The organism is Pseudomonas vlassakiae (genome assembly GCF_014269035.2).
GTDB lineage: Bacteria > Pseudomonadota > Gammaproteobacteria > Pseudomonadales > Pseudomonadaceae > Aquipseudomonas > Aquipseudomonas vlassakiae.
On the sequence record NZ_JABWRP020000016.1, the window covers coordinates 1 to 112,196 of the forward strand.

General features: G+C 62.5%; 111 protein-coding genes. 51 read left to right on the forward strand and 60 right to left on the reverse strand.

Translation table 11 applies throughout. The features are described 5' to 3' along the window. Positions 1-11: 11 nt before the first annotated feature. From HU738_RS19400 to rplM, 5 genes are all read right to left on the reverse strand, one after another. Positions 12-791 carry a cytochrome c1 gene (locus HU738_RS19400; protein ID WP_054884638.1) on the reverse strand — a complete coding sequence of 260 codons (780 nt, stop codon included), beginning with the start codon at positions 789-791 and terminating at the stop codon, positions 12-14. Then, a complete protein-coding gene (locus tag HU738_RS19405) occupies positions 791-2,002 on the reverse strand; it encodes a cytochrome b (protein WP_176508367.1) in 1,212 nt (403 codons plus the stop codon). The genes HU738_RS19400 and HU738_RS19405 overlap by 1 nt, the downstream gene beginning before the upstream one ends. Continuing rightward, entirely contained in the window at positions 2,002-2,595 is a 594-nt protein-coding gene (gene petA, locus HU738_RS19410) for a ubiquinol-cytochrome c reductase iron-sulfur subunit (RefSeq protein WP_054884640.1), read from the reverse strand. The genes HU738_RS19405 and petA overlap by 1 nt, the downstream gene beginning before the upstream one ends. A 263-nt stretch (positions 2,596-2,858) precedes the next feature. After that, complete coding sequence (rpsI, locus tag HU738_RS19415) at positions 2,859-3,251, reverse strand: 30S ribosomal protein S9 (RefSeq protein WP_003260797.1); 393 nt, start codon at positions 3,249-3,251, stop codon at positions 2,859-2,861. A gap of 14 nt (positions 3,252-3,265) precedes the next feature. Beyond that, the gene (gene rplM / locus HU738_RS19420) at positions 3,266-3,694 is read right to left on the reverse strand and encodes a 50S ribosomal protein L13 (protein WP_003260798.1); all 429 of its coding nucleotides are present in this window, start codon (positions 3,692-3,694) and stop codon (positions 3,266-3,268) included. A gap of 258 nt (positions 3,695-3,952) precedes the next feature. On the opposite strand from rplM, the gene HU738_RS19425 reads away from it, so the two are divergent. Next, positions 3,953-4,993 (forward strand): NADP(H)-dependent aldo-keto reductase, encoded by a 1,041-nt coding sequence (locus HU738_RS19425; RefSeq protein WP_186601255.1) that lies wholly within the window; start codon positions 3,953-3,955, stop codon positions 4,991-4,993. Positions 4,994-5,217: 224 nt separating this feature from the next. Continuing rightward, positions 5,218-6,138, forward strand: coding sequence for a GlxA family transcriptional regulator (locus HU738_RS19430; protein WP_176508366.1), 921 nt, complete (start codon positions 5,218-5,220; stop codon positions 6,136-6,138). Positions 6,139-6,171: 33 nt separating this feature from the next. Here the strand turns inward: HU738_RS19430 and zapE are convergent, their stop codons facing one another. From zapE to HU738_RS19445, 3 genes are all read right to left on the reverse strand, one after another. Beyond that, on the reverse strand, positions 6,172-7,266 hold the full coding sequence (gene zapE / locus HU738_RS19435; RefSeq protein ID WP_176508307.1) for a cell division protein ZapE: 1,095 nt from the start codon (positions 7,264-7,266) through the stop codon (positions 6,172-6,174). A gap of 85 nt (positions 7,267-7,351) precedes the next feature. After that, complete coding sequence (locus HU738_RS19440) at positions 7,352-8,701, reverse strand: tryptophan--tRNA ligase (RefSeq protein WP_186601254.1); 1,350 nt, start codon at positions 8,699-8,701, stop codon at positions 7,352-7,354. 25 nt (positions 8,702-8,726) lie between these two features. Continuing rightward, positions 8,727-9,362 (reverse strand): alpha/beta hydrolase, encoded by a 636-nt coding sequence (locus HU738_RS19445; protein ID WP_186601253.1) that lies wholly within the window; start codon positions 9,360-9,362, stop codon positions 8,727-8,729. 135 nt (positions 9,363-9,497) lie between these two features. On the opposite strand from HU738_RS19445, the gene HU738_RS19450 reads away from it, so the two are divergent. Next, complete coding sequence (locus HU738_RS19450; RefSeq protein WP_186601252.1) at positions 9,498-9,935, forward strand: Z-ring associated ZapG family protein; 438 nt, start codon at positions 9,498-9,500, stop codon at positions 9,933-9,935. 74 nt (positions 9,936-10,009) lie between these two features. Here HU738_RS19450 and HU738_RS19455 read toward each other — a convergent pair whose 3' ends face one another. After that, complete coding sequence (locus HU738_RS19455; RefSeq protein ID WP_186601251.1) at positions 10,010-11,206, reverse strand: methionine gamma-lyase; 1,197 nt, start codon at positions 11,204-11,206, stop codon at positions 10,010-10,012. A gap of 127 nt (positions 11,207-11,333) precedes the next feature. Between HU738_RS19455 and HU738_RS19460 the strand changes: the two genes are divergently transcribed. The 3 genes from HU738_RS19460 to HU738_RS19470 all read left to right on the forward strand — a co-directional run bounded on the left by HU738_RS19460 (position 11,334) and on the right by HU738_RS19470 (position 13,563). After that, entirely contained in the window at positions 11,334-11,813 is a 480-nt protein-coding gene (locus HU738_RS19460) for an Lrp/AsnC family transcriptional regulator (RefSeq protein ID WP_186601250.1), read from the forward strand. A gap of 1,100 nt (positions 11,814-12,913) precedes the next feature. After that, a complete protein-coding gene (locus HU738_RS19465; protein WP_367616180.1) occupies positions 12,914-13,258 on the forward strand; it encodes a pyocin-S2/colicin E7-DNase domain-containing protein in 345 nt (114 codons plus the stop codon). After that, complete coding sequence (locus HU738_RS19470; RefSeq protein WP_367616179.1) at positions 13,255-13,563, forward strand: bacteriocin immunity protein; 309 nt, start codon at positions 13,255-13,257, stop codon at positions 13,561-13,563. Before HU738_RS19465 ends, HU738_RS19470 begins: the two co-directional genes overlap by 4 nt. 160 nt (positions 13,564-13,723) lie before the next feature. Here the strand turns inward: HU738_RS19470 and cysN are convergent, their stop codons facing one another. The 3 genes from cysN to HU738_RS19485 form a co-directional block, all read right to left on the reverse strand. After that, the gene (gene cysN, locus HU738_RS19475; protein ID WP_186601247.1) at positions 13,724-15,625 is read right to left on the reverse strand and encodes a sulfate adenylyltransferase subunit CysN; all 1,902 of its coding nucleotides are present in this window, start codon (positions 15,623-15,625) and stop codon (positions 13,724-13,726) included. 16 nt (positions 15,626-15,641) lie between these two features. Then, positions 15,642-16,559: a sulfate adenylyltransferase subunit CysD gene (cysD, locus tag HU738_RS19480; protein WP_054884652.1), complete on the reverse strand. Its 918-nt coding sequence runs from the start codon at positions 16,557-16,559 to the stop codon at positions 15,642-15,644. Between the two features lie 231 nt (positions 16,560-16,790). After that, positions 16,791-17,549, reverse strand: a complete 759-nt coding sequence (locus tag HU738_RS19485) for a Nif3-like dinuclear metal center hexameric protein (RefSeq protein WP_186601246.1) — start codon at positions 17,547-17,549, stop codon at positions 16,791-16,793. Positions 17,550-17,717: 168 nt separating this feature from the next. Between HU738_RS19485 and algW the strand changes: the two genes are divergently transcribed. Next, complete coding sequence (algW, locus tag HU738_RS19490; protein ID WP_099815830.1) at positions 17,718-18,878, forward strand: Do family serine endopeptidase AlgW; 1,161 nt, start codon at positions 17,718-17,720, stop codon at positions 18,876-18,878. Positions 18,879-18,921: 43 nt separating this feature from the next. Here algW and HU738_RS19495 read toward each other — a convergent pair whose 3' ends face one another. The 4 genes from HU738_RS19495 to HU738_RS19510 all read right to left on the reverse strand — a co-directional run bounded on the left by HU738_RS19495 (position 18,922) and on the right by HU738_RS19510 (position 23,079). Further along, the gene (locus tag HU738_RS19495) at positions 18,922-19,686 is read right to left on the reverse strand and encodes an amino acid ABC transporter ATP-binding protein (protein WP_027918029.1); all 765 of its coding nucleotides are present in this window, start codon (positions 19,684-19,686) and stop codon (positions 18,922-18,924) included. A gap of 10 nt (positions 19,687-19,696) precedes the next feature. Further along, positions 19,697-20,794, reverse strand: coding sequence for an amino acid ABC transporter permease (locus HU738_RS19500; protein ID WP_186601245.1), 1,098 nt, complete (start codon positions 20,792-20,794; stop codon positions 19,697-19,699). Positions 20,795-20,804: 10 nt separating this feature from the next. After that, entirely contained in the window at positions 20,805-21,983 is a 1,179-nt protein-coding gene (locus HU738_RS19505; RefSeq protein WP_186601244.1) for an amino acid ABC transporter permease, read from the reverse strand. A 67-nt stretch (positions 21,984-22,050) separates the two neighbouring features. Continuing rightward, positions 22,051-23,079, reverse strand: coding sequence for an amino acid ABC transporter substrate-binding protein (locus tag HU738_RS19510; RefSeq protein WP_176508291.1), 1,029 nt, complete (start codon positions 23,077-23,079; stop codon positions 22,051-22,053). Positions 23,080-23,410: 331 nt separating this feature from the next. Between HU738_RS19510 and HU738_RS19515 the strand changes: the two genes are divergently transcribed. The 3 genes from HU738_RS19515 (at position 23,411) to HU738_RS19525 (ending at position 26,893) form a co-directional block, all read left to right on the forward strand. After that, complete coding sequence (locus HU738_RS19515; RefSeq protein ID WP_186601243.1) at positions 23,411-24,067, forward strand: alpha/beta hydrolase; 657 nt, start codon at positions 23,411-23,413, stop codon at positions 24,065-24,067. Positions 24,068-24,167: 100 nt separating this feature from the next. Beyond that, a complete protein-coding gene (gene rhlB, locus HU738_RS19520) occupies positions 24,168-25,631 on the forward strand; it encodes an ATP-dependent RNA helicase RhlB (RefSeq protein ID WP_186601242.1) in 1,464 nt (487 codons plus the stop codon). A gap of 155 nt (positions 25,632-25,786) precedes the next feature. Further along, positions 25,787-26,893 (forward strand): extracellular solute-binding protein, encoded by a 1,107-nt coding sequence (locus tag HU738_RS19525; protein WP_186601241.1) that lies wholly within the window; start codon positions 25,787-25,789, stop codon positions 26,891-26,893. Between the two features lie 25 nt (positions 26,894-26,918). Here the strand turns inward: HU738_RS19525 and moaE are convergent, their stop codons facing one another. The 5 genes from moaE to HU738_RS19550 all read right to left on the reverse strand — a co-directional run bounded on the left by moaE (position 26,919) and on the right by HU738_RS19550 (position 30,984). After that, positions 26,919-27,365: a molybdopterin synthase catalytic subunit MoaE gene (gene moaE, locus HU738_RS19530; RefSeq protein ID WP_186601240.1), complete on the reverse strand. Its 447-nt coding sequence runs from the start codon at positions 27,363-27,365 to the stop codon at positions 26,919-26,921. A gap of 2 nt (positions 27,366-27,367) precedes the next feature. Beyond that, positions 27,368-27,613 (reverse strand): molybdopterin converting factor subunit 1, encoded by a 246-nt coding sequence (moaD, locus tag HU738_RS19535; RefSeq protein WP_176508284.1) that lies wholly within the window; start codon positions 27,611-27,613, stop codon positions 27,368-27,370. Further along, positions 27,613-28,083, reverse strand: a complete 471-nt coding sequence (gene moaC / locus HU738_RS19540; protein ID WP_186601239.1) for a cyclic pyranopterin monophosphate synthase MoaC — start codon at positions 28,081-28,083, stop codon at positions 27,613-27,615. Before moaC ends, moaD begins: the two co-directional genes overlap by 1 nt. 96 nt (positions 28,084-28,179) lie before the next feature. Next, positions 28,180-29,574 (reverse strand): PhoH family protein, encoded by a 1,395-nt coding sequence (locus HU738_RS19545; RefSeq protein WP_176508283.1) that lies wholly within the window; start codon positions 29,572-29,574, stop codon positions 28,180-28,182. Between the two features lie 282 nt (positions 29,575-29,856). Next, positions 29,857-30,984, reverse strand: coding sequence for a polysaccharide deacetylase family protein (locus HU738_RS19550; RefSeq protein WP_176508281.1), 1,128 nt, complete (start codon positions 30,982-30,984; stop codon positions 29,857-29,859). Positions 30,985-31,121: 137 nt separating this feature from the next. Between HU738_RS19550 and yaaA the strand changes: the two genes are divergently transcribed. Continuing rightward, on the forward strand, positions 31,122-31,901 hold the full coding sequence (gene yaaA / locus HU738_RS19555; protein WP_186601238.1) for a peroxide stress protein YaaA: 780 nt from the start codon (positions 31,122-31,124) through the stop codon (positions 31,899-31,901). A gap of 34 nt (positions 31,902-31,935) precedes the next feature. On the opposite strand, the gene HU738_RS19560 is transcribed toward yaaA, so the two are convergent. The 3 genes from HU738_RS19560 to HU738_RS19570 all read right to left on the reverse strand — a co-directional run bounded on the left by HU738_RS19560 (position 31,936) and on the right by HU738_RS19570 (position 33,851). Further along, positions 31,936-32,547, reverse strand: a complete 612-nt coding sequence (locus tag HU738_RS19560) for an ABC transporter ATP-binding protein (protein ID WP_186601237.1) — start codon at positions 32,545-32,547, stop codon at positions 31,936-31,938. Next, positions 32,544-33,329, reverse strand: a complete 786-nt coding sequence (locus HU738_RS19565; RefSeq protein WP_186601236.1) for a hypothetical protein — start codon at positions 33,327-33,329, stop codon at positions 32,544-32,546. The genes HU738_RS19560 and HU738_RS19565 overlap by 4 nt, the downstream gene beginning before the upstream one ends. 81 nt (positions 33,330-33,410) lie before the next feature. Next, a complete protein-coding gene (locus HU738_RS19570; RefSeq protein WP_186601235.1) occupies positions 33,411-33,851 on the reverse strand; it encodes a hypothetical protein in 441 nt (146 codons plus the stop codon). Positions 33,852-34,782: 931 nt separating this feature from the next. Between HU738_RS19570 and HU738_RS19575 the strand changes: the two genes are divergently transcribed. The 14 genes from HU738_RS19575 to HU738_RS19640 all read left to right on the forward strand — a co-directional run bounded on the left by HU738_RS19575 (position 34,783) and on the right by HU738_RS19640 (position 52,327). Continuing rightward, positions 34,783-36,099: a nucleotide sugar dehydrogenase gene (locus HU738_RS19575; RefSeq protein WP_176508267.1), complete on the forward strand. Its 1,317-nt coding sequence runs from the start codon at positions 34,783-34,785 to the stop codon at positions 36,097-36,099. A 73-nt stretch (positions 36,100-36,172) separates the two neighbouring features. Continuing rightward, entirely contained in the window at positions 36,173-37,654 is a 1,482-nt protein-coding gene (locus HU738_RS19580; RefSeq protein WP_186601234.1) for a glycosyltransferase family 2 protein, read from the forward strand. Between the two features lie 37 nt (positions 37,655-37,691). Further along, positions 37,692-38,858, forward strand: coding sequence for an alginate biosynthesis protein Alg44 (locus HU738_RS19585; protein ID WP_176508263.1), 1,167 nt, complete (start codon positions 37,692-37,694; stop codon positions 38,856-38,858). Positions 38,859-38,870: 12 nt separating this feature from the next. Then, a complete protein-coding gene (algK, locus tag HU738_RS19590) occupies positions 38,871-40,298 on the forward strand; it encodes an alginate biosynthesis TPR repeat lipoprotein AlgK (RefSeq protein ID WP_186601233.1) in 1,428 nt (475 codons plus the stop codon). After that, positions 40,295-41,773, forward strand: a complete 1,479-nt coding sequence (locus HU738_RS19595) for an alginate export family protein (RefSeq protein WP_186601232.1) — start codon at positions 40,295-40,297, stop codon at positions 41,771-41,773. Before algK ends, HU738_RS19595 begins: the two co-directional genes overlap by 4 nt. A 16-nt stretch (positions 41,774-41,789) precedes the next feature. After that, positions 41,790-43,349, forward strand: coding sequence for a mannuronan 5-epimerase AlgG (gene algG, locus HU738_RS19600; RefSeq protein ID WP_186601231.1), 1,560 nt, complete (start codon positions 41,790-41,792; stop codon positions 43,347-43,349). A 13-nt stretch (positions 43,350-43,362) separates the two neighbouring features. Then, on the forward strand, positions 43,363-44,805 hold the full coding sequence (locus HU738_RS19605) for an alginate O-acetyltransferase (protein WP_054884677.1): 1,443 nt from the start codon (positions 43,363-43,365) through the stop codon (positions 44,803-44,805). A gap of 7 nt (positions 44,806-44,812) precedes the next feature. Next, positions 44,813-45,916 carry a mannuronate-specific alginate lyase gene (locus tag HU738_RS19610; RefSeq protein WP_176508259.1) on the forward strand — a complete coding sequence of 368 codons (1,104 nt, stop codon included), beginning with the start codon at positions 44,813-44,815 and terminating at the stop codon, positions 45,914-45,916. Between the two features lie 94 nt (positions 45,917-46,010). Beyond that, entirely contained in the window at positions 46,011-47,471 is a 1,461-nt protein-coding gene (locus tag HU738_RS19615; protein WP_186601230.1) for an MBOAT family O-acyltransferase, read from the forward strand. 10 nt (positions 47,472-47,481) lie between these two features. Continuing rightward, positions 47,482-48,639, forward strand: coding sequence for an alginate O-acetyltransferase (locus tag HU738_RS19620; RefSeq protein ID WP_186601229.1), 1,158 nt, complete (start codon positions 47,482-47,484; stop codon positions 48,637-48,639). A 20-nt stretch (positions 48,640-48,659) separates the two neighbouring features. Then, positions 48,660-49,307 (forward strand): alginate O-acetyltransferase AlgF, encoded by a 648-nt coding sequence (locus HU738_RS19625; protein ID WP_176508256.1) that lies wholly within the window; start codon positions 48,660-48,662, stop codon positions 49,305-49,307. 35 nt (positions 49,308-49,342) lie between these two features. Further along, positions 49,343-50,797 carry a mannose-1-phosphate guanylyltransferase/mannose-6-phosphate isomerase gene (locus HU738_RS19630; protein WP_176508364.1) on the forward strand — a complete coding sequence of 485 codons (1,455 nt, stop codon included), beginning with the start codon at positions 49,343-49,345 and terminating at the stop codon, positions 50,795-50,797. A gap of 100 nt (positions 50,798-50,897) precedes the next feature. After that, positions 50,898-51,362 (forward strand): multidrug transporter, encoded by a 465-nt coding sequence (locus HU738_RS19635; protein WP_186601228.1) that lies wholly within the window; start codon positions 50,898-50,900, stop codon positions 51,360-51,362. 152 nt (positions 51,363-51,514) lie between these two features. Next, positions 51,515-52,327 carry an SDR family oxidoreductase gene (locus HU738_RS19640; protein WP_186601227.1) on the forward strand — a complete coding sequence of 271 codons (813 nt, stop codon included), beginning with the start codon at positions 51,515-51,517 and terminating at the stop codon, positions 52,325-52,327. A 126-nt stretch (positions 52,328-52,453) separates the two neighbouring features. Here HU738_RS19640 and HU738_RS19645 read toward each other — a convergent pair whose 3' ends face one another. The 5 genes from HU738_RS19645 to HU738_RS19665 all read right to left on the reverse strand — a co-directional run bounded on the left by HU738_RS19645 (position 52,454) and on the right by HU738_RS19665 (position 58,361). After that, positions 52,454-53,248 (reverse strand): SDR family NAD(P)-dependent oxidoreductase, encoded by a 795-nt coding sequence (locus HU738_RS19645; RefSeq protein ID WP_186601226.1) that lies wholly within the window; start codon positions 53,246-53,248, stop codon positions 52,454-52,456. A gap of 13 nt (positions 53,249-53,261) precedes the next feature. Beyond that, complete coding sequence (locus tag HU738_RS19650; RefSeq protein ID WP_186601225.1) at positions 53,262-54,716, reverse strand: efflux transporter outer membrane subunit; 1,455 nt, start codon at positions 54,714-54,716, stop codon at positions 53,262-53,264. Continuing rightward, the gene (locus HU738_RS19655) at positions 54,713-55,774 is read right to left on the reverse strand and encodes an HlyD family secretion protein (protein ID WP_186601224.1); all 1,062 of its coding nucleotides are present in this window, start codon (positions 55,772-55,774) and stop codon (positions 54,713-54,715) included. Before HU738_RS19655 ends, HU738_RS19650 begins: the two co-directional genes overlap by 4 nt. Positions 55,775-55,800: 26 nt before the next feature. Further along, the gene (locus tag HU738_RS19660; protein WP_176508250.1) at positions 55,801-57,342 is read right to left on the reverse strand and encodes an MFS transporter; all 1,542 of its coding nucleotides are present in this window, start codon (positions 57,340-57,342) and stop codon (positions 55,801-55,803) included. 110 nt (positions 57,343-57,452) lie between these two features. Beyond that, entirely contained in the window at positions 57,453-58,361 is a 909-nt protein-coding gene (locus HU738_RS19665; RefSeq protein ID WP_186601223.1) for a LysR family transcriptional regulator, read from the reverse strand. Positions 58,362-58,611: 250 nt separating this feature from the next. Between HU738_RS19665 and HU738_RS19670 the strand changes: the two genes are divergently transcribed. The 3 genes from HU738_RS19670 (at position 58,612) to HU738_RS19680 (ending at position 59,957) form a co-directional block, all read left to right on the forward strand. Continuing rightward, complete coding sequence (locus HU738_RS19670; RefSeq protein WP_186601222.1) at positions 58,612-59,058, forward strand: universal stress protein; 447 nt, start codon at positions 58,612-58,614, stop codon at positions 59,056-59,058. Between the two features lie 93 nt (positions 59,059-59,151). Next, positions 59,152-59,478 carry a type II toxin-antitoxin system PrlF family antitoxin gene (locus HU738_RS19675; RefSeq protein WP_186601221.1) on the forward strand — a complete coding sequence of 109 codons (327 nt, stop codon included), beginning with the start codon at positions 59,152-59,154 and terminating at the stop codon, positions 59,476-59,478. Further along, positions 59,475-59,957: a type II toxin-antitoxin system YhaV family toxin gene (locus HU738_RS19680; RefSeq protein ID WP_186601220.1), complete on the forward strand. Its 483-nt coding sequence runs from the start codon at positions 59,475-59,477 to the stop codon at positions 59,955-59,957. Before HU738_RS19675 ends, HU738_RS19680 begins: the two co-directional genes overlap by 4 nt. A 6-nt stretch (positions 59,958-59,963) precedes the next feature. On the opposite strand, the gene HU738_RS19685 is transcribed toward HU738_RS19680, so the two are convergent. The 4 genes from HU738_RS19685 to HU738_RS19700 are packed head-to-tail and all read right to left on the reverse strand — an operon-like array spanning position 59,964 to position 64,743. Further along, positions 59,964-60,824, reverse strand: coding sequence for an efflux RND transporter periplasmic adaptor subunit (locus HU738_RS19685; protein ID WP_176508243.1), 861 nt, complete (start codon positions 60,822-60,824; stop codon positions 59,964-59,966). Between the two features lie 10 nt (positions 60,825-60,834). Beyond that, complete coding sequence (locus tag HU738_RS19690) at positions 60,835-61,035, reverse strand: DUF1656 domain-containing protein (RefSeq protein WP_008097766.1); 201 nt, start codon at positions 61,033-61,035, stop codon at positions 60,835-60,837. A gap of 4 nt (positions 61,036-61,039) precedes the next feature. Continuing rightward, positions 61,040-63,217 (reverse strand): FUSC family protein, encoded by a 2,178-nt coding sequence (locus tag HU738_RS19695; RefSeq protein ID WP_186601219.1) that lies wholly within the window; start codon positions 63,215-63,217, stop codon positions 61,040-61,042. After that, a complete protein-coding gene (locus HU738_RS19700; protein ID WP_186601218.1) occupies positions 63,214-64,743 on the reverse strand; it encodes an efflux transporter outer membrane subunit in 1,530 nt (509 codons plus the stop codon). Before HU738_RS19700 ends, HU738_RS19695 begins: the two co-directional genes overlap by 4 nt. A gap of 180 nt (positions 64,744-64,923) precedes the next feature. On the opposite strand from HU738_RS19700, the gene HU738_RS19705 reads away from it, so the two are divergent. Both HU738_RS19705 and HU738_RS19710 read left to right on the forward strand, forming a co-directional pair. Further along, on the forward strand, positions 64,924-65,871 hold the full coding sequence (locus tag HU738_RS19705; protein ID WP_027918463.1) for a LysR family transcriptional regulator: 948 nt from the start codon (positions 64,924-64,926) through the stop codon (positions 65,869-65,871). A 79-nt stretch (positions 65,872-65,950) separates the two neighbouring features. Then, positions 65,951-66,925, forward strand: a complete 975-nt coding sequence (locus HU738_RS19710) for a 2-hydroxyacid dehydrogenase (RefSeq protein ID WP_186601217.1) — start codon at positions 65,951-65,953, stop codon at positions 66,923-66,925. A gap of 18 nt (positions 66,926-66,943) precedes the next feature. Here HU738_RS19710 and HU738_RS19715 read toward each other — a convergent pair whose 3' ends face one another. Next, on the reverse strand, positions 66,944-67,840 hold the full coding sequence (locus HU738_RS19715; protein WP_186601216.1) for a DMT family transporter: 897 nt from the start codon (positions 67,838-67,840) through the stop codon (positions 66,944-66,946). 146 nt (positions 67,841-67,986) lie between these two features. On the opposite strand from HU738_RS19715, the gene HU738_RS19720 reads away from it, so the two are divergent. Beyond that, a complete protein-coding gene (locus tag HU738_RS19720) occupies positions 67,987-68,862 on the forward strand; it encodes a helix-turn-helix domain-containing protein (protein WP_186601215.1) in 876 nt (291 codons plus the stop codon). Between the two features lie 96 nt (positions 68,863-68,958). Here the strand turns inward: HU738_RS19720 and HU738_RS19725 are convergent, their stop codons facing one another. The 6 genes from HU738_RS19725 to HU738_RS19750 form a co-directional block, all read right to left on the reverse strand. After that, the gene (locus HU738_RS19725; RefSeq protein ID WP_186601214.1) at positions 68,959-71,349 is read right to left on the reverse strand and encodes a TonB-dependent siderophore receptor; all 2,391 of its coding nucleotides are present in this window, start codon (positions 71,347-71,349) and stop codon (positions 68,959-68,961) included. A 102-nt stretch (positions 71,350-71,451) separates the two neighbouring features. Beyond that, entirely contained in the window at positions 71,452-72,432 is a 981-nt protein-coding gene (locus HU738_RS19730) for a FecR family protein (RefSeq protein ID WP_186601213.1), read from the reverse strand. After that, a complete protein-coding gene (locus HU738_RS19735) occupies positions 72,429-72,980 on the reverse strand; it encodes an RNA polymerase sigma factor (RefSeq protein ID WP_225923507.1) in 552 nt (183 codons plus the stop codon). Before HU738_RS19735 ends, HU738_RS19730 begins: the two co-directional genes overlap by 4 nt. 4 nt (positions 72,981-72,984) lie before the next feature. After that, positions 72,985-73,311, reverse strand: coding sequence for a DUF3325 domain-containing protein (locus HU738_RS19740; RefSeq protein WP_186601212.1), 327 nt, complete (start codon positions 73,309-73,311; stop codon positions 72,985-72,987). Further along, on the reverse strand, positions 73,311-74,882 hold the full coding sequence (locus tag HU738_RS19745) for a PepSY-associated TM helix domain-containing protein (protein WP_186601211.1): 1,572 nt from the start codon (positions 74,880-74,882) through the stop codon (positions 73,311-73,313). The genes HU738_RS19740 and HU738_RS19745 overlap by 1 nt, the downstream gene beginning before the upstream one ends. Then, on the reverse strand, positions 74,879-75,184 hold the full coding sequence (locus tag HU738_RS19750) for a DUF3649 domain-containing protein (protein WP_186601210.1): 306 nt from the start codon (positions 75,182-75,184) through the stop codon (positions 74,879-74,881). Before HU738_RS19750 ends, HU738_RS19745 begins: the two co-directional genes overlap by 4 nt. Before the next feature lie 337 nt (positions 75,185-75,521). On the opposite strand from HU738_RS19750, the gene HU738_RS19755 reads away from it, so the two are divergent. Both HU738_RS19755 and HU738_RS19760 read left to right on the forward strand, forming a co-directional pair. Beyond that, entirely contained in the window at positions 75,522-75,869 is a 348-nt protein-coding gene (locus HU738_RS19755; protein ID WP_054884703.1) for an HPF/RaiA family ribosome-associated protein, read from the forward strand. 124 nt (positions 75,870-75,993) lie between these two features. Beyond that, entirely contained in the window at positions 75,994-76,296 is a 303-nt protein-coding gene (locus HU738_RS19760; RefSeq protein WP_176507725.1) for a DUF3509 domain-containing protein, read from the forward strand. 3 nt (positions 76,297-76,299) lie between these two features. Here the strand turns inward: HU738_RS19760 and HU738_RS19765 are convergent, their stop codons facing one another. Together HU738_RS19765 and HU738_RS19770 are read right to left on the reverse strand one after the other, a co-directional pair. After that, a complete protein-coding gene (locus HU738_RS19765) occupies positions 76,300-76,602 on the reverse strand; it encodes a hypothetical protein (protein ID WP_186601209.1) in 303 nt (100 codons plus the stop codon). A gap of 114 nt (positions 76,603-76,716) precedes the next feature. After that, complete coding sequence (locus tag HU738_RS19770) at positions 76,717-77,187, reverse strand: phosphate-starvation-inducible protein PsiE (RefSeq protein WP_054884705.1); 471 nt, start codon at positions 77,185-77,187, stop codon at positions 76,717-76,719. A 295-nt stretch (positions 77,188-77,482) separates the two neighbouring features. On the opposite strand from HU738_RS19770, the gene HU738_RS19775 reads away from it, so the two are divergent. Beyond that, positions 77,483-77,749 carry a YebG family protein gene (locus HU738_RS19775; protein ID WP_176507723.1) on the forward strand — a complete coding sequence of 89 codons (267 nt, stop codon included), beginning with the start codon at positions 77,483-77,485 and terminating at the stop codon, positions 77,747-77,749. Between the two features lie 67 nt (positions 77,750-77,816). Then, positions 77,817-78,692 carry a BrxR family helix-turn-helix transcriptional regulator gene (locus tag HU738_RS19780; RefSeq protein WP_186601208.1) on the forward strand — a complete coding sequence of 292 codons (876 nt, stop codon included), beginning with the start codon at positions 77,817-77,819 and terminating at the stop codon, positions 78,690-78,692. Positions 78,693-78,710: 18 nt separating this feature from the next. Here the strand turns inward: HU738_RS19780 and HU738_RS19785 are convergent, their stop codons facing one another. After that, positions 78,711-79,730: a Leu/Phe/Val dehydrogenase gene (locus tag HU738_RS19785; RefSeq protein ID WP_186601207.1), complete on the reverse strand. Its 1,020-nt coding sequence runs from the start codon at positions 79,728-79,730 to the stop codon at positions 78,711-78,713. Positions 79,731-79,854: 124 nt separating this feature from the next. Here HU738_RS19785 and HU738_RS19790 point away from each other — a divergent pair, with 124 nt between their 5' ends. Next, positions 79,855-80,661, forward strand: a complete 807-nt coding sequence (locus tag HU738_RS19790) for a SirB1 family protein (protein ID WP_186601206.1) — start codon at positions 79,855-79,857, stop codon at positions 80,659-80,661. Here the strand turns inward: HU738_RS19790 and maiA are convergent. Genes maiA through hmgA form a run of 3 tightly spaced genes read right to left on the reverse strand, consistent with a single transcriptional unit; the run spans position 80,655 to position 83,896 of the window. Further along, positions 80,655-81,287: a maleylacetoacetate isomerase gene (maiA, locus tag HU738_RS19795; RefSeq protein ID WP_186601205.1), complete on the reverse strand. Its 633-nt coding sequence runs from the start codon at positions 81,285-81,287 to the stop codon at positions 80,655-80,657. The two genes, HU738_RS19790 and maiA, sit on opposite strands and share 7 nt — an antisense overlap. 11 nt (positions 81,288-81,298) lie before the next feature. Next, positions 81,299-82,591 (reverse strand): fumarylacetoacetase, encoded by a 1,293-nt coding sequence (gene fahA, locus HU738_RS19800; RefSeq protein ID WP_186601204.1) that lies wholly within the window; start codon positions 82,589-82,591, stop codon positions 81,299-81,301. A 3-nt stretch (positions 82,592-82,594) separates the two neighbouring features. Further along, positions 82,595-83,896 (reverse strand): homogentisate 1,2-dioxygenase, encoded by a 1,302-nt coding sequence (gene hmgA, locus HU738_RS19805; RefSeq protein ID WP_186601203.1) that lies wholly within the window; start codon positions 83,894-83,896, stop codon positions 82,595-82,597. Positions 83,897-84,010: 114 nt separating this feature from the next. On the opposite strand from hmgA, the gene HU738_RS19810 reads away from it, so the two are divergent. After that, on the forward strand, positions 84,011-84,793 hold the full coding sequence (locus HU738_RS19810; RefSeq protein ID WP_176507716.1) for an IclR family transcriptional regulator: 783 nt from the start codon (positions 84,011-84,013) through the stop codon (positions 84,791-84,793). A gap of 210 nt (positions 84,794-85,003) precedes the next feature. On the opposite strand, the gene HU738_RS19815 is transcribed toward HU738_RS19810, so the two are convergent. From HU738_RS19815 to HU738_RS19830, 4 genes are all read right to left on the reverse strand, one after another. Further along, complete coding sequence (locus HU738_RS19815; protein WP_099815667.1) at positions 85,004-85,906, reverse strand: SDR family oxidoreductase; 903 nt, start codon at positions 85,904-85,906, stop codon at positions 85,004-85,006. 115 nt (positions 85,907-86,021) lie between these two features. After that, positions 86,022-86,927 carry an alpha/beta fold hydrolase gene (locus HU738_RS19820; RefSeq protein ID WP_186601202.1) on the reverse strand — a complete coding sequence of 302 codons (906 nt, stop codon included), beginning with the start codon at positions 86,925-86,927 and terminating at the stop codon, positions 86,022-86,024. Positions 86,928-87,102: 175 nt separating this feature from the next. Beyond that, positions 87,103-87,789, reverse strand: coding sequence for an LrgB family protein (locus tag HU738_RS19825; protein WP_186601201.1), 687 nt, complete (start codon positions 87,787-87,789; stop codon positions 87,103-87,105). After that, positions 87,779-88,165, reverse strand: coding sequence for a CidA/LrgA family protein (locus HU738_RS19830; RefSeq protein ID WP_176507712.1), 387 nt, complete (start codon positions 88,163-88,165; stop codon positions 87,779-87,781). Before HU738_RS19830 ends, HU738_RS19825 begins: the two co-directional genes overlap by 11 nt. Positions 88,166-88,264: 99 nt before the next feature. On the opposite strand from HU738_RS19830, the gene HU738_RS19835 reads away from it, so the two are divergent. Continuing rightward, the gene (locus HU738_RS19835) at positions 88,265-89,161 is read left to right on the forward strand and encodes a LysR family transcriptional regulator (protein WP_176507711.1); all 897 of its coding nucleotides are present in this window, start codon (positions 88,265-88,267) and stop codon (positions 89,159-89,161) included. Here HU738_RS19835 and HU738_RS19840 read toward each other — a convergent pair. Next, positions 89,143-89,598: a flavodoxin gene (locus HU738_RS19840; protein ID WP_054884719.1), complete on the reverse strand. Its 456-nt coding sequence runs from the start codon at positions 89,596-89,598 to the stop codon at positions 89,143-89,145. The two genes, HU738_RS19835 and HU738_RS19840, sit on opposite strands and share 19 nt — an antisense overlap. Positions 89,599-89,704: 106 nt before the next feature. On the opposite strand from HU738_RS19840, the gene HU738_RS19845 reads away from it, so the two are divergent. Further along, positions 89,705-90,133 carry a PAS domain S-box protein gene (locus tag HU738_RS19845; RefSeq protein WP_186601200.1) on the forward strand — a complete coding sequence of 143 codons (429 nt, stop codon included), beginning with the start codon at positions 89,705-89,707 and terminating at the stop codon, positions 90,131-90,133. Positions 90,134-90,193: 60 nt separating this feature from the next. Next, entirely contained in the window at positions 90,194-90,814 is a 621-nt protein-coding gene (locus HU738_RS19850; RefSeq protein ID WP_186601199.1) for a hypothetical protein, read from the forward strand. Here HU738_RS19850 and HU738_RS19855 read toward each other — a convergent pair. Continuing rightward, complete coding sequence (locus HU738_RS19855; protein WP_176507728.1) at positions 90,799-91,731, reverse strand: MerR family transcriptional regulator; 933 nt, start codon at positions 91,729-91,731, stop codon at positions 90,799-90,801. The genes HU738_RS19850 and HU738_RS19855 overlap by 16 nt on opposite strands. Before the next feature lie 218 nt (positions 91,732-91,949). Here HU738_RS19855 and HU738_RS19860 point away from each other — a divergent pair, with 218 nt between their 5' ends. The 4 genes from HU738_RS19860 to HU738_RS19875 all read left to right on the forward strand — a co-directional run bounded on the left by HU738_RS19860 (position 91,950) and on the right by HU738_RS19875 (position 93,919). Then, positions 91,950-92,510 carry a putative antibiotic biosynthesis monooxygenase gene (locus HU738_RS19860; RefSeq protein WP_186601198.1) on the forward strand — a complete coding sequence of 187 codons (561 nt, stop codon included), beginning with the start codon at positions 91,950-91,952 and terminating at the stop codon, positions 92,508-92,510. Between the two features lie 76 nt (positions 92,511-92,586). Next, the gene (gene folM, locus HU738_RS19865; RefSeq protein WP_186601197.1) at positions 92,587-93,279 is read left to right on the forward strand and encodes a dihydromonapterin reductase; all 693 of its coding nucleotides are present in this window, start codon (positions 92,587-92,589) and stop codon (positions 93,277-93,279) included. Positions 93,280-93,288: 9 nt separating this feature from the next. Next, positions 93,289-93,585 (forward strand): DUF1244 domain-containing protein, encoded by a 297-nt coding sequence (locus tag HU738_RS19870; protein ID WP_176507707.1) that lies wholly within the window; start codon positions 93,289-93,291, stop codon positions 93,583-93,585. After that, positions 93,578-93,919, forward strand: coding sequence for a HopJ type III effector protein (locus HU738_RS19875; RefSeq protein WP_186601196.1), 342 nt, complete (start codon positions 93,578-93,580; stop codon positions 93,917-93,919). Before HU738_RS19870 ends, HU738_RS19875 begins: the two co-directional genes overlap by 8 nt. A gap of 31 nt (positions 93,920-93,950) precedes the next feature. Here the strand turns inward: HU738_RS19875 and HU738_RS19880 are convergent, their stop codons facing one another. Next, positions 93,951-94,859, reverse strand: coding sequence for an alpha/beta hydrolase family protein (locus HU738_RS19880; RefSeq protein WP_186601195.1), 909 nt, complete (start codon positions 94,857-94,859; stop codon positions 93,951-93,953). A 78-nt stretch (positions 94,860-94,937) separates the two neighbouring features. Beyond that, positions 94,938-96,149 (reverse strand): enoyl-ACP reductase FabV, encoded by a 1,212-nt coding sequence (fabV, locus tag HU738_RS19885; RefSeq protein WP_176507704.1) that lies wholly within the window; start codon positions 96,147-96,149, stop codon positions 94,938-94,940. Positions 96,150-96,538: 389 nt separating this feature from the next. On the opposite strand from fabV, the gene HU738_RS19890 reads away from it, so the two are divergent. Continuing rightward, positions 96,539-97,717, forward strand: a complete 1,179-nt coding sequence (locus HU738_RS19890) for an acetyl-CoA C-acetyltransferase (protein WP_186601194.1) — start codon at positions 96,539-96,541, stop codon at positions 97,715-97,717. Positions 97,718-97,787: 70 nt separating this feature from the next. On the opposite strand, the gene metE is transcribed toward HU738_RS19890, so the two are convergent. After that, complete coding sequence (gene metE / locus HU738_RS19895; RefSeq protein ID WP_186601193.1) at positions 97,788-100,073, reverse strand: 5-methyltetrahydropteroyltriglutamate--homocysteine S-methyltransferase; 2,286 nt, start codon at positions 100,071-100,073, stop codon at positions 97,788-97,790. A gap of 229 nt (positions 100,074-100,302) precedes the next feature. On the opposite strand from metE, the gene HU738_RS19900 reads away from it, so the two are divergent. Further along, a complete protein-coding gene (locus HU738_RS19900; protein WP_186601192.1) occupies positions 100,303-101,790 on the forward strand; it encodes a methylenetetrahydrofolate reductase C-terminal domain-containing protein in 1,488 nt (495 codons plus the stop codon). On the opposite strand, the gene yjiA is transcribed toward HU738_RS19900, so the two are convergent. The 3 genes from yjiA to HU738_RS19915 all read right to left on the reverse strand — a co-directional run bounded on the left by yjiA (position 101,750) and on the right by HU738_RS19915 (position 105,083). After that, positions 101,750-102,727 (reverse strand): GTPase, encoded by a 978-nt coding sequence (gene yjiA, locus HU738_RS19905; protein ID WP_186601191.1) that lies wholly within the window; start codon positions 102,725-102,727, stop codon positions 101,750-101,752. The genes HU738_RS19900 and yjiA overlap by 41 nt on opposite strands. A gap of 78 nt (positions 102,728-102,805) precedes the next feature. Then, positions 102,806-103,003, reverse strand: coding sequence for a YbdD/YjiX family protein (locus HU738_RS19910; protein WP_054887128.1), 198 nt, complete (start codon positions 103,001-103,003; stop codon positions 102,806-102,808). Between the two features lie 13 nt (positions 103,004-103,016). Then, positions 103,017-105,083 carry a carbon starvation CstA family protein gene (locus HU738_RS19915; protein ID WP_054887129.1) on the reverse strand — a complete coding sequence of 689 codons (2,067 nt, stop codon included), beginning with the start codon at positions 105,081-105,083 and terminating at the stop codon, positions 103,017-103,019. A 219-nt stretch (positions 105,084-105,302) separates the two neighbouring features. On the opposite strand from HU738_RS19915, the gene HU738_RS19920 reads away from it, so the two are divergent. The 3 genes from HU738_RS19920 to HU738_RS19930 all read left to right on the forward strand — a co-directional run bounded on the left by HU738_RS19920 (position 105,303) and on the right by HU738_RS19930 (position 108,285). After that, positions 105,303-106,064, forward strand: coding sequence for a lytic polysaccharide monooxygenase (locus tag HU738_RS19920; RefSeq protein ID WP_186601190.1), 762 nt, complete (start codon positions 105,303-105,305; stop codon positions 106,062-106,064). A 74-nt stretch (positions 106,065-106,138) separates the two neighbouring features. Beyond that, positions 106,139-106,507, forward strand: coding sequence for a PilZ domain-containing protein (locus tag HU738_RS19925; RefSeq protein ID WP_176507693.1), 369 nt, complete (start codon positions 106,139-106,141; stop codon positions 106,505-106,507). A gap of 260 nt (positions 106,508-106,767) precedes the next feature. Further along, positions 106,768-108,285: a nucleobase:cation symporter-2 family protein gene (locus HU738_RS19930; protein ID WP_186601189.1), complete on the forward strand. Its 1,518-nt coding sequence runs from the start codon at positions 106,768-106,770 to the stop codon at positions 108,283-108,285. 180 nt (positions 108,286-108,465) lie between these two features. Here HU738_RS19930 and radA read toward each other — a convergent pair whose 3' ends face one another. Further along, positions 108,466-109,833 carry a DNA repair protein RadA gene (gene radA / locus HU738_RS19935; RefSeq protein ID WP_060485566.1) on the reverse strand — a complete coding sequence of 456 codons (1,368 nt, stop codon included), beginning with the start codon at positions 109,831-109,833 and terminating at the stop codon, positions 108,466-108,468. Between the two features lie 176 nt (positions 109,834-110,009). On the opposite strand from radA, the gene mscL reads away from it, so the two are divergent. Beyond that, complete coding sequence (mscL, locus tag HU738_RS19940; RefSeq protein ID WP_186601188.1) at positions 110,010-110,429, forward strand: large-conductance mechanosensitive channel protein MscL; 420 nt, start codon at positions 110,010-110,012, stop codon at positions 110,427-110,429. Positions 110,430-110,461: 32 nt separating this feature from the next. Here mscL and HU738_RS19945 read toward each other — a convergent pair whose 3' ends face one another. Further along, positions 110,462-111,238: a ferredoxin--NADP reductase gene (locus tag HU738_RS19945; RefSeq protein WP_186601187.1), complete on the reverse strand. Its 777-nt coding sequence runs from the start codon at positions 111,236-111,238 to the stop codon at positions 110,462-110,464. A gap of 208 nt (positions 111,239-111,446) precedes the next feature. Between HU738_RS19945 and HU738_RS19950 the strand changes: the two genes are divergently transcribed. Beyond that, complete coding sequence (locus HU738_RS19950) at positions 111,447-112,157, forward strand: autoinducer binding domain-containing protein (protein ID WP_186601186.1); 711 nt, start codon at positions 111,447-111,449, stop codon at positions 112,155-112,157. Positions 112,158-112,196 lie beyond the last annotated feature (39 nt).

Consider the following 112,196-nt stretch of genomic DNA (forward strand, 5'->3'; position numbering starts at 1 on the left):
TTACTGCGTGATCAGTGCACGTCCTTCCAGTATTCGCGCTTGAGCAAGTAGGCGAATACGAAGAAGAAAGCCAGGTACAGCAACACGTAGGTACCGATGCGCTGGCTTTCCAGTTTGACCGGGTTGGCCGAATAGGCCAGGAAGGTCACCAGGTTCTTGACCTTCTCGTCGAACTGCTCGGTGTTCAGGGTACCGGAATTCGGCGTAATGGTCAGCTGGTCACAGGCTTCATGGGTGAGCGGGCTACCCGTCAATGGGTCGAATTGCTTCTTGCCATCGACCACCATCTGCACCTGCTTGCAGCCAATCACCTGGTTGCCTTGCAGGCCGACCAGCACGTTGGGCATGCCGACGTTCGGGAACACCTTGTTGTTGACCCCGTACGGGCGCGACTTGTCTTCATAGAAGCTGCGCAGGTAGGTGTACAGCCAGTCGGTACCTCGCACCCGCGCAACCAGGGTAAGGTCGGGCGGGGCAGCACCGAACCAGGTCTTGGCGTCGCTGGGCTGCATGCCGATCTGCATGTGATCGCCAATCTTGGCCCCGGTGAACACCAGCTTCTCGAGCATCAACTCATGAGGGATGCCGAGGTCATCGGCAACCCGCTCGTAACGCTGGAACTTGGCACTGTGGCAACCCATGCAATAGTTGGCAAAGGTGCGCGCACCGTCCTGCATGGCCGCTTTGTCGGTCAGGTCGATATCGACCTTGTCCAGCTCCAGGCCGTGTTCGGCAGCGAAGGAAAAGGCAGGCATCACTGCCAGCAAAAATACTGCAATCAACTTTTTCATCAGCCAGTCACCCTTTCCGGAACCGGTTTGGTCTTCTCGAGCCTTGTGTAGAACGGCATCAACACGAAGTAGGCGAAGTACAGCACCGTGCACACCTGCGACAGCAAGGTACGCCCAGGCGTAGGCGCCAGTACGCCGAGGATGCCGAGGATGACGAAGGCAATGCAGAACACCAGCAGGAAGAGCTTGCTGATCCAGCCCTTGTAGCGCATGGAGCGCACCGGGCTGCGGTCGAGCCAGGGCAGCACGAACAGCACGGCAATTGCGGCACCCATGGCGATTACACCCATGAGCTTGTCAGGCACCGCCCGCAGGATCGCGTAGAACGGCGTGAAGTACCACACAGGCGCGATATGCTCGGGCGTCTTGAACGCGTTCGCCTGCTCGAAGTTGGGTTTTTCCAGGAAATAACCGCCCATCTCCGGGAAGAAGAACACCACGGCACAGAACACGAACAGGAACACCACCACACCGACGATATCTTTCACCGTGTAGTACGGGTGGAACGGAATGCCGTCGAGCGGAATGCCGTTCTCGTCCTTTTTCTTCTTGATGTCGACACCATCGGGGTTATTCGAGCCTACTTCGTGGAGGGCCAGGATATGCAGCACCACCAGGCCGAGAATCACGATCGGCAAAGCCACCACGTGCAAGGCGAAGAAGCGGTTCAGGGTGATGCCCGAAATCAGGTAGTCACCACGGATCCACTGGGTCAGGTCGCCGCCGATCACCGGTATGGCGCCGAACAGCGAGATGATCACCTGGGCACCCCAGTAGGACATCTGCCCCCAGGGCAGCAGGTAGCCCATGAACGCTTCCGCCATCAGCGCCAGGTAGATCAGCATGCCGAACAGCCACACCAGCTCACGAGGCTTCTGGTACGAGCCATAGAGCAGGCCGCGGAACATGTGCAGGTAGACCACGATGAAGAATGCCGAAGCGCCGGTGGAGTGCAGATAGCGCAGGATCCAGCCGTACTCGACGTCACGCATGATGTACTCGACCGAGGCAAAGGCCTCTTCCGCCGAGGGCGTGAAACTCATGGTCAGCCACACGCCAGTGACGATCTGGTTGACCAGCACCAGCAGTGCCAGCGAGCCGAAGAAATACAGGAAGTTGAAGTTCTTGGGCGCGTAATACTTGCTCAGGTGGTCTTCCCACATCTTGGTGGCCGGGAAGCGCGCGTCAATCCAGTCCATGAACTTGCTCATCATGCTTTCTCCTGGTCGACGCCGATGACGACAATGTCGTCCGACTCATAAGAATGCGGCGGTACTGGCAGGTTGAGAGGCGCCGGTTGCGCCTTGTAGACACGGCCGGCCAGGTCGTAGTGGGAGCCGTGGCAAGGGCAGAAATAGCCACCGACCCACTTCGGCCCGAGGTCTGCGGGCGCAACTTCCGGGCGAAAGGTCGGTGAGCAACCCAAGTGCGTGCAGAGGCCGACGAGAATGAGGATTTCCGGCTTGATCGAGCGGACCTCAGGGTCGACATAGGTCGGCTGTACCGAGCTTTTCGATTGAGGATCGGAGAGGTCACCTTCGATCTTCTTGAGGTTGCCAAGGATCTCCTGGGTACGCCGCACGATGAATACCGGCTGGCCACGCCATTCGGCAACCATCTGCTGCCCCGGCTCGACCTTGGCAATATTGACCTTCACCGGTGCCCCGGCTGCCTTCGCCTTGGCACTGGGAAACCATGACCCCACGAACGGTACCGCAGCCCCCACTGCCCCCGCTGCCCCGACCACGGATGTCGCGGCTACGAGGAAGCGGCGCCGGCCTGCGTTGACGCCGTCATTGCTCATTCAGTCCTCTCCCATCAGCTTGCTTGGCCAGTTGGACCTGACCTGTACTTAGGTTGTGTCTGTGGCACTAAAAATTGGTCGCCATGGTAAGAAACAAATCCACACAGTGACAAGGTGATTACCCCCACAGGGAGCCATAACCCGCGCTTTGCTTGATCTGCGTCTATGCGACCAGTGGTCACCGACATGCTGACAGGTTAGTTCAAGCACAAAAAAAAGCCCGGTTCCAAGGAACCGGGCTTTCTTCGACTGCCGAAGCGGTATTAACGCTTGGAGTACTGAGGACGCTTACGCGCTTTACGCAGACCCACTTTCTTACGCTCGACTTCACGAGCGTCGCGGGTGACGTAGCCAGCACGACGCAGAGCGCCACGCAGGGTTTCGTCGTATTCCATCAGAGCGCGGGTGATACCGTGACGGATAGCACCGGCCTGACCGCTGACACCACCACCGGAAACGGTGACGTAGATGTCGAACTTCTCAACGGTTTCGGTCAGCTCGAGCGGCTGGCGAACAACCATGCGAGCGGTTTCGCGACCGAAGAACACGTCCAGAGAACGGTTGTTGATGGAAATGTTACCAGTACCCGGACGCAGGAATACGCGAGCGGTTGCGGTCTTGCGACGGCCAGTGCCGTAATTTTGAGTCGCCGACATAATGAACTTTCCCGTTAGATCTTCAGTTCTTGAGGCTGCTGAGCAGTGTGTGGGTGAGCAGCACCCGCGTACACTTTCAGCTTACGGTACATGTCGCGACCCAGCGGGTTCTTAGGCAGCATGCCTTTGACCGCGGTTTCGATAACACGCTCAGGGGCCTTGGCGATCAACTTCTCGAAGTTGATTTCCTTGATACCGCCTGGGAAACCGGAGTGGGAGTAGTACATTTTGTCGGAAGACTTGGCACCAGTCACACGAACCTGTTCAGCGTTGATGACGACGATGTAGTCGCCGGTGTCAACGTGAGGGGTGTATTCTGGTTTGTGCTTGCCACGCAGACGGCTAGCGATTTCGGTAGCCAGACGACCCAGGGTCTGGCCAGCGGCGTCGACTACGAACCACTCGCGCTTTACTGTTTCCGGTTTAGCAGTAAAAGTTTTCATTCTCTAAAGCCTCAGAGGCCGCCCAGCGAAAAATAGACGGCGAATCTTACTGGATAGTGCACAGCTTGCCAAGGGCAAGCGCGCAGCCGAACGCTGACGCTTTTGGGGGCTCGGGTCGGGCACGCCAATGTTCGACGGGGTTCTTCCTGCGTGGTGGTGCATCACTTCCGCCACACGGAGAGGGGCAGAATTATCCAGATTGCGCGAAAAATTTCAACCTGCTTTGATGGGCTTCTTTTGCCAAGGAGTGTTTTCCCGATGGAATACCGCAAGCTCGGCCGTACCGACCTCGACGTCAGCGCCCTGTGCCTGGGCACCATGACCTGGGGCGAGCAGAACACCCAGGACGAGGCGTTCGAGCAGATTGCCCTGGCCAAGGCCAGCGGCATCAACTTCATCGACACCGCCGAGATGTATCCGGTGCCGCCACGCCCGGAAACCTATGCCGCCACCGAGCGCATCATCGGCAACTGGTTCCGTGCCAACGCCGATCGCGATGACTGGGTACTGGCCAGCAAGGTCGCCGGGCCCGGCAATGGCATCAGCCACATCCGCGACGGCCAGCTCAAGCACAACCGCCAGCACATCGTCGCCGCGCTGGACCAGAGCCTCAAGCGCCTGCAGACCGACCACATCGACCTCTACCAGCTGCACTGGCCGGAGCGCAGCACCAACTTCTTCGGCAAGCTGGGCTACCAGCACTTGGCCAACGACCTGTTCACCCCACTGGAAGAAACCCTCGAAGTGCTCGACGAACAGGTACGTGCCGGCAAGATCCGGCATATCGGCCTGTCCAACGAAACGCCATGGGGCACCATGAAGTTCCTGCAGCTGGCCGATAGCCGCGGCTGGCCGCGGGCGGTGTCGATCCAGAACCCTTACAACCTGCTCAACCGCAGCTTCGAAGTGGGCCTGGCTGAGGTGGCTATCCGCGAGCAATGCGGCCTGCTGGCCTATTCGCCCTTGGCATTCGGCATGCTCTCGGGCAAGTACGAGAACGGTGCCCGGCCGGAAAAAGGCCGGCTGACCCTGTTCAGCCGTTTCGCCCGCTACTCCAACCCGCAGACCGTGGCAGCCTGCAGCCGTTATGTACAACTGGCCCGGGCGCATGGCCTGGACCCGGCACAAATGGCCCTGGCGTTCGTGACCCGGCAGCCATTCGTCACCAGCAACATCATCGGCGCAACCGACCTGGTGCAGCTGCAGAGCAACCTCGACAGCCTGCAGCTGAACCTCAGTGACGAACTGCTCGCGGCGATCGAGGCGATCCATCAGGAACAGCCGAACCCGGCGCCTTGAGCTGAACCCGGTATCGGCTTCATCGCGGGTAAACCCGCGCCCACAGGGTTTGGTGCAGACCTTGAGGGGGCGGGGTAGACACAATCGCCAAAAAATAAGACGATCCAGCCGGTGATTGACCACTCTACCCTATAAGAACAATGACAATGATGTTTACCCAACCCTCCGCGTCGTTGCGGCGCGTCAGCATCCTGGCCATTGACAAGGTGTTCGCTTCGACCCTGATGCAGGCCAAGGATTTCTTCCACCTCGCCAGCTTGCGCTACAGCAAGCAGCTGGGCCTGGGCCTGCAGCCCATGTTCGAGATTCGCCTGGTGAGCCCCGACGCCCAGCCGGTGGACAGCTTCAGCAATGTGCAATTGCCGGTCGATGGCGGCCTCGACGATGCCGACGTCATCATTCTCCCGGCCTTCTGGGACGATTTCGACAACCTGCTGCAACGTTATCCACAGGTACTGCCTTGGCTGCGCGAACAGCACGCCCGTGGCGCCGTGCTCTGCGCCGAAGCCAGCGGGGTGTTCTGGCTGGCCGAATCCGGCCTGCTCGATGGCAAGGAGGCGACCACCTACTGGCGCTTCTTCAACAGTTTCGCCGAGCGCTTCCCGAAGATTCGCCTGAACCAGGACAAGCACCTGACCGACGCCGACAACCTGTACTGCGCCGGCGGCACCACATCAGCCTGTGACCTGTACATCTACCTGATCGAGCGTTTCTGCGGCGCCAATGTAGCGCGTGCCGTGGCCCGCGACATCCTCTACGAAGTACAGCGCAACTACACCCCAGGGCGCATGGGCTTCGGCGGCCAGAAGCTGCACCAGGACCTGATCATCCTGCAGATCCAGCACTGGCTGGAGGAGCATTTCGCCGACAAGTTCCGCTTCGAGGATGTGGCTCGCAACCATGGCATGAGCATCCGCAACTTCATGCGCCGCTTTCAAGGGGCGACCGGTGACAAACCGCTGCACTACCTGCAACGGTTACGCATCGAGACAGCCAAGGGGTTGCTGTCGAGCACACGCAAGAGCATCAAGACCATCAGTTATGAGGTCGGTTATGACGATGCGAGTTTCTTTGCGCGGCTGTTCCGCCAGCACACGGAGTTGTCGCCGAACCAGTATCGGCAACAATTCATGCAAGAGGCTTGAGGCCAGGGGGCTGCTGTGCGGCCCCCTGTTTACTTATGGCTTGTGCGCACGCGCCAGGAATTCGTGCGACTGCATTTCCAGCAAACGGCTGAGGGTCCGCTGGAATTCGAAGCTCAGGCGCCCGCCGGTGTACAGGTCCTTCAGCTCGACCTCGGCCGAGATGATCAGCTTGACGTTACGGTCGTAGAACTCGTCCACCATGTTGATGAAGCGGCGGGCGATGTCGTCGGTGGTGACGCCCATCTGCTCCACGTTGCTCAGCAACACGGCATGGAAGATCTTGCCCAGTTCGATGTAGTCGTTCTGGCTGCGCGGCCCGTCGCACAGGGCGCGGAAGTCGAACCAGGCGACGTCGTCGCAGGTGCGCAGGGCATTGATCGGGCGATTTTCGATCATCAGCACGTCGTTCTCGACGGCCTGGGTGCATTCCGGCGTCAGGGCCTTGAAGCTTGCGCGCATGCTCTGGTGCGCCGCGTCATCGAGCGGGAAGTGGTAAAGCTCGGCCTGCTCCAGGTGACGCAGACGGTAGTCGACGCCGCTGTCGACGTTCACCACGTCGGTGTACTGCTTGATCATGGCGATGGCCGGCAGGAAGCGTGCGCGCTGCAGGCCGTCCTTGTACAGGCCGTCCGGGACGATGTTGGAGGTCGCCACCAACGAGACGCCGTTCTTGAACAGCTCTTCCATCAAGGTGCCGAGGATCATGGCGTCGGTGATGTCGGACACGAAGAATTCGTCGAAGCAGATCACTTTGGCTTCTTCGCTGAAGCGCTTGGCGATGATGGTCAGCGGGTTCTTCTCGCCCTTGAGGGTTTTCATTTCCTCATGGACGCGCTTCATGAAGCGGTGGAAGTGCGTGCGCATCTTCTGCTTGAACGGCAGCGCTTCATAGAAGGTGTCGACCAGATAGGTCTTGCCACGCCCTACCCCACCCCAGAAGTACAGGCCTTTGACTGGCGTCTGCTCCTTCTTGCCGAACAGCTTGCCGAACACGCCCGGCTTGTTGTTCTGCGCGCGCACCAAGTCGTCGTACAGACGCTGCAGGTGACGTACCGCAGTTTCCTGCGCCGCGTCATGGAAGAAGTCGGGACGTTTCAGATCTGCTTGATATCGTTCTAGGGGCGTCATGATTTCGTTAGCGAGGCAACAAAAAACGGGCCGTCACTGTAGCGACAGGCCCGCTTAATGGCAATCAGACTTGCGGCGAAATGCCTCAGTCCTGTTGCGGCTGAAGCGCTACACGCAGGCTTTCGATGGCCGAATCACGGGCTTCGGCAGTGTCGAACTGCGGCCCGTCGGCAACCTGCTCACCGTTCAGCCACAGGCTGAAGCCCAGGCCATCAACGCGCACGTCGGCGTCGCCACCCTGCTGCAGCTGCTTGCTCACGGCACCGGCGCTCTTGCCGTCGGCGAAGCTGCGCGACAGCAGCAGTTGCTCGCCATCGGCGGCCAGCAGGCGGAAGCGGAAGCTGCCGTCTTCATCACGGAAGCTGACGAAGCGCGCGCTCTTGACGGCTTTTTTCTTCACTTCGGTGCTGGCCTGCACGCTGCTGCGGAACGAGCGCAGGCCCACGGCCTCACGCAGCTGCTCGAGGAACGGGGTGGCGATCAGGCGCGCCTTGGCGGCGCCGGCAAGGAGGATGTCCTCCAGGTCTGCCGGACGCGAAATCAGCTGGTGGTAGTGCTCGCGCTTCTCGGCCAGCTGGCCGTCGAGCAGCTGGAACAGGCGTTGCTTCGCTTCGCCCCAGCCCAGGCCCTGAAGCAGCTCTTCACGGAACTCGGCGCACTGCGACGGCGTCGAGAAGGCCTGGAACAGGGTGAACAGGTGCGAATTGTCCGGGTCCTTGGCTTCACCAGGTGCCCGCGAGTCAGTGACGATGCGCGAGATGGCGTCTTTCATGTCCTTGGCGCTGGTGAACAGCGGGATGGTGTTGTCGTAGCTCTTGGACATCTTGCGCCCGTCCAGGCCCGGCAGGGTCGCCACGCTCTCCTCGATCACCGCTTCCGGCAGGGCGAAGAAGTCGTTGCCCTGGCCGAACAGGTGGTTGAAACGCTGGCCGATGTCACGGGCCATTTCCACGTGCTGGATCTGGTCACGGCCGACCGGCACCTTGTTGGCGTTGAACATCAGGATGTCCGCAGCCATCAGCACGGGGTAGCTGTACAGGCCCATGGTCACGCCGGCATCGGGGTCTTCGCCGGTTTCGAGGTTCTTGTCCACCGAGGCCTTGTAGGCGTGGGCGCGGTTGAGCAGGCCCTTGGCGGCGACGCAGGTCAGCAGCCAGGTCAGCTCGGGGATCTCGGGAATGTCGGACTGCCGGTAGAAGGTCACCTTGGCCGGATCCAGGCCGCCGGCCAGCCAGGTCGCGGCAATTTCCAGGCGCGAGCGCTGGATGCGCAGCGGGTCGTCACACTTGATCAGGGCGTGATAGTCGGCCAGGAAGTAGAACGAGTCGACACCCGGCTGCTGGCTGGCGACGATCGCCGGGCGGATGGCGCCGGCGTAGTTGCCCAGGTGCGGGGTGCCGGTGGTGGTGATACCGGTGAGGATGCGCGTGGTCATGGGTGTTCGCTTATTCAGGCTTGGCTCAGTTCGAAAGGCGCGGCAGCAGCAGATCCTTCAGATCGGTCAGCTTGCCATGGAAGAAGTGTCCGCATTCTGCCACTTTCAGCAGCTCATGGGGGCGCCCCAGTGCGTCGGACCATTCGTAAACCAGCTGCGGATCGACGACTTCGTCGGCCTCAGGCTGCACCACGGCGATCGGGCAGCGCTGCGGCAGCGGGAAGTCGGCGGTCAGGCGCATTACCGCCGGGGCGATCATGAACAGCTGCTGCAGCTCCACGCCTTGCGCTTCCAGGCGCCCGGCCAGGCTGGTGGCGACGAAGCCACCGAACGAGAAGCCCATGAGCACCAGGGGCAGCTCGGGGTGTTGCGCGCGCAGCCACGCTGCGGCGGCCTCGGCATCGGCCACCTCGCCGGCCCCCATGTCATGGCTGCCGGCGCTCTGGCCTACACCGCGGTAGTTGAAGCGCAGGGTCACGTAGCCGGCGTCGCGGGCGGTGCGCTGCAGGGTCGAGACCACCTTGTTGAGCATGGTGCCGCCCTGGACCGGGTTGGGGTGGCAGATCAACACCGCACCGCGGGCATCGGCCACGTCCAGGTACAAGGCTTCCAGCTGGCCGATCGGGCCATCGATGAACAAGGGGGTTTCGCGGACAAGCAAGGCACTACTCCGTGACCTCGAAGGGGGTCGATTCGTCTAGGTGAGGAATTCTGTTCTGATTTGCGATCGCTCGCGGTATACAGCGCAGGTCTGAGCCGTTAACGTAAAGCAAAGCCGTTTATAGAGGAAGGACTCGTGGAACTCTCGCTACTTGTTTGGTTGTTGCCAACCCTGGCCCTGGTCATCGGTGTGGCGGTCGGTTTCATCGTGGCCCGCCTGTTGCCCAATGCAGCGCCCAGCAGCACCCAGCGTCAGCTGGATGATATCCAGAAGCGCTTCGACACTTACCAGCATGAGGTGGTCACCCACTTCAACAGCACTGCCGTGCTGGTCAAGCGGCTGACCCAGAGCTACCAGGATGTACAGGATCACCTGGCAGAGGGTGCCAATGCCCTGGCCCTCGACGAAGTGACCCGCCAACGCCTGCTGGCTGCACTGCACTCGGAAGGCACTCAGGTTCCACGCGATCGCCTGACCCCTCCAAAAGACACCGCCGAAGTGCCACGTGATTACGCGCCCAAAACGCCGAACTCGCCGGGCATGCTCGACGAGAGCTACGGGCTCAAGCGCTGAACAGCTGAACATGAAAAAGGCCTCGCATGAGGCCTTTTTCTTGGGCTGGATTCACTGGCCTGTTCGCAGGCAATCTAGCTGCAAGCCTTCAAAGCCTGCTCCACATCCGCCAACAAGTCCTCGACATCCTCCAACCCCACCGATAGCCGCACCAGCCCCTCGGAAATGCCGTGGTGCGCCCGCTCATCGGGCGTATAGCTGGAATGGGTCATGCTCGCCGGATGCTGCGCCAGCGACTCGGCATCACCCAGGCTCACCGCCCGGGCAAACAGTTGGAGTGCATTCATGAAGCGCCGCCCGGCGTCGATCCCGCCCTTGAGTTCGAAAGCGATCATCCCGCCCGGCAAGCGCATCTGCCGCTGCGCGAGTTCGTACTGGGCGAACGATGGCAGCCCCGGATACTGGATCAGTTCCACCTGTGGCTGGCGCGTGAGGAACTCGGCAATCTGCTGGGCATTCGCGCAGTGACGGTCCATGCGCAATGCAAGCGTCTTGATGCCACGCATCAACAGTGAGGCATCGTGCGGTGACAGCACCGCGCCAGTCATGTCCTTGAGGCCTTCAAGGCGAATCCGGTCCACCAGCGCCTTGCGCCCGATCACCAGCCCGGCCGTGATATCGCCGTGGCCACTGAGGTACTTGGTCGCCGAATGCACCACCAGGTCGGCCCCCTGCTCCAGTGGCCGCTGCAGGTAAGGCGTGCAATAGGTGTTGTCGACCACGATATGCAGGTCATGCCCCCGCGCCGCTTCAGCCACTGCGGCGATATCGACCAGTTGCATGTTCGGGTTGGCCGGGGTTTCGAAGTAGATCATCCGGGTCTTGTGGGTAATCGCCGCTTTCAGCGCCTTGGCGTCATTGAGGTCGACATGCCGCACCTTCACGCCGAACTCGCCGATGCCATGGTGCATGTAGGCGAAGGTGCAGCCATACACCGTGCGCCCAACGATCAGCTCATCACCGGGGCGCAGCAGGGTCCACAGCGTCGAGGTGATGGCCCCCATGCCCGACGCCAGCGCCAGGCCCGCCTCGCCCCCTTCCAGTGACGCCATGCGCTGCTCCAGCAAGGCCAGGGTCGGGTTGGAGATACGGCTGTAGAAATGCCCACCCTCCTCCCCGGCAAAGCAGGCCGCGCCGTATTCCACGCTGGGGAAGGCATAGGTTGCAGTTTGATAAACCGGTGGCACCAGGGCACCGCCGTGGGAAAGCGGGTCGTAGCCATGGTGGATGGCACGGGTGGAAAAACCGGTGTTGTTATGGGAGTCGCGCATGGCAACAGCCTCTAGTGGTTTGTTATAAGCTTATGCCACCGAGCTGTCTGATCTTTTCCAAAATTGCCCACGCGTTTGCGCCTGTTTTGGAATGAAAACAACAAATACAGCACCAGGAGGGCAAATCATGCCTTCAAGCCTCGACCGCACCGACCGCGCCCTGCTTGCCGCCCTGCAGGCCAACGCCCGCCTGACCATTGCCGAACTTGCCGACCAGGTCGCATTGACCACCTCGCCGTGCTGGCGGCGGGTCAAATTGCTGGAAGACAACGGCTATATCACCGGCTACCAGGCCATCTTGTCGCCTAAGTCACTGGGGTTCGGGGTGACGGCGTTCGTCAGCATCATGATGGATTCGCATACCAAGGACATGGCTTTGGCGTTCGAGCAACGGCTGATGGAGATTCCCGAGATTGTGGCTTGCCACAACATTTCTGGACGGTATGACTTTCTGCTGGAGATTCTGGCGAGGGACCTGGAGTCGTTTGGGGAGTTTACCCGGGAAGTACTGCAGCGGTTGCCGGGGGTGAAGGAGATTTATTCGAGTTTTTCTTATAAGGCAGTTAAGGAAAAACGGGTGATTCCGGTGTCAGAAGTGCACATCTGAAAAGCCACACAATCAATAACGATCTCCAAACTACTAGAATCAAAGCAAAGCATGCAGCTTGGAGATCGGCAAGACCTAATTCACCGCTACAACTCATGGATAATCATGAGGAATTTCAATGAGCGGACCAGGAATGGGAGGGTAAACATGAGGATATATTTTAGGTTTACGAGGCAGTCGTCCTGGCGCATAACCATGACGCGCCCATCGAACCTCCCCATTGCGGCCATCAAATATTAGAATGTTCCCGGTATCGGTAATTTTCAGATAATTATTTGTCCAATACGACCTATCCAGCGTCTCCGTGCTCTGCGCAGACCATATCCTATCGCGTGACGGATCATATAAAAATCCAGAGTTACTCACGACAAACTGAAGCGGTTCGCGAGATTGATTACGGAACGTAGAACTGTATGGCTGCGTATGGTCGGCGATCCAAACAGCCGAACCAGCGTCTTCCAAAACTAGATTACCATCGCCCCTAAGACGAAGTACAAATCTTCCATTATCAGACCTTATGAAATGCCCAGCCCGCATGGCCTGATTAGGAGGAAGCAATACTCCCCCAGACCCTTGGAACGGCTGATATTGTATCTGTTGATACTTGCTTTTCCCCATGACAAAAGTCCTATTCAGATAAGTTTCGGATACCACTCAGTAGTGGCATGCGCTCATCATCCGCAAATGCAATTCACCGTCACACCCAGAACATATTCCCGCCCCAACCATGGGGAAAATCTCCTACAGCAAAGATAGAGTTCTCCCACATACAATTATTACATTTCACATTTATAAATTAGCCATAATATCCAATGCATGGAAAGGACTCCCCGCTGGCCAAAAATAAACCACACTAAACAACGACCCAATAGGACGTTGCCAACACATAGACTCGAGCACCATATGATACAGCTATTAGCAGTCGTTATTTTCATATTGTCCGGATGCACAGGCGAAATGCCCCTACTGCTTCCTAACAGGCAAGAAATGAAATTTCAGTGTGACATAGACCCTTACAAACAAGGCTGCGAACGGCAGATGGACTATCAAGAGCACCGCCGCTGGATCAAGAAACCAACTAGCTGAACGATGATCTCACCATCAAACAAGAGAGAAATACCGGCATGACATTCCCGCTACCCAACTACATCGCAAAGAAACTGGAAAAACAATCCTTCCACAACTTCGACGATTTCTCCCAAGCCTTCTGGCTGGCAATCGCCGAAGACCCGGTCTACTCCCAACAATTCGTGACCTCGCAACTTAATCGGATCAAGCAAGGCTGGCCACCCCGCGCGCCTTTCGGTGAAACCGCAAAAGGCGTGCGCAACTATCAGATCTGTCACCTCGACCCACCCGCCTTTGGCGGTGCGATGTACGACGCAGACAACATGCGGATCATGAGCGTCCTGCAGTATGCGCTGTCATCGGAGGTGAAGTGGTGATCAGTCAAAAACACTGCCTTGCCGACTATACCTACGCCGAATTCACGACGGTGGTTGAGGAATTGCTACAGGCATCTGGTACATCCGTCTGGCAGGATCGCTTGCTCGAACACTTTATCGAGATGGCAGGACATCCGGATGGATCTGACCTCCTCTACCACCCGGCAAACGAACTGGAGGGCTGCGCCGTTGGGGTGATCACACGGATCGTTGCCTGGCGAAAATCAAAGGGACTTCCCCTGTTCAAGGGCATGCTACTGCCTGATAAGCAGAACCAGGAATTTGCTACCAAGTGCCTGTCTTGAGTTGTTTGGTGGTGCGCAAATCGAGCGCCGCGCGGGCGGCGCTCGATCTCACAGGCGCAGAAAAAACCAAGGCAAGCACCTGGCAGCCCACAATACGTACTTGCGCCCCACAAAAAAAACCCCGCCGAAGCGGGGTTTCTTTTCTCACAAGCATCGATGCTTAGATCGCGCCACGCTGCCGCAGCACATCCAGCACCTGCTTCACACCTTCCTCAACACTGGTGCTCTGGGTGTCGATCACCAGGTCAGCATCCAGCGGCACGTCGTACGGGAAGCTTTCACCCGGGATGTTGTCGCCACCGGCTGCGTACAGGCCCTGTGGGTCACGCTCACGGCACGCCAGCGGCGAGGCCTGAACGTAGACGGTCACCAGGCGCTCCTTGCCGATCAGCGCCTTGGCCTGTTCACGGCCTTCGGCATCCGGGGCGACGAACGCCGCCAGGGTCAGCAAGCCAGCTTCGTTGAACTGGCGCGCCACATGGGCGGCGCGGCGCCAGTTCTCGGTGCGGCCGGCGCGGTCCTGTGGCAGGCCCTTGTTCAGGTCGTGGCGCAGGTTCTGGCCATCGAGCACGTATACCGCACGGCCCATGTCGAACAGCTTGCGCTCAACGGCATAGGCCAGGGTGCTCTTGCCAGCGCCGGACAGGCCGCTGAACAGCACGGTGGCCGGCTGCTGGCCGAAACGCAGGGCGCGCTCTTCGGTGGACACGTGAGCGAGCTTGCCATGCTGCCCGGCGCCGCCGTGCGGCAGGACTGGCGGCGCGATGATCATGCCGGCGCCGACGGTGCCGTTGGTCAGGCGGTCGATGACGATGAACGCACCAGTGGTGCGGTTGCTCTCGTAACCGTCCAGGGCAATCGCGGCGTCCAGGGCAACCTTGACGCGGCCGATCTCATTCAACTGCAGCGCGCTGGCAGCGCCCTGCTCCAGGGTGTTCACATCGACTCTGTGGGTGATACTGGCAATCGAGCCAGGCACATAGCTGGTGGCGCGCTTGATGTCGTACTTCTTGCCCGGGAGCATCGGCTCCTCGGCCATCCACACCAGCATGGCGTCGAACTGGTCGGTGACTGGCGGTACGTTGTCGGCGTGTACCAGCAGGTCGCCACGGGAGATGTCGATCTCGTCTTCCATGGTCAGGGTCACGGCCTGGCCCGGGCCGGCGTTTTCCAGTTCACCTTCGTAGGTGACGATGGACTTGACCCGGCTGCTCTTGCCCGACGGCAGCACGACCACTTCGTCACCCTTGTGCACCACGCCGCTGGCGATGGTGCCAGCGAAGCCGCGGAAGTTCAGGTTCGGGCGGTTGACGTACTGCACCGGGAAGCGCAGGTCGGTGACGTTGCGGTCGGCCGACACTTCGACGGTCTCGAGGATTTCCATCAAGGTCGGGCCGGCGTACCAAGGCGATTGCTCGCTGTGGTTGACCACGTTGTCGCCCTTGAGCGCCGACATCGGCACGAAGTGCAGGCTGCTTGGCTTCAGGTTGATGGCCTCGGCGAACTTCAGGTAGTCGGCCTTGATCGACTCGAACACGCCTTCGTCGAAGCCCTTGAGGTCCATCTTGTTGACTGCGACCACGATGTGCTTGATGCCCAGCAGCGAGGCGATGTAGCTGTGGCGACGGGTCTGGGTCTGCACGCCGTAGCGGGCATCGACCAGGATGATCGCCAGGTCGCAGGTGGACGCGCCGGTGGCCATGTTGCGGGTGTACTGCTCGTGGCCCGGGGTGTCGGCGATGATGAACTTGCGCTTGGCGGTCGAGAAGTAGCGATAGGCGACATCGATGGTGATGCCCTGCTCGCGCTCGGCCTGCAAGCCGTCTACCAGCAGCGCCAGGTCGACTTCTTCGCCGGTGGTGCCGACTTTCTTCGAATCACGGGTGATGGCCTCGAGGTGGTCCTCGTAGATCATCTTCGAGTCGTGCAGCAGGCGCCCGATCAGGGTGCTCTTGCCGTCATCCACGTTACCGCAGGTGAGGAAACGCAGCAGTTCTTTACGCTCGTGCTGAGCCAGATAAGCGAGGATATCTTCGCTGATCAAATCGGATTGGTGCGACATGGAGTGACCCTGAAAATTAGAAGTAGCCCTGACGTTTCTTGTCTTCCATGGAACCGGCGCCATCGTGGTCGATGACTCGGCCCTGGCGCTCGGAAGTGCGCGTCAGGAGCATTTCCTGAATGATGTCGGTGAGCGTCTCGGCTTCCGACTCGACAGCGCCCGTCAGCGGGTAGCAGCCGAGGGTACGGAAACGCACCTTCTTCTTGACGATGCGCGCCTTTTCTTCCTCGGAAAGATGCTCGAGGATGCGATCGTCGTCGATCATGATCAGGGTGCCGTTCTTTTCGATGACTTCACGCTCGGCGGCGAAGTACAGCGGCACGATCGGGATGCCTTCGAGGTAGATGTACTGCCAGATATCCAGCTCGGTCCAGTTCGACAGCGGGAAGACGCGGATCGACTCGCCCTTGTTGACCTTGCCGTTGTAGACGTTCCACAGTTCCGGGCGCTGGTTCTTCGGGTCCCAGCGGTGCTTGCTGTCACGGAACGAATACACGCGCTCCTTGGCCCGGGACTTCTCTTCGTCGCGGCGCGCGCCACCGAAGGCGGCGTCGAAACCATGCTTGTCCAGCGCCTGCTTGAGGCCCTGGGTCTTCATGATATCGGTGTGCTTGGAGCTGCCATGGGTGAATGGGTTGATGCCCTGCGCCACACCCTCAGGGTTGACGTGGGTGATCAGCTCCAGGCCCATTTCCTCGACCATCTTGTCGCGGAAGCGGTACATCTCCTGGAATTTCCACTGGGTGTCGACGTGCATCACCGGGAACGGCAGCTTGCCCGGGAAGAAGGCCTTGCGCGCCAGGTGCAGCATCACGGCGGAATCCTTGCCGATCGAGTACAGCATCACCGGGTTGTCGAACTCGGCGGCCACCTCGCGGATGATGTGGATGCTTTCCGCCTCCAGCTGTTTCAAGTGCGTCAGTTTGTCGACCATGGCTACTCACGAAAAACGATCTTATGGACGGCCTGCGGGCCGTGTTCGAGCGAGCCACTTTATCACAGCGGCTGCTTCTATTTAGGAGGCGGGCTAGATCGAAAAAGTCTAACGATATGACTGGGGGTTTGGGGCTGGCAGGCCCGGCCCTTCGCGGATAAACCCGCGCCTACAGGGACCGCGCCGCCTTGGAGGTTGACGCCGAACCTGTGGAAGCCGGCGACACCGATATCAGATCGGATTCGGGCAATCGATGAACAGGTGCTCGAGGGCAAAGCGCCGCGCCAGGTAGTCACCCAGGGCTTGCACTCCATAGCGCTCGGTAGCATGGTGCCCGGCAGCAATGAAGCTGACGCCATTCTCGCGGGCGCTGTGATAGGTCTGTTCGGACGCCTCGCCCGTGAGGTACAGGTCAACTCCCGCAGCGATCGCCGTGTCGATGTAGCCCTGCCCGCCCCCGGTGCACCAGCCCACCCTGCGGATCATCGCGTCACCTTCAACCAGCAATGGCTCACGCCCGAGCACTTCCTGCACCCGACGGGCAAAATCGCGCGCGGTCACCGGTTCCGCCAGCGAACCGACCAGCCCGACCACCTTGGGGTTCTCCGGGTCCAGCGGGCCTTCGACGGTGATGTCCAGTTGCCGCGCCAGCTGCACGTTGTTGCCGACTTCAGGGTGCACATCCAGCGGCAGGTGAAACGCCAGCAGGCTGATGTCGTGCTTGAGCAGGGTCTTCAGCCGGCGCTGTCGGATCCCGGTCACGCAGGGGTTCTCGCCCTTCCAGAAGTAGCCATGGTGCACCAGGATCAGGTCGGCCTCGGCTTCGACCGCGGCATCCAGCAAGGCCTGGCTGGCGGTGACGCCGCTGACGATGCGGCTGACCTGTGGCCGGCCCTCGACTTGCAGGCCATTGGGGCAATAGTCCTGGATCTTCGCGCTGCCCAGGTAGCGTTCGGCTTCCTCGACCAGGGTGTTGAGAGCGACGGCCATGAAAATCTCCTCGAAATCTGCGCTTTTCACGGGCGCAACGCCTGCAGAACGCCCGTATAATGCGGGCCATTATGGGCCGTCGCCGGCATCGGGGGAACCGGTGTATGATCGCGCGCGCTCATGCCCCATTGCGCGGCCACCGGCCCCCGCTCTTTCCAGGACTCGTTCATGTTCAAGGCGTTGCGTTACTTTGGCTGGCCCCTGCTTACCGGTATTCTGATCGCCGTACTGATCATCCAGCGCTACCCGGAGTGGGTCGGTCTGCCCAGCCAGGACGTCAACCTGCAGCAAGCTCCGCAAACCACGCGGATCATGCAGGGCCCGGTGTCCTACGCCGACGCCGTGACCCTCGCCGCCCCGGCCGTGGTCAACCTCTACACCACCAAGGTGGTGAACAAGACCGCCCACCCGCTGTTCGAAGACCCGCAGTTCCGCCGCTTCTTCGGCGACAACCTGCCCAAGCAGCGCCGCTGGGAGTCGAGCCTGGGCTCGGCGGTGATCATGAGCCCCGAGGGCTACCTGCTCACCAACAACCACGTCACCAGCGGCGCCGACCAGATCGTCGTGGCCCTGAAAGACGGCCGTGAAACCCTGGCACGGGTGATCGGCAGCGACCCGGAAACCGACCTGGCGGTGCTGAAGATCGACCTGAAGAACTTGCCAGCCATCACCATCGGCCGCTCCGACAACATCCACATCGGTGATGTGGTACTGGCCATCGGCAACCCGTTCGGCGTTGGCCAGACCGTGACCATGGGCATCATCAGTGCCACCGGCCGCAACCAGCTGGGCCTGAACAACTACGAAGACTTCATCCAGACCGACGCGGCCATCAACCCGGGTAACTCCGGGGGTGCACTGGTCGACGCCAATGGCAACCTGGTCGGCATCAACACCGCGATTTTCTCCAAGTCCGGCGGTTCCCAGGGCATCGGCTTCGCCATTCCGATCAAGCTGGCACTGGAGGTGATGAAGTCGATCGTCGAGCATGGCCAGGTGATCCGTGGCTGGCTGGGCATCGAAGTGCAGCCGTTGAGCCAGGAGCTGGCTGAATCGTTCGGCATGCAGGGCCGCCCGGGCATCGTGGTAGCCGGAATCTTCCGCGACGGCCCGGCGCAGAAGGCCGGGCTGCAGCTGGGCGATGTGATCCTGAGCATCAACGGTGAACCGGCCGGTGACGGGCGCAAGTCGATGAACCAGGTGGCGCGGATCAAGCCGACCGAGAAGATCACCATCGAGGTGATGCGCAATGGTCAGCAGCTCAAGCTGATTGCCGAGGTGGGGCTACGACCACCACCGGCGCCGAGCCCGGCGAAGGAAGAGAACTGAAAAAAAGGGGCCGCATGCGCGGCCCCTTTTTTCATTGCGTATATCAGTGCAGGATCTGGCTGAGGAACAGTTTGGTCCGGTCACTGCGCGGGCGGTCGAAGAAGTCATCCGGCGCCGCCTGCTCGACGATTTCCCCTTTGTCCATGAAGATCACCCGGTTCGCCACGGTGCGGGCAAAGCCCATTTCGTGGGTCACACAGAGCATGGTCATGCCGTCCTCGGCCAGGCCGACCATGGTGTCGAGCACTTCCTTGACCATTTCCGGGTCCAGCGCCGAGGTCGGCTCGTCGAACAGCATGATCTTCGGCTTCATGCACAGCGCCCGGGCAATCGCCACACGCTGCTGCTGGCCACCCGAGAGCTGCCCTGGGAACTTGTGCGCCTGCTCCGGAATGCGTACCCGCTCAAGGTAGTGCATGGCGATTTCCTCGGCCTTGCGCCGAGGCATCTTGCGCACCCACATCGGTGCCAAGGTGCAGTTTTCCAGAATGCTCAGGTGCGGAAACAGGTTGAAATGCTGGAACACCATGCCCACCTCTCGGCGGATCGCTTCGATCTGCTTGAGGTCGTTGGTCAGTTCCACGCCGTCGACCACGATGCGGCCCTGCTGGTGTTCTTCCAGGCGGTTGAGGCAGCGGATGGTGGTCGACTTGCCTGAGCCGGATGGCCCGCACAGGACGATGCGCTCGCCCTGGCGCACGTTCAGGTTGATGTCCTTGAGCACATGGAACTGGCCGTACCACTTGTTCACGCCCTGCATCTGGATGATGCCTTCGGGGCCGGCAGGCTGCTTGATCGCTTCACTCATTTCGAAACTCCTAACGCTTGTGGCCAGTGTCCAGCTTGCGCTCCAGGTGCATGGAGTAGCGGGACATACCGAAACAGAAAATCCAGAACACCAGGGCGGCAAACACGTAGCCCTCGGTGGCCATGCCCAGCCAGGCCGGGTCAGCGGCGGCTTGCTTGACGCTGTTGAGCAGGTCGAACAGGCCGATGATGATCACCAGGCTGGTGTCCTTGAACAGGGCGATGAAGGTGTTGACGATGCCGGGGATCACCAGCTTGAGCGCCTGCGGCAGAATCACCAGGCCCATCGAGCGCCAGTAGCCCAGGCCCATGGCAGCGGCGGCTTCGTACTGACCCTTGGGGATGGCCTGCAGGCCTCCGCGGACCACCTCGGCGACATAGGCCGACTGGAACAGGATCACCCCGATCATCGCCCGCAGCAGCTTGTCGAAGCTCATGCCTTCCGGCAGGAACAACGGCAGCATCACCGACGACATGAACAGCACGGTGATCAGCGGCACGCCACGCCAGAACTCGATGAAGGTCACGCAGACCACCTTCACCGCCGGCATCTTCGAGCGCCGGCCTAGGGCGAGCAGGATACCCAGTGGCAAGGCGCCGACGATCCCCACGGTGGCGATCACCAGGGTCAGCATCAGGCCGCCCCACTGGCTGGTGGCGACATTGCTCAGGCCCAGCACGCCGCCATGCAGCAGGGTGTAGGCGATGATCGGATACAGCACCAGAAAGCCCAGGCCGTAGAAGGCCTTGCGCGGGAAGCGCTTGATGAACAGCGGTGCCGCACCGAGCACGGCCAGCCACACGGTGAGGTCGACACGCCAGCGCAGCTCGGCCGGGTAGTAGCCGTACATGAACTGGCCGAAGCGCTGCTGCACGAACACCCAGCAGGCGCCCGACCGGGTGCAGTCGGCGCGGGTGGTGCCGACCCAGTTGGCGTCGATCAACGCCCAATGCACCAGCGGTGGCACGATCAGCCACACCAGGTACACGGCGAACACGGTCAGCAGGGTGTTGAGCCAGCTGGAGAACAGGTTTGCACGCATCCATGCGAGCACGCCGACGGTTTTCACCGGTGGCGGCATGTCGGGTTTGAAAACATGAGCATTCACGGGCGTATCCTCACCGCTCGATCAGCGCGATGCGCTTGTTGTACCAGTTCATCAGCAGCGAAATGCTGATGCTGATGGCGAGATAGACACTCATGGTGATCGCGATCACCTCGATGGCCTGGCCGGTCTGGTTGAGCACGGTACCGGCGAACAGCGAGACCATCTCCGGGTAACCGATACCGGCCGCCAGTGACGAGTTCTTCGCCAGGTTCAGGTACTGGCTGGTCAGTGGCGGAATAATCACCCGCAGTGCCTGGGGGATGATCACCTTGCGCAGGGTCGGGCCGTCGCGAAGGCCAAGCGAGTGGGCCGCTTCGGTCTGGCCGTGGCTCACCGAACGAATGCCGGAACGCACGATCTCGGCAATGAACGCCGCCGTGTAGATGGTCAACGCCAGGGTCAGCGCCAGCAGTTCGGGGATCAACACCCAGCCACCGACGAAGTTGAAGCCCTTGAGCTGCGGCACCTCCCAATGCACCGGGCTGCCGAACAGCAGCGCGCAGGCGCCTGGAATGGCGATGAACAGCGCAAGCCCTGCCCAGAACTTGTGGAACGGCTCGCCGGTCGCATCGAAGCGTTTGTTGGCATAACGCACCATCACCACGATCGCCACCAGCGCCAGCACCAGGGCGGCCACGAACGGCCAGAAGCCGTCGGCCATCGAGGCACCCGGCATGTTCAGGCCACGGTTACTGATGAAGAAGGTGTCGTCGATGTTGATGCTGCCCCTTGGCCCCGGCAGGGTCAGGAACACAGCGAAGTACCAGAACAGGATCTGCAGCAACGGCGGAATGTTGCGGAAGGTTTCCACATACACGGTCGCCAGCTTGCTGATCATCCAGTTCGGCGACAACCGCGCCACGCCGATGACGAAGCCGAGGACGGTCGCCAGGATCACCCCGATGAACGTCACCAGCAGGGTATTGAGCAGGCCGATGACGAACACCCGCGCATAGCTGTCGGACTCCACGTAGGGAATCAGGTGCTGGGCGATGCCGAAACCGGCGCTACGCTCGAGAAAGTCGAAACCCGAGGTAATGCCCCGATGTTGCAGGTTGGTCTGGGTATTGTGGAAGAGGTACCAGCCCAGCCCCACCACAAAGGCGATCGTGACAATCTGGAACAGCCAGGCACGCACGCGCGGGTCGTTCAGGGAAAGGCCCTTGGGTGCGCCAATTTGATTTTGCATGAAGTGCCCCGAAAAATAGGGATCCGAACAACCTGCAGCGGCGGGATGCCGCCGCAGGGTGCAGCCATCAGCGCACAGGTGGCGCGTACTGGATGCCGCCGTTGTTCCACAGGGCGTTCATGCCACGGTCGATCTTCAGGTCGGTGCCCTGGCCCAGGTTCTTCTCGAACACTTCGCCGTAGTTACCGACTTGCTTGACGATCTGTACCACCCAGTCTTTGGGCAGCTTGAGGTCCTTGCCGTATTCACCGTCCGCACCCAGCAGGCGGGCGACGTCCGGGTTCTTGGTGGCCTTGGCTTCGGCCTCGACGTTCTTCGAGGTGATGCCGGCCTCTTCGGCGTTGAGCATGGCGAACAGGGTCCACTTGACGATGCTGAACCATTCTTCGTCGCCTTTACGCACCACCGGGCCGAGCGGCTCCTTGGAGATGGTTTCCGGCAGTACCACGTAGTCGGTCGGCGCGGCCAGCTTGGAGCGCTGGGCGAACAGTTGCGACTTGTCCGAGGTCAGTACGTCGCAACGGCCGGATTCCAGCGACTTGGCACTTTCGTCGGAAGTGTCGAAGGTGATCGGGGTGTACTTCAGGCCGTTGGCCCGGAAGAAGTCCGACACGTTCAGCTCGGTGGTGGTACCGGCCTGGATGCAGATGGTCGCACCGTCGAGTTCCTTGGCGCTGGAAACGCCGAGCTTTTTATTGACCAGGAAGCCAACGCCGTCGTAGTAGGTCACGCCAGCGAACACCAGGCCCATGCCGGCATCGCGCGAGCTGGTCCAGGTGGTGTTGCGCGACAGCACGTCGACTTCGCCCGACTGCAGCGCGGTGAAGCGTTCCTTGGCGTTGAGCTGGCTGAACTTGACCTTGGTCGCGTCGCCGAATACGGCAGCGGCCACGGCGCGGCAGACATCGGCGTCGATACCGACGATCTTGCCCTGCGCATCAGGTACCGAGAAGCCTGGAAGACCGTCGCTCACGCCACACTGGACGAAGCCCTTCTTCTTTACCGCATCGAGGGTGGCGCCGGCCTGGGCGGTGCTCACGGCGCCCAGTGCAGCGGCAGCGGTCAGGACTGCCAGGGTGGTTTTCAACATCTTCATTCACAACCTCCAAATCGCTCTTGTTGTACGAGCCGGAATTGCACCGCACCCTTATGAGGCGCATCCGACCCTTGTTGGCTTGTTATTGGGTCAATTGGCGCAATGGGCTGTTCTGTGACAGCCTTCGCGTGCAGAGGGTGTTACCGTCACGGCCCGCCCTTTGCATCGAATGAAGAATTGCAAAGCGCGTACCAGATTTGCTGGCTGTAGCGTTTAAGCGCTCGTCAAGTAGGGAAAGTTGTATCGTTGCGACATTCTTTTTCCGACAATCAATTGCAGCGCCTTCTTTTCACGCACGGCCTAATAACATCCGCACTCTTTCGGAGCAGTCATGACCAACCCGTTGATTCTCGAACCTCAGAAAACCGCTGACGCCTGTGTGATCTGGTTGCACGGTTTGGGTGCCGACCGTTACGACTTCCTACCTGTTGCCGAATTCATGCAGGAACGGCTGACCAGCACCCGCTTCGTGATGCCGCAGGCACCGACCCGTCCAGTGACCATCAACGGCGGCTACGCCATGCCCAGCTGGTATGACATCAAGGCCATGACCCCGGCCCGCGCCATCGACGAAGCACAGCTGGAAGCATCAGCCGAGCAGATCATCGGTTTGATCAAGGCCGAGCAGGCCAAGGGCATCAACCTGTCGCGGATCTTCATCGCCGGTTTCTCCCAAGGTGGCGCGGTGGTGCTGCACACTGCCTATATAAAGTGGCAAGAAGCGCTGGGCGGAGTGATCGCCCTGTCCACCTACGCCCCGACCTTCACCGATGGCCACCAGCTGAGCGCCTGCCAGCAACGCACCCCGGCCCTCTGCCTGCATGGCGTGCACGACTCGGTGGTGATTCCGTCCATGGGCCGCACCGCGTTCGAATACCTCAATACCTGGGGTGTCGCCGCGCGCTGGCATGAATACCCGATGGAGCACGAGGTGGTGGTCGAAGAACTGAGCGATATCCACGACTGGCTGAGCAAGCAATTGCAATAAGCCCGAGCATTTGTAGTTGTGGGAGTTTTCCGCTACGCCGCGCCCAAATCTTGCTTTACACTGCCCGGCGTACATTCCTTAACCAGTTGATGAGACGATCGTGCTCAAGGCACTCAAGAAAATATTCGGCAAAGGAGACGCTGCGGCACAGCCCGCCGCTCCTGCTGCCAGCGTGACGCCGACGGCGCCCGCCCCCACTGCCGAGGCCCGGCCCGCGCCGAAACCGGCCGCGCCCCGCGCCAAGCCCACCGCCAAAGCAGAAGCACCCGCCCACGTGGCAGCGCCTGCCGACAAGCCGGCCAAGGACAAACCACGCCGCGAACGCAAGCCAAAGCCCCAGGCGAGCCTGTGGAAGCCGGAAGACTTCGTGGTCGAGCCGCAAGAGGGCAAGACCCGCTTCCACGACTTCAAGCTCTCCAACGAGCTGATGCACGCCATCCACGACCTCGGTTTCCCTTACTGCACGCCGATCCAGGCGCAGGTACTGGGTTATACCCTGGCCGGCCAGGACGCCATCGGCCGCGCCCAGACCGGTACCGGCAAGACCGCGGCATTCCTGATTTCGATCATTTCCCAGCTGCAGCAGACGCCGCCGCCCAAAGAGCGCTACATGGGCGAGCCTCGTGCGCTGATCATCGCGCCAACCCGCGAGCTGGTGGTGCAGATCGCCAAGGACGCCGTTGCCCTGACCAGGTACACCGGCCTGAACGTGATGAGCTTCGTTGGCGGCATGGACTTCGACAAGCAGCTCAAAGCGCTGGAAGCCCGTCATTGCGACATTCTGGTGGCCACCCCGGGCCGCCTGCTGGACTTCAACCAGCGCGGCGAGGTGCACCTGGACATGGTCGAGGTGATGGTGCTGGATGAAGCCGACCGCATGCTCGACATGGGTTTCATCCCCCAGGTGCGGCAGATCATCCGCCAGACCCCGCCGAAGAGCGAACGCCAGACCCTGCTGTTCTCCGCCACCTTCACCGACGACGTGATGAACCTGGCCAAGCAGTGGACCACCAACCCGGCGATCGTCGAGATCGAGCCGGAGAACGTCGCCAGCGAAACGGTCGAACAACACGTCTACGCGGTGGCCGGCAGCGACAAGTACAAACTGCTTTACAACCTGGTTACCCAGAACAACTGGGAACGGGTGATGGTGTTTGCCAACCGCAAGGACGAGGTACGGCGCATCGAGGAAAAACTCGTGCGCGACGGTATCAATGCCGCGCAGTTGTCCGGTGACGTACCGCAGCACAAGCGTATTCGCACCCTGGAAAACTTCCGCGAAGGGCGCATCACCGTGCTGGTGGCCACTGATGTGGCCGGGCGCGGGATCCACATCGACGGCATCAGCCACGTGATCAACTTTACCCTGCCGGAAGACCCGGACGACTATGTGCACCGCATTGGCCGTACCGGCCGCGCGGGCACCAGCGGCGTGTCGATCAGCTTTGCCGGTGAGGATGATTCCTACCAGCTACCGGCGATCGAAGAGCTGCTGGGGCGCAAGATCAAGTGCGAGATGCCGCCAGATGAGCTGCTCAAACCGGTGCCGCGCAAGCACCATTGAGTCAGCGCGGCAGTTACCGGCGCAGTCTTTCTGTGCCGGCTCCCCCTGCAGCTTTTCGCTGGCGCCGCCCCGCTCACAGGGAAAAGCTCACACCTTATAGAGTACCAGCGGTTTGGCGATAGTCGGCGGCTCCTCATCAGCCAGCTGAAACCGCCATGAAGCAACTTCGTCTCGCCCTGTGCTCACGCGTTCTGGCGGTGCTCGCTACCCTGACTTGCGCCCAGATAGATGCTGCATCAGACACCGTTCGCTTTTACAACTGGTACCAGTTGATCGATCCACAGACCCTGCAAACATTCGAACGGCAGACTGGAACACGGCTTATCCTCGATACATTCGCCAGCATCGAGATCATGCTTGCCAAAGTCATGACGGGCGGCAGCGGCTATGACCTCACGATGGCCACTGACCATGCATTGCCAGCTTTGATCAGCGCGGGTGCCTTGCAGAAGCTCGACACCAGCAAGCTAAAGAACTGGCAGCACCTGGACCCGGATGTGCTGGATAAATTGCAGGCCAATGACCCTGGCAACCAGTATGCCGTCCCCTATCTGATTGGTACCACCGGCATCGGATACAACGCAGAACTCGTGGCTCGGGTGCTCGGAGATGAAGCACCTGTCGACTCCTGGGACCTGATATTCAAAGAAGAAAACATAGCGAAACTGAGCGAGTGTGGCGTAGCCATGCTCGACTCCGCAGCGGAAATCATGCCGATAGCCATGCATTATCTGGGCTTGCCGGATAACAGCGAAAAACCGGAGCATTACGCACAAGCTCAGGCGCTGCTGATGAAGATCCGCCCGCATGTACGTTACTTCGATTCGAGCAAGTTCGTAACAGACCTGATCAATGGTGAGTTATGCGCCGTGATCACCTGGAGCGGGGGCATTCATGATGCCAGGCGGATCCTTGAGGAGAACGGTATCAAGCGCGATCTACGCTATCGCATTCCCAAGGAAGGCGCGCCAATCTGGACTGAAAACCTGGTAATGCTCAAGGATGCGGGCAACCCGCAGGCCAGCCTGGCATTGATCGATCATTTGATAGGTGCCGATGTCGCCACCGTCAACTCGACTTATCTCGGATACCCGAACGCCAATTCAACCTCCAGAGCATTACTGGAGCCGACCGTTCAAGCCAACCGCCTGGACCAGCCATCGCCCGGGGTCATGAACAGGCTATTTCCATTGAAAGCACTGCCACATGCTGCCGAACGTATCCGTACCCGAGCATGGAGCAGAATAAAAACAGGCAGTTGAACCACCCGGCTCAAGGCTGCGTCAACTACCAGCGCCCCGCCGCATCCTGGTCACTCTGCTTGCCTTCCACCCACCTCGGCCCTTCCTGGGTATTTTCCTTCTTCCAGAACGGCGCCCGGGTCTTCAGGTAGTCCATGATGAAATTGCAGGCGTCGAATGCCGCCTGCCGATGGGCACTGGCCACGCCGACAAAGACGATCGGCTCACCCGGCTCCAGCGCACCGATGCGGTGCAGCACTTCGACCTTGAGCAACGGCCAGCGCTGCTCGGCCTCGACCACGATCTTGGCCAGAGCCTTCTCGGTCATGCCTGGGTAATGTTCGAGGAACATCCCCGCCACTTCCCGACCGTCGTTGAAATCGCGGACATAGCCGACAAAACCGACCACGGCACCAACGCCGACATTGGCCGCATGCATGGCATTGACCTCGGCCCCCGGGTCGAACGCCCCGTGTTGCACTCGCACTGCCATGTTCAGCCTCCGGTCACCGGCGGGAAGAACGCCACTTCATCGCCCTCTTCCAGCGGCTCGTCGAGCTTGCACAGCTCTTCGTTGCGCGCACTCATGAGGTTCTGTTCGGCCAGCACCGCATACTGCCCACCTTTGGCCACCAAGGCCTGGCGCACATCGTCGACCACGTTGAACTCGCCTTCCAGGCGCTCGGCATCAACGCCCAGCAATTCACGGTAACGGGCGAAGTACATCACCTTGACCTTCATTACGCCTCCACCTTGTAGTGCCCACTTTTGCCGCCGATTTTTTCCAGCAGGCGCACCTGTTCGATGACCATGCCCTTGTCCACCGCCTTGCACATGTCATAGATCGTCAGCGCAGCGACGCTGGCGGCAGTCAGCGCTTCCATCTCGACGCCGGTCTGGCCGGCCAGCTTGCAGCGGGCGAGGATACGCACCGCGTCCTGGCCTTCGGCGCTCAGTTCGACCTTGACGCTGGTGAGCATCAGCGGGTGGCACAGCGGGATCAGGTCACTGGTCTTCTTCGCCGCCTGGATGCCGGCAATGCGCGCCACGGCGAACACATCGCCCTTGGGATGCTCGCCGTCGACGATCATCTGCAAGGTCTGCGGCAACATGCGCACCCGCGCCTCGGCCACGGCCTCGCGCTCGGTCACGGCCTTTTCAGTGACGTCGACCATGTTGGCGCGCCCCTGGGAATCAAGATGAGTCAGCACTGCTCTGCTCCTGTGAAGGGAACGGAGAGTGTAAACCCGTGGGTCAGGTTTGCGCAGCGGAAAAAAGCCGGGCGGCGGGCCGCCCGGCCGGGAGCGCTACAGGTGAGATTCGGCGTACTCGGCCAACACCGAGCGTGGCACACCCTGCAAGGTGATGTGCACGCCATGGGGGAAGTCCTTGAAACGCTCGGTCAGATAGGTCAGCCCCGAACTGGTCGCGGACAGGTAAGGCGTGTCGATCTGCGCCAGGTTGCCCAGGCACACCACCTTGGAACCGGAGCCGGCCCGGGTGATGATGGTCTTCATCTGGTGCGGCGTGAGGTTCTGGCACTCGTCGATCAGGATCAGGCTCTGCTGGAAGCTGCGCCCACGAATGTAGTTCAGCGACTTGAACTGCAGCGGAACGCGTTCGAGGATGTATTCGACGCTGCCATGGGTGCTTTCATCGTCCATGTGCAAGGCTTCCAGGTTGTCGGTGATGGCACCCAGCCAAGGCTCCATCTTTTCCGCCTCGGTGCCCGGCAGGAAGCCGATCTCCTGGTCCAGCCCCTGCACGCTGCGGGTGGCGATGATGCGCCGGTAGCGCTTGCTGACCATGGTCTGCTCGATGGCCGCGGCCAGGGCCAGGATGGTCTTGCCGGAGCCGGCAGCGCCGGTCAGGTTGACCAGGTGGATGTCCGGGTCGAGCAAGGCGAACAGCGCCAGGCTCTGATGAATGTCCCGCGGCTTCAGGCCCCAGGCTTCCTGGTGCAGCAAGGGTTCCTGGTGCAGGTCGAGCAATAGCAGTTCGTCGTTGCGAATGCCTTTTACCCAGCCGACAAAACCCTGCTCATCAATGATGAACTCGTTGATATGCACGGCCGGCAGGTTATCGATCATCTGCACCCGATGCCAGGTGCGGCCACGCTCCTGGCGGGTATCGACTTTGCTGACCCGGTCCCAGAACGAGCCGGTGACCGAGTGATAGCCCTTGGACAGCAGCGAGACGTCGTCAACCAACTGGTCGGTACTGTAGTCCTCGGCCGCGATCCCGCAGGCGCGCGCCTTCAGGCGCATGTTGATGTCTTTGGTAACCAGCACCACGTCCAGGTCGGTGCGCCGGCTGCGTACTTCGAACAGGGTGTTGATGATGATGTTGTCGTTGAGGTTTTCCGGCAGCAACTTGCTGGGTTCGTTGCGCGGGCTCATCAGGATCGACAGGTAGCCCTTGGCGCCGCTCTTGCCACGCTGGATCGGTACGCCCTGCTCGACATCGCTGGGCGAAGCGTCACCGAGGGTCTGGTCGATCAGGCGGATGGCCTGGCGACATTCGGCGGCGATGGTCTGTTTACCGGTCTTGAGCTTGTCGAGTTCCTCCAGCACCGTCATCGGAATGGCGACGTGATGCTCCTCGAAGTTGAGTAATGCGTTGGGGTCGTGAATCAGGACGTTGGTATCGAGCACATAGAGGATTGGCTTGCTGGAGGAAGGGTTGCGTCCTTGGTCATCCATACTCGGTCACCTTATGTCGAAGCCACACGGCACGCTCTGTGTGCGCCGCAGAGTGACCGCCGTTCTCCCCGTATCCGCGTTGCTACGGGCGGGAAGCGTACCTGGCAAGGTGGGCCTGGATGACGCCACCTGTGCTGCAGGAATCGGCTGTCTGGTTTCTTCATACCGCAAAAGCCATGACCGAAAAAAGCATTTTTACGAGATTTTGAAGTTTATTTTTCCGATTGACGAAGAGCGCTTGGCGGCAGCACCAGACGAGACTACAGTCAGAAGTCATACCCTCTATTCGCGATAGGCGTAATCGCGGCAACCCTCCCAGCCAATGCCGCTTTGCGCGGTATTGTGCAGCAACCACTCGACCGCCGTCCGAGCCTTGGGCAGGCTGTCATGGAACTGGATCACTCCCTTGCGCCATAACAGCATCAGGGTTATCACCCGCTGGGCCGACGCTTCGGCAGTCAGCGCGCCATCATCCTGAGCGTCGATGTCCCATAGCGAAACCCGCAGCTGCTGGCTAGCCATGAACGCTTCGGCGTCAGCCCGGCGCTGCCCATAAGGCGGGCGGAACAGTGGCACGTATTGCTCCGGCAGGTCGGCCTGAACCCGCGCCTGGGCGCGTTTGATCGAATCCTGCCAGCCCTGCCACTGGGCGTGGGAGCGATATTCCCAGCCCTGGATGCCCACGCATTGGCCGGCGTAAAGATCGGTCAGCGCGTTGGCCGTGCCGGCATCGCGCCGCTGCTGCAGGCGATTGCCCAGGACAAAGAAGGTGCCCTGCAGCTTCTGCTTGCGCAGGTACTCGGTGAGTTCATCGGTACTTGCGCCATCAGGCCCGGGGCCACCGACGAAGGTCAGCAGAAACAGGCGGTCGTTCAGCTCATCGCCATTGCGCTCGCGGCTGGACAGGCGTTCGACCTCGCTGCTGGTCTGCGGTAACAACGCTGCCTTGCGCAACTGCTCATCCAGGTAACGGACATGGAACTGATGGCTCGGCTCGATCCAACCGGTATAGAACGTGCCGACATCGGCAGCGAATGTCGCCGCCTTGGTGCGCAAATCGGCCATTGACTCCAGCAGATAGCAGAACGAGGCGTCTTGCTCGCAACTGCGCTGGGCCTGCTGGTAGCCCTGCCACAAACGCTGCCACATCTGCGCACGCACAGCGCGAATCTTCTGCAGGTTGATCTGCCGCAAACCCAGCCGCGCAGCCAGTGTGGCATCGTCGAGCAGCTCGCTTTCATGCAGGACTCGGGCAAACGACAGGATCTCGGCCCGCGAGGCGACGTCGAACAGCACCGGGCTATCCAGTTGCTCGGGCCACTGGCTGCGGTCCAGGCTGGCCGGGGGCACGGGGGCGGCCTGGGCGGCCAAGCTCAACAAGGTGGCCAGCAAGGCCCCGGCAATGCGCACGATCAATCTCTCCGTGACAGCCAAAACGCGCACTATAACGCCTGCTCTGACGATGGTCTGTGACTATTGTCGCCATAGTTTGGCGTTCCTGGCCGCGAACCGTAGAATTCCCCGCAACGATTTCAGGAGCCGACCCGATGCTGACGGTGATTTCCCCCGCCAAGACTCTCGACTATGACACCGCGCCGGTGACCGAGCGCTTCACCCTGCCGCAATACCTGGACGATTCCCAGGAACTGATCCTGCAGCTGCGCGAACTGTCGCCCGCGCAGATCAGCGAGCTGATGCACCTGTCCGACAAGCTCGCCGGCCTCAATGCCGCACGCTTCGGCAGCTGGACCCCTGATTTCACTCCGGCCAACGCCAAGCAGGCACTGCTGGCCTTCAAAGGTGACGTGTATACCGGCCTGGATGCCGAAACCCTGAGTGAAGACGACTTCAGCCATGCCCAGGAGCACCTGCGCATGCTCTCCGGCCTGTATGGCCTGCTGCGTCCCCTCGACCTGATGCAACCCTACCGCCTGGAGATGGGCACCAAGCTGGCCAACGCCCGCGGCAAGGACCTGTATGCCTTCTGGGGCACGCGCATCAGCGAATGGCTGAACCAGGCGCTGGCCGACCAAGGCGACGACCTGCTGCTGAACCTGGCCAGCAACGAGTACTTCAGCGCCGTGAAACGCAGCGCACTGAAGGCCCGGGTAATCAACGTCGACTTCAAGGACCTGAAGAACGGCCAGTACAAGATCATCAGCTTCTATGCCAAGAAGGCCCGCGGCATGATGAGCCGCTTCGTCATTCAGGAGCGGGTCAACGACCCGGAGCAACTCAAGCAGTTCGACGTGCAGGGTTACTACTACAGTGCCGAGCAGTCCAAGCCGGATCACCTGGTGTTCCTGCGCGATCACCCGGCCGAATGATCAAGATCGGAGCCATCTGGCGGCTCCGGCGCAATCAGCACGTAACCACTTTCCAGGCCCTGGACTTCGACCCCCTGCACCCCTGCCGGACCGGCCGTGACCGGTACTTTGCGCGGCGCCTGGGTTTCGTCGGCCCGTTGCCCGTGGGCTCATCGGCCAGCAGAATCGGTGGTTGTGTAATCAAAGCCCTGGCAACTGCCACTCGCTGACGCTGGCCACCGGACAGATCGGCAGGGCGATATTTCACCCGATGCTCCAGGCCGACCTTCTCCAGCTCAACCTTGGCGGCCTGCCGAGCCGAAGCCAGCCGGATGCCACGATAGCTCAACGGCAACGCAACATTGTCCAGCACGGACAGCCTTGGCAGCAGGTTGAAACTCTGGAACACGAAACCAAGCAGGCGATTACGGGTGATGGCACGCTGGTCGTCATCAGCGTGTGCCAGTTCACGCCCATCCAGGACCAGGCGCCCGTGACAGGGCTGGTCAAGGAGACCAATCAGGTTGAGCAACGTGCTTTTGCCAGATCCGGATGCACCGATGATGGCGCATGACGGGCCTGCGGGGAGAGATAACGATACGTCCTGCAGGACGGCTTCGCCTCCGAGACGGCGGGTGATGCCGTGCAGTGCAATAAACGGGGTCATCCTTTCTTGCCCGTCTCATCAATCGCATCGAGGGTGGGGTCAAACGGCTTCAAGGACGACTGCTCATCTGTTCTCCACTGTTTAACTACCATGTCGACCAATGAAGTATTGAACGATGGCCACTCCACTTCCTGCAAAGATAGCTGCATCATGATAGTGGCCTCGTAGTTCCCATACTCTGCAACTTCTATTGGCGGCAATGAATTATAGAAGTCAAGAATTTCGCGCAAACCCTGATCAGTACGTCCCGTCAGCTTATATTCAGCATTCATCTTGCCAATAATGGAATTTGCCCACTGATTATGCTGATCTGTTTTTTCCATCAATGCTGCACGGCGTTCACTCACGGTGAAGGCTCCGCTGTCATCATGCACAATCAGGCTGAGTTGTTCACGAGGCAGCCCTTTGAAGGGATTTTCTCCTTTTCCCTTGGCAAAATCATTCGCCTGCCGAGCGCGCTCAAGCCACTCCTCATCTTCCGTATCAGGCAACTGCGAATCAAAAAAATCCTTTGCCAATGAATAGGTTAGACCTCCAATGCGGTCCATGATCCGCACAGCCAGATCGGCCAATTCCTCGCGCGAAAGTCGACTGTCACGCTGTGCTGCCTCCGCGGCGGCAGCACTTAGTTTCCTGGCCAAACTAGACAGTTGCTCTTCTGGACCGTCCGACCGAGCGACAGGATGTTGAGTGTTCTGAATTACTACTTCATCCGCCTGCCTGATAATTGGCAGCGCACCTGACTCACTACGCGGGACAGAGCGACCCTTGATGATATCCATCAGTTAAACCTCGCTATACAAGACCGGATCGAACCCAAGCACTGCCTTGCTTATCAAGGCAGTGCACGGTTGGGCTGATTGTCACTTCATGGTGAATTCAACTTTCCATGAGTAATCTGCGGACGTACTTGTAATTGTCGCTGTACAGATCGCTCCGCCGCTAGGAGTTGCCGTTTTGGTCCATTCAGGCTGTTTGATTCCTCCAGGTAACGTTCGCATCTGGAATGTCGTGCCGAAGGCACAGGTCTTCCCGCCGATCGTGTACCGGATCATCGCGGCATTCACATCCGGGCTGACAACCCGCTGAACGCGCATTGAAGTCGACGATGCGGCCTGAATCGTCTTGGTGGGTTGTGGGTTTGCTATCTGGTAGGTACTGGTTTCATTGGAGGTCACCAATTTCATGGTCGCAGCTTGCGTCCCGAGATTCTTGATGATCACTTCAACGGGCGGCCCAGCCTGGACCATCCCAGCCAGCAGCAGCGATACCCCGCCGATCAGCACCTGTGTTGTTTTCTTCATAAGCTTTATCCCGTCTCTTCCGTGTTATCTGGTGGATGAGACGCCCTCGCGGGCCAGTGGCCTGAGGCTGCCCAAGACGCTCCGTCGTACATGGACAGCTCAACGGAGCGTCCAAAGGGAATAACGGCAGCCCCGGAAAAAGCCTTAGATTTCGTGAGGCCTTTGTGTGTTACTGGATATGTGACAACCAACGCCCCATTGCGGGGCGGTTGTCCAAATGCCGGAAAGTCAAGAAACAGGCGCCATAAAAACGACACAGACAGGCTTATCGCCAACCGTCATAAGACCGTTCGTGCTTTTTTGACGGATTTCGAAAAAATTTTTTCCATGATGGCACTCCAACATCCTGCTCCGACCATGTCCTTTATATACGGGGGCGAAACTGCAACGTGCTATCAGTTTGAAAGTATTAGCTACTGAAAAATTATTTAAAAATCTTTCATCGAAGCGGAACCCACCTCGGAACTTCTCCCACGCCCCATCGCTCATAGTGCCGTAACGAATTTCCTGCCCCTGCGGTGTGAGAAATGACTTACAGATGACAACCGGCAGGTATCACTACCCGCTTCGATAATCTGGCAGACGCAACGGGAACCCCCGCAGGCGCTGCCCAAAGAGGAGTAACGCGCCCTTTCAAACTCGTCCTAGTGGTTGATTTCAAAGGATTTTTCCACTTGAAAAAACAAGCACAGCATGGCGCCAAGTAGCGCTTTGCAATAAAGACGGCTGCATTACAGGGCACGCCTTTTAAGTACTGGCTTAATACTGCCAACTTTTAGTGCACAACTTTGTGCGCGACGGATTTATTCATGCCTGCGCTCGGCGAAGTGAGCTTTCGCCCATGGATCCGTGCGCCTGAAAACTGTTGTTAATCAACCCAGTCCGGCTCTTCCCGGAAGAGCTGGCGTGATAAACACATGAGGTGATAGCGATGCGTATCAGCATCTTTGGTTTGGGTTATGTGGGTGCGGTCTGTGCAGGCTGCCTGACGGCGCGAGGTCATGACGTGATTGGTGTGGACGTGTCCAAGACCAAGATCGACCTGATCAACCAGGGCAAGTCGCCCATCGTCGAACCTGGCCTGGAAGCACTGCTGCAACAAGGCATCGCCAACGGCCGCCTGCGTGGCACCACCGACTTCGCCGAGGCCATCCGCGCCAGCGACGTGTCGATGATCTGTGTCGGTACCCCGAGCAAGAAGAACGGCGACCTGGGCCTGGAGTACATCGAGTCGGTGTGCCGCGAAATCGGCTACGTGCTGCGCGACAGCGAGCGTCGCCACACCATCGTGGTCCGCAGCACCGTGCTGCCGGGCACCGTGAAGAACGTGGTGATCCCGATTCTCGAAGACTGCTCGGGCAAGAAGGCCGGTACCGACTTCGGTGTTGCCGTGAACCCGGAGTTCCTGCGTGAAAGTACCGCGATCAAGGACTACGACCACCCACCGATGACGGTCATCGGTGAACTGGACAAGGCCAGCGGCGACGTGCTGCAAGCCCTGTACGAAGAGCTCGACGCGCCGGTCATCCGCAAGCCGATCGAAGTGGCCGAGATGATCAAGTACACCTGCAACGTGTGGCACGCCACCAAGGTCACCTTTGCCAACGAGATCGGCAACATCGCCAAGGCGGTCGGCGTGGATGGCCGTGATGTGATGGAAGTCGTCTGCCAGGACAAGGTGCTGAACCTGTCGCAGTACTACATGCGCCCTGGCTTCGCCTTCGGCGGCTCGTGCCTGCCGAAAGACGTGCGCGCCCTCACCTACCGCGCCGCTTCCCTGGACGTGCGTGCACCGCTGCTCGACTCGCTGATGCGCAGCAACGAATCGCAGGTGCAGAACGCCTTCGAGCTGATCGAAGCCCACGACAAGCGCAAGGTCGCCCTGCTCGGCCTGAGCTTCAAGGCAGGCACCGACGACCTGCGCGAAAGCCCGCTGGTGGAACTGGCCGAACGCCTGATCGGCAAGGGCTACCAGTTGGATATCTACGACGAGAACGTCGAGTACGCCCGCGTCCACGGGGCGAACAAAGAGTACATCGAGTCGAAGATCCCGCACGTCTCGTCGCTGCTCAACGCCGACTTCCAGAAGGTCATCGACAACGCCGACATCATCGTCCTGGGCAACCGTGACGAGCAGTTCCGCGCCCTTGCCGAGCAAGCGCCGGAAGGCAAGCAGGTGATCGACCTGGTCGGCTTCATGAGCAAGCCAACCTGCACCACCAGCCGTACCGAAGGCATTTGCTGGTAATGCCCGACCGGGCAGCGGTGGCCTCCCCACCATCGCTGCCCACCCTTTCCCGAATTCTCGACGGATGCTGAACATGCAAAGGCTCCAGACAGTGCTGTTGCAGTGCGCCGGGTGGCTGCTCTACATGAGCCTGCTCATGCTGATCGCCCTGGCCCTGCCAGCCGATATCTTCGACTCGCAGTCGAAGCACTTCATCTTCCTGGTCGGCGCAGTCGGCATCTGGCGCTATTCCATGGGCGCCACCCACTTCATCCGCGGCATGATCTTCCTCTACGGCGTCTACCCGTATCTGCGCCGCAAAGTGCAGAAGATGGGCGACTCCGCCGCGCCATCGCACGTGTACCTGATGGTCACCAGCTTCCGTATCGAAGCGCTGACCACCGCCCAGGTGTACAGCTCGGTGATCCGCGAAGCGATCGAATGCGGCTACCCCACCACCGTGGTCTGCTCGCTGGTGGAGATGTCCGATGAACTGCTGGTCAAGAGCCTGTGGGCCCGCTACAACCCGCCCGCACACGTCAAACTGGACATCGTGCGCATTGCCGGTACCGGCAAGCGCGACGGCCTGGCCTACGGGTTCCGCGCCATCTCGCGGATGCTGCCTGATGAAAACGCCGTGGTCGCGGTGATCGACGGCGACACCGTGCTCGGCGAAGGCGTAGTGCGCAAGACCGTGCCGTGGTTCAAGCTGTTCCCCAACGTCGGCGGCCTGACCACCAACGAGTTCTGCGAAGTGCGCGGCGGCTACATCATGAGCGAGTGGCACAAGCTGCGTTTCGCCCAGCGCCACATCAACATGTGCTCGATGGCCCTGTCCAAGCGCGTGCTGACCATGACCGGGCGCATGTCGATGTTCCGCGCCAGCGTCGTGACCAACCCTGAGTTCATCGCCGACGTCGAAAGCGACTCGCTGATGCACTGGCGCCTGGGCCGCTTCAAGTTCCTCACCGGTGACGACAAGTCCAGCTGGTTCAGCCTGATGCGCCTGGGCTACGACACCTTCTACGTGCCAGACGCCGCGATCAACACGGTCGAGCACCCACCAGAGAAGAGCTTCTTCAAGGCCAGCCGCAAGCTGATGTACCGCTGGTACGGCAACAACCTGCGCCAGAACTCACGTGCACTGGGCCTCGGCCTGCGCCGCCTGGGCCTGTTCACCAGCATCGTGCTGTTCGACCAGCGCGTGTCGATGTGGACCAGCCTGCTCGGGCTGACCGTGGCGGTGATCGCCAGCCTCAAGTTCGGCATGGGCTACCTGCTGGTGTACCTGCTGTGGATCGGCATCACCCGCCTGATCCTCACCGTCATGCTGCTGTGCTCCGGCCACAACGTCGGCCCGGCCTATCCGCTGATTCTCTATTACAACCAGATCGTCGGCGCGCTGATGAAGATCTACGTGTTCTTCCGCCTCGACAAGCAGTCCTGGACCCGCCAACCGACTGCCCTCAAGCGTGACCTCGCCAGTTTTCAACAATGGTTCAACACCTGGTCCTCGCGGACCATGACCTTCTCGGCTGCCAGCATCTTCGTCGCTGTGCTGTTCATGGTCGTGTGAGCCCAACCCGGATCGGAACTAACAGGAACAAACCAAGATGAATACCGCCGTGAACGTCAACGTCGTGCATGAGTCCGAAGCCCAGCGCCAACACGCCCGGGTGCGCATCCCGGCCAAGCTGCGTTTCCTCGACAAAGAACGCCAGGCCCACGATGTGAAGGTCGACGACCTCTCCGCCGGTGGCCTGAGCTTCCACACCCAACAGCCACTGTCGGTCGGTGAAGTGCTGCGCGGTCGCCTGCAGTTCACGGTCGACAACCTCGGCCTGTCGATGGACATCGAATTCCAGGTGCGCGCCCACGACCGCAGCAGCGGCCGCACCGGCGCGCAGTTCCAGAACCTCGAACCGCGCGACATCGCCACCCTGCGCCACATCATCACCACCCACCTGTCGGGTGAGCTGATCACCGTCGGCGACGTGCTCAGCACCCTGCAGCGCGACAACTTCACCAAGGCCCGCAAGCAGAAGGACAGTGGCTCCGGCCTGTCCGCCTTCGGCCGGCTGAAGGCCGTGACGGTAACCCTCGGCGTGTTCGTGGTCGGTGTGGCCGCCTTTGGTTTCGTCGCCAAATCGCTGTACGGCATGTACTTCGTCAGCCATGCCGAAGCCGGCGTGGTCGCCGTGCCGACCACCACCGTCACCATGCCGCGCGACGGTACCGTCAACAGCCTGGCCGAAACCGGCGGGCAGATCGTCAAAGGCGCACCGCTGGCCAGCTTTACCACCAGCATGCTGGACATGCTCAAGGGCAGCCTGGACGACTCGCAGCTGGAACCGGCAAAGATCGAGGAACTGTTCGGCAAGCAGCTCTCCGGCACCCTGACCAGCCCGTGCGATTGCGTGGTCGCGCGCCAGCTGGTGGACGACGGCCAGTACGCTGCCAAGGGGCAGCCGATCTTCCAGCTGGTGCCACGCACCACCACCCCGATGGTCGAGGCCCGCTTCAGCTATCGCCAGTTCGACGAGGTCAAGCCAGGCACCCGGGTCAACTTCCAGGTGGCCGGCGAGGACGAAGTCCGCACTGGCCAGATCGTCAGCAGCGCCAGCCTCAACAGCGATGACCTGGCCTCCGACATCCGCGTGCAGATCAAGCCCGACAGCGCCATGCCTGCCGAACTCGCCGGCCGCCCGGCTTCGGTCAACAGCGACCGTGGCCCTTCGCTGAACTGGCTGATCGACAAAGCCGTAGCCCGCGGTCTGTAAGAGGATCCCGTGATGATTCCCCATAAGAAAAGCGCAAGCCTGGGCCTCTGTGCCCTGGCGGCCGCGGTCGCCCTGGCCGGCTGTGCGGGCCTGCCCGACCAGCGCCTGGCCAACGAAGCCCTCAAGCGCGGCGACACCGCATTGGCCGAGCGCAACTACAAGGCCCTGGCCGACCTGGGTTACAGCGACGCACAAGTGGGCTTGGCCGACATCAAGGTCGCCACTCGCGACCCGGCGAAAATCAAGGAGGCCGAAGCCACCTACCGCGCTGCCGCATCTACCTCGCCGCGTGCCCAGGCACGCCTTGGCCGCCTGCTGGTAGCCAAGCCCGACAGCACGCAGGCCGAGCGTGAAGAAGCGCAAACCTTGCTCAAGGCCGCCGCCAGGCAAGGTGAAAGCAATACCCTGATCCCGCTGGCGATGCTCTACCTGACCTACCCGCAGAGCTTCCCCAAGGTCAACGCGCAGCAGCAGATCGACCAATGGCGCGCCGCCGGCAACCCGGAAGCGGGCCTGGCCCAGGTGCTGCTGTACCGTACCCAGGGCACCTACGACCAGCACCTGGACGACGTCGAGAAAATCTGCAAAGCCGCGCTGAACGCTACCGACATCTGCTACGTCGAGCTGGCCACCGTTTACCAGAAGCGTGGCCAGGCCGATCAACAGGCCGCCCTGCTTGGGCAGCTCAAATCCGCCTACAGCCGTGGCGCGGTGCCGGCCACTCGGGTCGACAGCGTTGCCCGCGTGCTGGCTGACCGCAGCCTCGGCCAGACCGACGAGAAAACCGCCAAGGACTTGCTCGAACAGGTCGCCCCGGCCAACCCGGCGTCGTGGGTCAGCCTGGCGCAGCTGCTGTACGACTTCCCCGAACTGGGCGACACCGACCAGCTGATGGCCTACATCGACAAGGGCCGCGAGGCCGAACAGCCACGCGCCGAGCTGCTGCTGGGCCGCCTGTACTACGAAGGCAAGACCCTGCCAGCCGATGCCAAGAAGGCCGAGCAACACCTGCAGGCCGCCGCCGACGCCGGCGAAATCAGCGCCCATTACTACCTCGGCCAGCTGTACCGCCGCGGTTACCTGGGCCATGTCGAGCCGCAAAAGGCCGTCGACCACCTGCTGGCTGCCGCCCGTGGCGGCCAGAACAGCGCCGACTATGCCCTCGCCCAGCTGTTCAGCGAAGGCCATGGCATCCGTCCACAGCCGGGCAACGCCTGGGTGTTCGCCCAACTGTCCCAGGTCAACCCGACACCACAGTCCAGCGAACTGCTGCAGCAGCTCGACCAGCAACTCACGCCTGACCAGCGTACCCAGGCGCAGAACCTGCTGGCGCAGGAAAAGCAGGCGCGCGGCAGCATGCTCCAGGGTGCCAACAGCACCTTGGCCCTCGAAGCGCTGCAAGACGACGAAAAAGAAGTAGAAGCTGAGGACTCGCTATGACGCTCAATCCATTCGTGAAAGCCGGCATTGGCCTGAGCTTCGCCCTGCTGTGGTCCTGCCCGACCCTGGCGGAAATGACCGCCGAAAAGAACTTCGGCCTGGATGTGAAAATCACCGGCCAGTCGGAAGACGACCGTGACCTCGGCACCCGCCCTGGCGGCGACGTCAACGGCCTGGGCCTCGACCTGCGCCCCTGGGTGTACGGCGAGCGCGGCAACTGGAGCGCCTACGCCATGGGCCAGGCGGTCACCGCCACCGACACCATCGAAACCGATACCCTGCGCCAGAACGACGACGGCACCACCACCGACACCGCCGCCGATGGCCGCAAGCAGGACAAGAGCTACCTGGCCATGCGCGAGTTCTGGGTCGGCTACAGCGGCCTCACTGCCTACCCGGGCGAGCAACTGCGCCTCGGCCGCCAGCGCCTGCGCAGCGACGATGGCATGTGGCGCGACACCAACATCGAAGCGCTGAACTGGACCTTCGACACCACCCTGCTCAAGGCCGACCTGGGCGTTGCCCAGCGCTTCAGCGAATACCGTACCGACCTCACCGAGCTGGCCCCGGAAGACAAGGACCGCACCCACATCTACGGCAACGTCGCCACGCAGTGGACCCCGGGTCACTGGGTCGGCCTGCGCGCCCACCATACCCATGACAGCGGCAGCCTGAAAAACCCGGGCGAAACCGTCGACGCGCTGGACAAGACCCGCACCGGCGACCTCACCTGGCTGGGCCTGGAAGCCAACAGCGACGCCTACAACTGGCGCAACGACCACACCGTCAACTACTGGGGCAGCGTCACCTGGCTGACCGGTGACCGCGACACCCTCAGCAGCCAGACCGTCGGCGACCAGACCGTGGCCACCGGCAAGCAGAGCGGCAATGTCAACGCCTGGGCCACCGACCTCGGCATCCGCCTGCGCCTGGACCCGCAATGGCAGGTCGGTGCGGCCTACGCCCGCGGCAGTGGCGGCGGTGGCGACGACGGTTCGAACAACTTCGAGCAGACCGGCCTTGAGAGCAACCGCTCCAACTTCACCGGCACCCGCTCGCGCGTGCACCGCTTCGGCGAAGCCTTCCGCGGCGAGCTGGGCAACCTCCAGGCGGCCACCCTGTTTGCCTCCTGGCAGCTGCGCGACGACTACGACGCCAGCCTCATCTACCACAAGTTCTGGCGTGTCGACGGCAACCAGAACATCGGTTCCAGCGGCATCAATGCAGTGGTCGACGACAACGGCGTGAACCGCCAACTGGTCGATGGCGAAAAAGACCTGGGCCAGGAAATGGACGTGGTCGTCACCAAGTACTTCAAGCAAGGCCTGCTGCCGGCCTCGATGAGCCAGGCGATCGACGAGCCTTCCGCCCTGGTGCGCCTGCGTGCCGGTGTGTTCAAGCCGGGCGATGCCTATGGCAAGGAAGCGGACTCGTACATGCACCGCGCCTTCGTCGACGTGATCTGGCGCTTCTGAGGCCGGGAGACCCCTGATGAACCTTCACCCGCACATCCGTCCCAGCCTCCTTGCCAGCGCTTTGCTGCTGGCAAGCCACCTGGCCGTCGCCGCCGAGCCCCAGGTGATCGCCAAGGAGCTGCAGCAGGCCAAGACCTATACCGTGGCCAGCGCACCGATCGAGCCGCTGCAGATGGACCCGCCGAAACTGCCTGACCTCACCGGCTACACCGCGCAGGCCGTGCAGAAGAAGATCGACCGCCGCCACAAAGGCAAGGTCAGCCTGCGCCGCATGTTCCAGGAGGACACCCTCAAGGAATTCGTCGGCGGCGACAACAAGGCCGCCGAGTGGGTGCAGCGCCAGCACGGCATTCCTCAGGCGATCTTCATCGATGACGGCCATGTCGACCTGGTCGAGCTGAGCAAGAAGGTGCCCAAGCAGTACCTCAGCGAAGTCGAGCCGGGCGTGTACCTGGCGCGCCTGCCGATCGTGGTCGGGCAGAAGGGCATTCTCGAGATCGACGGCAAGGTCAAGCAACTGCGCCTGTCCCAGGAAGGCGGTTCGTTCCTGGTCAACGACGGCAAGCTGTTCGTCACCGACACCCAGGTGATCGGCTGGCGCGAGAAGGACAACGGTCCGGCGACCTTCCGCTCGCCCAAGGAATTCCGCCCGTTCCTGCTGTCGTGGGGTGGCACCGAGACCTACATCGTCAATACCACGATGGCCAGCTTCGGTTATGCCAAGTCCAAGTCGTATGGCGTGAGCATCTCGCAGTACACACCGAACATGTCCAAGCGCATGGGCCGCGCGGAACCGACCGGCTGGATCATCGGTTCGACATTCAGTGACATGTGGTACGGCTTCTATTGCTACGAGACCTCCGACTTCGTGGTCAAGGACAACACCTACCACGACAACATCGTCTACGGCATCGACCCCCACGACCGCTCGCACCGCCTGGTCATCGCCGGCAACACCGTGTATGGCACCAAGAAGAAGCACGGCATCATCGTTTCGCGTGAGGTCAACGACAGCTGGATCATCAACAACAAGAGCTACGACAACAAGCTTTCCGGCGTGGTGATCGACCGTAACAGCGTCAACAACCTGGTGGCCTACAACGAGATCTACCGCAACCACACCGACGGCATCACCTTGTACGAGAGCGGCGACAACCTGATCTGGGGCAACAAGCTGATCAACAACCGTCGCCACGGCATCCGCGTGCGCAACAGCGTGAACATCCGCCTGTACGAGAACATCGCCATGGCCAACGGCCTGGTCGGCGTGTACGGGCACATCAAGGACCTGTCCGATACCGACCGCGACATCGCCCTCGACCCGTTCGACACCAAGGTGTCGCTGATCGTGGTCGGCGGCGAGCTGTCGGCCAACGGTTCCGGCCCGCTGTCGATCGACTCGCCGCTGTCGGTCGAGCTGTACAAGGTGTCCATGCTCGCCCCGCGCAAAGCCAGCGGCATCAGCCTCAACGGCGTGCTTGGCGAACGCCAGGACGAAATCCTCGACCTGCTGGTGCGCCAGCAGAAGGCCGTGCTGATCGACCCGGTCGAACGCCAGACCGAAATGATCGATTAAGGAAGCCCAGACCATGACTCCACACCTGATGAAACTGCTGGGCCTGTCCGCCGCCCTCCTGGCCATCAGCCAGGGCGTGCGCGCCGACGAAGTGAAGGCCCCGACCTTCACCGCCGAGCCCTGCTGCCAGCTGTGCCCCGAGGCGCATGACGCGAGCCGCTACACCACTCGCTACCAGCAGAACTTCACCACCCTGGTGCAGGCTCAGGGTGACTGGCTGTTCCGTACCCGCGAAGACCTGCGCACCGAGTTCAATACCACCCCGGCCGGCTACAAACGCCTGCAGCAGGTGCACGATGCGTTCAAGAAGCGCGGCGTGGAACTGGTCGTGGTCTACCAGCCAACCCGTGGCCTGGTGAACCGCAACATGCTCAATCCGGAAGAGAAAGCCGCCTTCGATTACCAGAAGGCACTGGGCAACTACCAGGCCATGCTCAAGCGCTTCGCCAGCATGGGTTACAACGTCCCCGACCTGTCGCCGCTGACCAACGAGCAGCTGGCCGCCGCCGACCAGGGCAAGGACTTCTACTTCCGTGGTGACCAGCACTGGACGCCTTACGGCGCCGAGCGCGCCGCGAAGATCGTGGCCGAAACCGTGCACAAGATGCCGGCCTTCGAAGGCATCCCGCGCAAGGAATTCGAAACTCACAAGTCCGGGCGCATGGGCAAGACCGGCACCCTGCACAACGTTGCCGGCCAGCTCTGCGGCACCAGCTACGCCGTGCAGTACATGGACCAGTTCACCACCGAGCCGAAAGGCTCGACCGGCGGCGGCGACGACCTGTTCGGTGACAGCGGCAACGCCCAGATCACCCTGGTCGGCACCAGCCACAGTGGCAAGAACTACAACTTCTCCGGTTTCCTGGAGCAGTACATCGGCGCCGACGTGCTCAACGTCGCCTTCCCCGGTGGCGGCCTGGAGGGCTCGATGATCCAGTACCTGGGCAGCGAAGAATTCCAGAAGAACCCACCGAAGATCCTCATCTGGGAATTCTCGCCCCTGTACCGCCTGGACCAGGAAACCATCTGGCGGCAGATCCTCGCCCTGCTCGACGACGGCTGCGACGATCGCCCAGCCCTGATGAGCGCCAGCGCCACCCTCAAGCCCGGCAAGAACGAGCTGATGGTCAATGGCAAGGGCGGCGTGATCAAGGACCTGATCAACCGCAACATGCAAATGGACGTCAAGTTCGAAGATCCGTCGGTCAAGGTGCTGCAGGCCACGCTCTGGTACCTCAATGGCCGTCACGAAGACATCAAGCTGGAAAAACCAGAGACCTCGGACACCGATGGCCGCTTCGTCTTCCAGATGCGCGAAGACGAAGACTGGGCCGGTCAGAGCTTGCTGGCCTTTGAAGTCCAGGGCCCGGAACAAGGCACGCAGAAAGTCGAAGCCAAGCTCTGCAAACGCAACAACTTTGCCGTGCCCGCGCAGACTGCGCAGGCTGGCCAGTGAGGCGACCATGACCATGTTCAAGCGAATTTTCAGCCCCGCCCTGCTTACCCTCGCCCTGTTTGGTAGCGCCGCACAGGCCGCGCTGGTGCCCCCGCAGGGTTACTACGAGGGCATCGAAAAGCTGAAGACCAGTGACGGCAACTTCCGCTGCGAACCAGCCCCCAAGCCGTATACCGGCGCGCTGCAGTTTCGCAGCAAGTACGAAGGCTCGGACAAGGCCCGGGCGACGCTCAACGTCGCCTCGGAAAAAGCCTTCCGCAAGTCCACCGAAGACATCACCACGCTCGAGAAGGGTGTGAGCAAGATGGTCGGCCAGTACATGCGCGACGGTCGCCCGGCGCAGCTCGACTGCACCCTGGCCTGGCTCGGTACCTGGGCACGCGCCGATGCGCTGCTGTCCACCGACTACAACCACACCGGCAAGTCCATGCGCAAATGGGCGCTGGGCAGCATGAGCGGTTCGTGGCTGCGCCTGAAGTTTTCCAACTCGCAGCCGCTGGCCGCGCACCAGGCCGAGGCCGAGCTGATCGAGAAGTGGTTCGCCCGCCTCGCCGAGCAGACCGTGCGCGACTGGAGCGACCTGCCGCTGGAGAAGATCAACAACCACAGCTACTGGGCGGCCTGGTCGGTGATGGCCACCGCCGTCGCCACTGACCGCCGTGATTTGTTCGACTGGGCCGTGAAGGAATACAAGATCGGCGCCAACCAGGTCGACGAACAGGGCTTCCTGCCCAACGAAGTCAAGCGCAAGCAGCGTGCCCTGGCCTATCACAACTATGCCCTGCCGCCGCTGGCGATGATTGCCAGCTTCGCCCAGGCCAACGGCGTGGACTTGCGCGCCGAGAACAACTTCGCCCTGCAACGCCTGGGCGAAGGCGTGCTGGCGGGTGCCCGCGATCCAAGTCACTTCAAGGAACGGGCCGGCGAGAAACAGGACCTGACCGACCTCAAGCTGGACAGCAAGTACTCCTGGCTCGAGCCCTGGTGCGCGCTGTACCACTGCGTCGGCGACACCCTGCAGCGCAAGCAGCACATGCAGCCGTTCAACAGCTTCAGGCTTGGCGGCGACATGACCCGGGTCTACGACCCGAGCGCGGAATCGAAGAAATAACGCGCCCCCACGGGGGCTAGGTCCCCCCACCTTTTGCGTGGGGGGTTTGGGGGGCGCTGTGCCCCGGATGCTGTGAACAAAAAGGAGAACCGGGATGGTCTTCTCGTCCAACGTGTTCCTGTTCCTGTTCTTGCCGGTCTTCCTAGGCCTGTACTACTTGAGCGGGCAACGCTATCGCAACCTGCTGCTGCTGGTCGCCAGCTACATCTTCTATGCCTGGTGGCGGGTCGATTTCCTCGCCCTGTTCGCCGGCGTGACCCTGTGGAACTACTGGATCGGCCTGAAAGTCGGCGCCGCCGGCGTGCGCACCAAACCGGCCCAACGCTGGCTGCTGCTGGGGGTGGGCGTGGACCTGGCGATCCTCGGCTACTTCAAGTACGCCAACTTCGGCGTCGAAAGCCTCAACGCGATCATCACCTCGTTCGGCCTCGAACCGTTCATCCTCACCCACGTGCTGCTGCCGATCGGTATCTCGTTCTATATCTTCGAGTCGATCAGCTACATCATCGACGTGTACCGCGGCGACACCCCGGCCACCCGCAACCTGATCGACTTCGCCGCGTTCGTGGCGATCTTCCCGCACCTGATCGCCGGCCCCGTGCTGCGCTTCAAGGACCTGGTCGACCAGTTCAACAACCGCACCCACACCCTGGACAAGTTCTCCGAAGGCTGCACCCGCTTCATGCAGGGCTTCATCAAGAAGGTGTTCATTGCCGATACCCTGGCGGTGGTGGCCGACCATTGCTTCGCCCTGCAGAACCCGACCACTGGCGACGCCTGGCTCGGCGCTCTGGCCTACACCGCGCAGCTGTACTTCGACTTCAGCGGCTACAGCGACATGGCCATCGGCCTGGGGCTGATGATGGGCTTCCGCTTCATGGAGAACTTCAAGCAGCCGTACATCAGCCAGTCGATCACCGAGTTCTGGCGGCGCTGGCACATCAGCCTGTCGACCTGGCTGCGCGACTACCTGTACATCACCCTGGGCGGTAACCGCAAAGGCACCTTCAACACCTACCGCAACCTGTTCCTGACCATGCTGCTGGGCGGCCTGTGGCACGGCGCAAACTTCACCTACATCATCTGGGGCGCCTGGCACGGCATGTGGCTGGCGATCGAGCGGGCGCTGGGCATCGACACCAACCCGCAACGCTTCAACCCGGTCAAATGGGCCTTCACCTTCCTGCTGGTAGTGGTCGGCTGGGTGATCTTCCGTGCCGAGAACCTGCACGTCGCCGCCCGCATGTACGGCGCCATGTTCAGCTTCGGTGACTGGCAGCTGTCGGAACTCAACCGCGCCCAGCTCACCGGCCTGCAGGTAGCTACCCTGGTGATCGCCTACCTCACCCTGGCGTTCTTCGGCCTGCGCGACTTCTACCGCAACGCCACCCCGGCAGCAGCCGTGCGCACCCCGGCCCAGGTCAACGCCGACGGCTCGATCGGCCTGGACTGGACCCGGGTGATGTCCCGCGCCCTGATCCTGCTGCTGTTCGTGGCCTCGATCCTCAAGCTTTCGGCGCAGAGCTACTCGCCGTTCCTGTACTTCCAGTTCTGAGGTGGATGACATGACCCGGACATTACGCATCACCTATTCCCTGTCGTTCCTCGGCCTGCTGGTGGGCATGGGCGCCTGGTCCACCGGCGGCTTCGAAAGCTTCCACCGCACCGAGCAGATGACCCTGCTCAACGGCAAGCTGGCCAAGGCCGCCGAGACCCACTACGACGACCAGTTCCCGATCAAGCGCCTCGGTACCAACCTCTGGGCCGCGCTGGACTTCAAGCTGTTCAACGAAGGCCGCCCAGGCGTGGTGCTGGGCCGCGACCAGTGGCTGTTCAGCGACGAAGAGTTCAAGCCCAGCGCCGGTGCCGAGCAGCAGATGCAGGACAACCTGGCACTGATCCGCGGGGTACGCGACACCTTGCAGAAGCATGGCAGCCAGCTGGTGCTGGCGATCATTCCGGCCAAGGCACGGGTGTATTCCGAGTACATCGGCAAGCAGCAACCGGCCAGCCTGCACGACGACCTGTACAACCGGTTCCATGCCCAGGCACGCCAGGCCAACGTGTTCGCCCCTGACCTGATGGCAGCCCTGGAGCAGGCCAAGGCCCGCGGTCAGGTATTCCTGCGTACCGACACCCACTGGACGCCGATGGGTGCCGAAGTGGCGGCGCAAGCGCTGGCCGAGGCCGTCAGCCGCCAGAGCCTGCTCAACGGCACCCCGCAGACCTTTATCACCGAAGCGGGCAGCACCGCCCCGTACAAGGGTGACCTGACCAACTTCCTGCCCCTGGACCCCCTGTTCAGCAACCTGCTGCCGACCCCGGACAACCTGCAGCAACGCACGACCCGCCCTGCCGAGGCCGCAGGCGAAGGCGGCGACGCGCTGTTCGCCGATAACCAGATCCCGGTCGCCCTGGTGGGTACCAGCTACAGCGCCAACCCGCACTGGAACTTCCTCGGCGCGCTGCAGCAGGCGCTGCACAGCGACGTCGCCAACTACGCCGAAGACGGGCACGGCCCGCTGCTGCCGATGCTCAAGTACCTGCAGAGCGATGCCTTCAAGAACGCCGCGCCACAAGTGGTGGTGTGGGAATTCCCCGAACGTTATCTGCCAATGACCAACGACCTCAGCAGCTTCGATCCGCAGTGGATCGCACAGCTGAAGAACTCACGTCAATCCGAAGAAAACCTGGCCTTGTCGTCCACCCGGACGAATCACTGATCGATAGAGAGGAAATGCACATGACTACCAAGACTTCCATTGCCAAAGCCCTCACCCTCGCGGCCGGCCTTTCCCTTGCTTCCATGCAGGCCTTCGCCGGTGCCGACGCCGCGCTGTACGGCCCGAGCGCGCCGAAAGGCTCGACCTTCGTGCGCCTGTACAACGCCACCAGCGCCCCGGCTGCGGCCAGCGTCGGCAACACCCAGATCAAGCAGGTCGGCGCCCAGGCCAGCAGCGACTTCAGCTTCCTGCCGGGGGGTGACTACACCGCCCAGGTCGGCGGCAAGAGCGTGCCGGTGAAGCTGGCGGCAGACAAGTACTACACCCTGGTCAACAGCGCCAGCGGCACCCCACAGCTGATCGAAGAACCACCGTTCAAGAACAAGCAGAAAGCCTTGGTTCGCGTGCAGAACCTCAGCGACCAGGCGGTGACCCTGAAGACCGCCGACGGCAAGACTGAAGTGGTGCCGTCGGTGGCCACCAAGGGCCGCGGCGAGCGTGAAATCAATCCGGTCAAGGTCAACCTGGCCTTGTTCGAAGGCAACAAGAAAGTCAGCGACCTGAAACCGGTCGCCCTGGAGCGTGGCGAAGCGGCCGTGCTGTACGTAACGGGTTCCGGCAGCAACTTGTCGCCGGTGTGGGTAACTCGCCCCGTGGCTAGCAACTGATCCCCCTGCCTCATAACGACTATTGGAGAAACATGATGATCCCGGTAATTCTTTCTGGTGGTAGCGGTTCCCGTCTGTGGCCTCTGTCGCGCAAGCAGTTCCCCAAACAGTTCCTGGCACTGACCGGCGAACACACCCTGTTCCAGCAGACCATCGAACGCCTGCGCTTCGACGGCATGGACACCCCGATCGTGGTCTGCAACAAGGACCACAAGTTCATTGTCCAGGAGCAGCTGGCAGCCCTGAAACTGGAAACCCAGGGCATCCTGATGGAACCGTTCGGTCGCAACACGGCCCCGGCGGTGGCGATGACGGCCATGAAGCTGGTCAACGAAGGCCGTGACGACTTGATGCTGGTGCTGCCCGCCGACCACGTGATCGACGACCAGAAGGCCCTGCAACGCGCCCTGGCCCTGGCTACCGTGGCTGCCGAGCGCGGCGAGATGGTGCTGTTCGGCGTGCCGGCAACCAAGCCGGAGACCGGCTACGGTTACATCCGTTCCAGCCAGGACGCGCTGCTGCCCGAGGGCGTGGCCCGGGTTGCCCAGTTCGTCGAGAAGCCCGACGAGAAGCGCGCCGCCGAGTTCGTCGCCGCCGGTGGCTACTTCTGGAACAGCGGCATGTTCCTGTTCCGCGCCAGCCGCTTCCTTGAAGAGCTGAAAAAGCACGACTCCGACATTTACGACACCTGCCTGCTGGCCCTTGAGCGCAGCCAGGAAGACGGCGATGTCTTGAGCATCGACGAAGCCACCTTCGCCTGCTGCCCGGACAACTCCATCGACTACGCGGTGATGGAAAAGACCCAGCGTGCCTGCGTGGTGCCGATGTCGGCCGGCTGGAGCGATGTCGGCTGCTGGTCGTCGCTGTGGGAAGTGCACGACAAGGACGCCGACGGCAACGTCACCAAGGGCGACGTGGTGGTGCAGGACAGCCGCAACTGCATGATCCACGGCAACGGCAAGCTGGTGTCGGTGATCGGCCTGGAGAACATCGTCGTGGTCGAGACCAAGGACGCGATGATGATTGCCCACAAGGACAAGGTCCAGGGCGTCAAGCAGATGGTCAAGACCCTCGACGAGCAAGGCCGCAGCGAAACCCAGAACCACCTGGAAGTGTATCGTCCGTGGGGCTCGTATGACTCGGTGGACATGGGCGGCCGCTTCCAGGTCAAGCACATCACCGTCAAGCCAGGCGCCAGCCTCTCGCTGCAGATGCACCACCACCGCGCCGAGCACTGGATCGTGGTGTCCGGCACTGCCGAGGTGACCTGTGACGAGAACGTGTTCCTGCTCACCGAGAACCAGTCGACCTACATCCCGATCGCCTCGATCCACCGCCTGCGCAACCCCGGCAAGATCCCGCTGGAGATCATCGAGGTGCAGTCTGGCAGCTACCTGGGCGAGGACGACATCGAGCGCTTCGAGGATGTCTATGGGCGGACTTCGACGCCGATCGAGCGTGGCGTTTCGGTGAAAACCATCGCGCAGTAAGCAACACTCAAGGGGCCGCCAAAGCGGCCCCTTCCTTTTGAGGCCAGGCCGTTTTGGCGCTACGATGGTCAGACCTGCGCAACCAAGGCCTGCCTGCCCCATGATCATCGGTGCCTTCCTCATCCTCACCTGGCTGGTGCTGTTGTTGCGCTACCCGGCCAAGGCCCTGCCGATTACCCTGGCCGCGATTTGTGGCCTTGGTCTGGTGGCATTGCTGGTCATCTGGCAGGACAACCGCGAAGCCTCGCAACTGGCACGCCTGGAATTGCGCCTGAGCTATGCCCCCGAACACTGCCCTGCCGACCGTGCGCTGCAGGTGCGCATGAAGAACGGTAACGAAGTGCCATTGACCGAACTGCGCTGGCGCGTAGCGGCGTATGCACCGGGCGATACCGTGAACCTGGCGGAAAACACCTACAACGCACCGCGCTACCGTGGCCCGGGTGAGTTGCAGCCAGGCGCGGAGTGGGAGGATTGCCTGCCATTGCCACCCTTGCGCTCGGGATATCGCCCACAGACACTGGAATTCCGTGCCGAGCATCTGCAAGGTACATTTGCCAATTGATTTAAGGCCTGTACCGGCCTCTTCGCAGGCAAACCCGTTCGCACCGATACAGCGTTGCCCTCTGGCTCGGCGCGGTCCCTGTGGGAGCGGGTTTACCCGCGAAGAAGCCGGCACAAGTCCCTACAAATCCACCTGCTAACAGGCCTCAACCCATGCCCACCGTCCTGATCACTGGTTGTTCCAGCGGCATCGGCCGCGCCCTGGCCGACGCCTTCCGCGATGCCGGCTACCAAGTCTGGGCTACCGCCCGCAAGCCTGAGGATGTCGAGCGACTGAACGCCGCTGGCTTCAGCGCCCGGCAACTGGACGTGAACGACAGCGAGGCGCTGGCCTGCCTGGCCGAGGAACTGCAAACCCTCGACATCCTGATCAACAACGCCGGCTACGGTGCCATGGGGCCGCTGCTCGACGGCGGCGTCGATGCCCTGCGCCAGCAGTTCGAGACCAATGTCTTCGCCGTTGTCGGGGTGACCCGCGCACTGTTCCCGTTGCTGCGCCGTGCACGCGGGCTGGTGGTGAATATCGGCAGCGTCTCGGGGGTGCTGGTAACGCCGTTCGCCGGCGCCTACTGCGCGTCCAAGGCCGCCGTGCACGCCCTGAGCGACGCGCTGCGTCTGGAGCTGGCGCCGTTTGGCATTCAGGTGATGGAGGTACAGCCGGGGGCGATTGCCTCGCAGTTCGCCAGCAATGCCCAGCGCCAGGCCGATCAGGTGCTGGCGGCGGATTCGCCGTGGTGGCCGCTGCGCGAGCATGTGCAGGCGCGGGCGCGGGCATCGCAGGACAAGCCGACGTCGGCGGCGGAATTTGCCCAGGGGGTGGTGGCGGCAGTTGGCAAGTCGCCGGTGCCGGGTGTGGTGCGGTTGGGCAATGGCAGCACGGCGCTGCCACTGATGGCCCGCGTGCTGCCGCGGCGGTTGCTGGACTGGGCCCTGCGCAAGCGCTTCGGATTACTCCGCCCACTCTAAACACCCCATTGCCTGTACTGGCCCTTCGCGGCTAAAGCCGCTCCTACAGGGACGGCGCCGCACTCGGGCTCGGTGCTATCCCTGTAGCGGCTTTAGCCGCGAAGGGCCAGTACAGGCTGCAGAGAATCAAGCGATGGAACGCAGCACTCCGCCATCCACCCGCAAGGCCGCCCCAGTAGTCGCACTGGCCTGCATCGAGGCCAGGTACACCACCATGTTGGCCACCTCCTCCACCGTCGCCAACCGCTTGATCAGCGAAGTCGGCCGGTGCTCGGCCAGGAAGTTGGCCTCTAGCTCTTCGGTGGATACCCCCTGTTCCTGCGCCAGCTTGGCAAAGAAGCCACCCACCCCCTCCGAGCGGGTCGGCCCCGGCAGCACCGAGTTCACCGTCACCCCAGTACCCGCCAAAATCTCGGCCAGGCCACGGGACACCGCCAGCAGCGCCGTCTTGGTCATGCCGTAATGAATCATCTCGGTCGGGATCTGCAACGCCGACTCACTGGACAGGAAGATCACCCGCCCCCACTTGCGCTGTGCCATGCCCTGGGCGTAGTGGCGCGACAGGCGCACGGCGCTGAGCACGTTGACGTCGAAGAAGCGCTGCCAGTCGGCATCATCGATTTCGAAGAACGGCTTGGGCTCGAAGATGCCGAGGTTGTTGACCAGGATATCGGTGTGCGGCACCTGGTCGAACAGCTTCTGCGCCCCCTCCTGGCTGCCCAGGTCGGCGGCGATGCCGATGATGCGAGCTTGCGGCAGGCGCTCGCGCACCACTTTGAGTGCTTCATCGACACGGGCCTGGGTACGGCCGTTGAGTACCACTTCGGCGCCCGCCTCGGCCAGGCCGATGGCGATAGCCAGGCCGATGCCAGCGGTAGAGCCGCTGACGATGGCGCGCTTGCCGTTCAAGGAAATGTGCATCTGTGCTCCCTCTCTAGCTATGAGAATGCTGCGGCGGCTCGTCGAATGCCTGCCAGCCACCGCCCAAGGCCTTGTACAGCCCTACCAGCGCCTGCGACACCGCGGCAGAACTGTCGATCCACTGCTCTTCGCTGGCCAGCAAGGCACCCTGCACGGTCAGCACGTTGAGAAAGTCCACCGCGCCTTCCACATACTGGCGCTGGGCGGTTTCCAGGGCGACGCGGTTCTGCCGCACCGCCTCGGCCAGATGGTCGCGACGCAACTGGCTGGCGTTGTACAGGCGTAGCACATCGTCGATTTCGTGCCAGGCACCGAGCACCACCTTGCGGTAGTTGAGCGCTGCTTCCTGCTGCTGCGCCTCGCGCAGTTGCAGGGTGCCTTTGAGCCGGCCACCTTCGAAGATCGGCAGTGACAACTGTGGGCCGAAGGCGAAGCGACGCGCATCCCAGCCGCCGAAATCGGCCAGTTGCATGGCCTGGAAACCGACGCTGCCAGACAGGCGGATACTGGGATAGAAGTCGGCCTTGGCGACACCAATGCTCGCAGTGGCAGCATGCAGGCGTGCCTCGGCCTGGCGGATGTCCGGGCGCCGTTCGGCCAGCTCGGAGGGCAAGCCGATGGCGAACTTCTGCTGCGGCGCCGGCAGCTCTCCCGCTTGCAGCAACTCGGCCTGCAGGCTGCGCGGCGGTTCGGCGGCCAGCAGGCTGAGGGCATTGATCAGATCGTCGCGCCGGGCCTCAAGGCTTGGCAGGCGCGCCTCGATGGACGCCACCTGGGCGCTGGCCTGGGCCACGTCGAGCCGGGTGGCGACACCTTCGGCCTGACGATCCCGGGAGAGCTTCAGGCTGTGCTCGGCGACCTTCAGGTTGTCGCGGGTCACCTCCAGGGTGTGCTGCACGGCACGCAACTGAATGTAGTCGCCGGCGGTTTCCGAGAGCAGCGCCAGCAGCACGCCACGGCGGTCGTTCTCGGCCACTTCGACGGTGGCATCGGCCGCTTCCACCTGGCGCCGCACACGGCCCCAGAGATCCAGCTCCCAGCCGGCGACCAGGTCGCCCTGCCAGAGGTTGAAGGCTGACTTGCCGGCATTGCCGGACGGGTCGCTCAGGCCTTCGGCACTGTTGCGGGCACGGCTGTAACCGACATTGGCATCGACCGAAGGTGTTTCATCGGCTGCCACCGTGCTACGCAAGGCACGGCTTTGCAACAGGCGGACACTGGCCATCTGCAGATCGAGGTTGTTGGCGGCTACCCGCTGGATCAGTGCGCTCAGGCGTGCGTCATGGAAGGTGTCCCACCAGCGCAGTTCCAGCGGCTCGGCTTGTGGCTGGCTGGCAGCGGCTTCACCTTGCAGCGCTGCCCACTGCTGTGGCGCCTGGCTGTCGGGGCGCTGGAAATCCGGCCCGAGGGTGCAGCCGGCCATCAGCACGGCCAGCAGCAGCGGGCTGAAGCGTACGGCAGGTTTCATCGGGCGCTCACCTCTTTGCCGGCCAGCTTGTCACCCTGGGTGTCGATGGTTGCTTCCACCGACATGCCCACGCGCAGGCGTTCGAGCAGCGGTTGGCCGTCATCGAAGACGATCTTCACCGGAATGCGTTGCACCACCTTGGTGAAGTTGCCGGTGGCATTGTCCGGTTTCACCGCGGCGAAGGTCACACCGGTCGCCGGGGCGATGCTCTCGACATGGCCAGTAAGGGTTTCACCGGAAAAGGTGTCGACGCTGATGCTGACCGGCTGGCCTGGCTGTACATGGGTCAGCTGGGTTTCCTGGAAGTTGCCGACCACATAGGCATGCTGCAACGGCACCACCGAAAGCAGGCGCGCACCGGGGTTGACGAAGGCGCCGACGCGCAGCGCACGCTCACCGACCATGCCGTCGACCGGCGCAGTGATGCGGGTGTAGGACAGGTCCAGCTGGGCCTTCTCCAGCCCGGCTTCGGCACGCTTCAGCTGGCCATCGGCGCTGGCCACCTGGGCCGTGAGGATGTCCACCTGCTTGCGGGTTGCCACCAGCGCCGCCTGGGCGTTGGCCAGCCGGGCGCGGGCCTGGTCGACGCGGCTGCGCGCCTGCTGGGCGTTCTGCACGGTACCGGCGCCCTGCTCGGCCAGGCGGCTGTAGCGGTTGACCTCATGGTCGGCGAACGCCGCTTCAGCCTGCGCCGCTGTCACCGCTGCCTGGGCCTGGGCAATCAATGCGGCCTGGCGCTCCAGGGTGGCACGGGCATCGGCGCTTTGCGCCTTGGCCACCAGCAACTGGGCCTGGGCCGCATCCAGCGCAGCCTGGTAATCACGGGCGTCGATGGTCGCCAGCAACTGGCCGGCCTGCACCTGCTGGTTGTCTTCGACCAGCACTTCCTTGATGAAGCCGGCAACCTTGGGTGCGACCACGGTGTAGTCGGCGATCACGTAGGCATCGTTGGTGCGCTGCCGGTGGTCGCTGCCGAACAGCCAGGGGCCGACGATTCCGGCCAGCACGGCGACGGCGAGCACCGAGCCGATGAGAAGGGTTTTACGGTGGTGGGTCATGTCAGTGTCTCGAAGTCATCCAGGGTTCAGGCCACCGCGCGCGGCGGATAGACCCGGGTAGGCACGAAAGGAATCAGGCAGATCAGGGCCACGGCGATGCAGGCCATGACCAGGTAAAGGTCGGCTGACGTCAACACCTGTGCCTGGTCATGAATGCGCTTGGCAAGGCCGGCAGCGTTGTCGTCGATCAGCGGGGCGTTGCCCAGGCTGTCCACCAGGTGGTTGGAATGAAAGTGCCGACGCAGGGTGCCCAAGGCATCCAGCAGGCCACCGGCAATCACGGCAGCCAGGCCCTTGACGGTGTTGAACCAGCTGGAGGCGAACGGCCCCTCCTGCGGGGTCATGCCGTTGGTAGAGAGCATCAGCAGTGGCAGTACGGCCATGGGCTGGCCGAACACCTGCAGCAGGTAGAACGGGTAGAAATCGCCACGGATCCACGCGCTGGTCAGCAGGCTGCTGCCCGCGCACGACACCGCCAGCATGGCCAGGCCGGTGGCCAGCACCCAGCGGCAGTCCACCGCCCGGATGTTGCACAGCGCAGCGGTCAGCGGCAGGGCGATCAGCTGCGGCATGGCTACCAGCAGCATCAGCGGGCTGGTCTGCGCCGGGCGGTAGCCCTGGATCTGCGCCAGGTACGCTGATGGGATCGTGCCGACGCCTGACAGCACGATCAGGACCCCGGCCAGGGTCACCAGGGCAAAACTGAGGTTGCGCCGCTGCAGCATGCGCAGCTGGAAGAACGGCAGCGGCTCGGACCATTCGTTGTACATGAACAGCACGAGCAACAGCACACCAGCGCCCAGCAACCAGCAGATCAGCGGCGAATCGAACCAGCCCCAGCGGTCACCCAGCGACAGGCCCAGGACGATGCAGCTGATCGCTGGCAGGCCGAGCAACACGCCGCGCCAGTCGAACTGCTTGAAGCGTTCCAGGCGCAATGGGTCCTGCGGCAGACCCCAGCCGACGCAGAACATGGCCAGTGCCGAGGGCAGGATGATCTGCCAGAACGCCCACTGCCAGCCGACGTATTCAGTCCACAGGCCAGCCAGCGGCGTCCCAAGGTTGGGCCCGAAAGTGGCGGTCAGGGCGTAGCAGGCCAAGCCATAGACCTTGATGCCGGGAGGCAGGAAGCGCAGTGCCACACTCATCAGCATCGGCGGCAAGGCGCCCGAGGCGAACCCCTGGAGCACGCGCAGCAGCATCAGGCTGTGCAGATTGGGGGCGAATGGTTGCAGCAACCCGAGCACGGCAAACAGGCCGACCGCACTCATGGTGAAGCGGCGCAGGGAGAAGGTGGTGGCCAACCAAGGCGCGAAGGCCATGGCCGATACCGACGCAGCGCTGTAGACCGCCAGCAACCAGGCGCCTTCGTCGGCACCGATGCCCATGGCGCCGCGGATGTCGGCGAGCGAAATCTTGGTGACCGACTCGTTGAGGCCGGCACAAAGCACCGCCAGCAAAACACCAAACAGCCCGACCACCACCCGCAGGCCGAACGCCGTCTGCGCAGGGGCGGCCGGCGCAGGGGCGGCGGCCATCGCGGCAGAAGGGGTGGACAAGGAACTCATGGGAAGACATCTCCAGCAACAAATTTGCGACTGGAGCAAGTCTATGAAGGCTCAATGCTGACGAAAACTGACTTCTCGGCAGGTTTATGTTGCGTCAGACGCAATCCGCCTCAAGGGTCGACGCTGCAACAGGCCTTCAAGGTCTGCCGCAGCCAGCGGTGTGTCGGGTCGTTGTGAAAGCGCGGGTGCCATGCCTGCAGCACCGTAACCCGCTCCAGTGGCACCGGGATCTCGAACGAGCGCAACGGCAGCCCGAGCTTGTGCACGCTGTTGAGGATATTGGCCGGCATCGGCAGGATCAGGTCGGAGTCCGGCAGCGAGAACAGCGCCGAGTGGAAACTCGGGGTGATCAGCGCCACCCGCCGCTGCACCTTGAAGTTGGCCAGTTCGACATCGATCGGCCCGTTGGCGCGGCCACGGCGGGACACGCTGATCTGTGGATAACTGGCGAAGCTGGCCGGGGTGATCGGCTGGTCGAAGATCGGGTGATCACGCCGTGCCAGGCCCACGTAGAAAGTCTGGAACAGGCTCTGCACCTTGATCTCCGGGCCCAGGTCAACGGTGGAGCTGATGATCAGGTCCGTGCGCCCATCGCGCAGCACGCTGTCGTCATCGCCACCGGGGCTTTCCGGCACGAAGCGCAGCACCGTGCGCGGCGCCTGTTCATGCATACGGCGCAGCAGCGGCGCGCCATACAAAGCGATGAACAGGTCATTGGTGCGAATGTTGAAGGCGCGATCGAGCCTGGGCAGGTCGACTGCATCGGCGCTGCGGAACACTTCGCCAGCCTGCTCCACCAGTGTTGCCACCTGCTCGCGCAAGGCCAGCGCCCGCGGCGTCGGCACCAGGCCACGGCCGGCGCGTACCAGGATCGGGTCGCCCAGCGCATCACGGATACGCCCCAGGGTACGGCTCATCGCCGCCGGGCTCAGGTTCATGCGCTGCGCGGCGCCGACCACGCTGCCTTCGTCGAGCAGGGCATCGAGGGCGACGAGCAGGTTCATGTCCGGGAGTTGCATGGCCGTTTTCCGTTACCGCTGTGGGGAAAGCCGATGGTAGCAGGTTGGCCGATTGCGTCAGACACAATGCGTTCGTGCGTGGTGGGGCATTTATCCAGGGCGCGGATTGAGCCAAGAATGATGGATGGCAGGTTCGGCCCTTCGCGGGTGCACCCGCTCCCACAGGTACGGCAAAAACCTGTAGGAGCGGGTTTACCCGCGAAGAGGCCGAACCTGCTGAAACATCTGCCAGCGCCAAGAAGGATTCCCAATGCCCAGCCCCGTCCTGATCGCAATAGATGCCTCCCCCGCAAGCACCGCATTGCTCACGCTCGCTCGCCGCTATTGCCGCCCCGGCGAACACGATCTGCATGTGCTGCTGGCCATCGACTCGACCTTCGCCGTACATGACAAGCCTGGGCCCTACACCACCGAAGAACTGGAGGAATACCCAGCCGCCTGCGAGGAGCAACGCCTGGGCGACCGCGCCGTGGCCGAAGCGGTGGCGCTGCTGCAACAGGCCGGCTTCAGCAGCCAGGGCTGCATGGTCGCCGGGCAGCCGGTCGAGGCAATTGTGGCCAAGGCACAGGAACTGAACTGCGAGCTGATCATCATGGGCCACCGCCACCTGTCGCGGCTGGGGCGGTTACTGGACCCGTCGATCAGCGCGAAGGTGATTGACCGGGTCGAGGTGCCGGTGTTGGTGGGGGCAGCTTGAACCGCTTATCAGTCAGGTAATGCAACTGCATTGACCATGCAATGCAATCGCATTACCTTGATAAGCATTGTGTAACTCTATGGACAACTGCCCATGGCTACCACCTTCGAAGTCGAGTCCACGCTGACCGATCGCTACCAGACCACCGTTCCTGAAACGGTGCGCCGTGCTTTGGGTTTGAAAAAGCGTGACAAGATCCATTACTCGATTCGCCCTGACGGTGATGTGATACTCACCCGCGCAGAGGCAACCGAGGACGATCCCGTGCTAGGCCAGTTCCTGAGTTTTCTGGCTCACGACATCGCAACCAATCCTCAACGGCTGCAGGTTGTCGATGCAGACCTCATCGCTCGCCTTGACAAGCTCGTGGGTGATGCAGAGGTCGACCTTGATCAACCTCTGTCGGCGGAAGATGAATGAATGATGCGAACAGGAAGCCGCTTGTAATTCATGGATGGACTGTCTTTGCCCACCCGCTGTTTCTGGCCAAACTGGAAGCACTCAGCGCGCAAGTTCAGGCTCAGATGCTGAAAGACCCGGCGGGTTACACGAAGAAGAATGCTTTCAAGCGGCTGGCGGCCATCAGGCGCTTGGCATTTGATGTGATTCCGCAGGACCCGACCAAGGCTGAATACCGGCAGGGCGCAACGCTGGGTAGTGACCACAAGCACTGGTTCAGAGTGAAGTTCTTTCAGCAATACCGGTTGTTCTTTCGCTACCACACTGCCAGCCGGATCATCGTGCTGGCCTGGGTCAATGACGAATCGAGCAAACGGGCCTACGACAGCAGCGACGACGCTTACAAGGTCTTTCAAAAGATGCTGCTGACCGGCCACCCTCCAGACGATTGGGATCAATTGCTGAAAGAGTGCGGGCCTGCGCATGTCAGGACCAGTTAACAGTACTCACTCTTCGCCCGGCTTCACCACCACCGTACAAGTCGTCCCCGCCGCCAGCAAAAAACCGTCCGGCACTTCATCAATGTGAATCCGCACCGGCACCCGCTGTGCCAGGCGCACCCAGTTGAACGTCGGGTTCACATCGGCGATCAGCTCGCGGCTCTGCGGGTTGTCGCGGTCGTAGATGCCCCGGGCGATGCTCTCCACGTGCCCCTTGAGCCGCTCGCCGCTCATCATTTGCAGCTCGGCCTGGTTACCCACCTTCACATGCGGCAGCTTGGTCTCTTCGAAGAAGCCGTACACCCAGAACGAGTGCTCGTCGACCACCGCCATCACCGCTTCTCCGGTACGCGCATAGTCGCCCTTGTGAATGTTCAGGTTGGTCACGTAACCGTCCACCGTAGCGACGATCTGGGTGCGCTTGAGGTTCAGCTCGGCTGCCGCCAGTTGCGCCTGGGCCTGCTGATAGTCGGCCTGGGCGGAGTTGGCGATGTTGCTGGCGTCGTCACGGTTTTCCCTGGAGATCACCAGGTTGTCCATGTCGGCACGGCGCTTGGCGTTGACCTTGCGCATTTCCCAGGTGGCCTTGCGCGAGGCGACCAGGGCCTTGGCCTGGTCGACCGCCAGCTGGTAGTGCTCAGGGTCGATCTGGATCAGCAGGTCACCCTTCTTTACCCGCTGGTTGTCCTTGACCGGGACGTCCACCACATAGCCTGGCACGTCGGCGGCGACGTTGATGATGTCAGCACGCACGCGGCCGTCGCGGGTCCACGGCGTGGTCATGTAGTGCAGCCACAACTGGCGTCCGATCACCACGGCAGCGGCCAGCACCAGCAGGGTAGCGATCAGGCTGAAGAACTTTTTCATCGAAGGATTCTCACCAGTAGAGCGACAGCGCCAGGGCGCCGAACAGGCAGACGAACAGGCTCAGGCGCAGCAGCGCCGGGTGCCAGAAGAAGCGGTAGCCATCATGGCTGGCGATGAACCGGTCCAGGCCCCAGGCCAGGCCCAGGGCGAACAGGAACATCAGGGTCATGGTGGGCATGTAAACGCCATGAAAGGCGATCTCGCGGGGCATGCTTTCACGGAGCATCGTGCAATCCTTTCGCCGGGGTCAGCGGCGACTGTGGGTCCAGCAGGGAGGAACGGATGAAGTGCAGGTAGCTCTGCACCCGGCGCAGCACCGAAGTGTCGAAATGCCGGGCGAAGGGTTCATCGGTGGCCTGCACGCGCGCGATGGCATGGTCCACCGCGACCAGCGCACGCTCGTAGTTGCTGGCGCTGGGCTGCAGAAACAGGCGGGCCAGGGCGCGGCCCATGACACGAATGGCCTGGCGCCACGGTTGTGACTCGGCGTAGGCCGGGTGAATCGGCGCGCGGGCCTGCTCCTTGCGCAGTTCGATGATGGCGTGGCCGATCTCCAGCACGGTGAACATCCAGCCCATCAGCTGGCTCTGTACCTGCGGCTTGCCGGCAGCCAGGCCATAGGCCTGGTGCAACAAGTCGCGGGTGCGGCTTTCGAAAGCCGAACCCAGCCCACGCAGGCGGCCGCTGATGGCGAACAGCACCTGCCCGCGCAGCTCCTGCTCCAGGCGACTCCATAGCCAGCGGCTGTTCGGCGGCAGGATGATCGCGCCGGCTGCGGCGCAGACGAACATGCCGATGACCATGCCGATGTAGTCGTTGATGAAGCTGTACGGGTCATAGATCGTCAGGTTGTTCGGCACCGAGCCGATGGCGAAGAACACCAGCAGGCCAATGCCGTAACCGGCGTAGGCCGGCCGTGACGAGAGGAATGCCCCGAGCACGAACACCGGCGCCAGGACCATGCACAGCAGCGCGAAGCCGTCGATCCAGGGGAACACGAAGAAGGTTTCGAAGAAACCGATGAAGGCCCCGATCGCCGTGCCACAGGCCATCTGGAACGACATGCGCTTGGGGTTCGGCGAAGCGGCCGAGAGGCCCACGGTGACGGTGGCGATCAGGGTCATCATGGCGCCGCTGGGCCAGTCGCTCATCAGCCAGTAACTGCCCAGCAGCAACAGCACCGCGCAAGCGCGCACCCCGGCAGCCAGCGACACCAGCCAGCTGGTCTGCGCCACGTAGGGCTCGTCCCATTGCTCGCGCTCGTGTTTGTGCGCGGCCAGCGAAGCGTGGGTTTCGGCGTAGCTGTACATCTCGTCGACGAAGCGGTAGAGCAGTTCGAACGCGGTGTGGAAGTCCAGCAGGTCGGCTTCGCTGGGCTGGGTGGCCAGATAGTCGGCGCGCAAGCTACGCACCTGCGCCTGCAGGCCTTCCTTGTAAGCCGCCAGCTCCAGCGTCAGGCGCAGCGCATCGGCGTCGGTCAGGGCCCGGCCCACATAGGGCTGCAACAGCTCCACCAAGGTGTTCAGGCCAGGCTCGATGGCGCCGACGATCTGCAGCGGGCCGCGCGCGCGCAGGCGCTCCAGCAGGCGGTGCAAAGCGTTGAAGCGCGTGGTGATGGCCATGAACTCGCTGTTCATGCGCACCAATCGGCCAGAGCGGCGACGCATGTGCGGGTCTTCGAAGGCGGTAACGTTGCGCAGGCTCTCCAGCCCCACCGCTTCGGCGACGAAGCGCACGTTGCTGGCCTCGAAGCGGTCGCGCTGGCTATCGCCGCGCAAGGCTTCCACGACGACCCCGGCGAACACGCCGAAACGCTGGTACAGGGCGTTGCGCATGGCGGCACTGGCCGACTGCGGCAGCACCGCGGCGCTGACGAAGGTCGACACCAGGATGCCCAGGGCGATCTCCAGCACCCGCCATACGGCCGCCATGAACGCCTGGTCCGGGTGCTGCAGCACGGGCAGGCCGATCATCGCCGCGGTGTAGCCGGCGAGGACGAAGCCATAGGCGCGGAAGGTGCGGTAGCGCATGGCGCCGGCCGAGCACAGGCCGACCCACACCGCCAGGCTGGGCAGGAACAGCTCGGTGTTCTGCGGGAAGATGGCGATCAGCGCGACCATCATCGCCGAACCGGCCAGGGTACCGAGCACCCGGTAGAAGCTCTTGGCGAACACATGGCCGCTTTGCGGCTGCATGACGATGAACACGGTGATCATCGCCGTGCGCGGTTGCGGCAGCTCCAGGCGCATGGCCAGCCACAGGGTAATGAACGCGGCCGCGAGCACCTTGAAGATGTACACCCAGGTCACGCCGTCGGTGCGCGCCCAGGCGAAGAAGCCCCGGCGCCATTCCAGGCTCTGCAGCCAGCGCACGGGCAAACTGGAAGTGCTCATTCGGCGTCATCCGCGTTCTTGTCGAAGATGACCAGGGTGGCCGGGGTTTTCGGCGCTGCCTGGCGTTCTTCCTGCGGCACGTCCCGGCCAGCCTGCAGGCCGCCACCCAGGGCGGTGACCAGTTCGGCATGGGCGATCAGGCGTGCAGCCTGCACTTGCTGCTGCACCTGCTGTTGGCGGAACAGCAGGGTTTGCGCGTTGAGCACATTGAGGTAGTCGGTCAGCCCGCGCTGGAAGGCCACCGTGGCGATGTCGTAGGTCTTTTGCGCAGCGGCCACCGATTCGGCAGCGAAGTGCGACTGTTGCTTCATCGATTCACGGCGGATCAGCTGGTCGGAAATGTTCTTCAGCGCGCCGACCACGGTCTGGTTGTAGCGCGCCACCGCTACGTCGTAACTCGCCGAGGCTACGCCCAGCTGCGAGCGCAGGCGGCCACCGTCGAAGATCGGCAGGCTGATCGCCGGGCCGACGTTGTAGTTGAACTTGCGCCCTGTCAGGAATTCCAGCGGACCACCGCCAGTGGCCATGAAGCCGAGGCTGCCGACCAGGTCGACGTTGGGGAAGAAGCCGGCATGGGCGACATCGATGCCACGGGCCTGCGCGGCGACCTGCCAGCGGCTGGCGACCACGTCCGGGCGCTGGCCGACCAGTTCGGCAGGCAGGTTCGACGGCAGTTTCAGCGGGGCCGCGAGGGCCAGGGCCGGCCGTTGCAATTGCGCGCCCTCCCCCGGCCCTTTACCGGCCAGCGCCGCCAACTGGTTACGGGTCAGGGCGATTTCCTCGTCGAGGCTGTCGAGCTGGCGATGGGTTTCGGGCAGCGGTGCCTCGGCCTGGCTGACCTCGAAATGGGTGCCGATGCCGCCATCCAGGCGGCGCTTGGCCAGGGCCAGGATCTGCTCCTGCTGTTGCAGCTCGGCCTTGACGATATCGCGCTGGGCGAACTGCAGGCTCAGCTGGATGTAGGCACGTACCACATTGTTCTGCAGTTCCAGCTGCGCCTGGCGGGCCTCGGCCACGCTCATGTGCGCCTGGTCGACCGCCTGCTCGCTGGCGTTGCGTTCGCGGCCCCACAGGTCCAGCGCGTAGCTGAAGCCGATGGCGGCGTTGTTGTCCCAGGTGTTGGCGCCCGACAGCGCGCCAGGGCCGTAGAACTGGTCCTCGGGCCAGTTGTGCCGCTTGAGCGTGGCGTCACCGTTGACCTGGAGCTTTTCCGCCGACTCGACCACACCGGCCATGGCCTTGGCTTCACGCACACGCGCAGCGGCCATGGCCAGGCTTGGGCTACCGGCTATGGCGAGGTCGATCCAGCGGTCGAGTTGTGGGTCGCCATAGGCCTGCCACCAGCGCTGGTCAGGCCAGTGCGCGTCGCTGGCCGCTTCGCGAATGGCCGCGTCGGTGATCAAGGTATTGGCTTGCAGGGTCTTGCTTTGCGGGGCGATACCCCAGGTTCCGATACAGCCGCTCAAGGTGAGACAAAGGGCACAGGCACTGAACACTTCAAGCGTTCTGTTGATGCGACGCGGCACAGCTGCGATTTCCCGAGGAAGAGGTGGAGGGGCCGCGCAATTCTAGGGGGCCGCCGCACTGGCGATAAGCGTATATTCTTGCGAATCTTTGTTACCGAAACGGCGATAATCCGGCTTTGGTCGAACGCACATTCGCGTTACTTCGTGACACAATTTTGTCCTCTACCTTGAGAGTGACCCATGGACACCCTGCAAAACATGCGTGCTTTCAGTTGCGTAGCCCAGCTAGGCAGCTTTACCGCTGCCGCGGCGCAACTGGATACGACCACCGCGAACGTGTCGCGGGCGGTCTCCAACCTGGAAGCCCATCTGCAAACCCGGCTGCTCAACCGCACCACCCGGCGCATCGCCCTGACCGAGGCCGGCAAGCGTTACCTGATGCGCTGTGAACAGATCCTTACCTATGTCGAAGAAGCCGAAGCCGAAGCCAGCGATGCCCATGCCCGGCCTGCCGGCCAATTGAAGGTGCATTCGATGACCGGGGTCGGTCAGCACTTCGTGGTAGACGCCATCGCCCGCTACCGCGAATCGCACCCGGACGTGACCTTCGACCTGACCATGGCCAACCGCGTGCCCGACCTGCTCGACGAGGGTTACGACGTGTCCATCGTGCTGGCCACCGAGCTGCCGGACTCGGGCTTCGTCTCACAACGCCTGGGCATCACCTACAGCATTGTCTGCGCCTCGCCGGAGTACGTGGCCAAGCACGGTTTTGCCCATAAACCGGTCGACCTGCTCAAGCATGCCTGCCTGCGCATGGTCAGCCCGGTGATTCCACTGGAAAAATGGCTGTTCGACGGCCCGGAGGGCCAGGAGCTGGTCAACATCACCAGCTCACCGTTCCAGGTCAACTCGGCGGATGCGATGAAAACCGCGATCCGCAGTGGCATGGGCATGGGGGTGTTGCCGATCTACTCGGTGATCGATGGTTTGCGCGACGGCAGCCTGGTGCGGGTGATGCCGGAGTACCGGCTGCAGGAGCTCAACCTGTATGCCATCTACCCTTCGCGCCAATACCTGGATGCCAAGATCAAGACCTGGGTCGAATACCTGCGCAACTCGCTGCCGGAAATTCTGGCGGCCCATGAAGCCGACCTGAAAACCCACGAATTGCTGATCGCCAACTGAAAAAGCTGCTGCACGGCGGCGGTGGACAATGGTAGGTTGCTAACCAATCAACCCGACCCACCGCCCCGAGAAGTTGCCGATGAAAAAGACCGTCCTGGCCTTCAGCCGCATCACCCCCGCCATGGCCGAGCGCCTGCAGCAAGACTTCAACGTGATCGTGCCGAACCCCAGGCTCGGCGACATCAGTGCCCAGTTCAACGAAGCCCTGCCCGAGGCCCATGGCCTGATCGGCGCTGGCCGCAAGCTCGGCCGCGCGCAGCTCGAAGGTGCAGGCAAGCTCGAAGTGGTGTCCAGCATCTCGGTTGGCTATGACAACTATGACGTCGACTATTTCAACGAGCGCGGCATCGCCCTGACCAACACGCCGGACGTGCTCACCGAAAGCACCGCCGACCTGGGTTTCTCGCTGATCATGGGCTGCGCCCGCCGCACCGCCGAACTCGACGCCTGGACCAAGGCCGGCAACTGGCAGGCCACGGTGGCCCCTTCGCACTTCGGTAGCGATGTGCATGGCAAGACGCTGGGCATCGTCGGCTTGGGCAACATCGGTGCCGCCGTCGCCCGCCGTGGCCGCTTCGGCTTCAACATGTCGATCCTGTACGCTGGCAACAGCCGCAAGACTGCCCTGGAACAAGAACTGGGCGCCCAGTACCGCAGCCTCGAGCAACTGCTGGCCGAGTCCGACTTCGTCTGCCTGGTGGTGCCGCTGTCCGATGCCACGCGCAAGTTGATCGGTGCCCGTGAATTGAAGCTGATGAAACCGAGCGCGTTCCTGATCAACATCGCCCGGGGCCCGGTGGTCGACGAAGCGGCACTGGTCGAAGCGCTGCAGAACGGCACCATTCGTGGCGCCGGCCTGGATGTGTACGAAAAGGAACCGCTGAGTGAATCGCCGCTGTTCCAGCTGCCCAATGCGCTGACCTTGCCACATATCGGTTCGGCGACTGCCGAAACCCGCGAGGCCATGGCCAACCGGGCGATGGAAAATCTGCGCGCGGCATTGCTCGGCGAGCGGCCACGGGACTTGGTGAATCCACAGGTATGGAAGGGCTGAAAGCCCTCCGTAGCCCCCTCATGCCAGAGCGGTGGCGGCTTTTTTGGGCCGAGGCTTGCGAAACACCAGGACATTGCCCGCCATCACCGCTACCAGCCCCAGCAGCGCCGGGGCTGTCCATTGATAGCCTTCGACGAATGCCGATACATTCAGCGCCACCAGCGGGAACAGCACGGTGCAGTAGGCAGCCCGCTCCGGCCCCATGCGCCCGACCAGGGTCAGGTAGGCGGTAAAGCCGATCACCGAACCGGGTATGACCAGATACAACAGCGAACCGATGTAGCGGGTGCTCCATTCCATGGCGAACGGAATGCCACTGACCAGGCAATACAGCGCCAGCATCGATGCGCCGTAGGCCATGCCCCAGGCATTGGTGGTCATGGGCTTGAGCCCGGCCTTCTGCTGCATGCTGGAGAGCATGTTGCCGGCCGAGAAGCACAGCGTGCCGAGCAGTGCCAGGCCCAGGCCGTAGAGGGTTTCGCGACTGGCTGTGTGATGCGAAAGCTCGGGCCAGAACAACAGGCCCAGGCCGAGCAAGCCCAGCGCGCCCCCAGCGAGAACATTGCTGGCGATCTTCTGGCCGAAGAAGATCCGCGCGTTCAAGGCATTCCACAACGTGGCGGTGGAGAACACCACGGCGATCAGGCCGCTGGCGATCCATTGGCTGGCGGTGAGGAAGCACATGAAGTTGACGCAGAACAGGCAGAATCCCTGCGCCAGGCAGATCAGGTGGCCGCGCCGGTTCATCGGCTGCAGGCGCCGCGTGAACAGAAGAATGGCGAACAGGATCAGGCCGGCCAGGGCGAAGCGGTAGACGATCGATACGGCAATGGCGACTACGCCCAGTTGCAGCTTCAGGGCGATCCAGGTGGTGCCCCAGATCAGGACGGTGAGCAGGTACAGCGCGAGGTTCATGGTGGCGGTTCCTTGGGCCTATCAACTTTTCAACACCAGTGTTCTCCCTGCCCACCGCCATGCGCTTGCACAAACTTGCGCTTTTCGCCCCCGGGTGGCTGTCAGCGCAACGCGGGCGAAGTAGGATGAGCCCAGAGGAATTGCCCATGACCCCACTCACCCAGCTGCAAGTGTTCAACGCCATGCACGCCTCGCCCAACGCACGGCTGGAGCTGAGCGCGCAGCTGGGCGACGGCTTGGCGGCGGCGTTGTGGAGCAACCGCGACGATGCGCGCGACTACCAGGCGCCGAGCCATCACACGCTGTCGTGCTACATCGCCGACGGCACCGGGACCTTTCGTCGCCAGCGCCCGGCCGACAAGGGCGCGCCAAACAAACTGTGCATCATGCCGGCAGGGCACGAGTCGAACTGGGTCGTGAACGGTGCAATTCGCCTGGCCCACCTGTACATCAGCGAAGCGCAGTTCGCCTTGGGTTGTGTGCGCCTGCTCGATCGCGAGCCACGCGAACTGCAACTGCAGGAAGCGACCTTCCTCGATGACCCGCGACAATCCGTGCGCTTTCGCCAGTTGATCACGCTGGACTGGGATGAGCCCGCCGAGCGTCTGCTGGCCAGCAGCCTTGCCCATGAGATCGTCGACCATGCCGTGCTCAGCCAGGTTGGCCTGCGCCAAGGGTTGCGCCTGAAAGGCGGGTTGGCGCCGAGCCTGCGCCGACAGCTGGTGGAGTACATCGAGGCGCACCTGGACCAGCCGATCACCCTGGGAGAACTGGCACTGCGCTGCAACCTGTCCGAGTACCACTTTGCGCGGATGTTCCGCACCAGCTTTGGCCTGCCGCCGCATCAGTACCTGCTGGCGCGCAGGCTGCATCGGGCCTGCCAGCTGTTGCGCCTGGGCGAATTGCCGTTGGGCCAGGTGGCACTGTTGTGCGGGTTTGCCAGTGCCAGCCATTTCAGCAACCGCTTCCGCCAGGCCTTCGGAGCAACCCCTGGCGATTACCGTCTGGCCCTTCGCGGCTAAAGCTGCTCCTACAGGTACCGCACAGTTTTCAAAACCCGTGATATCCCCGTAGGAGCGGCCTTAGCCGCGAAAAGGCAGGCACAGGCGGCACAAGGCTCAGAACTCGAAGGTACTCGACAGGCTCACCTGCCGCGCATCGCCAATCGCCACGAAATACTGGTTAACCGCCGAGCTGTAGTAGACCTTGTCGAACAGGTTCTTCACGTTCAGTTGCAGGCGCACATTGTGCTCATCAAGCTTGGTCTCATAGGTGGCGAATGCATCAGCCACGGTATAGCTCGGCAGGTCGAACGTGTTGGTCGCGTTCCCCGACCGCTCACCCACATAACGCGCCCCGGCGCCGAAACGCAGGCGATCGCCACCCAGGAGGCTGCCGAAGTCATACACCGCCGACAGCGAACCGCTATGCCGGGCCACGTTCTGCAGGCGGTTGCCTTCAAGGTCGGGGTCCTTGGTCACCTTGGCATCGGTATAGGCGTAACTGCCGATCAGGCTCCAGCGCTCGCTGAGCTGCCCGGTCAGGTCGAGCTCCACGCCGCGTGAGCTGACTTCCCCGGCGTTGCTGTAGACCGTCTCGCCAGTGCCACTGTCGAAGTTGGACACCAGCACGTTGCGCTTGGTGATATCGAACAGCGCCAGCGTACCGGTGAGGCTGCCCGGCATGTCGAGCTTGGCGCCCAGCTCCCAGGACTTGCCCTCCTCCGGCGCCACCGAGGAGTCCAGCACCACGCCCCCGGTCAGCGGGGCGATGCTGGAGTTCGGCTTGAACGACTCGCTGTAGCTGCCATAGAACGACAGCTGGTCATCGACCTTGTAGACGATGCCCGCATGCGGCACCCAGGCCTGGCCGTTGCTGTCGGTATTGGCCTTGAACGGGCGGCCACGGCCGGCGTACTGGTCATACTGCTGGTAACGCGCGCCCGCTACCAGGATCCAGTGTTCGTCCAGGTGCAGCGCGTCCTGCACGAACAAGGCGTCGGTGCGCAGCTTGTCGGTCTGGTCGCTGTCGCTCGCACGCACCGTGCTGCCCTCCACCTCCTGGCCGTAGACCGGGTTCACGTAGCTGAAGGCCGATCGAGAGGTCTGACGGATCAGGTCGCCACGAAAGATCTTGCGGTCTTCGTGGTCGATACCGAACAACAGGTCGTTCTGCATACCGGCCAGCTCGACATTGCCATTGAGGCTCAAGGTGGCGAACTGGTCGCGGCTCATGGCGTTGTGGGTGCCGTCGATGCTGCGCGTCAGCGTGCCCTTGGCCTCGTTCACGCCGGTAACGCGAACCTGGCTGGCATCGTACGTCTCGCGGTTGAAGCTGTAGCCGAAGTGCAGCTTCCAGTCGTCGGTCAGTTGGTGATCGACCTCCAGGCGGTACAGGTCGGAGCGCCCTTCCATGTCGTTGAACGGCTCGTCCAGGCGCCGGGTAGCCGGGATGTCCAGCGGGTGGCCGTTGCTGCCGAATGCTGTGCCGCGGTCGAACGGATAGAGGAATTCGCGGTGCTCGTAGGCCAGCACCACCTGGGTATCTTCGCCGAGCCAGGCCAACGACGGCGCCACCAGCGATTCGCGGTGCACGCCGAAGTTGCGCCAGTAATCCTCGTCTTCGTGATCGACGATCAGGCGGTAGGCGAAATTGCTGTCGCCCAACGCGCCGGTGCTGTCGAAGCCGCCGCCGCTGCCATTCTTGCCGCTGCCGTAAGTGGAACCGCGCACGGTCAGGGCGTTGTACTGCTGCAGTTGCGGGCGCTTGCTGACCACGTTGATCACCCCGCCCGGGTCCTGGATGCCGTACAGCAGCGAGGCCGGGCCCTTGAGCACTTCGACCCGCTCGGTAGTGGCATTGAGGCTGCGGCCCTGCACCACCGGCATGCCGTCACGCATGATCGAGCCGTCGCGGTTGTCACCGAAGCCGCGTTTCATCACCGTGTCGGACGTGCCGCCGAAGTTGTTGCCCTGGGTAATGCCACTGACATTGGCCAACGCGTCGTCAAGGTTGCGTGGGGCCTGGTCGCGGATGACCTGGGCCGGTACCACGTTGATCGCCTGGGGGATGTCCTGGGTGGGGCCCTGGCCGCGCATGATCGAGGCACTGGCGGGTGGCTGATAGCTGTAGCTGTCCATTTGTGAGGTCACCGTGGTGGCCTGCAGGTTGAGGGCGCCAGAGGTATCTACAGGTTCGAGCGTCAGGGTGCGTGCATCGAGGCGACGCCAGGTCAGCCCACTGTTACCCAGCAGCCGTTGCAGGGCCTGCTCGGCGCTGAACGAACCATTGAGGGCCGGGGCCTGCACGCCTGGCAGTTCGAGGGTGTAGACGACACTCTGGCCAGTGGCACGGCTGAAGGCGCCCAGGGCCTGGGCCAGCGGCTGGCCGGGCTGGTCGAAAGCGTGCAGTTGCAGTTGCTCGGCGGCCATGAGGCCAGGGGCAGCGGTGATGGCCGGGCACACTGCAAGGCCAAACCAGAGGGGGACGCAACGCGGGGTGAACTTCATGGACGCTGACCTGTGAGAGGGTTATTACTGCGAATGAATCGCACTTCCACTCATTACACGGATGCTGCGTCGGGTTACCTCATCCGCTTTTGCAATTTTTTTTCAGCGGATCACGGTCAGCCGCCCCAGCAAGGTTTGCCGCGAGAAACCCAGCACCTTGCCCAGCGAATCCAGTGCAGCCAAAGGCTCATCCACCGGGAAACTGCCGCTCACCTTGCGCTGCCCCAATACGCCATTCAACAACACGATACGGCCGGGGTAGTAGCGGCCCAGGTCTGCCACTACCTGCGCCAGCGGCACCTGGTAATAGTTCAGCCAGCCTTGGCGCCAGGCCAGGCGGCTGTCGCCGTCGACACTCGCCAGCTCGCCTGCATGCCCATCGGCATAGGCCAGTTGCTGGTTGGCCGTCAGTATCTGGCCGGCCTGCCCCGCAGCCGGGATGACGGCCACGCGCCCACTGCGGACGATGACCTGTGCACCCTGCCCTTGGTCACGCACTTCGAACTGCGTACCCAGCACCCGAACCTCGCCGCCAGCCGCTTCCACCACGAATGGCTGCCCGGTATGGGTCACCTGGAAGAACGCTGCGCCATGCAGCAGGCGTACACGGCGTTCACCTTGGCGGAAATCGACGGCGATGGCGCTGCCCGCATCCAGGGTCACCTGCGACTGGTCCGCCAGGGTTACCTGGCGAATCGCATCACTGCTGCTGAAATCGGCCTGCAGGTCCAGTAACCAGTCACCCGGCCGCCAGCCACCCGCCACGCTGACCGCCAGCACCAGGCACGCCGCGGCCAACGCCATGCCAGCGCGTCGCCAGTGGCTTTTGCCGGGTGGCTTGGCCATGGCCAGCAAGTAAGGCTGAAGGTCTGCATGCTGTTCTTGCGCCAGACGCGCTGCCGGTGCGTCGCTGAGCTGCATCAGCAACCGGGCTTCGGCATAGGCTTGGCGATGCCTGGGATCGGCCAGCAACCAGCGCTTGAACGGCGCACTGCTTGCCGCTTCAGGCTGCTCGTTGATGCGGATCAGCCACTGCAAGGCAGCCTCGGACTGGGCAGCGGTAACCGGGTCTGGATGGCTCATCGGTGGGCGCTCCCAGGCCTGCGAGTGAAGGTCGCGGGCTCGGCAACACTGGCCTTGCACGCTTCGAGGGCGCGCATCATATGCTTTTCCACACTGCTCTGGGAAAGCTGCATGGCCTTGGCGATCTCGCCGTACTTGCAGCCGTGGACGCGGTTGAGCAGAAAAATCCGCCGGGTACGCTCAGGCAGCGCTCGCAGGGCGGCTTCAATGCGCTGCAGGTCATGATCGACCTCCACGGCCTGCTCTGGCGCCTGGGCCAGCGCCGCTTCATCACGCTGCAGCGAGGCTTCGGCAAGGCGTTCGCGACTGCCTGCACTGCGCAGATGATCGATGGCAAGGTTGCCGGCACAGCGCAGCAGGTAGGTATCGAGCGCTTCGACCTTGACCTCGGGGCGACGCCAGAAGCGCAGGAACAGCTCCTGCACCAGGTCGGACGCAGTAGCGCGGCAGCCTACCCGACGGCGGACCAACGCCTCCATGCGCGCACGCTGGGCGAGGAACACCTCGAGGAAACGCGCGCGGGTGCTGTCGCTCTCGGTTTCGCTCAAGGCATCACCCCGCAACCACGGCCAACAGCGGGCCCAGTACCAGGCTGGCGGTAGCCAGGCCCAGCAACGCACGCGGCATGTAAGGCAAGCCGAACACCCACAGGGTAACGCCGGCCATCAACAGCGCGGCCCACTCCACCAGCCCGTGGGCCCAGCCACGCCAGTGAACGGACAGCACCAGGGCCAGCATGAGCAGCAGCCAACCGGCAACGCGCAGTGCACGCAACTGGGCCGGGCGGGGCTTGTGCCTGAGCAGCTCGTTGAAGTGCTTTTCCATCGCCAGGCACAGCGCGGCGAAACCGGCGAAACCGATCAGGGCAATGCTCAGCATCACTGCACCTCGACCATTTTGGCCGAGACCTTGGCCGCCTTCGTCGCACGTGTTGCGACGGGCGTCGTTGGGCGCAGCATCTTGCTCGCGGCCCAGGCCAGGAACAGCCCACACGCCAGGGCGGTAAGGTCGAAACCGGCCATGGCCCAGTCACCCGCAGGCACAGAGACGTTCAACCCCTGGCCGGTGCTCAAGCCGTTGAGCAACGGCAACAGGGCAAAAGCCAGTGCCCCCATTGCCAGCTGCTCGCCCCAGGCCCTGCGCCCCGGGCGCAGCACGGCATGCAGCAGTGACGCCAGCCAGACCAGGAAGAACGTGTTCACCTCCCAGTCAGCACGTCCATGCAGTGCCACCGGCAGCAACCGGTTGGCCCAGAAGAAACCGGCCACGGCCAGCACAAGGCCGCTCATGCTGGCGATGTTGAGCACTTCGACCAGGCGCAACTCGCCCGGCAGACGTTCGCTCCTGGCATGCTTGAGCTGGCGTTTGCCCAGCCACATCACCAGGCCGGTGCCGATCACCGCCGTGCCGGCAAGCCCGAAGGCGAAGTACAACCAACGCAGCCAAGGCCCGGCGTAGTTGCCCATGTGCAGGCCGGCGAAACTGAACGAGGTCATCATCGCGGCGCTTTCCGGCGCGCCCTGTTTCAGCAGTTCGCCAGTGGCCCCGTCGAAGGTCCAGTTGGCACTGCGCTTGTAGGGGACGTTATCCGCCGATGACTGGGTGAAGACGACGCGGGCATTGCGATCGCCCGCGTTCTGCACCTGGACAAAGCCGATGCGTGCGCCCGGCACCAGCGCCTGGACCTTGGCATGGAGGCTCGCCAGCGGCACCAGTGGCGTGGCGACATGGGCTGCCTTGGGTGCCTCGTCGCGGCCGAACAGGTCATTGAAGTACCCGTTGGTATCACCGTAACTGGCCATGATGCTGGCCGGCATGACCATGTACATGAACAGCACCAGGCTGCTGTAGCTGATCATCAGGTGGAACGGCAGCACCAGCACGCCAATGGCATTGTGGCCATCCAGCCATGAGCGCTGGCCCTTGCCAGGGCGGAAAGTGAAGAACTCCTTGAAGATCTTCTTGTGGGTGATGATCCCGGTGACCAACCCCAGCAGCATGATGAAGGCACACAGTGTCGACAGCCAGCGGCCCCATGGATAGGGCATCTGCAGTTCGAAATGGAAGCGGTAGAAGAACTCGCCGCCACGGCTTTCGCGCGCATCGACCGGCTGCCCGCTCTGAGCATCCAGATTCTTCCTGACGAAGCCCCGACGCCCACCCTCGGGATCGCGCCAGCCCACGTTCAAGGCAGCCTCGCGCTCGCTGGGCAGGCGAATCATCCAGCTGCCCGAATGCGCGGCGTTGCGCTCCAGATAGCGCTGGGCCAAGCCCAGGCTGGTCACCGGGTCCAGCGCATGGCGGCGCACTTCCGGCTGCGCCCAGTGGCTGACTTCGTCCTTGAAGTACGACAGGGTGCCAGTGAGGAAGATGGCGAACAGCAGCCAGCCGAAGATCAGGCCAGTCCAGGTGTGCAGCCAGGCCATGGCCTGGCGGAAGCCTTCCTTCATGGGTTCTTCATCCAGTAGGCGAACCCGCCGAGCAGCCCCAGCACCAGGCTCGGCAGCAACACGCCAAGCCAGGCGCGCCAGGCGCTGCGGCAGGCGAAGCACCAGATGAAGGCCAGCAGGTAGAACACGAACGAGAGCATCAGGCCGGTCAGCGTGGCGTCGACCTGGGGCAACGGCAGCAGCAGGGCCAGGCAGACACTGATCGACGACGCCAGCAGATAGCCGCCCAGCAATGCCGCCAGGCTGCGTGAAACCACGGCCAGGCGATAGCTGAGAGGGAGGCTGGCGGCAGAGCGCTTCATGGAGTGGGTCCGGGGAATGGAGATGCAATAGTAATGAGTTTAATTCTCATAAGCAAAATCTCTATGGAGGCTGTCGGATGTTCGCCGTCACATATTCAGCGTCTATGAGACCGAGCGCCGCGCGGGCGGCGCTCGATCGCACAGGCGCTGCAAGGCTCGCGGCGAACCCATGGCGGCAGCCCCCTCCACTGAATTTGCTACAGAAAATTTATTTTCAAAAAGGGCTTGAATTCGTTTCGCCGTTGCCTGACCTTAGAGTCAAGAGGCGCAGAATTCCCAAGGCCCTCAATGGCCTAGGCACGCCTCCATGCGAGCAAGCTGAATAAGGATTGGAATCATGCAAATCCAGGTCAACAGCAGCAACCATATCGAAGGCAACATCCGTCTCAACGAGTGGGTCCGCAGTACGCTGGAAGCCACCCTCGAACGCTATGACGACGACCTCACCCGCATCGAGGTGCATCTGCGTGACGAGAACGGCGCCAAGCCCGGCCCGCATGACAAACGCTGCCAGTTGGAGGCTCGCCCGAAAGGCCATCAGCCGATTTCCGTGACCCACACCGCCACCTCGCTGGACCAGGCGGTCGACGGTGCCGCCAGCAAGCTGAACAATGCGCTGGAACACTTCTACGGCAAACTGCGCAGCAAGCGCGGGGTACTGGAACTGACTGACCCCGACGCCTGATCGGCTCCCTGAACAACAACGCCCGGCTCGCGCCGGGCGTTTTCGTTTGCACCGATCAATGGGGATGAACCATCGTGCAGGTTACCCGGTCAACTTCTGCAGTCATCCATTGCGGACCCAGACCATGAACAATCCATTCGAACAGATCAGCGCCGCCTTCGCCTCCGATTACCGGATCAACCTGAGTATCGAACGGCTGGACGGCAGCATCATGCTGACCCTTTCCGATGACGCCGGCGTGGTTGCCAAGCGCCTCATCAGCCAGGCCCAGCGCAACGACCCTGTGCGCCTGCAACGGGTCATCGACAGCATCCGCCTGGGCCTTGCGATCGAACTGGGGCAGAACCCGTTGCAGGTACTGGCCGCCCTGACCCGTGATACGCGCCCTGACGCCCGCCCGTTCGCAGCAGTGAGCGTGGCCAACTGAGGATCAGGCCAGCATCAGCATCTTGCCGATTGCCTTCTCCAACTCCGTCAGGCGCCAACCATTTACCCGATGCGCGGGGTCAAAGCTATGGGAGTGGTGAAACAGGCCGAACAGCCCCTGGTCGTAAGTGGGCTCCTGGCCCTGCTTCAGCCAGTACAACGACTCTTCCACCAGGGAACGACTGGCGACCACATTCAGCTCGATGACATCGGCGACTTCGGTGACATACACCCCATTCGGGTCGAGCCCCAACGGCGCAAGCACCTGCTTCAGGTAGGCATGTACAGCTTCGGTATTTATGCTCAATTTCTTTCTCCTGTTGGCGCCACCGTGCGCGACCCGGTGTCACGACGCTTTGCCAGGCGCCAGCCAGGATTCAACGATGCCTGAGCCGATTGCCAGCGGTAGCCGGTTAGCCCCTCACTTGCCCTCCTCCACTTCCTTGCCGCTGGCGTCCAGCACCTTGGTCGAGGGGTAGCGGTACGAGGCGTAGCGCACCACCAGGATCGAGAACGCCAGCAGCAAGATACCGCCGCACACATACAACAGCCCTTCGTCCGGCGCCTTGTGGTGCGACACGTCGCCAATCAGCAGGCGCGTCAGCGCGGTGATCGCCACATACAGCAGGAAGCGGATCGGCATGTGGTTGGTCTTGAAGTAGATACCGACCATCGCCCCCAGCTCCAGGTAGATGAACAGCAGCAGGATGTCGTCGACGCTGACCCCGCCCTTGCCGAGCATGTCCAGGAACGTCACCACCGCCGCGTAGGCGGTAATCGCGCCAATGCCGAACAGCGCCAGGTAGTGGAACGCTTCCACGCACAGGTTGCCCAGCGCGTCGGCCGAGCCATGCAGGCCCTTGCGCAGTTTTTCAGCCCATTTGATATCCACGATGTGCGATTCCCCGATACGACATGAAGGATGATGCGTCACGCCTGTGACGCTTGTGCCATGCAGTTAAAGGGCCAGGCCCCTGCCTTGGAAGGCGACCGATTGCCGCAAGGCACGGGCAGCGAGCGAATTCAGTGCAGCTACAATTTCCGGTTGCGAAAGCACTGCCTTGCCATTACTGTATATAGATACAGTATTCGGTGACGGCATTCTGCCCGACTGCCTGGATAGCAAGTGAACCGCACAGCAGCAGGCGCACCACAGCGCCCCTGCCCCACTGACCGAGAGGCCTCGTATGGCTGTTGAGATTCTTTACCGCAGCACGCGCGATTTGGAGACCACGTTCTTGGACCGCAAACTCGCAGATGCCCATGACCAGATGCTGGAACTGGCCGAGGTGCTTACTCAGGTTCTGGTTAAACACGTACCTGGGCTGGATGAAAACATCGCCGAAGAGGCCAGCATCTTCATGGCCAAGAACAGGGCTGTGTTTGCAGCAGCGTTCAAGAGCAATGCCGCGGCATTGGCTGACCTGGATACAGCGGAAAAAGCCAGCGAATAGGCCGCACCTCTGAGTCGGAGTCACGGCCTGCAAGGCACCTCCCAGGCATGCCTTCTCAGGAGAGATCATGAAACGCAGGCAAACCGTCGAGCAGGTGCGCTGGGACCTGGCACTGCGCTACAAGCTGATCGAGACCGTCGCCTGGTGGGAAGGCCGCCTGACCACCGGCCACCTGATGCAGAGTTTCGGAATCAGCCGGCAGCAGGCATCCAAGGACATCAATACCTACATCACCGAGCATGCCCCAAAGAACCTGGTGTACGACAAACAGCTCAAGGGTTATGTACCCAGCAATCAGTTCATACCCAAGTTCATCGAGGGCAGCGCAAGCGCCTACCTGCAACTGCTGTATCAGAACGGTGAACGCGCTCCACACATTGACGGCCTGGCACTGGCCTACGCCCACACCAAGGTGCTCGAAGTACCGGACCGGCCCATTCGGCCAGAAGTTCTGCGCCCCCTGCTCAAGGCCTGCCGTGAAGGCCTGCGCCTGGAAACCGAGTACGTTTCACTCAACACGCCGAACGTCGAAATTCGCCTCATCGCCCCGCACACACTGGTCTACACCGGCATGCGCTGGCATGTGCGGGCGTACTGTGAAAAGAACCGTCAGTACCGCGACTTCGTACTCAGCCGTTTGCGCGGGCAGCCGGGCCTGCTGGATGAGTCGCCCAACCCCCGGGCACAGGATGAAGACTGGAATGCCGAAATTCCGGTGATCTTCAAGCCCGACGAGCGTTTGAACGAGGCGCAGAAGGCAATCATCGAAGCCGACTTCGGCATGATTGACGGGCGACTGGTGGTGCCGAGCCGCAGGGCTCTGGTGAAGTATGTGCTGCAGCGCCATCAGATCGACCCGCGCAACGTGGCGACCAGCCCTGAAGCGCAACAGGTGGTGGTCTCCAACCTCAAGCAACTGAGGCCCTGGCTCATGCATGATTGAGGCAGTTGCGCCAGGCCCTCAACCGTACAACAGGCGCTCGGCCAGCATCTGCGCCACTCTGGCCGGGGAGCGCTTTTCCGCCTGGGCATGGCCGAACACCTCGGTCAACCGCGTCGGTATCCGCGCCAGATGCGCAGTGATGGTGCCCAGGTCGCCTCCGTGATGCTTCAGCGCCACGTAGATCAGGCCACCGGCATTGATCACGTAGTCAGGGGCATACAGAATGCCGCGCGACTCCAGCTGATCCGCCACCTGCAAGGTGGTCAGCTGATTGTTGGCCGCCCCCGCCACCGCCGCGCAACGCAGCTGCATCACCGTCTGGCCATTGAGCACCGGCCCCACGCCACAGGGCGCGAAAATATCGCAAGGGGTGCTGATCAGGGCATCATTGGTCACCGGGTGAGCATTGAACTGCTCCACCGCCAAGCGTACGCGGCCAGGGTCCAGGTCGCTGACCAGCAACTCCGCCCCCGCCGCATGCAGCTGCTCGGCCAAGGCATAACCCACATTGCCCAGCCCCTGCACTGCGACCCGCAAGCCTTCGAGGTTGCTGCTGCCCAGGCGTGCCTGCGAGGTGGCGCGTATGCCGGCAAACACGCCCATGGCGGCATGCGGTGACGGGTCGCCAGAGGCCGTGGTGCTGGTGACATGCGGTGTGCTCTGGGCGATGCAGTCCATGTCCAGGGTCGAGGTACCGCTGTCCACGGCAATGATGAACCGCCCTTGCAAGGTATCGATGAAGCGGCCGAACGCCTCGAACAGTGCCGCGCGGTTTTCCACATGCGGGTTGCGCATGATCACCGCCTTGCCGCCACCCAACGGCAGGCCCGCCAGCGCTGCCTTGTAACTCATGCCCTGGGCCAGGCGAATGGCGTCGGTCATGGCGCTCTCGTCATCGGCATAGGGCAGGTAGCGACACCCCCCCACTGCAGGGCCCAATTTTTCGCTGTGAATCGCCACTACGGCCTTGAGGCCAGTGGGCGGGTCAATGAACAGGTGCAGCGACTGGGTACGGGTGCTTTGCATCAGCGCGAACATCGACGGGCTCCCCAACGAGGTGCTCCTACCAGTATAGGCATGCGCCAAGGTACGGCGCCGTCGGCGGACCACTGGACGAATCCACGCCCCGCAGCTAATACTCAAGCGTGTGTGGAGAGCCCTCATGAAGCCACGTCAAGCCTGCCTGGCCTGCCTGGAGCGCGAGCCGGTCGCCCTGCTGGAAGCTGCGTTGTGGATTGCCGCCGAGCATGATCGAAAGGTCGAGCCTGAGGCCAGCCTTGCCACGTTGCAAAACCTGCAAGGGCAGATCAGTGCCTGCCTGCCCATGCTGCCATTATCCGAACTGGCCCAGCCGCTGCTGCGACAGCTCAATGCACTGGGTTTCCAGCAGGACGAACTCCACCCGCTGCGGCCGCATGCGGCGTTGCTGGACAAGGTACTGCAGCGCCGACGCGGCCAGCCACTGGCGTTGGCGATCCTCGCTCTGGAACTGGCCCGGCGCCTGTCCATACCCCTGGAAGGCGTGGCATTCCCTGGGCACTTCCTGCTGCGTGTACCCGGTGCCGACCACCTGCTCGACCCTTGTGGGGGCCGGCGCCTGTACCCCAAGGATTGCCGCGAGTTGCTGGCGCGCCAGTTTGGCCCGCATGTGCCGCTGACTGCCGAACACCTGCGCAGCGCCAGTGCCATGCAGATACTGCAGCGCCTTTCGCGCAACCTGCGCCAGTTGCATATGAGCAACGACAACCACTTGGCTGCACTGATCGACGCCGAACGGGTCATGCAACTGGGCCCGGCCCAAGTCAGTGACTACATGACCCGGGCAACGCTGTATCAGCACCTGGACTGCCCGCAGGCCGAACGTTTCGACCTGGAACACGCCCTGCTGCTGACCGACGACCCGGTTCAGCGCCTCAAGCTGTCCGAACGTATCGGCAAGCTACCGACAGTGAACCGTTCGATTCACTGAGCCGGCGTGTCCACCTGGCAAGACGGGTGCGCCTTGGCGAACGCCGGGTGCCCCTTGGCCAGTGCAGCGACCCGGGCTATGCGGGGGTAGCCGCTGAGGTCGATGTTGAAGCGCTCGGCCGCATACAGCTGCGCAATCAGGTAGACATCCGCCAGCCCCGGCTCGTCGCCAAAGCAATAACCGTGATCGCCAATCAACTGCTCCACGGCGGCCAGCCCCTGGCCGATCCAGTGTGCGATCCACTGATTGACCTGCCCTTCATCGTGCCCCAGCTGGCGCAGCTGGTTAAGCACGCTGACATTGTGCAATGGATGCACATCGCAACCGATGATCGCCGCCACACCACGCACCCTGGCACGCATTGCTGCAGCGTCCGGCAACAGTGCCGGCTGTGGATAAACCTCTTCCAGGTACTCGATGATCGCGGGTGACTGCACCAGCAATTCACCCTCATCGGTGCGCAAGGCCGGAACCCGGCCTTGCGGGTTCACCGCGACATAGGCATCAGCGCGCTGGTCACCCTTGAGCAGATTGACCGGCAGGGCCTGGTATTCCAGGCCCTTCAGCGCCAGGGCAATGCGTACCCGATACGAAGAGGTGGAACGGTAATAGGTGTACAGCTCCATGGCCTGCTCCCTCAGTTGGCCGCGATGACCCTGCCACGGCATTCGCCGAAGCCGATGCTGGCCACGCCATCGCGCTTGCAGCGAGCGCGCAGGATGATCTCGTCACCGTCTTCGAGGAACTTGCGACTTTCGCCACTGGCCAGCTCCACCGGCTGCTTGCCGCCTACGGTGGTCTCCAGCAGGCTGCCGTACGAATCGGGTGAGGCACCGGACAGCGTGCCGGAACCAAACAGGTCGCCAGGCTGCAGCTGGCAGCCGTTGACGCTGTGGTGGGCGATCAGCTGGGCGACGGTCCAGTACATGTTCAGGGTGTTGCTCAACGCCAGACGCTGGGCCGGCATGCCCTGCTCGCGCATGCGCTCGGTGAGCAGCAGCACTTCCAGCTCGATATCGAAGGCGCCATTGGCCTGGTCACGCTCGTCGAGCAGGTAAGGCAGCGGCTGCGGGTCACCCTGCGGCCGGGCCGGCTGGGCACAGCGGAACGGCTCCAGGGCCTCGGCAGTGACTACCCAAGGCGAAAGCGTAGTGATGAAGCTCTTCGACAGGAACGGGCCCAGTGGCTGGTATTCCCAGGCCTGGATATCCCGCGCCGACCAATCGTTGAGCAGGCACAGGCCGGCAAGGTGCTGGTCAGCTTCGGCAATCGGGATGGCCTGGCCGATGTCATTGCCTTGGCCGATCCAGATGCCCAACTCCAGTTCGTAGTCCAACCGCGCGCAGGGACCGAAGCTCGGTTCGGTGTGGCCGGGCGGCAGGGTCTGGCCTTTCGGGCGACGCACCTCGGCCCCCGAGGGACGCAAGGTCGAGGCGCGGCCGTGGTAGCCGATCGGTACGTATTTGTAGTTGGGCAGCAGCGGATTGTCGGGGCGGAACAGCTTGCCGACGTTGGTAGCGTGCTGGATGCCGACGTAGAAATCGGTGTAGTCACCAACCTTGGCCGGCAGGTGCAACTGGCACTCACTGGCTGGATACAGCGCAGCCTTGAGCTCAGCCTGGTGTTCGCTGTGTTCGCCCAGCAGTACCAGCAGACGCTCACGCAACGCCACCCGGGCAGCACGCCCCAGGGCGAAGAACGCGTTCAGCGCACCACCGCGGGTGGCTTCCACCGCTGCCTTGGCCTGGCCAGCGAACAGGCCCGCGGCCAACACGGCCTCCAGGTCAAGGATGGCATCGCCGATGGCGACACCACAGCGCAGTGCTTCACCCGGGCGGCTGAAAATGCCCAGCGGCAGGTTCTGCAGCGGGAAGTCGCTGTGCCCGTTGGCGTGCTCGACCCAGCTACGGGCAATGGCGGTCTGGTTCATGGGTTATCTCCGGTTCGGGTTGAAGGTGCTCGGCAAGGTGGCCCAGCAACTATCGTAGTCGGCCTGCAATTGCGGGCTGTCGAGTGCCTGCACGCTCGGGCGCAGCACCTGGCTGGTCTCGAACATGAAAGCCATGGTGTTGTCGATCTTGTGCGGAGCCAGCTCGGCAGCGATGGCCTTTTCGCAGGTTTCGGCATCCGGGCCGTGGGCGCTCATCACCCCATGCAACGAGGCACCGCCTGGCAGGAAACCTTCGGCCTTGGCGTCGTAGGCACCGTTGATCAGGCCCATGAACTCATTCATCAGGTTGCGGTGGAACCACGGTGGACGGAAGGTGTTCTCGGCCACCATCCAGCGCGGCGGGAAGATCACGAAGTCCATGTTGGCCATGCCATGCACGCTGGTCGGCGAAGTCAGCACGGTGAAGATCGACGGGTCAGGGTGATCGAAACTGACCGTGCCAAGGGTGTTGAAACGGCGCAGGTCATACTTGTAGGGCACGTTGCTGCCGTGCCAGGCGACCACGTCCAGCGGCGAGTGCTGCAGCTGGCAGGCCCAATGCTCACCGAGGAACTTCTGCACCAGTTGCACCGGGCCGTTCAGTTCTTCGTAGTGCGCCACCGGGGTGAGGAAATCACGCGGGTTGGCCAGGCCATTGCTACCGATAGGGCCCAGGTCGGGCAGGCGCAGCGGCGCGCCGTGGTTTTCGGCGATGTAGCCGCGGGCCTGGCCATCGGGCAATTCGACACGGAACTTCATGCCCCGCGGGATCACGGCGATTTCCTGAGGCTCGACATCCATGACGCCCAGTTCGGTCGCGATGCGCAGGCGGCCCTGTTCCGGCACCAGCAGCAGTTCGCCGTCGGCATCGAAAAACACCCGTTCCATGGAACGGTTGGCGCGATAGATGTAGATGCTGACCCCTGCCGGCTTCTCGGCGGCCGAATTTGCCACCATCGGCAGCCAGCCTTCGATGAAATCGGTTGGCTCGCTGGGGATGGGCTGCGGATTCCAGCGCAGGCGGTTGGGCGTGACCGCGCCCAGCGGGCCGCTCAATGGCTGGCGCTGCAGGCGCTCGAAACGCGGGTGCAAGGCCGACGGACGGATGCGATACAACCAGGTACGGCGCAGCTCGCTGCGGGCCATGGTGAACGCCGTGCCCGACAGCAGTTCGGCGTACAAACCGTAGGGGGCCTTCTGCGGCGAGTTTTGCCCGACCGGCAGGGCGCCTGGCAGGGCTTCGCTGGCGAATTCGTTGCCGAAACCGCTCAGGTACTGAAGATCGGGGGACGTGTCGCGGTTCATCGAAGCCTCCGGATATTGTTTTTGTCGTAATCAGATTACGAATAACGTAATTTGCTCCCCGCCAGGCGTCAAGCTATAAAGGCGCGACGCGAAAAATCCGGAAGCTTCCTACCCATGGCCAAAGCCAGCACCCCCGCCGACAACGGCAAGCAGAAAGTCCGCTCGGCGGAAGTCGGCACCGACATCCTCAAGGCCCTCGCTGAACTGTCGCCGTCTACCTCGCTGTCGCGCCTGGCCGAGCACGTGCAGATGCCGGCGAGCAAGGTGCACCGCTACCTGCAGGCGCTGATCGCCAGTGGTTTCGCCGAGCAGGATGCCGCCACCAACCACTATGGCTTGGGGCGTGAGGCTTTGCGCGTGGGGCTGGCGGCGCTGGGCAGCATTGATGTGCTGAAAGTGGCAGCACTGCCACTGTCGCAATTGCGCGATGAGCTGAACGAGAGTTGCTTCCTCGCCGTGTGGGGCAATCAGGGCGCCACCGTGGTCAGCATCGAGCCCGCCGTGCGCGCAGTCACGGTGGTGACCCAGATCGGTTCGGTGCTGCCGCTGCTCAGTTCCTCCACCGGCCTGGTGTTTGCAGCCCATCTGCCCGAGCGTGAGACCGTCGAGCTGCGTGACCGCGAGCTGGCCGTGCTGCAGCAGCGCGCCAGCGACTACGAAGGCTTGCTGGCAGGCATCCGCCAACGAGGCCTGCACCATGTGCACGGCCTTCTGATGCCCGGTGTGGATGCGTTATCTGCCCCGGTATTCAACGCCATGGGGCAGATCGCGGCGGTGATGACCGTGGTCGGCCCGACCTCGATCTTCCACGCTGATGAGCACGGACCAGCCGCACAGCGCCTGCTGGCAGCGGCGCGGGATACCAGCTGGCGCATGGGCTATTCGCCAGCGGCGTGACGTGCCCGCCCGGCACTATTGCCCGAAACGTAAAGGTGAATGTCACAAGCGGCTATTTTTCCCACCGGATCAAGCGCTTATTCTTACCTCACTGGCCGGCATGAAGGGCTCTCCCCCCCGCCTTTCAGGCCCGCGAGGTTCACCGACGTTGATTTTGAAGCTCCTTGATCTAACGTCTCGATTGGCCGCTGCGTCTTGCAGCGGCCTTTTTTATTTCTGCAGGTTGGCCATCATCTGTTGCAACGCCTGCAGGTTGTCCTGCGGGTGCACTGCCCCTTCGAAGTCACCAATCTGCGCCCAGTGTTCCGCGACTTGCTCCGGGGTGAACCCCTGCTCGGGATTGAAACCGACCCCGAGGCTACGCTCCCAGCGCACCTTGCCCACCCAGCCACCGCCCACCTCGAACAATTCGCCGCTGTCCTGGCACTGCTCGCTGCTCAGGTAGACCACCAAAGGGCTGATCAACTCGGGCCTGAGCCGCTCGAACACCTGTGGGGGTATCAGCCCTTCGGTCATGCGCGTGCCGCCGGTCGGGGCGATGGCATTGACCAGCACGCCATGCTTGCGCCCTTCGATAGCCAGGGTGCGGGTCAAACCATACAGCCCCAGTTTGGCCATGCCGTAGTTGGCCTGGCCGAAGTTGCCGTAGATGCCCGAGGTTGAAGCGGTGAAGATGACCCGCCCCCAGTTCTGCTCACGCAGGTGTGGCCAGGCAGCCCGGGTGACCTTGTAGGCGCCTTCGACGTGGACCTTGTAGACCAGATCCCAATCGCTGTCGTCCATTTTGTGGAAGGCCTTGTCGCGCAGGATGCCGGCGTTGTTCACCAGCACATCGACCCTGCCGAAACTGTCCAGCGCTTGTTCGACGATGCGCGCACCGTCGCCCACCGAATCGTGGTTGGCCACAGCAGTGCCCCCGGCAGCGCGGATTTCGGCCACGACCTTGTCGGCGGCCGACGCATTGGCACCTTCTCCATGGGTCGAGCCGCCCAGGTCATTGACCACGACCCTGGCACCCCGTGCGGCGAACAGCAAGGCATGGGCACGGCCCAGGCCGCCACCGGCTCCGGTGACGATCACTACACGGTCTTGCAGACGTACCGGCTCGCTCATGCTCAAGGCTCCAGGTCAGGTTGAATGCCTCGATTGTCCGCCCGCCCAGGCAAGCGGACAATCAAGCTCACCCTGGCTGAATGCCGGGCGATAACGGCAGGCGATGATCGCGGGCTCAGGACCAGGCGACTTTCTGCGGTAGATAACTCAGCGGCTGTTCGCGAAAGGCCAGGTAATGGCGCAATACCTGCACCGGCGCTTCGGTGTGCGGGTAGTGGCCGATGCCTTGCAGTTGCACGATATCGGGGTCAGGCACCAGCTGCCGATAGCGCTCGACCATCTGCGCACCAGACAAAGGGTCGGCAATGCCGTTTATGAACCGCAGCGGCACACCACTGCGCTGCAATGCCCCGACCCAGCGCTCGCGGTGCTGCCTTCGCTCAGGCTGGTAGCCCACCAGCTTGTGGAGGATGCGCGTACCGTTATGGCTGGCGATCAGGCTCCAGCAATCGTCCAGCGCACTTTCACTGGGGTGGGTGCACGGGCCGTAGATCTGGGTGACGTTGCGCACCAGATCGTCGCGCCCGAACGAACGCCCCACCAGCCAGCCCAGGCGGCTGAGCAGCAGCTTCTGGACTCTTGGGATCTGACAGCTTTCCGGGAACAGCCCACTGTTGAGGAACACGCAGCTGGCGATATCGGCACGCTGTTCGTGGTGGCGCGACAGCAGTTCCTGAGCAACGCTGCCACCGTAGTCATGCGCCAGCAGATGAATCGGCTGGTGAATATCCAGATGGCTCAGCAGCGCCTGCTGCAGGTCTGCTTGCTCGATCAGGCTGTAGCGGTGGTTGAGCGGCTTGGCAGAATCGCCGAAGCCGAGCATGTCGCAGGCAATCACCCGGAAGCGCTGGGCCAGCGGAGCCCACAGGTAATGCCAATCCCAACTTGCGGTGGGAAATCCGTGCAAAAGAAGCAGGGGCTCTCCTTGCCCTGCGGTCCAGTAGCGGATGCTCTGGCCCCGGAACGAAAAATCCTGCCCCCGGGTACGCCAGACGCGCAATGGAATCTCGGCCATAGGCATCAGAATTGTCCCGGTGGAGGGGTGATGACGGAATAGGGCAAGGCTGCGGTCATTGCATTCACCTCGGCACTTTCATGTGCTCTCTATATCGAGGCCGAGTGTAATCACCGGTCCATCAGGTGAAAATTGCGTTGACAGCCAGCTTGATGACCGAGCGAGTCAGTGGCACGTACGGTCATAGCAGCATCGCCAGCAATGGCGCGGCGAACAGGTTGAGCAGGCCGGTGAGGACCATGACCAGGCCGGCCACCGAACCCTCTTCACAGCCCACCTCCCGAGCCCGGCTGACCCCCGCACCATGCGCGCCCACACCGAACAGCGCGCCACGCGCCAGCGGTGTACGCAATGGCAGCCAGCGCAGCAGCAGGCCGCCGAACATGGCACCCAGCACGCCGGTGAACATCACGAATACCGCCGTCAGCTCTGGCACGCCACCCAGGTCATGGGCCAGCGGCATGGCGAATGGCGTGGTGATTGAACGCGGCACCAACGACAGGCTGATCGCATCATCCAGCGACAGCAGGTGCGCCAGGCTCCAGGAACTGGCGATCGACGCCGCGCTGCCGGCCACCATACCCATCAGCAGCGCAGGCCAGTGACGCGCCAGCATCGCCCGCTGTTGCCAGATCGGCACGGCGAAGGCCACGGTCACCGGGCCCAGCACACTCATCAGCCAATGGGTATTGCGCGAATACTCGGCGTAGGCCGTGTGCAGTGGCACAGCCACCGCCAACAGCAATGCCGGGACCAGAATCAGGGGCGACATCAGGTAGCGCCCGGTGCGCCGATAAAGCCAGCGGCTGGCCAGGTAGGCGACCAAGGTCAGCGCCAGCCAGAACAGCGGCATGGGTTCAAGGCTCACGGCGCAGCCTCCAGCGGCAGACCACTTCCACGGTGACGGCAGTCACCACCATGACCATCAGGGTGCTCACGGCGATGACCAGCAGAATACGCCAACCTTCGCTGCGCACCAGGCTGCCGTAATCGAGCAGGCTCATCAGTGCCGGGATGAAAAAAAGCAGCATTTCCGCCATCAGCCAGCCAGCGCCCATCTGCAAGGTGGCCGGCTTGAGCACACCAAAGGCGAACAGCAGCAACAGCAGGCCAAGGCCCATCACCCCGCCCGGGATCGGCCAACTCAGCCAGGCGGCCAGTTGGCCACCGAACAGGAACAAGGCAAGCAGGACCGCCAGCTCGGCGAGCAGGCGCAGCGTTTTCTTCAGTAATGCGGGTTTCATGGGCGGGCATTCCTCGACAGGCCCTCATTTTAAGATTCGTCTGCCTAGGCCAAAAGCGAATTGTTAGACTGGCAGCCATTCCACAACGGAATCGCAACCATGGAATTCAAACAGCTACGCAGCTTCATCGAAGTCATCCATCGCGGCGGTTTTACCCAGGCCGCGCAGACCCTGCACATCAGTCAGTCAGCCGTGAGCAAGCAAGTCGCCCAGCTGGAGCAAGATGTGGGCCAGCCGCTACTTGAGCGCCAAGCCTCGCAGTTGCATCTGACGGCAGCCGGGCGCATCGTGCTAGAGCGCGGCGAAGCGCTGCTGCGCCAGCGTCAGGAGCTGCTCAGTGAACTGGACGACCTCAGCCACATGGCGCGCGGCGAGTTGCGCCTGGGCTTGCCGATGCTGGGCAGCGATACCTTGTTCGCCGGGTTGTTCGCCGAATACCGCAGGCGCCATCCGAACATCGCCATCCAGCTACTTGAGGGCGGCAGCCGTAGCGTCGAACAGGCCGTCAAGAGTGGCGAGCTGGAGCTGGGCGGCAGCCTCACCCCGAGCGACCCGGCGTTCGAATACCAGCCGTTCTGCAATGAACCGTTGGATGCCCTGCTGCCGGCCGGGCATGGGCTTGCCGGGCTGGGCTCGCTGAGCTTGAAGCAGTTGGCGGATACGCCGTTTCTGCTGTACCAACGCAGCTTCGTGCTCAACGACCGCTTGCTCAAGGCTTGTCAGCAGCAAGGCTTCACCCCGAAGGAAGGTGGCCGCAGCGGCCAGGCGGATTTCCTCGTGGCGCTGGTCGCGGCCGGCCAGGGCGTGGTGCTGCTGCCCCGTGTGGTGGCAAAAGCGCTGGAGCGCCCCGGGGTGGTGCGCTTGCCGCTCGAGGCGCCGACCGATCTACGCTGGGATATCGCCTTCATCTGGCGGCGTGGCGCCTACCTGTCGCGTGCAGCACAGGCCTGGCTCACATTGCTGCGGGAGGAAACGCCTCAGGCTTTCAGCGCTTGAACAAGCGCTGCCAGCCAAGGCTCGGCATCAGTCTCTGGGGTCACGGTCTCGCTGGCATCGAGCTTCAGCATCGGCAGCACTTCCCGTACCCCCAGTTCGGCGAACAGCTCACGCATCTGCTCGCCACCGCCGCAATAGGTATCGCCATAGCTCGAATCGCCCAGCGCAATCACCGCGCCCGGCAGCCCACGCCAGGCCGCAGGCAGAGTGTCGCGAATGCTGCTGAACAGCGGCATCAGGTTATCTGGCAGTTCTCCCATGCCGGTGGTCGAAGTCACCGCGAGCAACGCCTGAGGGCCAAAGCCTTCAAGATCCTGCTGGGTAGCACGGGCAGCATGCCAGGCGTCAAGGCCAGCAGCCTTGAGCAACGACTCGGCATGGCGGGCGACTTCTTCGGCGGTGCCGTACACCGAACCGGAAATAATGGCGACTTTCATCAGGAAGAGGATTCCGAAACTGAGTTAAAACGTAGGATACTAGCATTCGGCGCTGGCAAAAGGCCGCCTCTACCCCAGTCCCCTTCATTGCCCCAATGGTCCGGACATGATCAACGCGCTGCTGCTGCAATCGATGGTCGACGCATCCAACGACGGGATCGTGGTCGCCGAACAGGAAGGCGACGACACCATCCTGATCTACGTGAATGCGGCTTTCGAACGCCTGACCGGCTACAGCCGGGATGAAATCCTCTATCAGGATTGCCGCTTCCTGCAAGCCGATGATCGCGATCAACTGGGCCGCGCACGCATCCGCAAGGCCTTGGCCGAAGGCCGCCCCTGCCGTGAAGTACTGCGCAACTACCGCAAGGATGGCAGTGCATTCTGGAACGAGTTGTCGATCACCCCAGTGAGGCACGCTGGCGACCAGCGCACCTATTTCATCGGTATCCAGAAGGACGTCAGCCGGCAAGTCGAACTCGAGCGCGAACTGGCCGAAATGCACGCTCGTCGGAATGCCGACGAACGCGCCTGAACCAAGCGCTGTGAACACGGTCAATTCCCGTTGAAGAAATCGTCATCATCGAGTTCGATCATGCAAGCAGAAGCGCTCCTGACCCAGGACGAACTGGACTTCATCCAGGACATGCAGCATTCCCCGCAATTGAACCTGGCCGACTCTATGTCGAGCCTGCTGGTCAATGGCGACCGCCACATCCAGTCACTGCTCGCCCGCTTGGTGACCAATGAGCAGGTGACCCTGCAGGCGCAGTTCAACAACCAGCAGATCAGCTTCCCGCTGCAACTGGTGGAAGACGAGTTCCATGCCGTTCACTTGCAGATCGGCTCACCGGAAATCTACGAAGACGACGGCCCCACGCTGCGCCCCTGGCGCCTGACGATGGATCAGCCCAGCGCCCTGCTGGATGCCCAGGGCAAGTCCAGTGGCCTGCTGGTCAGGGACATTTCGTTCAAGGGTGCGTTGCTCGAGGTGCGTGGCCCGGCCAAAGCCCCCTCGCGATTCGATTTGCATTTTGCCCCGGATGGCATCAGCCCGATCAGCCTGCATGGCAGGCTGCGCCGACGCATCGGCCCGGACCTGGCCGCCTACGACCTCAGCCGCAGCCCGGCTGAAGAAATCGACCGACTGCGTGAGTACATCCTGCAGGCCCATCGCCAGGCCCATCCGGAACTGCACGATCAGGTATCGAGCTGACCTGCCAGATACTGTTGCAAGCGGCGCCGCATCAGCTCACTTTCCGCACCGAGGCATGCAACCGGGCTGCCCGCCAGGCTGTCCTGAGCACTCTCGGACGCCTCACCGGCCAACAGCAATGGGCATTCCAGGCCTGCTGCCAGACGCCGCAGGCGCTTGCTCAATTCGACGGTCGGCGCGTGGTTGGCGAACAGCACCAGCGCATCCGGCCGCAAGCGCTCACAGACCAGCGGCAGTTCTTCCAGCGCCTGGCCGGGCATGAGCAGGCTCACGCCAATGTCCTCGCAGCCCAGCAGCAAGCCGGTTACCAGCAGTTCCAGTTCGTGACACAGCCCGGGAAGGGGAGCCAGCAGCACATGGCGCGCACGCCGCTGGCGGGAGAGCTGCAAACGGGAGAACACCCGGCCACGCAGGAACTGGTCGAGGAACAGCCACTCGCTGGCCTGGCCGAACGCCCCCTGCCCCGCGGCAAGATCATGCCAGACCGGCAAGAACACCTCGCTGAACACCTGGTCCAGAGCGATTGCCGCGAACACCTGATCGAACAGCAGATCCAGGCTTGACGCGTCGAAGCGATTCACCGCCTGGCGTATCTGAGCCTGCCACTGTGCCCTGCTGTCAGGCGATACCACGGCCTGGGCGACGGCCTGGCCGCGAGCGAGAATGCCGCCGACCTTACTGACTGCCACGCCTCGTTCGAGCCAACCCAGGATGCTCCGGACCTGTTCGATATCCGCCTGGGAATAGAGCCGGTGACCACTGTCGGTGCGTGTCGGCTGGATCAGCCCATAGCGGCGCTCCCAGGCACGCAGGGTCACGGCGTTGACGCCGGTCAGGCGGGAAACCTCACGGATGGGGAACAGGTCCTGGTGTTGCAGGCCTGCCTCGATAGCCGAGCTACGTCCCTGTTTGTTCATCTGCACGGGAGTGACCTGTGTGCGGAAGTTGAACGGCCATTCTACTACGACATCAGGTGCTGCAAGCCAGCAACCGTTTGCGATCAATCGCCAAGGCAGCCTGTCACCACGATGCCACCGCGTGCCCGATTCTTGCATGAAGTTTGGCGTCGCCCACCACCCCGGGCCACGCAGTCAGGGGCCGGCTACCCGCCAGCCCCGTCGCCAGGAGATACACGATGTCTACCCCACCCGTCACCCTGATGGTGTCGCGCCGCGCCGCCCATGGCCGCTACCAGGACCTGCTGGCCTGGCTGCACGAAGGCGAGCAGCTGGCCACCGACTTCCCCGGCTACCTCGGCTCGGGCATCCTCGCGCCGCCCCGCGACAGCGACGAATTCCAGATCATATTCCGCTTCAGCGACGAGCCCACCCTGCACGCCTGGGAGCATTCCGCCTCGCGCCGGGCCTGGCTCGCCCGGGGCAACGGTCTGTTCGAACGCCCCAAAGAGAGGCGCGTCAGCGGCATTGACGACTGGTTTGGCACCAATAGGGTGCAGAAACCACCGCGCTGGAAGCAGGCCGTGGCCATCTGGCTGGCCTTCTTCCCGGTCTCGCTGCTGTTCAATGCCCTGTTCGGGCATTGGCTCGCTACGTTCGAGCTGGTACCCCGGGTGATGCTCAGCACGCTGGCGCTGACGCCCGTCATGGTCTATTTCTTCATCCCGTTGTCCACCCGCCTGCTGGCCAACTGGCTGCACGCCACGCCAGCCGCCAGCCCGGCGCTGCGCAGCCGCTGAGGAGAGGTCATACAAGAGGTGACAGTTCGGGTATGCTGGGCGGCAACGACAGGACAGACAAGTTGACCGCCCGCACATGAACAGCCCTATTCTCGTCACCGGCGCCAGCCAGCGCGTCGGGCTGGCCCTGGCCCTCGAGCTGGCTCAAGCCGGCCATACGGTGGTCAGTGCCAGCCGCAGCCTCCAGGCGCAGTCCGCGCACCCGAACATCGTGCAGTTCCAGGCCGACCTCTGCGTCAGAGCCGACCGTGAAGCGTTGATCGACCACCTGCAGCGCAACTATGACGGCCTGCGTGCAATCATTCACAACGCCTCGCTGTGGCTCGACGATGGCCTCGACAACCTCGAGACCATGTTCCACCTGCACGTCGAAGCGCCTTACCACCTCAACCTGGCGCTCGGCGAGTTGCTGAACAAGGTCGACAAGGCCGATATCATCCACATCTGCGACGAAACCTCCTCACGCGGCAGCAAAGGCCACATCGGCTACGCCGCGACCAAGGCCGCGCTGCAGAACATGGTGTTGTCGTTTGCCGAAAAATACGCGCCCAAGGTGCACGTCAACGGTATCTTGCCGGGCCTGCTGATCCTCAAGGAAGGCGGTGACGAGGCCTACCGCCAGCAGACCCTGAAAAAGGCCCTGCTGGAATTCGAACCCGGCGCCGGACCACTGATCGAGACAGTGAAATACCTGCTCGCCAGCCAGTACAGCACCGGCAGCCAAGTGGTCATCAACGGTGGCCGTCACCTGAAGAACCGCATGATCTGAGAGACTGACATGACTGAGCAACAACAGATCGAACTCGAAGCCGCCGCGTTCCGGCGCCTGGTCGAACACCTGCAAAAACGCACCGACGTACAGAACATCGACCTGATGAACCTTTCCGGCTTCTGCCGCAACTGCCTGTCCAAGTGGTACAAGGCCGCCGCTGACGAGCGCCAGGTCGAGATCAGCCTGGATGATGCCCGTGAAGCGGTGTACGGCATGCCCTACGCCGAGTGGAAAGCCCAATACCAGAAAGAAGCCAGCGCCGAGCAGCAAGCGGCGTTTGAACAAGGAAAACCTCGTGACTGACCTGAACACCCTGCGTAGCAGCCTGGCCAGCGGCCAACACGTCTTCGCCGATACCTTGGCGTTCATCGCCGGCAACTACAACTACCAACCCCAGGCCTTCAACAACGGTGGCGTGGAGAATGCTGCCGGGCAGAACGAAGGTTCGTGCAAAACCCTGGGCCTGGCCCTGCTGGAAGGCCTGAGCGACCAGGAAGCGCTGCTGGCCTTCGGCGAGCACTACCGCGACGTGCTGGCCACGCCTGAGGGCAGTGACCATGGCAACATCCGTGCGCTGATCAAGCATGGCCTGGCTGGCGTGAAGTTCTCCGCGCAGCCACTTTCGCGCAAGGCTTGAGATTGCCGGGGCCGTTTGCGGCCCCAGCATTTCAACGAATGACCGTCCCCGGCACTCCGTCTGCCAGCCCGCCCTCCTGCAACCACTGCAACGCTATCGGCCAAAGGCTTTCGCGAAAACGGTCATGGAAGAACGCGAAATGGCCAATCTCGGTGACCGAGATATCCACAGGTGCGATACGCAAATGCCGCCGCTGCGCAGGGGGCAGATACCCTAGCAAACGCTCGGTCGCCGCCACCGTGCCGAACGGATCGTCCGTCAGGCTGATGGCCAGGGTTGCGGCCTGCACCTGGGCGAAAGGCAGCATCGCCAGGCCGCGCCCGCTCGGGCGCTGTTCATAACGCGGTGTGCGCGTGGTCCAGTCATGCACGACACCGGCCGGGGTATCTTCGAGCCAGCCCAGACGTTTGCCGGGAAAGTAACCGAAGGCACGGGTCAGCAACGGCATCATCACATGCCATTTGCCGAATAGCCGCCAGCGCTGGTCGGCCGCATAGTCGCGCCAGTAGGCAAACTGCGCGCCGACCATCACCACCCGTCGCACCTGCCCGGCCGACGGTGCCAGGCCAACCGCACACCCCCCGAAACTGTGGCCCACCACGTCCACTGGCTGACCGGGGAAATGCTCGGCGGCGTGCGCCAGCATGGCTTCGAAATCCAGCCTGCCCCAGTCGCTCCAGGAAGCCTGGAAGCCGCGCAGTGAGTGCGGGCGTGATTCGCCGATACCGCGATAGTCATAGGTCAGCACATCGCAGCCGTGAGCGAACAGGTAGTCGGCAAAACGCGAGTAATAGCGGCAGCGCACCGAGGTGGCGGCGTTGATGATCACCAGCGGGCGCTGGGCATCTGCCTGGGCGTGGCGCCAGCAAAAGCCGCCGAGGCTGTAGCCGTCGGCTGTGGCCTGGCGAAAGGCAGTGGCGGGTTGGGTGAGGCTGCTCATGGCGCACTTCCTGTTGTTGTGCGCCAAAACTAGCAAAAAAAATGGGGGCCTGTATCGGCCCCCATCTTTTACATCGACTTACAGCTCGATGCAGTCGAACTTCACATCGGTGGCCACGTCCTCGTCGTAGTTGACGTCAGCGCGCTCGAAGCCGAACAGGTTGAGGAACTGCTTCTTGTAACCGGCGTAGTCGGTCAGTTCGAACAGGTTCTCGGTGGTGACCTGGGGCCACATGGCCTTGCAGGCGTCCTGCACGTCGTCACGCAGTTCCCAGTCGTCCAGGCGCAGGCGGGCTTTCTCGTCGACCTCGGCCGGGGCGCCATCGGCGCGGTACATGCGATCGCGGAACATGCGGTCCAGCTGGTCCTGGGTGCCTTCGTGCACACCCTTTTCCTGCATGATCTTGAACACCATCGACAGGTACAGCGGCATCACCGGGATGGCCGAGCTGGCCTGGGTGACCACCGACTTCAGCACGGCTACATTGGCCCCGCCCTTCACTTCAGCGGCCAGCTTCTTGTCCAGGCGCAGTGCGGTTTCGTCCAGGTCCTGCTTGGCCTGGCCCAGCGCACCGTGCCAGTAGATCGGCCAGGTGATTTCGGTGCCGATGTAGCTGAAGGCTACGGTACGCGCGCCTTCGGCCAGCACCTCAGCGCCGGCCAGGGCGTCGATCCACAGCTGCCAGTCCTGGCCGCCCATGACGGTGACGGTGTCGGCGATTTCCTGCTCGGTGGCCGGCTCGATGCTGGCCTCGATGATGGTGTCCTTGTTGGTGTCGATGGCGGTCGACTTGTACGGCTGGCCGATCGGCTTCAATGCCGAGCGCACCAGTTCGCCGGTGTGCGGCAGCTTGCGCACGGGCGAAGCCAGCGAATAGATGACCAGGTCGACCTTGCCACCCATTTCGTTCTTGATCAGCTCGATGACCTTGGCACGGGCTTCATCGGAGAAGGCGTCGCCATTGATCGACTTGCTGTACAGGCCCTCGGCCTTGGCGAACTTGTCGAAGGCGGCGGCGTTGTACCAGCCGGCGGTACCAGCCTTGGTCTCGGTACCTGGCTTTTCGAAGAACACGCCCAGGGTGTCGGCCTTGAAACCGAAGGCCGCAGTGATGCGGGCTGCCAGGCCGTAGCCGCTGGAAGCGCCGATGACCAGGACCTTCTTCGGGCCATCCTCGCGCACGCCCAGCTTGCGGGTGGCTTCGATCTGGTCACGGACGTTGAGCTCGCAGCCCTTCGGGTGAGTCGTGGTGCAGATGAAACCGCGAACCTTAGGATGAATGATGGCCAATGTCTGTACCTCGTCAGTTTATGCCGGGGAATCGCCGCTGGGGCGATTCCGATTGATCAGAGGGTGAGACTACCCCCGCAGGTTATCCGACACATATTACGGGGTGATCGGGGGGATGCAAAACCACGGATCGCCTGTACTGGCCCATTCGCGGCCAAAGCCCCACAGGACCGCACAGACCCTGAGCAGTACACAGCCCCAGTGGGAGCGGCTTTAGCCGCGAAAAGGGCCCGGCACAAGCAGCACTGGTCTGCACCCACAGCCCGCTCGAGCAGCCCTGCCCTGATTAATTGGCTTTTCACATCAATCACAAAGAAAAACAAACTTAACAAATCAACCAAACCGGCCGATGCTGGCAGCACTACGCCCATTGCCCGGAGAACAACAACATGAACGACGTGGTCATCGTCGCCGCAACCCGTACCGCCATCGGCAGCTTCCAGGGTGCCCTGGCCACTGTGCCGGCCGTCGACCTCGGTGCTGCCGTGATCAAGCAGCTGCTGGAGCAGACTCGGCTGGACCCCGCCCAGGTCGACGAGGTAATCCTCGGCCAGGTGCTTACCGCCGGTGCCGGGCAGAACCCGGCGCGCCAGGCAGCGATCAAGGCCGGCCTGCCCTTCAGCGTACCGGCGCTGACCCTGAACAAGGTCTGCGGCTCGGGCCTCAAGGCACTGCACCTGGCCGCACAGGCAATCCGTTGCGGTGACGCCGAAGTGGTGATTGCCGGTGGCCAGGAAAACATGAGCCTGGCCCCGTACGTGATGCCATCGGCACGCACCGGCCAGCGCATGGGCCATGGCCAGCTGGTCGACAGCATGATCAGCGACGGTCTGTGGGATGCCTTCAACGACTACCACATGGGCATCACCGCCGAGAACCTGGTGGAGAAATATGGCCTGAGCCGTGAGCAGCAGGACGCCTTCGCCGCCGAGTCGCAACGCAAGGCCGTGGCGGCGATCGAAGCAGGCCGCTTCAAGGACGAAATCACGCCGATCGTGATGCCGCAGAAAAAGGGCGAGCCGAAAGTCTTCGACCGTGACGAACAACCCCGCCCGGACACCACTGCCGATTCGCTGGCCAAGCTGCGCCCGGCCTTCAAGAAGGACGGCAGCGTCACCGCCGGCAACGCCTCCAGCCTCAACGACGGCGCCGCCGCAGTGCTGCTGATGAGCGCCAGCAAGGCCCAGGCCCTGGGGCTGCCGGTATTGGCGAAGATTGCCAGTTATGCCAGCGCGGGCGTGGACCCAGCGATCATGGGCATCGGGCCGGTGTCGGCGACCCAGCGTTGCCTTGACAAGGCAGGCTGGCAGCTGGCCGACCTTGACCTGATCGAAGCCAACGAGGCGTTTGCCGCGCAGGCACTGGCGGTGGGCAAGGCGCTGGAGTGGGATGCGAGCAAGGTCAACGTCAACGGCGGGGCGATTGCCCTGGGGCATCCGATCGGTGCGTCCGGCTGCCGGGTGCTGGTGACCCTGCTGCATGAAATGATCAAGCGCGATGCCAGGAAAGGGCTGGCCACCTTGTGCATTGGTGGTGGCCAAGGGGTCGCACTGGCGATCGAGCGCTGATTCAGGATTGATTCAGGCCGCCCTTTAGCGGGCCCGCCCCGCGAAAGGGCCGGAACTGATCCCTCAGGCATCAGGCTGTAGCGCGTAACTCGCGAGCAGCCGCCACCATGTTCACCAGGGCCGCCTCGGTCTCAGGCCAGCCACGGGTCTTCAACCCGCAGTCCGGGTTTACCCACAACCGCTCTGAGGGAATCCGACGGGCCGCTTTGCGTAGCAACCTCACCATCTCTTCCCGGCTCGGCACACGTGGCGAGTGGATGTCATAGACCCCTGGGCCAATCTCGTTCGGATAGTCGAAGCGCTCGAATGCCTCCAGCAGTTCCATATCCGAACGCGAGGTCTCAATGGTGATCACATCGGCATCCATCGCGGCAATCGACTCGATCACGTCGTTGAACTCGCTGTAGCACATGTGCGTGTGGATCTGGGTTTCGTCTCGTACGCCCGAAGCGCACAGGCGGAAGGCCTCGGTCGCCCATTCGAGATAAGCCGGCCAGGCGCTGCGGCGCAGTGGCAGGCCTTCGCGGAAGGCGGCTTCGTCGATCTGCACGACCTTGATACCGGCAGCTTCCAGGTCGACCACTTCGTCGCGAATCGCCAGTGCCAGCTGGCGCGCCTGAACCTCACGGCTTACGTCCTCACGCGGGAACGACCACATCAGCATGGTCACCGGGCCAGTCAGCATGCCCTTCATGACTTTGCTGGTCAGGCCCTGGGCATAGCGGATCCAGCCCACGGTCATGGCTTTCGGGCGGCTCAGGTCACCATAGATCAGGGCCGGTTTCACGCACCGCGAACCGTAGCTCTGCACCCAGCCGAAACGGGTGAAGGCGTAGCCGTCGAGCTGTTCGGCAAAGTACTCGACCATGTCGTTGCGCTCGGCCTCGCCGTGCACCAGCACGTCCAGGCCGAGGTCCTCCTGGATCTGCACCGCGTGGCGAATCTCGCTCTGCATGGCCTCGATGTAGTCGGCTTCGCTCAGCTTGCCTTGCTTGAAGGCCTGGCGCGCCAGGCGAATGGCCGAGGTCTGCGGGAACGAGCCAATAGTGGTGGTTGGGAATGCAGGCAGATCAAGGCCGGCGCGCTGCCTGGCAATACGCTGGTCGAACGCTGACTTGCGCTGGCTGTCGGCAGGCTGGATGGCCGCCAGGCGCTCCTGCACAGCCGACTTGTGAATACGCGGCGAAGCTGCCCGGCCAGCTTCGATGGCTTGGTTCTGCTGCAGGGCGGCTTCGACATCAGGGGCCTGCGGCAGGTTGATGGCCTTGGCCAGCAGCGCAACTTCCTGGCACTTCTGCACGGCGAACGCCAGCCAGCTCTTCAACTCGGTGTCGAGCTGGTCTTCACGGTCCAGGTCTACCGGGCTGTGCAGCAGCGAACAGGAAGGCGCTAGCCAAAGTCGCTCACCCAGGCGGTCATGGGCCTGACGCAGGACGTCCAGTGCTTTTTCCAGGTCGCAACGCCAGACATTGCGGCCGTTGACCACGCCCAGCGACAGCACCTTGTAGGCTGGCAGGCGATCAAGAATGGTCGGGAACTGCTCAGGGGCGCGCACCAGGTCGATGTGCAGGCCATCGACTGGCAGGTTGGCCGCCAGGCCGAGGTTGTCTTCAAGGCCACCGAAGTACGTGGCAACCAGTTTCTTCAGCGGTGCGCGCTGGAGGATGTTGTAGACGCGCTCGTAGGCATTTTTCCAGTCTTGTGGCAGATCCAGCGCCAGGATCGGCTCATCGATCTGCACCCATTCCACGCCTTGGCCAGCCAGGCGGTTGAGGACCTGGTCATACAGTGGCAGCAGGCGGTCGAGCAGTTCGAGCTTGTCGAATGTGGCCCCTTTGGTCTTGCCCAGCCACAAGTAGGTCAGCGGGCCGATGACCACCGGTTTGACGACATGGCCCAGTGCCTTGGCTTCTTCGACTTCCTCGAACAACTGCTCCCAGCTCAGGGTGAACTGCTGGTCGGCGGCAAACTCGGGGACCAGGTAGTGATAGTTGGTGTCGAACCATTTGGTCATTTCCTGGGCGTGGGCGCCGCAGCAGCTGTCGCTGACGCCACGGGCCATGGCGAACAGGGTCTGCAGGGTCGGCGCGGCGCCATCCTGGCCGCGGAAGCGCTCGGGGATCACGCCGAAGGTCAGCGAATGGGTCAGTACCTGGTCGTACCAGGCAAAGTCGCCAACCGGCAGTACGTCAATCCCGGCGTCCTTCTGCAATTGCCAGTGGGCAGCGCGCAGCTCACGGCCGACGGCACGCAGGCCAGCTTCGTCGAGCTCACCCTTCCAGAAGGCTTCCTGGGCCTTTTTCAGCTCGCGGTCGCGGCCGATGCGGGGAAACCCCAGGTTATGTGCCAGTGCCATGTCTTGTCCCTCAGAGTTCCGAAAATGAGTACCGAAATGAATGAGGGCATTTTCCGGTCAGCGGCTTCTTGAGACAAACTCATTAAATTTGAGACGAACTCAAGAATTACTCATGATGGCGACAAATTTGAATGTCTCGTTCAGAGCAGCGCCCTACGCATTCAGACATGAGCCCTACCGACAACCTGGCGCAGAATGCCATCCTGAACACTCCAGGTGCCCTTGAGCCATGAGCCTGCTTAAAGCCGCGCTGCGCGAAAACCACTTCGTCTGCGTAATGGAATTCGTGCCCAAGCCCTCGGCGGAACGCTTCGCCGCGATGGAGGCGATCATGGCCCGCGGGCAGTTGTGTGGCTGGCCGATGACCGTCGCCATCGGCGACCGCGTGGGCAGCCCGCTGGACATGTCACCGCTGGACGCCCTCGCCTCGTTCAACACCCCGCTCCCCGCCCTGCCGCACTTTTCGGGCAAGGACCGCGAGCGCCATCATCTGTTGGCTCAGCTGCAGCGCATGGACGCCGCTGGCCTCGATCAGTTGCTGTTACTCACGGGCGACCGCCTGCCCGGGCACCAACCCGGTGAACGCCCAGTGCGTTACCTGGAGTCGGTCGCGGCCTTGCTGATTGCACGCCAGGCTTGCCCGAACTGGCTGCTCGGGGCGGCACTGAACCCGTTCAAGTACCACGAGGAAGAAGGCGGCGCACAGTACTTCAAGGCGGAGAAAAAGCTCGCCGCCGGCGCCGACTTCCTCACCTTGCAACTGGGCTTCGATGCCAGCAAGCACCAGGAAGCCATGCACTGGATGCAGCGCCAGGCGGCGCCGAAACCAATGCTTGCCTGCCTCATGAGCCTGACCCAAGGCCGCGCGGTCATGCTCGAACAGGTGGCGGGCGTGACCGTCACCGCCTCGATGCGCAACCTGCTCGAAGCCGAAAGCAAGGTGTCCAAGGCCTTTGCCTTGGCGCGCAGTGTCGATCGCCTGGCCTTGCAGATCATCGGCGTGAAGCTGATGGGCTATGCCGGCGTGCACCTGTCGGGCATTCACGAGCTCAAGCAGTTGTTGGCACTCGAGGCGCGGCTGGAACACTGGCAGGCCGAGATCCATTCATTGGAACACTGGGCACCGGCCTGGGCCGACAGCTGGCAGATGCCGGGCCTGCCCATCGTCGCGTTCCATCCGCCACAGGGCAATTGGCGCCAGGGCGAGTCGGTCGTCATCGCCTCAGCCAAGGAGAGAGCCCGCTATCACTTGCTGCACGGCGTCCATTCGCTGCTGTTCAGCCGCGCCAACTGGCTCAGCAAGGCATTCGGTTGGGCCGTACGCCAGCCACTCTGGGCAAGCCCGCGTGGGGCAAGAGTGCTGCACGGGCTTGAACGGGCGGTCAAACGCCCGCTGACAGGCTGCGACACCTGCGGCCGCTGCCGCCTGGAGGACACCCTCTACACCTGCCCGGAAACCTGCCCCAAGGGCCTGGCCAACGGCCCTTGCGGTGGCACGACGCTGAATCGCTGCGAATTTGGCGACCGCGAGTGCATCCACAGCGTCAAGTACCGCACCGCCAAGGCCGTGCGGCAAACCGCCGTGCTTACTGAGCGACTGATCCCGTGCATCGAAGTCGAGACACGCCACCGCAGCTCCTGGCCGCAGTGGTTCGAGGCCCAGCCGCCGCGCCAGCTCAGCCCGCAGCCAGCGCCTCGAACCCAGCCCGAATCTTAGCTTCGGGCAGTTCATCGGCGATGAACACCATCACGCTCTCGCGGCGCTCGTCCGCTGCCCATTCGGCATCCCAGTCGAACCCGTAGAGCTTGAGCACACCCTGGAACACCAGTCGACGGTCTTCACCGGCAATGTGAAGCACGCCCTTGTAGCGCAACAACTGCTTGCCGTGCTCTTCCAGCAGCTCGTTCATGAAATCGCTGAGGCGGTCGATGTCCAGTGCGGTCTCGGTGCGCAGCACCAGGGTGGAAATCCGGTCCGGCGTGGCCGGTTTGAGCACCGGGCGCAGGCTGGGCTGGAGGTTGGCGCCCAGGTCCGGGTTCAGGTTGAAGCCGCGTACATCGAGCAGCTCGGCGAGGTCGATGCGGCCATGCTCGACCACTCGGATTACCGCTCGGCCATTGATCCGCGCCAGGCGCTCACGCAAGGCCTGCACCGCAGCAGGCTCGACCAGGTCGGTCTTGCTCAGCAGCAGGCGGTCGGCAAAACCGACCTGGGCCTGGGCGATGGTCTGAGTCAGGTGCACCTCGGCATGGGCAGCATCGACCAGGGTGATGATGCCGTCGAGGATGTAGCGGTCGCGCAATTCTTCATCGATGAAGAAGGTCTGCGCCACCGGTGCCGGGTCGGCCAGCCCGGTGCATTCGATCACCAGGCGGTCGAAGGCGATCTCGCCGGCATCCAGGCGTTCGAGCAGCAGGTACAGGGCACGAGTCAGGTCGCCATGGATGCTGCAGCACACGCAGCCGTTGGCCAGGGTCATCACCTGTACCGGCTCGTCGCCCAGCAGTTGGCTGTCGATACCGGCCTCGCTGAACTCGTTCTCGATCACGGCGATCTTCAGGCCGTGTTCGGCCTTGAGCATGTGCTTGAGCAGCGTGGTCTTGCCGGCACCGAGGAAGCCGGTGAGGACAGTTACGGGAATTGGCGTCTGCACGCAAAAATCTCCTGAAGCTGAAAATGATTGTGGGAGGCCGGTTGCCCGGCCTCCCACAGGTTCACGCGCGTTGCAGGTTCAACAGCACTTGGGCCCGGACTTGCCACCATACCGGGCTTCCTGGCGCTCGCGGAAGAACGCCTCGTAGGTCATCACCGGTTTGTCCGGGTGCTTGTTGCGCATGTGCTCGACGTAGTTGTCGTAGTCGGGCATGCCGACCATCAGGCGGGCTGCCTGCCCCAGGTACTTACCCAGTCGACCCAGGTCGTTGAACATCACTGCAGTCCTCTCAAGCGTCAGGCAGGGCCTGGAACGGGGTTTCCTTGTCGGTGCGTTCTTTGCGGCCGAGGGCGGCGTAGCCGACCTTGAGGGCGAAGAACAGCACGCTGAACACCACCAGCAGGAACAGAATGGTCAGGCCGGCGTTGGTGTAGGCGTTGAAGATCACGTGCTGCATCTGGTCGATGTTCTTGGCTGGAGCCAATACCTGGCCAGCGTCCAGCGCCGTGCTGTACTTCTTGGCCAGGGCCAGGAAACCGACCGCCGGGTTCGGGTCGAACAGCTTGATCAGGCCCGCCGCAGTGGTGCAGATCAGCAGCCAGGCAGCCGGCACCAGAGTGACCCAGATATAGCGTTCGCGCTTCATCTTGATCAGCACCACGGTGCCAAGCATCAAGGCGATACCGGCCAGCATCTGGTTGGAAATACCGAACAGCGGCCAAAGGGTGTTGATGCCGCCCAGTGGGTCGATCACCCCCTGGTACAGCAGGTAACCCCACAGCGCCACGCAGCCGGCGGTGCCGATCAGGTTGGCAGTCCACGACTCGGTGCGCTTGAGGGCCGGCACGAAGCTGCCCAGCAGGTCTTGCAGCATGAAGCGACCGGCACGGGTACCGGCGTCCACCGCGGTAAGGATGAACAGCGCCTCGAACAGGATCGCGAAGTGGTACCAGAAGGCCATGGTGTTTTCACCCGGCAACACCTGGTGCAGGATCTGCGCGATGCCCACCGCCAGGGTCGGTGCACCACCGGCACGGGCCAGTACGGTGTGCTCGCCGATGTCGCGGGCTACCGCTTCGAGCTGCTCAGGAGTAATCAGGAAGCCCCAGCTGCTGACCGTTTGCGCCACCGAAACTGCGTCGGCGCCAACCACGGCGGCCGGGCTGTTCATGGCGAAGTACACGCCCGGCTCGATCACCGAGGCGGCAACCATGGCCATGATGGCGACGAACGATTCCATCAGCATGCCGCCGTAGCCGATGTAACGGGCGTTGGCTTCGTTGTCCAGCAGCTTCGGCGTGGTCCCCGAGGAAATCAGCGCGTGGAAGCCAGACACCGCGCCGCAGGCAATGGTAATGAACAGGAACGGGAACAGGGTGCCCTTCCACACCGGGCCGGTGCCGTCGGTGAACTGGGTCAGCGCCGGCATTTTCAGCTCGGGCATGGTCACCAGGATACCGATGGCCAGGGCAATGATGGTACCGATCTTGAGGAAGGTCGACAGGTAGTCACGCGGCGCCAGTACCAGCCATACCGGCAGCACAGCGGCAACGAAGCCGTAGCCAACCAGCATCCAGGTGATCTGCACGCCAGTGAAGGTGAACGCCGGGCCCCAGACTGGATCGGCAGCAATCTGGCCCCCCAGCCAGATCGACGCCAGCAGCAGCACCACGCCAACCACCGAGATCTCGCCGATACGGCCCGGGCGGATGTAGCGCATGTACACGCCCATGAACATCGCGATCGGGATGGTCGCCATCACCGTGAACATGCCCCATGGGCTCTCGGCCAGGGCCTTGACCACGATCAGCGCCAGCACCGCGAGGATGATGATCATGATCAGGAAGCAGCCGAACAGGGCGATGGTGCCGGGGATGCGGCCCATCTCCTCGCGCACCATGTCGCCCAGCGAGCGGCCGTTGCGGCGCGTGGAGAGGAACAGGACCATGAAGTCCTGCACCGCACCGGCCAGCACCACGCCGGCGATCAGCCACAGCGTGCCGGGCAGGTAGCCCATCTGCGCGGCGAGTACCGGGCCGACCAGCGGGCCGGCGCCAGCGATGGCGGCGAAGTGGTGACCGAAGAGGATGTGTTTGTTGGTCGGAACGTAGTCCAGACCGTCGTTGTTGAGTACCGCAGGGGTGGCGCGGCGAGGGTCGAGTTGCATCACCTTGGTGGCGATGAACAGGCTGTAGTAACGGTAGGCGACCAGGTAGATGGCCACCGCGGCGACCACGATCCACAAGGCATTGATCGCCTCGCCGCGACGCAGGGCGACGACACCCAGCGCGCAGGCCCCTATGACCGCCAGCGCCAGCCACGGGATGTGGCGTAGCAGGCTGTTATTGTTGTTCATGGCATGCTTCCAGCTAAGTGGTTGGAATAGACAGCCCCTTGAGTCTAGGGCTTGCTTGGCAGGTTTACCATATCGAATTGCGATCACCTGCAGGCCGCCAGCGGGCACGCTAGAGCGGCGAGCGAAGCCTGCCTGACATCCAACTAGTATTTTTGCCAGTTGTCGGTATTTGCAACGCAGGACATTTTTTAGCCTCCTCAATCCATCAGGGACGTCGCCATGAGAATGCTTCTGCAAACAAGCCTTGCTTGCTTGATCGCTGCCGCAGCAGTGCAAGCAAATGCCGCTGGGCCTCAACCAAGACACGGCGCAATGGAAACACCCGTCGCTCGGCAGCTCTTCTGCTACAAAGCGCAGGATTACTATTGGCCAGAGGATGGTTCAGGCATCAAAGACCCGGGTTGCCGGGCCGCCTACCAGCATGTCTACAAGAAATTCGGCAATGACAAGGCGCAGGCGGAATATCAGTTCGTGCAGTGGAGTGAAGTATCGAAAAATATTCCAGAACCGGGCTACGAAGATTTCAAGAACGTGAAAGCAGCTATTCCAGACGGACAACTATGCTCGGCAGGGAACTCCGTTGCAAAACCTGCCGCACTGAAACCTCACCAAACGGTCAACGACAAGAGTGGGCTGGATGTTCCTGCCCAATGGCCGGCGCACCTGCTGGTGAAAGACAACGATAATAAAGTCGAGCTTGTCTATTACGCTCAAGTCCCTCACAGCCCCGGATTCTGGGAAATCTACATCACCAAGCCCGGTTTTGATCGTACCAAGAAAGCCCTTGCCTGGGACGATCTCGAAGCTGAACCGATTGCCAAGTTTGGGGATATCCCAGTCGAGGGTGGTAAGTACCAAATGGTCGTCGATCTGGGTGATCGCGTCGGCGACTATCTTATCTACAGCCGCTGGCAGCGCATCGACCCCGAAGGAGAAGGCTTCTACAACTGCAGCGATGTGAACATCGTGTCCAGCAAGTAGCCTGCCGCCGCCCTCACCCCGGCAGAAGTAGCCGTGGCTGGTCTATAGTCAGTGCAACTGACGAGGGGCTTGCCATGACCACTTCTGCCGACGACCGTCGCCGTTTCCAGCGCATCGACTTCGACGCCCCCACCGAACTGCGCCAGGGCGACCGCCGCTGGCCGGTGAAGCTGCTGGACCTGTCGCTCAAGGGGCTGCTGGTCGAATGCCCCTCCCCCTGGGACGCCGACCTGACCCAGGATTTCGATGCCATCATCCACCTCGATCGCAATGTCCGTGTGCAGATGCAAGTCGAACTGCGTCACGAAGAAGCCACCCGTCTGGGCTTCGTCTGCCTGTACATCGACGTCGAGTCGATGAGCCATCTGCACCGTCTTGTGGAATTGAACCTCGCCGATGGCACCGAAATGATGCGTGAGCTGCGCGAACTGATCGAAGAATAGAATCTGTTAGCTGACTAACAGCCTTCCCATCTTCTGTTTCTTGTCTACCCAGACAGCTTTCTGCCTGGGTAGCAGTGCCTTGTACACACCTCTCTAGCACCACATTGAATAACTTGGTACGCCTTCTGCATTGAGGTTTTGCACACATTGCAAGGCCCGCTGTTCGCGCTCCGATCAAAATATTGTATACAATTTGTGTAGCAATACTTTGTAGGAAATGTCTACAGTAGCGGCACAACAATAAACAGAGAGCCTGCTCCATGACTACGTCCCCTAGCACGTCTCCCGCCCAGCGCCCCGAGGACGAATACCTCGGGCTGGGTGCCAACCTGGCTTATGGTCTGCAGCATGTGCTGACCATGTACGGCGGGATCGTCGCGGTACCCCTGATCCTGGGTCAGGCAGCCGGCCTCAACGGTGCCGAGATCGGCATGCTGATCGCCGCTTCGCTGTTTGCCGGTGGCCTGGCGACCCTGCTGCAAACGCTGGGCATCCCCTTCTTCGGTTGCCAGCTGCCATTGGTGCAGGGCGTTTCATTCGCCGGCGTGGCGACCATGGGCGCCATTCTCAGCAGTGAGGGCGGTGGTGGCCTGCCGGGCGTACTCGGCGCGGTCATGGCGGCTTCGGTGATCGGTTTCCTGATCACCCCGGTGTTCTCGCGCATCACCAAGTTCTTCCCGCCGCTGGTGACCGGCATCGTCATCACCACCATCGGCCTGACCTTGATGCCGGTTGCCGCGCGCTGGGTGATGGGCGGTAACAGTGCATCGCCGGAGTTCGGCAGCGTTGCCAACATCAGCCTGGCGGCACTGACCTTCGCCATCGTCCTGGTTTTGAGCAAACTCGGCAGCGCAACCATTTCGCGGCTGTCGATCCTGCTGGCCATGGTGGTTGGCACGCTGATCGCCTGGGCGCTGGGCATGACCGACTTCAGCAAGGTCAGTGCAGGCCCGATGTTCGCCTTCCCCACCCCGTTCCACTTCGGCATGCCGGAGTTCCACATCGCCGCGATCCTGTCGATGTGCATCGTGATCATGGTGACCCTGGTGGAAACCTCGGCCGACATCCTCGCCGTGGGTGAAATCATCGACACCAAGGTCGACTCCAAGCGCCTGGGCAACGGCCTGCGCGCCGACATGGCGTCGAGCATCCTGGCGCCGATCTTCGGTTCGTTCACCCAAAGCGCGTTTGCCCAGAACGTCGGCCTGGTAGCCGTGACCGGGGTCAAGAGCCGCTACGTGGTGGCCACCGGTGGCGTGATCCTGGTGGTGCTCGGCCTGCTGCCGGTGATGGGCCGGGTGATTGCCGCCGTACCGACGCCGGTGCTGGGTGGCGCGGGCATCGTGCTGTTCGGCACCGTGGCCGCCAGCGGCATCCGCACACTGTCGAAGGTCAACTACAAGAACAACGTCAACCTGATCATCGTCGCGGCCTCGCTGGGCTTCGGCATGATCCCGATCGCCGCGCCGACCTTCTACCACAACTTCCCGAACTGGTTCGAGACCATCTTCCACTCGGGCATCAGCTCGGCGGCAATCATGGCCATCCTGCTGAACCTGCTGTTCAACCACTTCCAGACGGGCAACTCGGAGAACCAGTCGGTATTCGCTGCAGCCTACGAGCGCACCATCCAGTACTCGGACATCTCATGCCTGCGCGATGGTGACTACTTCAAGGATGGCAAGCTGTTCGATGCCGACGACAACGAAGTGCCAGTGATGGAACTGGACGAGCACGGTAACCAGGCGCCCCGGCGCAGCGCAGTTGCCGAACACTGACTGCTGACTGAGCGGTGAGGCAGGGGGAGCCGATGCGCATCGTCGGCTCCCCTTTTTCATTGGCTTGTGCCAGCGCTGTCGCGGGTAAACCCGCTCCCACAGGGGACACGCAGATTCAGAAACCTGTGCAGTGCTTGTAGGAGCGGGTTTACCCGCGAAAGGGCCGGCACAGGCCAACAATTACTCGAACAAGGCATCCAGGGCCTGCTCCAGACGGGTCACGGCAATCACCTGCAACCCCGCTGGCGGCTCCTTCGGCGCATTACCCTTGGGCACGATGGCACGCTTGAAGCCATGCTTGGCCGCCTCTTTCAGGCGCTCCTGGCCACTGGGTACAGGGCGCACCTCACCCGACAAGCCGATTTCACCGAATACCAGCAGACCATGGGCCAACGGCCGGTTGCGCAGGCTGGACATCACCGCTGCCAGTAACGCCAGGTCGGAAGCCGTTTCCAGTACTTTCACCCCACCGACCACGTTGAGGAACACGTCCTGGTCGTGGGTGGGAATACCCCCATGCCGATGCAGTACAGCCAGCAGCATGGCCAGGCGGTTCTGATCCAGGCCCAGGGTGACCCGCCGTGGGTTGGCCAGGTGGCTGTCATCGACCAGCGCCTGCACCTCGACCAGCATTGGCCGGGTACCTTCCCAGGTAGCCATCACCACGCTGCCGGGCACTTCTTCCTGGGTACGGTTGAGGAAGATTGCCGATGGGTTGGACACTTCTTTCAGGCCACGGTCGGTCATGCCGAACACGCCCAGTTCGTTGACCGCGCCGAAACGGTTCTTCACGGCCCGTAACAGGCGCAGACGGCCGTCGGACTCACCCTCGAAATACAGCACGGTATCGACCATGTGTTCCAGCACCCGCGGCCCGGCCAGCGAGCCTTCCTTGGTGACATGGCCCACCAGGAAGATCGCCGTACCGCTCTGCTTGGCATAACGCACCAGCAACGCCGTGCTTTCGCGCACCTGGGCCACGCCGCCGGGGGCGGACTGCAACTGCTCGGTGAAGATGGTCTGGATCGAGTCGATCACCATGACCCGGGGTTTTTCCACCCGGGCGGTGGCGATGATGGTTTCGATGCAGGTCTCGGTCATCACCTTGAGCTGGTCCTGGGGCAGGCCCAGGCGCCGCGAGCGCATGGCCACCTGCTGCTGCGATTCTTCACCGGTGACGTACAACGCAGGCAGGCCCACGGCGATGTTGCACAGGGTCTGCAGGAGAATGGTCGACTTGCCAATCCCAGGATCCCCCCCGATCAGTACTACCGAGCCATCGACCAGGCCACCGCCGAGCACACGGTCGAGTTCAGTGCTGCTGGTGGTGAAGCGCGGGATTTCTTCGACGCTGACTTCGGCCAGGGTCTTGATCTGCGCCTGCTGCCCGGTCCAACCCGCGCGGCCGCTGGGCGCCGCCGCGCCGCCGCTCTCGATCATGGTTTCGACCAGGGTGTTCCAGGCCCCGCAGTCGGCGCATTGGCCGGCCCATTTGGGGAAGGTCGCGCCGCACTCGGTGCAGCCATACAAGCGCTTGGCCTTGGCCATGGGCAGGGTCTCCTGGAAAAAATCGCCATGATAGCCGAGGCCGACGTGTCTCGAACCGGTCGAGATGCGACAAAACTATTCGTTCTAAGAGCAGTCACTAGCCCTGAAGCCAACGCATGAAGCGTTCAAGTGGCTTACACTGCGTTAACCTCACCATTTGTTACAAGGAATCAAACATGGGCATGCTCAGTGAGTTCAAGGCCTTCGCGGTCAAAGGTAATGTCGTCGACATGGCGGTCGGTATCATCATCGGCGCGGCCTTCGGCAAGATCGTCTCCTCGTTCGTCGGGGATGTGGTCATGCCACCACTGGGGTTGCTGATCGGCGGTGTCGACTTCAGCGACCTGGCCATCACCCTGAAGGCTGCCGAAGGTGACGTGCCGGCCGTGGTGCTGGCCTATGGCAAGTTCATCCAGACCGTGATCGACTTCATCATTGTCGCCTTCGCCATCTTCATGGGCGTGAAGGCGATCAACAAGCTCAAGCGTGAAGAAGCTGCGGCACCGACCGCACCACCGGTGCCGACGCCGCAGGAAACCTTGCTGACCGAGATTCGCGACCTGCTCAAGGCACAGAACCAGAACCGGTTGCCGTGAAACAGCGGGGGCCGCATTGCGGCCCCTTTGCATTACCAGTAGTTTTCCACCGCCACCTGCCCCGGCCGCTTGCTCAGGCTCAGTTGCAGGTCACGCGCCTTGAGCACCTTGCGTGTCTCGTCAATCATTTCCGGGTTGCCGCACAGCATGATCCGCGAATGCTCGGGCGACAGTTCCAGCCCGGCCGCCTTTTCCAGTTCGCCACTCTCGATCAGCGTAGTGATGCGCGCATTCAAGGCCCCGGGATGCGGCTCACGGGTCACCACCGGAATGAACTGCAGCTTGCCCGCGTATTCGGCCAGGTAGTCACGCTGCTCCAACCCGGCGATGGCGTCTACATAGGCCAACTCTCTTGCCTCGCGCACCGAGTACACCAGCTTGATGTTGTCGAAACGCTCCCAGGCTTCAAAGTCCTGCAGGATCGACATGAAGGGTGCGATGCCGGTGCCGGTCGCCAGCAGCCACAGGTCTCGCCCACCGACGAAGCGATCAAGGGTAAGGAAGCCGAACGCCTGACGGTCGATCAACAAGGTATCGCCCTGGCCCAGGCGGCTCAGTTCGCTGGTGAATTCGCCACCCGGTACCACGATTGAAAAGAAGTCGAGGTATTCGTCATGGGGGGCACTGACCATCGAATAGGCACGCCAGGCCACGCTGCCATCGGCCTTGGCCACGCCCAGCCGGGCAAACTGGCCGGCGCGGAAGCGGAACCCGGGGTCGCGCGTAACCCGCAGGCTGAACAGGTTCGGCGTCAGTGGCTGGACGTCGAGCAGGGTCTGGCGGGTGAATTTGTCGGCACTGGCGGTCATGTCGGGCTCCGTGAAAGGCGTGTACCCAGTGTCGCGCAAAGCGGCCAGGATAAAAACCGCCGGAAAGTAAGGGCACAGCCGGAAGATCGTGGCCGGTTACATGAAAAATGCCGCTTCTATAACAAAAAATCCCAACATAACGGTCAGGCATTTCCTACAATCATTCCGGCATGCAAACGGAACGGCGTTCGCCGAGGGAGTGAGACAGATGCTTCAATGGAATCATGAGCATCTCCATCAACTGATCAGCGAGAGCACGCCACAGAAGGTGTTCGACCTTGCCGTGCACCTGGCGCAAGACCTGGATATGGCGTTTCTGGGATTGAAGCTTCGCATCCAGCTGGCTGCACAATCGCCCAGGCAGTATCTCTACAGCAATTATCCCGAGGCGTGGATCGAGCGCTACCAGCGCGATGAATTCTACAAGCAGGACGCTGCGGCAACCCGCAGCCACAGCTCGACCATGCCGGTATTGTGGACCGATGAGCTGTACAAGGAAACACCCGAATACCGTGAACAAGCCTGCGCACATGGCCTGCGCCATGGCTGGACGCAGTCGCTGCACGACCTTCAACACAACGAGAGCCAGGTCAGCGTGTGCAGGCCGAGCAAAGCGATAGACATCGCCGAATTGTATGACAAGGCCGGCAAGGTGCAGTGGCTGTGCCACACGTTGCACGCTATCGTCAGCGAGCATCACCTGGCCCAGCTCAGCACCCCCATGAAAATGAGCGAGCGCGAAATCGAAGTGCTGAAATGGTCGGCCGCCGGCAAGACTGCAGCGGACGTGGCCTGCATCATGTCGCTGTCGCAGAGTACGGTGAATTTTCACATCCGCAGCGTCATCACCAAGACCAACGCCGCTAACAAGGCCGGTGCCATCGCCATCGCCATGATGCGCGGCCTGTTCGATCAGTAGCCAGGCCTGCGGCCTTGTGCAAAGCCCTGTAGAATCGCG

What these genes read in the sequence shown, in the direction of transcription:
- HU738_RS19400 (WP_054884638.1), bottom strand. Translation starts at nt 791, where the DNA reads ATGAAAAAGTTGATTGCAGTATTTTTGCTGGCAGTGATGCCTGCCTTT.
- HU738_RS19405 (WP_176508367.1), bottom strand. Translation starts at nt 2,002, where the DNA reads ATGAGCAAGTTCATGGACTGGATTGACGCGCGCTTCCCGGCCACCAAG.
- petA (WP_054884640.1), bottom strand. Translation starts at nt 2,595, where the DNA reads ATGAGCAATGACGGCGTCAACGCAGGCCGGCGCCGCTTCCTCGTAGCC.
- rpsI (WP_003260797.1), bottom strand. Translation starts at nt 3,251, where the DNA reads ATGTCGGCGACTCAAAATTACGGCACTGGCCGTCGCAAGACCGCAACC.
- rplM (WP_003260798.1), bottom strand. Translation starts at nt 3,694, where the DNA reads ATGAAAACTTTTACTGCTAAACCGGAAACAGTAAAGCGCGAGTGGTTC.
- HU738_RS19425 (WP_186601255.1), top strand. Translation starts at nt 3,953, where the DNA reads ATGGAATACCGCAAGCTCGGCCGTACCGACCTCGACGTCAGCGCCCTG.
- HU738_RS19430 (WP_176508366.1), top strand. Translation starts at nt 5,218, where the DNA reads ATGCAGGCCAAGGATTTCTTCCACCTCGCCAGCTTGCGCTACAGCAAG.
- zapE (WP_176508307.1), bottom strand. Translation starts at nt 7,266, where the DNA reads ATGACGCCCCTAGAACGATATCAAGCAGATCTGAAACGTCCCGACTTC.
- HU738_RS19440 (WP_186601254.1), bottom strand. Translation starts at nt 8,701, where the DNA reads ATGACCACGCGCATCCTCACCGGTATCACCACCACCGGCACCCCGCAC.
- HU738_RS19455 (WP_186601251.1), bottom strand. Translation starts at nt 11,206, where the DNA reads ATGCGCGACTCCCATAACAACACCGGTTTTTCCACCCGTGCCATCCAC.
- HU738_RS19460 (WP_186601250.1), top strand. Translation starts at nt 11,334, where the DNA reads ATGCCTTCAAGCCTCGACCGCACCGACCGCGCCCTGCTTGCCGCCCTG.
- cysN (WP_186601247.1), bottom strand. Translation starts at nt 15,625, where the DNA reads ATGTCGCACCAATCCGATTTGATCAGCGAAGATATCCTCGCTTATCTG.
- cysD (WP_054884652.1), bottom strand. Translation starts at nt 16,559, where the DNA reads ATGGTCGACAAACTGACGCACTTGAAACAGCTGGAGGCGGAAAGCATC.
- HU738_RS19485 (WP_186601246.1), bottom strand. Translation starts at nt 17,549, where the DNA reads ATGGCCGTCGCTCTCAACACCCTGGTCGAGGAAGCCGAACGCTACCTG.
- algW (WP_099815830.1), top strand. Translation starts at nt 17,718, where the DNA reads ATGTTCAAGGCGTTGCGTTACTTTGGCTGGCCCCTGCTTACCGGTATT.
- HU738_RS19495 (WP_027918029.1), bottom strand. Translation starts at nt 19,686, where the DNA reads ATGAGTGAAGCGATCAAGCAGCCTGCCGGCCCCGAAGGCATCATCCAG.
- HU738_RS19505 (WP_186601244.1), bottom strand. Translation starts at nt 21,983, where the DNA reads ATGCAAAATCAAATTGGCGCACCCAAGGGCCTTTCCCTGAACGACCCG.
- HU738_RS19510 (WP_176508291.1), bottom strand. Translation starts at nt 23,079, where the DNA reads ATGAAGATGTTGAAAACCACCCTGGCAGTCCTGACCGCTGCCGCTGCA.
- HU738_RS19515 (WP_186601243.1), top strand. Translation starts at nt 23,411, where the DNA reads ATGACCAACCCGTTGATTCTCGAACCTCAGAAAACCGCTGACGCCTGT.
- HU738_RS19525 (WP_186601241.1), top strand. Translation starts at nt 25,787, where the DNA reads ATGAAGCAACTTCGTCTCGCCCTGTGCTCACGCGTTCTGGCGGTGCTC.
- moaE (WP_186601240.1), bottom strand. Translation starts at nt 27,365, where the DNA reads ATGGCAGTGCGAGTGCAACACGGGGCGTTCGACCCGGGGGCCGAGGTC.
- moaD (WP_176508284.1), bottom strand. Translation starts at nt 27,613, where the DNA reads ATGAAGGTCAAGGTGATGTACTTCGCCCGTTACCGTGAATTGCTGGGC.
- HU738_RS19545 (WP_176508283.1), bottom strand. Translation starts at nt 29,574, where the DNA reads ATGGATGACCAAGGACGCAACCCTTCCTCCAGCAAGCCAATCCTCTAT.
- yaaA (WP_186601238.1), top strand. Translation starts at nt 31,122, where the DNA reads ATGCTGACGGTGATTTCCCCCGCCAAGACTCTCGACTATGACACCGCG.
- HU738_RS19560 (WP_186601237.1), bottom strand. Translation starts at nt 32,547, where the DNA reads ATGACCCCGTTTATTGCACTGCACGGCATCACCCGCCGTCTCGGAGGC.
- HU738_RS19565 (WP_186601236.1), bottom strand. Translation starts at nt 33,329, where the DNA reads ATGGATATCATCAAGGGTCGCTCTGTCCCGCGTAGTGAGTCAGGTGCG.
- HU738_RS19570 (WP_186601235.1), bottom strand. Translation starts at nt 33,851, where the DNA reads ATGAAGAAAACAACACAGGTGCTGATCGGCGGGGTATCGCTGCTGCTG.
- HU738_RS19575 (WP_176508267.1), top strand. Translation starts at nt 34,783, where the DNA reads ATGCGTATCAGCATCTTTGGTTTGGGTTATGTGGGTGCGGTCTGTGCA.
- HU738_RS19580 (WP_186601234.1), top strand. Translation starts at nt 36,173, where the DNA reads ATGCAAAGGCTCCAGACAGTGCTGTTGCAGTGCGCCGGGTGGCTGCTC.
- HU738_RS19585 (WP_176508263.1), top strand. Translation starts at nt 37,692, where the DNA reads ATGAATACCGCCGTGAACGTCAACGTCGTGCATGAGTCCGAAGCCCAG.
- algK (WP_186601233.1), top strand. Translation starts at nt 38,871, where the DNA reads ATGATTCCCCATAAGAAAAGCGCAAGCCTGGGCCTCTGTGCCCTGGCG.
- HU738_RS19595 (WP_186601232.1), top strand. Translation starts at nt 40,295, where the DNA reads ATGACGCTCAATCCATTCGTGAAAGCCGGCATTGGCCTGAGCTTCGCC.
- algG (WP_186601231.1), top strand. Translation starts at nt 41,790, where the DNA reads ATGAACCTTCACCCGCACATCCGTCCCAGCCTCCTTGCCAGCGCTTTG.
- HU738_RS19605 (WP_054884677.1), top strand. Translation starts at nt 43,363, where the DNA reads ATGACTCCACACCTGATGAAACTGCTGGGCCTGTCCGCCGCCCTCCTG.
- HU738_RS19610 (WP_176508259.1), top strand. Translation starts at nt 44,813, where the DNA reads ATGACCATGTTCAAGCGAATTTTCAGCCCCGCCCTGCTTACCCTCGCC.
- HU738_RS19615 (WP_186601230.1), top strand. Translation starts at nt 46,011, where the DNA reads ATGGTCTTCTCGTCCAACGTGTTCCTGTTCCTGTTCTTGCCGGTCTTC.
- HU738_RS19620 (WP_186601229.1), top strand. Translation starts at nt 47,482, where the DNA reads ATGACCCGGACATTACGCATCACCTATTCCCTGTCGTTCCTCGGCCTG.
- HU738_RS19625 (WP_176508256.1), top strand. Translation starts at nt 48,660, where the DNA reads ATGACTACCAAGACTTCCATTGCCAAAGCCCTCACCCTCGCGGCCGGC.
- HU738_RS19630 (WP_176508364.1), top strand. Translation starts at nt 49,343, where the DNA reads ATGATCCCGGTAATTCTTTCTGGTGGTAGCGGTTCCCGTCTGTGGCCT.
- HU738_RS19635 (WP_186601228.1), top strand. Translation starts at nt 50,898, where the DNA reads ATGATCATCGGTGCCTTCCTCATCCTCACCTGGCTGGTGCTGTTGTTG.
- HU738_RS19640 (WP_186601227.1), top strand. Translation starts at nt 51,515, where the DNA reads ATGCCCACCGTCCTGATCACTGGTTGTTCCAGCGGCATCGGCCGCGCC.
- HU738_RS19645 (WP_186601226.1), bottom strand. Translation starts at nt 53,248, where the DNA reads ATGCACATTTCCTTGAACGGCAAGCGCGCCATCGTCAGCGGCTCTACC.
- HU738_RS19650 (WP_186601225.1), bottom strand. Translation starts at nt 54,716, where the DNA reads ATGAAACCTGCCGTACGCTTCAGCCCGCTGCTGCTGGCCGTGCTGATG.
- HU738_RS19655 (WP_186601224.1), bottom strand. Translation starts at nt 55,774, where the DNA reads ATGACCCACCACCGTAAAACCCTTCTCATCGGCTCGGTGCTCGCCGTC.
- HU738_RS19660 (WP_176508250.1), bottom strand. Translation starts at nt 57,342, where the DNA reads ATGAGTTCCTTGTCCACCCCTTCTGCCGCGATGGCCGCCGCCCCTGCG.
- HU738_RS19665 (WP_186601223.1), bottom strand. Translation starts at nt 58,361, where the DNA reads ATGCAACTCCCGGACATGAACCTGCTCGTCGCCCTCGATGCCCTGCTC.
- HU738_RS19670 (WP_186601222.1), top strand. Translation starts at nt 58,612, where the DNA reads ATGCCCAGCCCCGTCCTGATCGCAATAGATGCCTCCCCCGCAAGCACC.
- HU738_RS19675 (WP_186601221.1), top strand. Translation starts at nt 59,152, where the DNA reads ATGGCTACCACCTTCGAAGTCGAGTCCACGCTGACCGATCGCTACCAG.
- HU738_RS19680 (WP_186601220.1), top strand. Translation starts at nt 59,475, where the DNA reads ATGAATGATGCGAACAGGAAGCCGCTTGTAATTCATGGATGGACTGTC.
- HU738_RS19685 (WP_176508243.1), bottom strand. Translation starts at nt 60,824, where the DNA reads ATGAAAAAGTTCTTCAGCCTGATCGCTACCCTGCTGGTGCTGGCCGCT.
- HU738_RS19690 (WP_008097766.1), bottom strand. Translation starts at nt 61,035, where the DNA reads ATGCCCCGCGAGATCGCCTTTCATGGCGTTTACATGCCCACCATGACC.
- HU738_RS19695 (WP_186601219.1), bottom strand. Translation starts at nt 63,217, where the DNA reads ATGAGCACTTCCAGTTTGCCCGTGCGCTGGCTGCAGAGCCTGGAATGG.
- HU738_RS19705 (WP_027918463.1), top strand. Translation starts at nt 64,924, where the DNA reads ATGGACACCCTGCAAAACATGCGTGCTTTCAGTTGCGTAGCCCAGCTA.
- HU738_RS19710 (WP_186601217.1), top strand. Translation starts at nt 65,951, where the DNA reads ATGAAAAAGACCGTCCTGGCCTTCAGCCGCATCACCCCCGCCATGGCC.
- HU738_RS19715 (WP_186601216.1), bottom strand. Translation starts at nt 67,840, where the DNA reads ATGAACCTCGCGCTGTACCTGCTCACCGTCCTGATCTGGGGCACCACC.
- HU738_RS19720 (WP_186601215.1), top strand. Translation starts at nt 67,987, where the DNA reads ATGACCCCACTCACCCAGCTGCAAGTGTTCAACGCCATGCACGCCTCG.
- HU738_RS19725 (WP_186601214.1), bottom strand. Translation starts at nt 71,349, where the DNA reads ATGAAGTTCACCCCGCGTTGCGTCCCCCTCTGGTTTGGCCTTGCAGTG.
- HU738_RS19730 (WP_186601213.1), bottom strand. Translation starts at nt 72,432, where the DNA reads ATGAGCCATCCAGACCCGGTTACCGCTGCCCAGTCCGAGGCTGCCTTG.
- HU738_RS19740 (WP_186601212.1), bottom strand. Translation starts at nt 73,311, where the DNA reads ATGCTGAGCATTGCCCTGATCGGTTTCGCCGGTTTCGCCGCGCTGTGC.
- HU738_RS19745 (WP_186601211.1), bottom strand. Translation starts at nt 74,882, where the DNA reads ATGAAGGAAGGCTTCCGCCAGGCCATGGCCTGGCTGCACACCTGGACT.
- HU738_RS19750 (WP_186601210.1), bottom strand. Translation starts at nt 75,184, where the DNA reads ATGAAGCGCTCTGCCGCCAGCCTCCCTCTCAGCTATCGCCTGGCCGTG.
- HU738_RS19755 (WP_054884703.1), top strand. Translation starts at nt 75,522, where the DNA reads ATGCAAATCCAGGTCAACAGCAGCAACCATATCGAAGGCAACATCCGT.
- HU738_RS19760 (WP_176507725.1), top strand. Translation starts at nt 75,994, where the DNA reads ATGAACAATCCATTCGAACAGATCAGCGCCGCCTTCGCCTCCGATTAC.
- HU738_RS19775 (WP_176507723.1), top strand. Translation starts at nt 77,483, where the DNA reads ATGGCTGTTGAGATTCTTTACCGCAGCACGCGCGATTTGGAGACCACG.
- HU738_RS19780 (WP_186601208.1), top strand. Translation starts at nt 77,817, where the DNA reads ATGAAACGCAGGCAAACCGTCGAGCAGGTGCGCTGGGACCTGGCACTG.
- HU738_RS19785 (WP_186601207.1), bottom strand. Translation starts at nt 79,730, where the DNA reads ATGTTCGCGCTGATGCAAAGCACCCGTACCCAGTCGCTGCACCTGTTC.
- HU738_RS19790 (WP_186601206.1), top strand. Translation starts at nt 79,855, where the DNA reads ATGAAGCCACGTCAAGCCTGCCTGGCCTGCCTGGAGCGCGAGCCGGTC.
- maiA (WP_186601205.1), bottom strand. Translation starts at nt 81,287, where the DNA reads ATGGAGCTGTACACCTATTACCGTTCCACCTCTTCGTATCGGGTACGC.
- fahA (WP_186601204.1), bottom strand. Translation starts at nt 82,591, where the DNA reads ATGAACCAGACCGCCATTGCCCGTAGCTGGGTCGAGCACGCCAACGGG.
- hmgA (WP_186601203.1), bottom strand. Translation starts at nt 83,896, where the DNA reads ATGAACCGCGACACGTCCCCCGATCTTCAGTACCTGAGCGGTTTCGGC.
- HU738_RS19810 (WP_176507716.1), top strand. Translation starts at nt 84,011, where the DNA reads ATGGCCAAAGCCAGCACCCCCGCCGACAACGGCAAGCAGAAAGTCCGC.
- HU738_RS19815 (WP_099815667.1), bottom strand. Translation starts at nt 85,906, where the DNA reads ATGAGCGAGCCGGTACGTCTGCAAGACCGTGTAGTGATCGTCACCGGA.
- HU738_RS19820 (WP_186601202.1), bottom strand. Translation starts at nt 86,927, where the DNA reads ATGCCTATGGCCGAGATTCCATTGCGCGTCTGGCGTACCCGGGGGCAG.
- HU738_RS19830 (WP_176507712.1), bottom strand. Translation starts at nt 88,165, where the DNA reads ATGAAACCCGCATTACTGAAGAAAACGCTGCGCCTGCTCGCCGAGCTG.
- HU738_RS19835 (WP_176507711.1), top strand. Translation starts at nt 88,265, where the DNA reads ATGGAATTCAAACAGCTACGCAGCTTCATCGAAGTCATCCATCGCGGC.
- HU738_RS19840 (WP_054884719.1), bottom strand. Translation starts at nt 89,598, where the DNA reads ATGAAAGTCGCCATTATTTCCGGTTCGGTGTACGGCACCGCCGAAGAA.
- HU738_RS19845 (WP_186601200.1), top strand. Translation starts at nt 89,705, where the DNA reads ATGATCAACGCGCTGCTGCTGCAATCGATGGTCGACGCATCCAACGAC.
- HU738_RS19850 (WP_186601199.1), top strand. Translation starts at nt 90,194, where the DNA reads ATGCAAGCAGAAGCGCTCCTGACCCAGGACGAACTGGACTTCATCCAG.
- HU738_RS19855 (WP_176507728.1), bottom strand. Translation starts at nt 91,731, where the DNA reads ATGAACAAACAGGGACGTAGCTCGGCTATCGAGGCAGGCCTGCAACAC.
- HU738_RS19860 (WP_186601198.1), top strand. Translation starts at nt 91,950, where the DNA reads ATGTCTACCCCACCCGTCACCCTGATGGTGTCGCGCCGCGCCGCCCAT.
- folM (WP_186601197.1), top strand. Translation starts at nt 92,587, where the DNA reads ATGAACAGCCCTATTCTCGTCACCGGCGCCAGCCAGCGCGTCGGGCTG.
- HU738_RS19870 (WP_176507707.1), top strand. Translation starts at nt 93,289, where the DNA reads ATGACTGAGCAACAACAGATCGAACTCGAAGCCGCCGCGTTCCGGCGC.
- HU738_RS19880 (WP_186601195.1), bottom strand. Translation starts at nt 94,859, where the DNA reads ATGAGCAGCCTCACCCAACCCGCCACTGCCTTTCGCCAGGCCACAGCC.
- HU738_RS19890 (WP_186601194.1), top strand. Translation starts at nt 96,539, where the DNA reads ATGAACGACGTGGTCATCGTCGCCGCAACCCGTACCGCCATCGGCAGC.
- metE (WP_186601193.1), bottom strand. Translation starts at nt 100,073, where the DNA reads ATGGCACTGGCACATAACCTGGGGTTTCCCCGCATCGGCCGCGACCGC.
- HU738_RS19900 (WP_186601192.1), top strand. Translation starts at nt 100,303, where the DNA reads ATGAGCCTGCTTAAAGCCGCGCTGCGCGAAAACCACTTCGTCTGCGTA.
- HU738_RS19910 (WP_054887128.1), bottom strand. Translation starts at nt 103,003, where the DNA reads ATGTTCAACGACCTGGGTCGACTGGGTAAGTACCTGGGGCAGGCAGCC.
- HU738_RS19915 (WP_054887129.1), bottom strand. Translation starts at nt 105,083, where the DNA reads ATGAACAACAATAACAGCCTGCTACGCCACATCCCGTGGCTGGCGCTG.
- HU738_RS19920 (WP_186601190.1), top strand. Translation starts at nt 105,303, where the DNA reads ATGAGAATGCTTCTGCAAACAAGCCTTGCTTGCTTGATCGCTGCCGCA.
- HU738_RS19925 (WP_176507693.1), top strand. Translation starts at nt 106,139, where the DNA reads ATGACCACTTCTGCCGACGACCGTCGCCGTTTCCAGCGCATCGACTTC.
- HU738_RS19930 (WP_186601189.1), top strand. Translation starts at nt 106,768, where the DNA reads ATGACTACGTCCCCTAGCACGTCTCCCGCCCAGCGCCCCGAGGACGAA.
- radA (WP_060485566.1), bottom strand. Translation starts at nt 109,833, where the DNA reads ATGGCCAAGGCCAAGCGCTTGTATGGCTGCACCGAGTGCGGCGCGACC.
- mscL (WP_186601188.1), top strand. Translation starts at nt 110,010, where the DNA reads ATGGGCATGCTCAGTGAGTTCAAGGCCTTCGCGGTCAAAGGTAATGTC.
- HU738_RS19945 (WP_186601187.1), bottom strand. Translation starts at nt 111,238, where the DNA reads ATGACCGCCAGTGCCGACAAATTCACCCGCCAGACCCTGCTCGACGTC.
- HU738_RS19950 (WP_186601186.1), top strand. Translation starts at nt 111,447, where the DNA reads ATGCTTCAATGGAATCATGAGCATCTCCATCAACTGATCAGCGAGAGC.